At 72.8% G+C, this 112,240-nt stretch carries 105 protein-coding genes, 3 tRNA genes and 4 pseudogenes (1 of these 112 only partly in view); 61 read left to right on the top strand and 51 right to left on the bottom strand.

Features of this window, described 5'->3' with window-relative positions:
• Together AB0G13_RS00845 and AB0G13_RS00840 are read right to left on the bottom strand one after the other, a co-directional pair.
• A partial coding sequence (locus AB0G13_RS00845) for a hypothetical protein (RefSeq protein WP_357866874.1) occupies positions 1 to 190 on the bottom strand: 190 nt, incomplete at its 3' end.
• 197 nt (positions 191 to 387) lie between these two features.
• On the bottom strand, positions 388 to 855 hold the full coding sequence (locus AB0G13_RS00840; protein ID WP_357866871.1) for a DUF5318 domain-containing protein: 468 nt from the start codon (positions 853 to 855) through the stop codon (positions 388 to 390).
• 175 nt (positions 856 to 1,030) lie between these two features.
• Between AB0G13_RS00840 and AB0G13_RS00835 the strand changes: the two genes are divergently transcribed.
• From AB0G13_RS00835 to AB0G13_RS00825, 3 genes are all read left to right on the top strand, one after another.
• Positions 1,031 to 1,669, top strand: coding sequence for a PadR family transcriptional regulator (locus AB0G13_RS00835; protein ID WP_357866868.1), 639 nt, complete (start codon positions 1,031 to 1,033; stop codon positions 1,667 to 1,669).
• A gap of 23 nt (positions 1,670 to 1,692) precedes the next feature.
• Complete coding sequence (locus AB0G13_RS00830; RefSeq protein WP_357866909.1) at positions 1,693 to 2,772, top strand: inositol-3-phosphate synthase; 1,080 nt, start codon at positions 1,693 to 1,695, stop codon at positions 2,770 to 2,772.
• Positions 2,773 to 3,417: 645 nt separating this feature from the next.
• Entirely contained in the window at positions 3,418 to 3,606 is a 189-nt protein-coding gene (locus AB0G13_RS00825) for a hypothetical protein (RefSeq protein ID WP_357866866.1), read from the top strand.
• 73 nt (positions 3,607 to 3,679) lie between these two features.
• Here AB0G13_RS00825 and AB0G13_RS00820 read toward each other — a convergent pair whose 3' ends face one another.
• A complete protein-coding gene (locus AB0G13_RS00820) occupies positions 3,680 to 4,159 on the bottom strand; it encodes a methylated-DNA--[protein]-cysteine S-methyltransferase (protein WP_357866863.1) in 480 nt (159 codons plus the stop codon).
• 167 nt (positions 4,160 to 4,326) lie between these two features.
• Positions 4,327 to 4,731: a hypothetical protein gene (locus AB0G13_RS00815; protein ID WP_357866861.1), complete on the bottom strand. Its 405-nt coding sequence runs from the start codon at positions 4,729 to 4,731 to the stop codon at positions 4,327 to 4,329.
• A gap of 137 nt (positions 4,732 to 4,868) precedes the next feature.
• Between AB0G13_RS00815 and AB0G13_RS00810 the strand changes: the two genes are divergently transcribed.
• Positions 4,869 to 5,390, top strand: a complete 522-nt coding sequence (locus AB0G13_RS00810) for a hypothetical protein (RefSeq protein WP_357866906.1) — start codon at positions 4,869 to 4,871, stop codon at positions 5,388 to 5,390.
• Between the two features lie 29 nt (positions 5,391 to 5,419).
• Positions 5,420 to 6,937 carry an SPFH domain-containing protein gene (locus AB0G13_RS00805; RefSeq protein WP_357866858.1) on the top strand — a complete coding sequence of 506 codons (1,518 nt, stop codon included), beginning with the start codon at positions 5,420 to 5,422 and terminating at the stop codon, positions 6,935 to 6,937.
• A 196-nt stretch (positions 6,938 to 7,133) separates the two neighbouring features.
• Here the strand turns inward: AB0G13_RS00805 and AB0G13_RS00800 are convergent, their stop codons facing one another.
• Both AB0G13_RS00800 and AB0G13_RS00795 read right to left on the bottom strand, forming a co-directional pair.
• On the bottom strand, positions 7,134 to 9,152 hold the full coding sequence (locus AB0G13_RS00800; protein WP_357866855.1) for a S8 family serine peptidase: 2,019 nt from the start codon (positions 9,150 to 9,152) through the stop codon (positions 7,134 to 7,136).
• Positions 9,153 to 9,413: 261 nt separating this feature from the next.
• Positions 9,414 to 10,868: a CCA tRNA nucleotidyltransferase gene (locus AB0G13_RS00795; protein WP_357866852.1), complete on the bottom strand. Its 1,455-nt coding sequence runs from the start codon at positions 10,866 to 10,868 to the stop codon at positions 9,414 to 9,416.
• A 133-nt stretch (positions 10,869 to 11,001) separates the two neighbouring features.
• Here AB0G13_RS00795 and murJ point away from each other — a divergent pair, with 133 nt between their 5' ends.
• The 7 genes from murJ to AB0G13_RS00760 all read left to right on the top strand — a co-directional run bounded on the left by murJ (position 11,002) and on the right by AB0G13_RS00760 (position 19,530).
• Positions 11,002 to 12,753: a murein biosynthesis integral membrane protein MurJ gene (gene murJ, locus AB0G13_RS00790; protein WP_357866849.1), complete on the top strand. Its 1,752-nt coding sequence runs from the start codon at positions 11,002 to 11,004 to the stop codon at positions 12,751 to 12,753.
• 461 nt (positions 12,754 to 13,214) lie between these two features.
• Positions 13,215 to 14,819 carry a protein kinase family protein gene (locus AB0G13_RS00785; protein WP_357866846.1) on the top strand — a complete coding sequence of 535 codons (1,605 nt, stop codon included), beginning with the start codon at positions 13,215 to 13,217 and terminating at the stop codon, positions 14,817 to 14,819.
• Positions 14,820 to 14,862: 43 nt separating this feature from the next.
• Positions 14,863 to 15,654: an RNA polymerase sigma factor SigM gene (gene sigM, locus AB0G13_RS00780; RefSeq protein ID WP_357866844.1), complete on the top strand. Its 792-nt coding sequence runs from the start codon at positions 14,863 to 14,865 to the stop codon at positions 15,652 to 15,654.
• Complete coding sequence (locus AB0G13_RS00775; protein ID WP_357866841.1) at positions 15,651 to 16,730, top strand: hypothetical protein; 1,080 nt, start codon at positions 15,651 to 15,653, stop codon at positions 16,728 to 16,730. Before sigM ends, AB0G13_RS00775 begins: the two co-directional genes overlap by 4 nt.
• Positions 16,731 to 16,909: 179 nt before the next feature.
• Positions 16,910 to 17,863 carry a thioredoxin-disulfide reductase gene (gene trxB, locus AB0G13_RS00770; RefSeq protein ID WP_357866838.1) on the top strand — a complete coding sequence of 318 codons (954 nt, stop codon included), beginning with the start codon at positions 16,910 to 16,912 and terminating at the stop codon, positions 17,861 to 17,863.
• A gap of 29 nt (positions 17,864 to 17,892) precedes the next feature.
• Positions 17,893 to 18,216 (top strand): thioredoxin, encoded by a 324-nt coding sequence (gene trxA, locus AB0G13_RS00765; RefSeq protein WP_088996685.1) that lies wholly within the window; start codon positions 17,893 to 17,895, stop codon positions 18,214 to 18,216.
• Between the two features lie 150 nt (positions 18,217 to 18,366).
• Positions 18,367 to 19,530 (top strand): N-acetylmuramoyl-L-alanine amidase, encoded by a 1,164-nt coding sequence (locus tag AB0G13_RS00760; RefSeq protein ID WP_357866835.1) that lies wholly within the window; start codon positions 18,367 to 18,369, stop codon positions 19,528 to 19,530.
• Between the two features lie 56 nt (positions 19,531 to 19,586).
• On the opposite strand, the gene AB0G13_RS00755 is transcribed toward AB0G13_RS00760, so the two are convergent.
• Positions 19,587 to 20,252: a GNAT family N-acetyltransferase gene (locus AB0G13_RS00755; RefSeq protein WP_334604379.1), complete on the bottom strand. Its 666-nt coding sequence runs from the start codon at positions 20,250 to 20,252 to the stop codon at positions 19,587 to 19,589.
• 292 nt (positions 20,253 to 20,544) lie between these two features.
• Between AB0G13_RS00755 and AB0G13_RS00750 the strand changes: the two genes are divergently transcribed.
• The gene (locus AB0G13_RS00750) at positions 20,545 to 21,858 is read left to right on the top strand and encodes a PLP-dependent aminotransferase family protein (RefSeq protein ID WP_357866831.1); all 1,314 of its coding nucleotides are present in this window, start codon (positions 20,545 to 20,547) and stop codon (positions 21,856 to 21,858) included.
• Positions 21,859 to 21,865: 7 nt separating this feature from the next.
• Positions 21,866 to 22,864 (top strand): D-alanine--D-alanine ligase, encoded by a 999-nt coding sequence (locus AB0G13_RS00745; protein ID WP_357866828.1) that lies wholly within the window; start codon positions 21,866 to 21,868, stop codon positions 22,862 to 22,864.
• 142 nt (positions 22,865 to 23,006) lie between these two features.
• On the opposite strand, the gene AB0G13_RS00740 is transcribed toward AB0G13_RS00745, so the two are convergent.
• Positions 23,007 to 23,744, bottom strand: coding sequence for a VOC family protein (locus tag AB0G13_RS00740; protein WP_357866825.1), 738 nt, complete (start codon positions 23,742 to 23,744; stop codon positions 23,007 to 23,009).
• Between the two features lie 187 nt (positions 23,745 to 23,931).
• On the opposite strand from AB0G13_RS00740, the pseudogene AB0G13_RS00735 reads away from it, so the two are divergent.
• Positions 23,932 to 24,027, top strand: a pseudogene (locus AB0G13_RS00735) (IS5/IS1182 family transposase); the annotation flags it as partial.
• Positions 24,028 to 24,326: 299 nt separating this feature from the next.
• Here the strand turns inward: AB0G13_RS00735 and AB0G13_RS00730 are convergent.
• The 3 genes and pseudogenes from AB0G13_RS00730 to AB0G13_RS00720 all read right to left on the bottom strand — a co-directional run.
• Positions 24,327 to 24,920, bottom strand: a pseudogene (locus AB0G13_RS00730) (hypothetical protein); the annotation flags it as partial.
• 1,530 nt (positions 24,921 to 26,450) lie between these two features.
• The gene (locus AB0G13_RS00725) at positions 26,451 to 27,503 is read right to left on the bottom strand and encodes a ParB/RepB/Spo0J family partition protein (RefSeq protein ID WP_357866822.1); all 1,053 of its coding nucleotides are present in this window, start codon (positions 27,501 to 27,503) and stop codon (positions 26,451 to 26,453) included.
• A gap of 27 nt (positions 27,504 to 27,530) precedes the next feature.
• Positions 27,531 to 28,607, bottom strand: coding sequence for a ParA family protein (locus tag AB0G13_RS00720; RefSeq protein WP_357866903.1), 1,077 nt, complete (start codon positions 28,605 to 28,607; stop codon positions 27,531 to 27,533).
• Between AB0G13_RS00720 and AB0G13_RS00715 the strand changes: the two genes are divergently transcribed.
• Positions 28,495 to 28,773: a hypothetical protein gene (locus tag AB0G13_RS00715; protein WP_357866912.1), complete on the top strand. Its 279-nt coding sequence runs from the start codon at positions 28,495 to 28,497 to the stop codon at positions 28,771 to 28,773. The two genes, AB0G13_RS00720 and AB0G13_RS00715, sit on opposite strands and share 113 nt — an antisense overlap.
• A 351-nt stretch (positions 28,774 to 29,124) precedes the next feature.
• On the opposite strand, the gene rsmG is transcribed toward AB0G13_RS00715, so the two are convergent.
• From rsmG to rpmH, 6 genes are all read right to left on the bottom strand, one after another.
• Positions 29,125 to 29,838, bottom strand: a complete 714-nt coding sequence (gene rsmG, locus AB0G13_RS00710; protein ID WP_357866900.1) for a 16S rRNA (guanine(527)-N(7))-methyltransferase RsmG — start codon at positions 29,836 to 29,838, stop codon at positions 29,125 to 29,127.
• 217 nt (positions 29,839 to 30,055) lie between these two features.
• Entirely contained in the window at positions 30,056 to 30,646 is a 591-nt protein-coding gene (locus AB0G13_RS00705; protein WP_357866819.1) for a R3H domain-containing nucleic acid-binding protein, read from the bottom strand.
• A 215-nt stretch (positions 30,647 to 30,861) separates the two neighbouring features.
• Positions 30,862 to 31,842 carry a membrane protein insertase YidC gene (gene yidC / locus AB0G13_RS00700; RefSeq protein ID WP_357866816.1) on the bottom strand — a complete coding sequence of 327 codons (981 nt, stop codon included), beginning with the start codon at positions 31,840 to 31,842 and terminating at the stop codon, positions 30,862 to 30,864.
• 3 nt (positions 31,843 to 31,845) lie between these two features.
• Positions 31,846 to 32,085, bottom strand: coding sequence for a membrane protein insertion efficiency factor YidD (gene yidD, locus AB0G13_RS00695; protein ID WP_357866897.1), 240 nt, complete (start codon positions 32,083 to 32,085; stop codon positions 31,846 to 31,848).
• Positions 32,086 to 32,129: 44 nt separating this feature from the next.
• Complete coding sequence (gene rnpA / locus AB0G13_RS00690; RefSeq protein WP_357866813.1) at positions 32,130 to 32,546, bottom strand: ribonuclease P protein component; 417 nt, start codon at positions 32,544 to 32,546, stop codon at positions 32,130 to 32,132.
• A gap of 36 nt (positions 32,547 to 32,582) precedes the next feature.
• Positions 32,583 to 32,720, bottom strand: coding sequence for a 50S ribosomal protein L34 (rpmH, locus tag AB0G13_RS00685; RefSeq protein ID WP_089002791.1), 138 nt, complete (start codon positions 32,718 to 32,720; stop codon positions 32,583 to 32,585).
• 635 nt (positions 32,721 to 33,355) lie between these two features.
• Between rpmH and dnaA the strand changes: the two genes are divergently transcribed.
• The 5 genes from dnaA (at position 33,356) to AB0G13_RS00660 (ending at position 39,834) form a co-directional block, all read left to right on the top strand.
• Positions 33,356 to 35,191, top strand: a complete 1,836-nt coding sequence (dnaA, locus tag AB0G13_RS00680) for a chromosomal replication initiator protein DnaA (RefSeq protein ID WP_357866810.1) — start codon at positions 33,356 to 33,358, stop codon at positions 35,189 to 35,191.
• Positions 35,192 to 36,031: 840 nt separating this feature from the next.
• Positions 36,032 to 37,165, top strand: coding sequence for a DNA polymerase III subunit beta (dnaN, locus tag AB0G13_RS00675; RefSeq protein ID WP_357866807.1), 1,134 nt, complete (start codon positions 36,032 to 36,034; stop codon positions 37,163 to 37,165).
• Positions 37,166 to 37,206: 41 nt separating this feature from the next.
• Positions 37,207 to 38,079 (top strand): phosphogluconate dehydrogenase (NAD(+)-dependent, decarboxylating), encoded by an 873-nt coding sequence (gnd, locus tag AB0G13_RS00670; protein WP_357866804.1) that lies wholly within the window; start codon positions 37,207 to 37,209, stop codon positions 38,077 to 38,079.
• 17 nt (positions 38,080 to 38,096) lie between these two features.
• On the top strand, positions 38,097 to 39,230 hold the full coding sequence (recF, locus tag AB0G13_RS00665) for a DNA replication/repair protein RecF (protein WP_357866801.1): 1,134 nt from the start codon (positions 38,097 to 38,099) through the stop codon (positions 39,228 to 39,230).
• Positions 39,220 to 39,834: a DciA family protein gene (locus AB0G13_RS00660; RefSeq protein WP_357866798.1), complete on the top strand. Its 615-nt coding sequence runs from the start codon at positions 39,220 to 39,222 to the stop codon at positions 39,832 to 39,834. The genes recF and AB0G13_RS00660 overlap by 11 nt, the downstream gene beginning before the upstream one ends.
• A gap of 3 nt (positions 39,835 to 39,837) precedes the next feature.
• Here the strand turns inward: AB0G13_RS00660 and AB0G13_RS00655 are convergent, their stop codons facing one another.
• A complete protein-coding gene (locus AB0G13_RS00655) occupies positions 39,838 to 40,065 on the bottom strand; it encodes a hypothetical protein (RefSeq protein ID WP_357866795.1) in 228 nt (75 codons plus the stop codon).
• A gap of 94 nt (positions 40,066 to 40,159) precedes the next feature.
• Between AB0G13_RS00655 and AB0G13_RS00650 the strand changes: the two genes are divergently transcribed.
• Entirely contained in the window at positions 40,160 to 40,639 is a 480-nt protein-coding gene (locus AB0G13_RS00650) for a MarR family transcriptional regulator (RefSeq protein ID WP_357866792.1), read from the top strand.
• Here AB0G13_RS00650 and AB0G13_RS00645 read toward each other — a convergent pair.
• Positions 40,624 to 41,178, bottom strand: coding sequence for a hypothetical protein (locus AB0G13_RS00645; protein WP_357866789.1), 555 nt, complete (start codon positions 41,176 to 41,178; stop codon positions 40,624 to 40,626). The two genes, AB0G13_RS00650 and AB0G13_RS00645, sit on opposite strands and share 16 nt — an antisense overlap.
• Before the next feature lie 506 nt (positions 41,179 to 41,684).
• Between AB0G13_RS00645 and gyrB the strand changes: the two genes are divergently transcribed.
• From gyrB to AB0G13_RS00615, 6 genes are all read left to right on the top strand, one after another.
• Positions 41,685 to 43,631 carry a DNA topoisomerase (ATP-hydrolyzing) subunit B gene (gene gyrB / locus AB0G13_RS00640; protein ID WP_357866786.1) on the top strand — a complete coding sequence of 649 codons (1,947 nt, stop codon included), beginning with the start codon at positions 41,685 to 41,687 and terminating at the stop codon, positions 43,629 to 43,631.
• A 130-nt stretch (positions 43,632 to 43,761) separates the two neighbouring features.
• On the top strand, positions 43,762 to 46,281 hold the full coding sequence (gene gyrA / locus AB0G13_RS00635; RefSeq protein ID WP_357866783.1) for a DNA gyrase subunit A: 2,520 nt from the start codon (positions 43,762 to 43,764) through the stop codon (positions 46,279 to 46,281).
• Positions 46,282 to 46,285: 4 nt separating this feature from the next.
• Complete coding sequence (locus AB0G13_RS00630; RefSeq protein WP_357866780.1) at positions 46,286 to 47,197, top strand: DUF3566 domain-containing protein; 912 nt, start codon at positions 46,286 to 46,288, stop codon at positions 47,195 to 47,197.
• Positions 47,198 to 47,418: 221 nt separating this feature from the next.
• Positions 47,419 to 47,492, top strand: a tRNA-Ile gene (locus tag AB0G13_RS00625).
• A 43-nt stretch (positions 47,493 to 47,535) separates the two neighbouring features.
• A complete protein-coding gene (locus AB0G13_RS00620) occupies positions 47,536 to 47,664 on the top strand; it encodes a DLW-39 family protein (protein WP_231920970.1) in 129 nt (42 codons plus the stop codon).
• A gap of 41 nt (positions 47,665 to 47,705) precedes the next feature.
• Positions 47,706 to 47,778: transfer RNA gene (locus AB0G13_RS00615), tRNA-Ala, on the top strand.
• Between the two features lie 17 nt (positions 47,779 to 47,795).
• Here AB0G13_RS00615 and AB0G13_RS00610 read toward each other — a convergent pair.
• Positions 47,796 to 49,079, bottom strand: a complete 1,284-nt coding sequence (locus AB0G13_RS00610) for a site-specific integrase (protein WP_357866778.1) — start codon at positions 49,077 to 49,079, stop codon at positions 47,796 to 47,798.
• Between the two features lie 454 nt (positions 49,080 to 49,533).
• Positions 49,534 to 49,677: a hypothetical protein gene (locus AB0G13_RS00605; RefSeq protein ID WP_357866775.1), complete on the bottom strand. Its 144-nt coding sequence runs from the start codon at positions 49,675 to 49,677 to the stop codon at positions 49,534 to 49,536.
• Between the two features lie 675 nt (positions 49,678 to 50,352).
• Between AB0G13_RS00605 and AB0G13_RS00600 the strand changes: the two genes are divergently transcribed.
• On the top strand, positions 50,353 to 50,988 hold the full coding sequence (locus tag AB0G13_RS00600; protein WP_357866772.1) for a hypothetical protein: 636 nt from the start codon (positions 50,353 to 50,355) through the stop codon (positions 50,986 to 50,988).
• 135 nt (positions 50,989 to 51,123) lie between these two features.
• On the opposite strand, the gene AB0G13_RS00595 is transcribed toward AB0G13_RS00600, so the two are convergent.
• From AB0G13_RS00595 to AB0G13_RS00560, 8 genes are all read right to left on the bottom strand, one after another.
• Positions 51,124 to 51,893 (bottom strand): IS5 family transposase gene (locus AB0G13_RS00595; RefSeq protein WP_357866894.1). Its coding sequence is split into 2 segments (ribosomal slippage): positions 51,124 to 51,599 and positions 51,599 to 51,893, totalling 771 coding nucleotides; the frame shifts between segments, so codons are not numbered across the junction.
• 381 nt (positions 51,894 to 52,274) lie between these two features.
• On the bottom strand, positions 52,275 to 52,463 hold the full coding sequence (locus AB0G13_RS00590) for a VOC family protein (protein ID WP_357866769.1): 189 nt from the start codon (positions 52,461 to 52,463) through the stop codon (positions 52,275 to 52,277).
• Complete coding sequence (locus tag AB0G13_RS00585; RefSeq protein WP_357866893.1) at positions 52,463 to 52,996, bottom strand: VOC family protein; 534 nt, start codon at positions 52,994 to 52,996, stop codon at positions 52,463 to 52,465. Before AB0G13_RS00585 ends, AB0G13_RS00590 begins: the two co-directional genes overlap by 1 nt.
• Positions 52,997 to 53,154: 158 nt before the next feature.
• Positions 53,155 to 53,712, bottom strand: coding sequence for a GrpB family protein (locus AB0G13_RS00580; RefSeq protein ID WP_357866766.1), 558 nt, complete (start codon positions 53,710 to 53,712; stop codon positions 53,155 to 53,157).
• Positions 53,713 to 53,782: 70 nt separating this feature from the next.
• A complete protein-coding gene (locus AB0G13_RS00575; RefSeq protein WP_357866763.1) occupies positions 53,783 to 54,421 on the bottom strand; it encodes an SAM-dependent methyltransferase in 639 nt (212 codons plus the stop codon).
• Positions 54,418 to 55,173, bottom strand: a complete 756-nt coding sequence (locus tag AB0G13_RS00570) for an HAD family hydrolase (RefSeq protein ID WP_357866760.1) — start codon at positions 55,171 to 55,173, stop codon at positions 54,418 to 54,420. The genes AB0G13_RS00575 and AB0G13_RS00570 overlap by 4 nt, the downstream gene beginning before the upstream one ends.
• Positions 55,174 to 55,280: 107 nt before the next feature.
• Positions 55,281 to 56,477 carry an FAD-dependent oxidoreductase gene (locus AB0G13_RS00565; RefSeq protein ID WP_357866757.1) on the bottom strand — a complete coding sequence of 399 codons (1,197 nt, stop codon included), beginning with the start codon at positions 56,475 to 56,477 and terminating at the stop codon, positions 55,281 to 55,283.
• 92 nt (positions 56,478 to 56,569) lie between these two features.
• Positions 56,570 to 57,514 (bottom strand): RNA polymerase sigma-70 factor, encoded by a 945-nt coding sequence (locus AB0G13_RS00560; RefSeq protein ID WP_357866754.1) that lies wholly within the window; start codon positions 57,512 to 57,514, stop codon positions 56,570 to 56,572.
• Between the two features lie 83 nt (positions 57,515 to 57,597).
• Here AB0G13_RS00560 and AB0G13_RS00555 point away from each other — a divergent pair, with 83 nt between their 5' ends.
• Entirely contained in the window at positions 57,598 to 58,584 is a 987-nt protein-coding gene (locus AB0G13_RS00555; protein WP_357866752.1) for an L-threonylcarbamoyladenylate synthase, read from the top strand.
• A 122-nt stretch (positions 58,585 to 58,706) separates the two neighbouring features.
• Positions 58,707 to 59,126 (top strand): CBS domain-containing protein, encoded by a 420-nt coding sequence (locus tag AB0G13_RS00550; RefSeq protein ID WP_121397384.1) that lies wholly within the window; start codon positions 58,707 to 58,709, stop codon positions 59,124 to 59,126.
• 150 nt (positions 59,127 to 59,276) lie between these two features.
• On the opposite strand, the gene AB0G13_RS00545 is transcribed toward AB0G13_RS00550, so the two are convergent.
• Positions 59,277 to 60,080 carry an MBL fold metallo-hydrolase gene (locus AB0G13_RS00545; protein WP_357866748.1) on the bottom strand — a complete coding sequence of 268 codons (804 nt, stop codon included), beginning with the start codon at positions 60,078 to 60,080 and terminating at the stop codon, positions 59,277 to 59,279.
• A 65-nt stretch (positions 60,081 to 60,145) separates the two neighbouring features.
• Positions 60,146 to 64,564: an HAD-IC family P-type ATPase gene (locus AB0G13_RS00540; RefSeq protein ID WP_357866745.1), complete on the bottom strand. Its 4,419-nt coding sequence runs from the start codon at positions 64,562 to 64,564 to the stop codon at positions 60,146 to 60,148.
• Positions 64,565 to 64,932: 368 nt separating this feature from the next.
• Between AB0G13_RS00540 and AB0G13_RS00535 the strand changes: the two genes are divergently transcribed.
• The 3 genes from AB0G13_RS00535 (at position 64,933) to AB0G13_RS00525 (ending at position 67,557) form a co-directional block, all read left to right on the top strand.
• On the top strand, positions 64,933 to 66,327 hold the full coding sequence (locus AB0G13_RS00535) for an MFS transporter (RefSeq protein WP_357866742.1): 1,395 nt from the start codon (positions 64,933 to 64,935) through the stop codon (positions 66,325 to 66,327).
• A 212-nt stretch (positions 66,328 to 66,539) separates the two neighbouring features.
• The gene (locus AB0G13_RS00530) at positions 66,540 to 67,325 is read left to right on the top strand and encodes an NAD(P)H-binding protein (RefSeq protein WP_357866739.1); all 786 of its coding nucleotides are present in this window, start codon (positions 66,540 to 66,542) and stop codon (positions 67,323 to 67,325) included.
• 37 nt (positions 67,326 to 67,362) lie between these two features.
• On the top strand, positions 67,363 to 67,557 hold the full coding sequence (locus tag AB0G13_RS00525) for a hypothetical protein (protein ID WP_357866737.1): 195 nt from the start codon (positions 67,363 to 67,365) through the stop codon (positions 67,555 to 67,557).
• A gap of 78 nt (positions 67,558 to 67,635) precedes the next feature.
• Here the strand turns inward: AB0G13_RS00525 and AB0G13_RS00520 are convergent, their stop codons facing one another.
• Entirely contained in the window at positions 67,636 to 67,836 is a 201-nt protein-coding gene (locus AB0G13_RS00520) for a hypothetical protein (RefSeq protein WP_357866734.1), read from the bottom strand.
• A 153-nt stretch (positions 67,837 to 67,989) separates the two neighbouring features.
• On the opposite strand from AB0G13_RS00520, the gene AB0G13_RS00515 reads away from it, so the two are divergent.
• On the top strand, positions 67,990 to 68,538 hold the full coding sequence (locus AB0G13_RS00515; protein WP_357866890.1) for a YbaK/EbsC family protein: 549 nt from the start codon (positions 67,990 to 67,992) through the stop codon (positions 68,536 to 68,538).
• Positions 68,539 to 68,634: 96 nt separating this feature from the next.
• Here the strand turns inward: AB0G13_RS00515 and AB0G13_RS00510 are convergent, their stop codons facing one another.
• The 5 genes from AB0G13_RS00510 to soxR all read right to left on the bottom strand — a co-directional run bounded on the left by AB0G13_RS00510 (position 68,635) and on the right by soxR (position 72,590).
• Entirely contained in the window at positions 68,635 to 69,270 is a 636-nt protein-coding gene (locus tag AB0G13_RS00510) for a DsbA family oxidoreductase (RefSeq protein ID WP_357866732.1), read from the bottom strand.
• A 20-nt stretch (positions 69,271 to 69,290) separates the two neighbouring features.
• Positions 69,291 to 69,719, bottom strand: coding sequence for a SufE family protein (locus AB0G13_RS00505; RefSeq protein ID WP_357866730.1), 429 nt, complete (start codon positions 69,717 to 69,719; stop codon positions 69,291 to 69,293).
• A gap of 75 nt (positions 69,720 to 69,794) precedes the next feature.
• Positions 69,795 to 70,220, bottom strand: a complete 426-nt coding sequence (locus AB0G13_RS00500) for a CBS domain-containing protein (protein ID WP_357866727.1) — start codon at positions 70,218 to 70,220, stop codon at positions 69,795 to 69,797.
• A 56-nt stretch (positions 70,221 to 70,276) separates the two neighbouring features.
• On the bottom strand, positions 70,277 to 72,046 hold the full coding sequence (locus AB0G13_RS00495; protein WP_357866725.1) for a proline--tRNA ligase: 1,770 nt from the start codon (positions 72,044 to 72,046) through the stop codon (positions 70,277 to 70,279).
• Positions 72,047 to 72,101: 55 nt separating this feature from the next.
• A complete protein-coding gene (soxR, locus tag AB0G13_RS00490; RefSeq protein ID WP_357866723.1) occupies positions 72,102 to 72,590 on the bottom strand; it encodes a redox-sensitive transcriptional activator SoxR in 489 nt (162 codons plus the stop codon).
• Positions 72,591 to 72,644: 54 nt separating this feature from the next.
• Here soxR and AB0G13_RS00485 point away from each other — a divergent pair.
• Positions 72,645 to 73,205: pseudogene (locus AB0G13_RS00485) on the top strand (NAD(P)H-dependent oxidoreductase); the annotation flags it as partial.
• A 107-nt stretch (positions 73,206 to 73,312) separates the two neighbouring features.
• On the top strand, positions 73,313 to 74,527 hold the full coding sequence (locus AB0G13_RS00480; RefSeq protein ID WP_357866721.1) for an MFS transporter: 1,215 nt from the start codon (positions 73,313 to 73,315) through the stop codon (positions 74,525 to 74,527).
• 58 nt (positions 74,528 to 74,585) lie between these two features.
• On the opposite strand, the gene AB0G13_RS00475 is transcribed toward AB0G13_RS00480, so the two are convergent.
• On the bottom strand, positions 74,586 to 75,092 hold the full coding sequence (locus tag AB0G13_RS00475; protein ID WP_357866719.1) for a roadblock/LC7 domain-containing protein: 507 nt from the start codon (positions 75,090 to 75,092) through the stop codon (positions 74,586 to 74,588).
• On the bottom strand, positions 75,089 to 75,460 hold the full coding sequence (locus AB0G13_RS00470) for a hypothetical protein (RefSeq protein ID WP_357866887.1): 372 nt from the start codon (positions 75,458 to 75,460) through the stop codon (positions 75,089 to 75,091). The genes AB0G13_RS00475 and AB0G13_RS00470 overlap by 4 nt, the downstream gene beginning before the upstream one ends.
• A 426-nt stretch (positions 75,461 to 75,886) precedes the next feature.
• Here AB0G13_RS00470 and AB0G13_RS00465 point away from each other — a divergent pair, with 426 nt between their 5' ends.
• The 3 genes from AB0G13_RS00465 to AB0G13_RS00455 all read left to right on the top strand — a co-directional run bounded on the left by AB0G13_RS00465 (position 75,887) and on the right by AB0G13_RS00455 (position 78,069).
• A complete protein-coding gene (locus tag AB0G13_RS00465; RefSeq protein ID WP_357866716.1) occupies positions 75,887 to 76,654 on the top strand; it encodes an SGNH/GDSL hydrolase family protein in 768 nt (255 codons plus the stop codon).
• Position 76,655: 1 nt separating this feature from the next.
• Positions 76,656 to 77,102, top strand: a complete 447-nt coding sequence (locus AB0G13_RS00460; protein ID WP_357866714.1) for a hypothetical protein — start codon at positions 76,656 to 76,658, stop codon at positions 77,100 to 77,102.
• Positions 77,103 to 77,166: 64 nt separating this feature from the next.
• Positions 77,167 to 78,069, top strand: a complete 903-nt coding sequence (locus AB0G13_RS00455; protein ID WP_357866711.1) for a sulfurtransferase — start codon at positions 77,167 to 77,169, stop codon at positions 78,067 to 78,069.
• A gap of 128 nt (positions 78,070 to 78,197) precedes the next feature.
• Here the strand turns inward: AB0G13_RS00455 and AB0G13_RS00450 are convergent, their stop codons facing one another.
• On the bottom strand, positions 78,198 to 79,379 hold the full coding sequence (locus AB0G13_RS00450; protein WP_357866708.1) for a hypothetical protein: 1,182 nt from the start codon (positions 79,377 to 79,379) through the stop codon (positions 78,198 to 78,200).
• Positions 79,376 to 79,921 carry a SigE family RNA polymerase sigma factor gene (locus AB0G13_RS00445; RefSeq protein ID WP_357866706.1) on the bottom strand — a complete coding sequence of 182 codons (546 nt, stop codon included), beginning with the start codon at positions 79,919 to 79,921 and terminating at the stop codon, positions 79,376 to 79,378. The genes AB0G13_RS00450 and AB0G13_RS00445 overlap by 4 nt, the downstream gene beginning before the upstream one ends.
• Before the next feature lie 179 nt (positions 79,922 to 80,100).
• On the opposite strand from AB0G13_RS00445, the gene AB0G13_RS00440 reads away from it, so the two are divergent.
• Positions 80,101 to 80,667: a VanZ family protein gene (locus tag AB0G13_RS00440; protein WP_357866703.1), complete on the top strand. Its 567-nt coding sequence runs from the start codon at positions 80,101 to 80,103 to the stop codon at positions 80,665 to 80,667.
• On the opposite strand, the gene AB0G13_RS00435 is transcribed toward AB0G13_RS00440, so the two are convergent.
• Entirely contained in the window at positions 80,561 to 81,826 is a 1,266-nt protein-coding gene (locus AB0G13_RS00435) for an MFS transporter (RefSeq protein ID WP_357866701.1), read from the bottom strand. The genes AB0G13_RS00440 and AB0G13_RS00435 overlap by 107 nt on opposite strands.
• Positions 81,827 to 81,980: 154 nt before the next feature.
• Between AB0G13_RS00435 and AB0G13_RS00430 the strand changes: the two genes are divergently transcribed.
• From AB0G13_RS00430 to AB0G13_RS00420, 3 genes are all read left to right on the top strand, one after another.
• The gene (locus AB0G13_RS00430) at positions 81,981 to 82,604 is read left to right on the top strand and encodes a TetR/AcrR family transcriptional regulator (protein WP_357866699.1); all 624 of its coding nucleotides are present in this window, start codon (positions 81,981 to 81,983) and stop codon (positions 82,602 to 82,604) included.
• 197 nt (positions 82,605 to 82,801) lie between these two features.
• A complete protein-coding gene (locus AB0G13_RS00425; RefSeq protein WP_357866697.1) occupies positions 82,802 to 84,139 on the top strand; it encodes a biotin carboxylase N-terminal domain-containing protein in 1,338 nt (445 codons plus the stop codon).
• Positions 84,140 to 84,300: 161 nt separating this feature from the next.
• The gene (locus AB0G13_RS00420) at positions 84,301 to 85,221 is read left to right on the top strand and encodes a hydroxymethylglutaryl-CoA lyase (protein ID WP_357866694.1); all 921 of its coding nucleotides are present in this window, start codon (positions 84,301 to 84,303) and stop codon (positions 85,219 to 85,221) included.
• A gap of 54 nt (positions 85,222 to 85,275) precedes the next feature.
• Here the strand turns inward: AB0G13_RS00420 and AB0G13_RS00415 are convergent, their stop codons facing one another.
• Positions 85,276 to 85,836, bottom strand: coding sequence for a snapalysin family zinc-dependent metalloprotease (locus AB0G13_RS00415; protein WP_357866691.1), 561 nt, complete (start codon positions 85,834 to 85,836; stop codon positions 85,276 to 85,278).
• 206 nt (positions 85,837 to 86,042) lie between these two features.
• On the opposite strand from AB0G13_RS00415, the gene AB0G13_RS00410 reads away from it, so the two are divergent.
• The 3 genes and pseudogenes from AB0G13_RS00410 to AB0G13_RS00400 all read left to right on the top strand — a co-directional run.
• Positions 86,043 to 87,575, top strand: coding sequence for an acyl-CoA carboxylase subunit beta (locus AB0G13_RS00410; protein WP_357866689.1), 1,533 nt, complete (start codon positions 86,043 to 86,045; stop codon positions 87,573 to 87,575).
• A 102-nt stretch (positions 87,576 to 87,677) separates the two neighbouring features.
• The gene (locus AB0G13_RS00405; RefSeq protein ID WP_357866686.1) at positions 87,678 to 88,832 is read left to right on the top strand and encodes an acyl-CoA dehydrogenase family protein; all 1,155 of its coding nucleotides are present in this window, start codon (positions 87,678 to 87,680) and stop codon (positions 88,830 to 88,832) included.
• Positions 88,833 to 89,004: 172 nt separating this feature from the next.
• Positions 89,005 to 91,587 (top strand): annotated as a pseudogene (locus AB0G13_RS00400) (helix-turn-helix domain-containing protein); the annotation flags it as partial.
• Between the two features lie 275 nt (positions 91,588 to 91,862).
• On the opposite strand, the gene AB0G13_RS00395 reads toward AB0G13_RS00400, so the two are convergent.
• Positions 91,863 to 92,372 (bottom strand): MarR family transcriptional regulator, encoded by a 510-nt coding sequence (locus AB0G13_RS00395; RefSeq protein ID WP_357866684.1) that lies wholly within the window; start codon positions 92,370 to 92,372, stop codon positions 91,863 to 91,865.
• A gap of 104 nt (positions 92,373 to 92,476) precedes the next feature.
• Between AB0G13_RS00395 and AB0G13_RS00390 the strand changes: the two genes are divergently transcribed.
• The gene (locus AB0G13_RS00390; protein WP_357866681.1) at positions 92,477 to 93,058 is read left to right on the top strand and encodes a YceI family protein; all 582 of its coding nucleotides are present in this window, start codon (positions 92,477 to 92,479) and stop codon (positions 93,056 to 93,058) included.
• Between the two features lie 309 nt (positions 93,059 to 93,367).
• Positions 93,368 to 94,846, top strand: a complete 1,479-nt coding sequence (locus AB0G13_RS00385) for a glutamate--cysteine ligase (RefSeq protein WP_357866679.1) — start codon at positions 93,368 to 93,370, stop codon at positions 94,844 to 94,846.
• Between the two features lie 104 nt (positions 94,847 to 94,950).
• Here the strand turns inward: AB0G13_RS00385 and AB0G13_RS00380 are convergent, their stop codons facing one another.
• On the bottom strand, positions 94,951 to 96,321 hold the full coding sequence (locus tag AB0G13_RS00380; protein WP_357866676.1) for a hypothetical protein: 1,371 nt from the start codon (positions 96,319 to 96,321) through the stop codon (positions 94,951 to 94,953).
• A gap of 124 nt (positions 96,322 to 96,445) precedes the next feature.
• Between AB0G13_RS00380 and AB0G13_RS00375 the strand changes: the two genes are divergently transcribed.
• Both AB0G13_RS00375 and AB0G13_RS00370 read left to right on the top strand, forming a co-directional pair.
• Positions 96,446 to 97,117 (top strand): PASTA domain-containing protein, encoded by a 672-nt coding sequence (locus AB0G13_RS00375; protein WP_357866673.1) that lies wholly within the window; start codon positions 96,446 to 96,448, stop codon positions 97,115 to 97,117.
• A gap of 260 nt (positions 97,118 to 97,377) precedes the next feature.
• Entirely contained in the window at positions 97,378 to 98,106 is a 729-nt protein-coding gene (locus tag AB0G13_RS00370; protein ID WP_357866671.1) for a PASTA domain-containing protein, read from the top strand.
• 36 nt (positions 98,107 to 98,142) lie between these two features.
• On the opposite strand, the gene AB0G13_RS00365 is transcribed toward AB0G13_RS00370, so the two are convergent.
• Positions 98,143 to 98,595 carry a hypothetical protein gene (locus AB0G13_RS00365; protein ID WP_357866669.1) on the bottom strand — a complete coding sequence of 151 codons (453 nt, stop codon included), beginning with the start codon at positions 98,593 to 98,595 and terminating at the stop codon, positions 98,143 to 98,145.
• 100 nt (positions 98,596 to 98,695) lie between these two features.
• On the bottom strand, positions 98,696 to 98,983 hold the full coding sequence (locus AB0G13_RS00360; RefSeq protein WP_357866667.1) for a hypothetical protein: 288 nt from the start codon (positions 98,981 to 98,983) through the stop codon (positions 98,696 to 98,698).
• 628 nt (positions 98,984 to 99,611) lie between these two features.
• Here AB0G13_RS00360 and AB0G13_RS00355 point away from each other — a divergent pair.
• The 3 genes from AB0G13_RS00355 to AB0G13_RS00345 all read left to right on the top strand — a co-directional run bounded on the left by AB0G13_RS00355 (position 99,612) and on the right by AB0G13_RS00345 (position 101,349).
• Positions 99,612 to 100,493 (top strand): helix-turn-helix transcriptional regulator, encoded by an 882-nt coding sequence (locus AB0G13_RS00355; protein ID WP_357866664.1) that lies wholly within the window; start codon positions 99,612 to 99,614, stop codon positions 100,491 to 100,493.
• Complete coding sequence (locus AB0G13_RS00350) at positions 100,463 to 100,684, top strand: DUF397 domain-containing protein (protein ID WP_357866662.1); 222 nt, start codon at positions 100,463 to 100,465, stop codon at positions 100,682 to 100,684. Before AB0G13_RS00355 ends, AB0G13_RS00350 begins: the two co-directional genes overlap by 31 nt.
• A 257-nt stretch (positions 100,685 to 100,941) precedes the next feature.
• The gene (locus AB0G13_RS00345) at positions 100,942 to 101,349 is read left to right on the top strand and encodes a hypothetical protein (RefSeq protein ID WP_357866660.1); all 408 of its coding nucleotides are present in this window, start codon (positions 100,942 to 100,944) and stop codon (positions 101,347 to 101,349) included.
• Here AB0G13_RS00345 and AB0G13_RS00340 read toward each other — a convergent pair.
• Positions 101,317 to 101,916, bottom strand: coding sequence for a hypothetical protein (locus tag AB0G13_RS00340; RefSeq protein ID WP_357866657.1), 600 nt, complete (start codon positions 101,914 to 101,916; stop codon positions 101,317 to 101,319). The genes AB0G13_RS00345 and AB0G13_RS00340 overlap by 33 nt on opposite strands.
• Positions 101,917 to 102,133: 217 nt before the next feature.
• On the opposite strand from AB0G13_RS00340, the gene AB0G13_RS00335 reads away from it, so the two are divergent.
• Entirely contained in the window at positions 102,134 to 103,999 is a 1,866-nt protein-coding gene (locus tag AB0G13_RS00335) for a S8 family serine peptidase (protein ID WP_357866655.1), read from the top strand.
• Between the two features lie 66 nt (positions 104,000 to 104,065).
• On the opposite strand, the gene AB0G13_RS00330 is transcribed toward AB0G13_RS00335, so the two are convergent.
• From AB0G13_RS00330 to AB0G13_RS00320, 3 genes are all read right to left on the bottom strand, one after another.
• Positions 104,066 to 104,872: a WecB/TagA/CpsF family glycosyltransferase gene (locus tag AB0G13_RS00330; protein WP_357866653.1), complete on the bottom strand. Its 807-nt coding sequence runs from the start codon at positions 104,870 to 104,872 to the stop codon at positions 104,066 to 104,068.
• On the bottom strand, positions 104,869 to 105,984 hold the full coding sequence (locus AB0G13_RS00325; protein WP_357866651.1) for an NAD-dependent epimerase/dehydratase family protein: 1,116 nt from the start codon (positions 105,982 to 105,984) through the stop codon (positions 104,869 to 104,871). Before AB0G13_RS00325 ends, AB0G13_RS00330 begins: the two co-directional genes overlap by 4 nt.
• Positions 105,985 to 106,051: 67 nt before the next feature.
• Positions 106,052 to 106,137: transfer RNA gene (locus AB0G13_RS00320), tRNA-Leu, on the bottom strand.
• Positions 106,138 to 106,363: 226 nt separating this feature from the next.
• Between AB0G13_RS00320 and AB0G13_RS00315 the strand changes: the two genes are divergently transcribed.
• The 6 genes from AB0G13_RS00315 to AB0G13_RS00290 form a co-directional block, all read left to right on the top strand.
• Positions 106,364 to 107,152: a DUF3662 and FHA domain-containing protein gene (locus tag AB0G13_RS00315; RefSeq protein ID WP_088996759.1), complete on the top strand. Its 789-nt coding sequence runs from the start codon at positions 106,364 to 106,366 to the stop codon at positions 107,150 to 107,152.
• Positions 107,153 to 107,158: 6 nt separating this feature from the next.
• A complete protein-coding gene (locus tag AB0G13_RS00310) occupies positions 107,159 to 107,644 on the top strand; it encodes an FHA domain-containing protein (RefSeq protein ID WP_111134465.1) in 486 nt (161 codons plus the stop codon).
• Positions 107,641 to 109,083 (top strand): protein phosphatase 2C domain-containing protein, encoded by a 1,443-nt coding sequence (locus AB0G13_RS00305; RefSeq protein ID WP_357866648.1) that lies wholly within the window; start codon positions 107,641 to 107,643, stop codon positions 109,081 to 109,083. Before AB0G13_RS00310 ends, AB0G13_RS00305 begins: the two co-directional genes overlap by 4 nt.
• A gap of 136 nt (positions 109,084 to 109,219) precedes the next feature.
• A complete protein-coding gene (locus tag AB0G13_RS00300; RefSeq protein WP_357866884.1) occupies positions 109,220 to 110,599 on the top strand; it encodes an FtsW/RodA/SpoVE family cell cycle protein in 1,380 nt (459 codons plus the stop codon).
• A complete protein-coding gene (locus AB0G13_RS00295) occupies positions 110,596 to 112,101 on the top strand; it encodes a penicillin-binding transpeptidase domain-containing protein (RefSeq protein ID WP_357866645.1) in 1,506 nt (501 codons plus the stop codon). Before AB0G13_RS00300 ends, AB0G13_RS00295 begins: the two co-directional genes overlap by 4 nt.
• Before the next feature lies 1 nt (position 112,102).
• Positions 112,103 to 112,240, top strand: partial view of a protein kinase gene (locus AB0G13_RS00290; protein WP_357866643.1) — the 5' portion only. The gene runs 1,278 nt beyond the window's last position; the window shows 138 of its 1,416 coding nt (coding positions 1–138); its start codon is at positions 112,103 to 112,105; its stop codon lies beyond the right edge, outside the window.

Genomic DNA, 112,240 nt, shown 5'->3' with positions numbered 1-112,240 from the left:
CGGCCGCCGAACCGCCGACCGAGGCCCGCCCGCCGGCGGCGCGGGGCGCGACCGAGGCGCGACCTGCCGGTGCCGTACCCTCCTGTGCAGCCGACCAGCCGCCCCCGGCGGCGTCACCGCCGGGATCGCCGTGCTGGCCCGGGATCTGGGCCCGCCCGCGCGGGGAACTGGAATCGCCGTACGAGTTCATTCCTCACACCCTGCCGTCGCGGTGGGGCGCTGCTGCACCGCCACCGGTTTGCCGTGAGATGGGACACCCGTCGAGGGCGGCACGTGCGTGCCGGTCGACCGGTGCCACTTGCGAATCAATCGGGCCAATCAGACCAACGATCCGTTGGTGCCCCCGGGCGTGTGCGCGCTGGCCGGGGTCGGCCGATCGAGCGAAGATCACCGTTGCGCCTCTCGCCTCCGTCGGCCGTCCGCACCGCTGCCCGAGGCGGACGCGCCGCCCATCGCGCCCTGGTCCGGCCCGCCCTCCGGGCTCCCGGCCAGCCCGTCCCGGCCGAGCAGGTACTGCTCGACGAGATGGTTCCAGTCACAGCCGAGGCACACCTCCACCACGAAGACCTGGAACTCACGCACCGTCATCGCCAGCACCGGCAGCTCGGCCAGCGTCCGGGCCTGACCCGCGGACTGCCTGAGTTCGTCGCCGTAAATGTAGTGGACGTGGGTCAGGTTCTCGCTCCGGCAGATCGGACACCGCTCGTCGGTCGGCTCGCCGTGGAAGCGGGCCGCGTTCTTCAGGTAGGGCGAGGCGTCGCAGACGTCGTACGTGCCGACCCGGCCGGCGAGAAGCTCACGCAGCACCGCTCGCTTCCGGAGCGAGTAGTCGACCACCTGGCGCTGCGTACGCATGCGGAGAAGGGTACGCGGTCTCGTCGGACTGGGCGACCACCGTGACGATGCGTGACCGGGGGACCCCGGAGCGGGGGGTTTGCCCTGATCACGGCGATCCGCTAGCGTGCGATGTATCGGTCCGATACATCGCGGCGGTTACCGCTCCGCGTAGAGGGTACAGAGAGGATGGCCCGTGCTCGAGCTCGCCATCCTCGGCCTCCTGCAGGAGTCTCCGATGCACGGCTACGAGCTGCGCAAGGAGCTGACCGCCAAGCTTGGCGCGATCAGGGCGGCGATCAGCTACGGCTCGCTCTATCCCACCCTGCGCCGGTTGCAGGCGGCGGGGTGGATCACCGAGGCCGCCGACCCACCCGCCACCGCCGAGGAGGTTCCCGCGTTGACCAGCCGACGAGGTCGGGTGGTCTACGAAATCACCGCGGAGGGCAAGGAACGCTTCGCCCAACTGATCGCACAGACCGGGCCCGAGACGTACGACGACACGGGGTTCGGCGTGCACTTCGCGTTCTTCGCCCGGACCGACCAGGCGACCCGACTCCGCATCCTCGAGGGTCGCCGGCGAAAGATCGAGGAACGCCGCGAGGGGCTTCGCGACGTGCTCGGCCGGGCGGCCGAACGCCTCGACGCCTACACGCTGGAACTGCAGCGCCACGGCCTGGACGCCTGTGAGCGCGAGGTCCGCTGGCTGGAGGAGCTCATCGCCAACGAGCGCTCCGGCCGTGCCCCGACGGTCCCGTCAACCGGGACGGCCGGCGGTCGACGAGAAGACAACAGCCCGCCTGCCCCTGGAGAGTTCAGGAATGAGCGGCCGTGATGAAGAAGAAGGAGGCAGACGCTATGGGCTCCGTCCGCGTCGCCATCGTCGGTGTGGGTAACTGCGCCTCGTCCCTCGTGCAGGGCGTGGAGTACTACCGGAACGCCGACCCGAACGACCGCGTCCCGGGTCTCATGCACGTCACCTTCGGCGACTACCACGTTTCGGACGTGCAGTTCGTCGCGGCGTTCGACGTGGACGCCAAGAAGGTGGGCATGGACCTCGCCGAGGCGATCGTCGCCAGCGAGAACAACACCATCAAGCTCTGCGACGTGCCGCCGACCGGCGTCACGGTGCAGCGCGGTCCGACCTTCGACGGTCTGGGCCAGTACTACCGCGAGATCGTCGAGGAGTCCGACGCCCAGCCGGTCGACGTCGCCCAGGCGCTGCGCGACGCGCAGGTCGACGTCGTGGTCTCGTACCTGCCGGTCGGCTCCGAGCAGGCCGACAAGTTCTACGCCCAGGCCGCGATCGACGCGGGCTGCGCGTTCGTCAACGCGCTGCCGGTCTTCATCGCCTCCGACCCGGAGTGGGCCAAGAAGTTCGAGGACGCGGGCCTGCCGATCGTCGGCGACGACATCAAGAGCCAGGTCGGCGCCACCATCGTGCACCGCGCGCTGGCGAAGCTGTTCGAGGACCGGGGCGTCGAGCTGCTGCGCACGTACCAGCTCAACTTCGGCGGCAACATGGACTTCATGAACATGCTGGAGCGCAACCGCCTGGTCTCGAAGAAGATCTCGAAGACCCAGTCGGTCACCTCGCAGATCCCGCACGAGATGAGCAAGAGCGACGTGCACATCGGCCCGTCGGACCACGTGCCGTGGCTGGACGACCGCAAGTGGGCGTACATCCGCCTGGAGGGTCGCTCCTTCGGCGACACCCCGCTCAACGCCGAGCTCAAGCTCGAGGTGTGGGACTCGCCGAACTCGGCCGGTGTCATCATCGACGCCGTCCGCGCCGCGAAGATCGCGCTGGACCGGAAGATCGGTGGCCCGATCCTGTCGGCCTCGTCGTACTTCATGAAGTCCCCGCCGGTGCAGTACGCCGACCACGACGCGCACGCCGCCGTCGAGGCGTTCATCGCCGGCGACGTCGAGCGCTGACGCGCCGACATAAGCACCATCGAGGGCCGGGTCCGCACGGACCCGGCCCTCGCCACGTCCGGCCTCCCGCAGCCGTACGCGCGACGACCATCGACGTCACACGGGGTCGAGCGGTCGGCCACCTGCCGTTAGGCTGACCGACGTGACATCCCTCGCTCGCCGCGGCTCGCGCGGCGCGGCGCGACGGGTCATCGGGGCGGTCGCCAGCGCGGTGTTCCTTCCGGTCCTCGTCGGCTGCGCGGCGCCGGGCACCGATCCGGCCACCACACCGGCAGGCGGCGCGGCATCGGATGGCGGCGTGGCAGCGGCCCGCCCGGCCACCTCTGCGGCGCCGGCCGAGGCCGACTGCGTCAGGGCGGGGACTCCGGTCGCGCGCCCCGGGGACGACGCCCGGCCCGGTGGCAGTGCCCCAGCCGCCACGTCGCGTCCACCCGGCACCCGACATCCGCTGACCGACGAGCACGTCGCGCGGAGGAGTTCCGCCGCCAGCAGGCGGCCAACGACGCCTTCCGGCAGCGCGGCACGCTCGCCGAGGAGGCGGCCAGCGGTGCCCGGGCCTGCGCGGCGGACGTCAGGAGGAGACTCAACCTGCTGACCGCCAGCGACCGGGACGAGCCCGGGCAGGAGGCCGTCCGGCGGGCGATCGTGGCGACAGGGCTGACCGAGGTCACCGTGCGGCCACCGGGTCGACTCGACCTCGGCCCCGCCGACGGGCTGGTCTTCGCGGGTTGGACCGGCCGGGCATGCGTCTTCGGCAGCGTCCGGGCGGGCGACGTCACGGTGGAGATCGGCGCGCGCATCGCCGACGGCGGCTGTCTGCCCGCCCCCGGCTGACCGGCGAGGGTGGTGCGGAGGAGTCCGCCTCCGGTTGACGCGGCCGGGGCGTGGACGGAACCGCCTCGCGCCGTCAGGACCAGGCGCGGCGCAGGGCGACCCCGGCCTCCAGCTCCAGCAGCTTCACCTTTCGGTCCAGGCCGCCGCCGAAGCCGACCAGCTTGCCCCCCGCGCCGACGATCCGGTGGCACGGTACGAGCACCGGGATCGGGTTGCGGTTGCACGCCACCCCGACCGCGCGGGCGGCGCCCGGGTCGCCGAGCCGCCGGGCCACCTCGCCGTAGGTGAGCGTCTCCCCGTACGGGATGCGGGTCATCTCCCGCCAGACGCCCCGTTCGAAGTCGGACCCGCCCGGCGCCGCCAGCGGCACCGCGAAGCTGGTCAGCTCGCCGGCGAAGTACGCGCGCAGCTCCGCCAGCGCCTGGCGGGCCGCCTCGTCTCCCGGCTCCTCGACGGCTCCGGAGGCCCGGCCGAAGTGGGCCCGGCACACGTGGGTCCCGTCGGTGGCGACGGAGAACTCGCCGATCGGGGAGTCGAGCACGGTCCAGCGCATCCCCCCATTGTCCCCGGCGCCCCAACGCGGCCCCGCCCGCGCCGCCCGGGCAGCCCGCAAGGCCGGCCGGCGAGCCGCGCCACCGCCGGCGTCGGCGGGTGGCGGTGCTGCCGGCCGCGCCGGCCCGGCGTGCCCGGAGCGGACGAGTGGGCCGTCGGCGAGAGCTGTCAGAGCAGGGTGAAGCCGAGCAGCAGGGCACCGGCGCTGAGGCTGGCGCCGCCCGCCACGGCCAGCCAGATGAGCTTGTTCGGCTTCGTGTCCTGCGGTCGCACCACCGAGAGGAAGAAGCCGAGCGGCATCAGGACGGGCGCGGCCACGAGGAGGGCGCGGATGAGCGTGCGGGTGCCGTCGGACGCGTCGGCCTGGTCCACGTAGGGCAGCACGGCCAGCGCGAAGAGGACCAGCACCCCGGCGTGCGCGTGCCCGGCCGTCCAGAGCCCCCGGCGTACCGGGTTGTCCAGGTAGCCGGCCTTGCGCCGGGTGAGGTGCATGAGCAGGGTCAGCCCGCCGTACGCGATCGTGACGACGGTGATCAGCAGGATGCCGGCGGTGGTCAGGGTTGCCGAGGACACGGGCGCCTCCTTCTTGTCGATGTCAAGATTGACGTTCCGCCCGAATCTTGTCAACAGCTAGATTGCCGGCGGCGGAGAGGTTCCGGCGCCCCGCTGAGCGGTCGACACCCGGACCGACGTTGCGGGGCACCGATACCGTGCAGGCCGTGGCCACGGGGACGCTGATCTTCCTCATCATCGGCGGCGCGGGCGTCGCGGTACTGGCGCTCGCCCTGCTCGGCGGCGAGCTGTTCCACCTCGGCAACCCGGAATTCGACGGTCCGGTGTCGGTGGAGGCGGTCGCCGGGTTCACCGGGGCGCTCGGCTTCGGCGCCGCGATCGTCAACGAGCTGATCGGTGGGCGTACCCCCGGAATGATCGCGGTTGCCCTGGCCGGGGGCGTCGCCGCGGCCGTGCCCACCGCCTGGGCGGCGGCCCGGCTCAGCCGGGCCGCCCGCGACATGCGCACCGATCCCACCCCCACCCGCCACCATCTGGTCGGCGCGCTCGGCCTGGTGGTCACTCCGGTGCCCGCCGACGGCTACGGCGAGGTCCGGGTCCGGGTGGCCGGCCAGCCGGTCAAACTCAACGCCCGCGCCGACCGGCCGATCCCGGTCGGCGCACAGATCTTCGTGGTCGAGGCGCTCAGCGAGACCAGCGTGCACGTCGAGACCTACTGAACCCCCTCGTCAAGAAACAGGACGGTCACATGCCCCTTCTCATCGCCATCGGCGGCGCGGTCCTCCTCGTCCTCGTGCTCGTGCTCTTCGTGCTCTCCCGGATCAAGGTCGCCGGGCCGAACGAGGCCTTCATCGTCACCGGCCGCAAGGGCCGCACCACGCAGACCGCCGACGGCGGCCGGTCGACCGACAACTCCGGGCAGAAGGTCGTGCTCGGCGCGTCCGTCTTCGTCCTGCCCGTCGTGCAGAAGCTCCAGTCGCTCGACCTGTCCAGCCGGCGGATCGACGTCGGCATCAAGGGCGCGGTCAGCAAGCAGGGCATCCGCGCCGACCTGCACGGCGTCGCGATCGTCAAGGTCGGCGGCACCGAGGACGCCATCCGTGCCGCCGCGCAGCGCTTCCTGCACCAGCAGGACGAGATCGAGGACTTCACCCGGGAGGTGCTGGCCGGCGCGCTGCGCTCGATCGTCGGCCGGCTCACCGTCGAGGAGGTCATCCGGGACCGGGCGGCGTTCGCCAGCGCGGTCGCCGAGGAGGCCGAGCACTCGATGACCAACCAGGGCCTGGTGCTGGACACCTTCCAGCTCCAGGACATCCTGGCGGAGGGTTCCTACCTGCAGGACCTGGGCCGGCCGGAGGCGGCCCGGGTGCTCAAGGACGCGGCCATCGCCGAGGCGCGGGCCCGGCAGCAGGCCGAGCAGGAACGGCTGCTCGCCGAGGAGGCGATCGCCGAGGCCAACCGGAACCTGTCACTGAAGCAGGCCGCCATCCAGGCGGAGATCGACGCCGCCAAGGCGAAGTCCGCCGCCGCCGGGCCGCTGGCCCAGGCCGAGCGGGACCAGGCGATCCTCTCCGAGCAGCAGAAGGTCGCCGAGCGCAACGCCGAGCTCAAGCAGCGCCAGCTCGACACCGAGGTACGCAAGCCGGCCGACGCCGCCCGGTACAAGGTGGAGCAGGAGGCCGAGGCGTCCCGCAACGCGGCCGTGCTGAACGCCGACGCCCAGCGCCAGGCCGTCATCGCCGCCGCCCAGGCCGCCGCCGAGCAGGCCCGGCTCACCGGTGAGGGCGAGCGGGCCCGCCGGGCCGCGCTGGCCGAGGCCAACGCGATCGAGGGCGCCAAGGAGGGCGAGGCCGAGCAGCGCCGCCGTTCCGCCATCGCCGAGGCGGTCGAGCGGGAGGGCGCGGCGGAGGCCGCGGCCATCCTGGCCAAGGGTCAGGCCGAGGCCGACGCGATGGCCCGCAAGGCCGAGGCCTTCGCGGCGTACGGTGAGGCCGCGGTGCTGGACCTGCTGGTCAAGGTGCTGCCGCAGGTGGTCGAGGCGGCCAGCGCCCCGATCGGCGCGATCGACAAGATGACCGTCATCTCCACCGACGGCGCCTCGTCGCTGACCAAGTCGGTGGCGGGCAACGTGGCCCAGGGGCTCCAGCTCGGCAGCGACCTGACCGGCATCGACCTGGCCGGGCTGCTGTCGAAGCTCGGGGCGGCTCGCAACGGCGACGGGACGCCGCCGGTGGCCGGGACGGCCGTCGAGCGGCACGCCAGCTGACCCTGCCCGACGCGACTGCCCGGGGCCGGGCAGAACGACGCCCGCCGAGCCGTGCTCCTGCAACGGCTCGGCGGGCGCCGACGTTCGGTGGGGCGGTGGATCACCTACCGGGGGTGGCCCCCGGCGGACGCCGCAGTGGACCGGGCACCCGCCGCGCCGTCCGGGAGGCCGACGCGGCGGGTGTCAAAGGGGTCCGTCAGACGACGCCGACGGCGAACTTCTGTGCGGTGCCGAGACCCAGGGTCGGGCTGGACCAGTCGATGGTCCGGTCCGCGATGAGCGGGTTGGCACCGGCGGTGATCGCCTGCCCGTCGATGTACGCACGCAGATAGATGGTGCCGTCCGCGTTGTAGTCGACGAAGTCGAACACCTCCCAGGGGCCGACAGCGGTGCCCCTGGCGATCAGCGGCTTCGCGCCCGCGCTCTCCGCGGTCACCAACTTGCCGTTGACCAGGGCCCGCAGCGTGAAGAAGCTGCCCTCCTCGAGGAAGACCAGTTCGTACTTCTCCCACGCGCCGGCCGAGGTGCCGCGGGCGATCAACGGCAGCGTGCCGGAGCTCTCCGCGGTCACGAACTTGCCGTTCACCGACGCCTTGAGGCTGATGACCGGGTTCGGTGCCTCGAAGTCGAACTTCTCCGAGGCGCCGATGGCGGTGGCGCTCGCGATCAGCGGCAGCGTACCCCCGGCGTCCGCGACGACGAACTTGCCGTTGACCTTCGCCTTGAGGCTGACGCTGCCGTCGGTGTTGTGGACGATCTGGAACTTCTCCCACTCACCGATGGCAGCAGCGCCCGCGATCAGCGGCTTGCTGCCCGCGCCGTCCGCGGCGACGAACTTGCCGTTGACCCGCGCGCGCAGCCCGACGTACCCGCTTCCGGCGTCGACGACGTCGAACTTCTCCCACGCGCCCACGCTGGTACCGCGGGCGACCAGCGGCTTCGTGCCGGAGCTCTCCGCGGTGACGAGCTTCTGGTTGATCCGTGCCTTCAGCCCGTACGAGCTGCGGGCCACCGGCGCGGTACCGACCTGGAGGAACCGGTCCAGCGAGCCCTGCGCGTCGTGCACGGGGCCGGAGAGGCCGCCGGTCACGATGCTGTTGCGCACCTGCGACGGGCTCCACGTCGGGTTCGCCGCCAACTTCAGCGCCGCGGCGCCGGCGACGTGCGGCGACGCCATCGAGGTGCCGTTCAGCGTCTCGGTGCCCGTCGTGGAGCCGATGGTGGCGGAGGTGATGCTGACGCCCGGCGCGAACGTGTCGACGCAGCTGCCGTAGTTGGAGAACCAGGCCCGCGCGTCGATCTTGTCCGTGGCGCCGACCGTGATCGCCGCCGGCACCGACGCCGGGCTCACCTCGCAGGCGTCCTGCATGGAGTTGCCCGAGGCGACCGCGTAGGTGATGCCGCTGGCGATCGAGGCACTCACCGCGTCGTCGACCGCCTGGACGTTGCCGCCGAAGCCGAGGCTCATGTTCGCCACGGCCGGCTTGACGGCGTTCGCGGTCAACCAGTTGATGCCGCTGAGCAGCTCCTCGGTCGTGCCGAAGCCCTCGCAGTCCAGGACCCGCACCGCGACCAGCTTGACGTCCTTCGCGACGCCGTACCTGGTGCCACCCACCGTGCCCGCCACGTGCGTGCCGTGCCCGTTGCAGTCACTGGCGTCCTCGGTGGACGTGCGGTCCAGCATGGCGTTGAAGCCGTAGCTGGCCCGGCCGCCGAAGTCCTGGTGCGCGATGTTGATGCCGGTGTCGAGCACGTACGCGGTGACACCCGCCGCCGACGTACTGGGGTAGGTGTAGGAGCCGTCCAGCTTCGGCGACACCTGGTCGATCCGGTCCAGGCCCCAGGACGGGGGGCTGGTCTGGGTCCCGGTCGCGGAGGCCCGCATGACGGGCTCCACGTAGGCCACCCGCGAATCCAGCGAGAGCCGCTTCACCTGACCCGCGTTGGCCTCCATCGAGTACCCACGCAGGCCGCTGGTGAAGACCTTGCGTACCTTGCCCCCGTTCTTCTGCGCGAGCGCGGACGCGGCGGCCCGGGTCTCGCTCGGTGTCGCCTTGCCGTCCTTGAGGACGACGATGTAGCGGCCCGGTACGACCCCGCCCGGTTCGGCGCCGCGCACGGGCGCCCGGGTCGGTTCGGCGGGCTCGGCCATCGCCGCGCCGCCGGAACCGGCGACGGCGATGGACGTCGCGGAGGCGAGAAGCAGGCCCGCCACCGCTGAGCGGCGTGCAACGCCACGACGTCTCACAAATGACTCCCCGTTGATTCGGAAGACCGTCCGCTGTGGATGCGGAACCGGTCGTACGGCCAGCCGCTGCCGGACTCGGAGGGCTGGAGGATTCCGCCCCATCATCAGTGATGATCAGTAGATGCCGCGTCGGCCATTCGGTCGATACGCCGGCGTTGCGTCCTCGCCGCGCGAAGCGGTGCGCCCAGCCGTCGGAGGGCGCCGGCCGGAATCGGCACCGGGTCCGCGCTACAGTCCCCTGTCGCGGGCCCAGCGCAGCAGCTCCGCCTCGGCCTCGTCGCGGTCCAGCGGGCCCCGCTCCAGGCGCAGCTCCTTGAGGTGCTTCCACGCCTCCCCGACCACGGGCCCCGGCGGTACGCCCAGCAACTCCATGATGGCGTTTCCGTCCAGGTCGGGCCGGACCCGCGCCAGGTCCTCCTCGGCGGCGATCCGGGCGATCCGCTCCTCCAGCGCGTCGTAGTCGGCGGCGAGCTGGGCCGCCTTGCGCCGGTTGCGGGTGGTGCAGTCCGACCGGGTCAGCTTGTGCAGGCGCGAAAGCAGGTCACCGGCGTCCGCGACGTAGCGGCGCACCGCCGAGTCGGTCCACTCGCCCCGGCCGTAGCCGTAGAAACGCAGGTGCAGCGCCACCAGCGCGGTGACCTTGGAGGTGGTCTCCTTCGGGTAGCGCAGCGCCTTCATCCGGGCCTTGGTGAGCCGGGCGCCGACCACCTCGTGGTGGTGGAAGCTGACCCGGCCGTCCGTGCCCACCGCCTTCGTCGCCGGCTTCCCGACGTCGTGCATCAGCGCGGCCATCCGCAGGATGAAGTCCGGCCCCTCGGTCTCGTACGACACGGCGTTGCTCACCACGGTGAGGGTGTGCTCGTAGACGTCCTTGTGCTGGGCGTGCTCGTCGATCTCCAGCTTCAGCCCGGTCAGCTCCGGCAGGAAGCGCTCGGCGAGGCCGGTGTCGACCAGCAGCCGCAGCCCGGTGATCGGGTCCGCGCCGCAGAGCAGCTTGGTGAACTCGTCGCGGATCCGCTCGGCCGTGATCCGGTCCAGGTCGCCGGCCATCCGGGTCATCGCCGCGTACGCGTCGGGGTGCACCACGAAGCACAGCTGGGCGGCGAACCGGGCCGCGCGCAGCATCCGCAGCGGGTCGTCGCCGAACGACTCCGCCGGGGTGCCCGGGGTGCGGATCACCTTGGCGGCCAGGTCGTCCAGCCCGCCGTGCGGGTCGGTGAACCGGTGCTCGGGCAGGCTGACCGCCATCGCGTTGATGGTGAAGTCGCGCCGCCTCAGGTCCTCGGCGAGATCGGTGCCGTACTCGACGACGGGGTTGCGGCTGACCTGGTCGTAGGACTCGGCGCGGAAGGTGGTGATCTCCAGCCGCAGCCCGTCGCGCTGGCACCCGATGGTGCCGAACTCCCGGCCGGTCTCCCAGATCGACTCGGCCCAGCCGCGCACGATGCGCAGGGTCTCGTCGGGGTGCGCGTCGGTGCAGAAGTCGAGGTCGTCGCCGAGGCGGCCGAGCAGGGCGTCGCGTACGGAACCGCCCACCAGGTGCAGCTCGTGGCCGGCCCGCGCGAACCGGCGGCCCAACTCGTCGGCGACCGGGGAGACCCGGAGCAGTTCGGCGACGGCGTTGCGCTGCGCGGCGGTGAGTTCGCGGCGGTCGGCGGCGTGGGAAGCGGAGGCGTCGGACATGGGAGCGCCAGCCTATCGGTCCCGGTGGGGATGTGGTCCGCCGGGCGCGGGTATCGGGTGGCCGTTGACTATCGTCTGTGACGTGCGGGCCGTGCCCCGGCTCCGACTACCTCTCTGCCTTGGAGGCGACAAGATGAGCGGCGGTCTCTACCGCAGCGCGAACGCCGCCCAGGGAGGCGCCGCGCCCGGCCGGCCGTCGGACGGCGCGACGTTCATCTCCGCCGAGCCGCTCAACCAGCCGGCCATGGAGTCGACCGCGCCACCGCAGGAGCAGGTGGGCGAGGCCAGCGCCGCGACCAACAGCGCGGTGATGGCGATCGGCAGCCTCGTCAGCCGGGGTACGGGCTTCCTGCGCAACCTGGTGATCGCGGCGGCCCTCGGCGGCGCACTGGTCGGTGACGCGTACACCACCGCGCAGATCCTGCCCGGGATGGTCTACGAGTTCCTGCTCGGCGGCGTGCTCACCAGTGTGCTGATCCCGGTGCTGGTGCGCCGGCGCAAGTCGGACGCGGACGGCGGCCAGGCGTACGCCCAGCGGCTGCTCACCCTGGCGGTGCTCGCCCTCGGCGTGGCGGCCCTGCTCGCGGTCGGGTTCGCCTCCACGCTGACCTGGCTCTACGGCAGCGGCGAGTCGACCGACGGCTATTCGGACCTGGTCACGGCGCTGGCCCGCCTGATGCTGCCGATGATCTTCTTCTCCGGCCTCAGCGCGCTGATCAGCGCGGTGCTGAACACCCGGGGTCACTTCGCCGCCCCGATGTGGGCGCCGATCCTGAACAACCTGGTGGTGATCGCCACCGCCGGCCTCTACATCGCGATCTTCGGCGCGGACATCATCCGGCCGGAGGACATGACCACCGGGCGGATCCTGCTGATCGGCGGCGGGACCCTGCTCGGCGTGGCGATCCAGGCCGCCGGACTGCTGCCGGCGCTGCGCAAGGTCGGCTTCCGCTGGAAGCTGCGCTTCGACTTCCGGGAGCTGGGCCTGCGCGAGCTGGGCCGGCTCGGGGCGTGGATGTTCTGCTACGTCGCGGTCAGCCAGATCGGCCTGATCGTGCTGTTCAACCTGCTGAACCGGGCCGGCCGGGAGAACGCCGCCGGTCCGCTGATCTACAACAACGTCTTCCTGCTGCTGATGACGGCGCACGGCATCATCGCCGTGTCGATCATCACCGCGCTGATGCCCCGGATGAGCGCCGCCGCCGCCGACGGCCGGTACGCGGACCTGGCCGCCGACCTGTCCCGGGGCACCCGGACGGTCACCGCGGTGCTCGCCCCGATCGCGGTCTGCTACGCCGTCCTCGCCACCCCGATCGCGTTCACCCTGTTCAAGTTCGGTGCCTTCAGCGAGGACAACGCCACCGCGACGTCGGTGGTGCTGCTCGCCGCCGCGCTCGCCCTCGTGCCGTTCGCGGTCAGCCAGCTCTTCACCTTCGCCTTCTACGCCCTGCCGGACACCCGCACCCCGGCGCTGATCAACATCCCGGTGGTGGCGCTCCGCATCGGGGTGCAGATCGTGCTCTTCGTGGCCTTCTCGGCGACCTTCGCCGGTGCCGGCATGATGATCGGCAACGCCGTCTCCTACCTGGCCGCCGCCATCGCCTCGGCCTGGCTGCTGCGCCCCCGGGTGGGCCGGATCGGCCTCGGCGAGATCATGCGGACCGGCGGACGGGTCGCGGTCGCGGCGCTCGGCGCGGCGGTGGTCGGCCTGATCGTGGTCAAGCTGCTGCCGGGCGACGACACGCCGACCCGCCTGGAGGCCGTCGTCCAGCTCGTCGTCGGTGGCGGGGTGATCGGCGGGACGTACCTCGGGCTGGCGATGGTGCTGCGGATCGGCGAGATCACCGAGGTCGTGGGCATGGTCCGCCGCCGGCTGGGCCGCTGACCGAAACCCGTCTTTCTGGGCGGCGGCGCCCTGCGGGCGGACTGCACTCTCTGTGAACGAGGATCACCAGCCTGGGGATGCGCCTGTGGATAACTCCGCGATTCACCGCTCAGCCACCGGATCGGCCTGTGGATAACCAGCCGTACGGCTGAGCATGGTGGGCCGGTCGGGGGGAACCCCGGCGATGTCGGCGCGATCGCCACACCGGCCGGCCCCCTCCCTGTGGGTGCTTGTGGTCAACCTCTAGATTGGCCAGTACATGTGCCAGCAACGTGGCTGACAACGGGAGCAACCGGACAGGCCGGTCGCCTACCGGCAGCTCGGCCCGGGAGCGGCGCGAAGATGACATGTCGGGGAGACCGCCAACCCAGGTAAGGTCGCTCTCGACGGGTACGGCAGGCGCCGACGCTCCGCGTCGACACCGGTCGGCCGGTTCCTTCGAAGGCAGAGCGGGAAGCCACATGCCCAGCAGCGCGGGTCCATCGATCGACACGATCACCGAGGGAGGACGGGTGACCCAGGTCGGCGAGGGTCAGGAGGCGGAGGAGAGCGTTCCTCAGGTCAAGACCTTCGGTGCTCCCACGGCCGGTGAGATCCTCGCCGAGCGTTACGAGCTGGTCGAGCACATCAACAACGACAGCGCGGGTCGGCTGGTCTGGCGCGGGGTCGACGTCATCCTGCGCCGTCCCGTCGCGGTCGTGCTGCGCTACCCGGGTGGCGACTCGGCCACCGAGATGCTCCAGGGCGCCGTCGCGGCCAGCCGCGTCATCCACCCCAACCTGGTCGGCGTCTACGACGCGATCGACGAGGCCGAGCGGGCGTACGTGGTGCGGGAGTGGGTCGACGGGCGGTCGCTGCGCGAACTCGTCGCCGACGGCCCGCTGGACCCGGCCCGCGCCACCACCATCGGCAACGCGGTGGCCAGCGCCCTCGCCGCCGTGCACGCCACCGGCATGGTGCACGGCAACGTCCACCCCGGCACCGTGATGATCAGCGACGACGGCCGGGTGGTGCTGGCCGACGCGCGCACCGACGGCGCCGACAGCCAGCAAAGCGACGTCCGCGCGATCGGCGGGGTCCTCTACTTCGCTTTGACCGGGCACTGGCCGCACGCCGAGGCGCCGCTGCGTGGCGCCACCGCCGGCCACGGCCGGGCCGCCATCCCCGACGCGGTCCGCGACGCGGGCGGCGCGATCGCCGCCCCCCGGCAGGTCCGGGCGGGCGTGCCGGCCTACCTCGACGACCTCACCATGGACCTGCTCGACGCCGAGATCGAGCCGCCCGCGTCGGACGTGCTCGCGGCCGAGCTGGCCCGGCTTGACGTGCCGGCCGACGAGCAGTTCCTGGACAACGGCGGCCCGCTGCGCTTCACCCCCGACACCGGCGAGGAGCCGTCGCCGCTGGCCGCCGCGGGCGGGCGCAAGGTCGCGATCGGCATCGCCGGCCTGCTGGCGGTCGCCCTGGTCGGCCTGCTGATCGGCATCACCGCCCTGCGCGGCGGCGACAACGGCCCACAGACCAACCCCGTCGCCGCGCCCTCGTCGAACGCGCCCGGCGGTGACGCCACCCCGGCCGCCGTCACGGCCGGGCCGCTGAAGATCAGCGCCGCCCGGATCATCGACCCGGACGGTGACCGGACCGAGGTCAGGAACGCCGACAGGGTGTTCGACAACGACGAGGACGAGGGCTGGGAGACCCAGACCTACCGCGGGCACGCCAACTTCGGCAACCTCAAGCAGGGCATGGGGGTCTGGATCGACCTCGGCGGCGAGCACACGGTCAAGTCCGTGCAGGTCCTCCTCTCCGCCCGGGGCGCCTCCGCCCAGCTCTACGCCGGCACCACCGACCGGCCGTCGTCGTCCTCCGGTGACGCCCAGCTCTTCGCGGACTACAAGAAGACCGCGATCGGCCAGCCGTTCGAGGAGCACGAAGGCACCAAGATGACCTTCAACGGCTTCAACGCCGACCAGAAGTACCGCTACCTGCTGTTCTGGATCACCGAGCTGCCCGCGAGCGACGGCGGCTACAAGCTCGGGGTCCAGGAGATCACGGTCCAGGGATCGTGAGTCGGCCACCGCGCTCCGGGCACCGCATCCGCCGGACGTGGTGATGGGCGTACGCGGGGAACGCACGACCGGTGGACCGGTGGGTCCGCCGGTCGCGTCGTCGGCGCCGCCGGCCGGGCCGGCGGACCTCGACCTCCTGCACGCCCACGTGGCCGGCGACCGGCACGCCTTCGCCGAGCTCTTTCACCGGCACCGCGACCGGCTCTGGGCGGTGGCCCTGCGCACGCTCGGCGACCGCGAGGAGGCCGCCGACGCCCTCCAGGACGCCCTGCTGTCGGCCCACCGGGCCGCCGGCCGGTTCCGGGGCGACTCGGCCGTCACCACCTGGCTGCACCGGATCGTGGTGAACGCGTGCCTGGACCGGATCCGCCGCCGCCAGGCGCACCCCACGGTGCCGCTGCCGGACGGCGTCCGGGACACCGACTCCGGCACCGGGGGCGTCGAGCCGGCGGCCCCCGTCCAGGACCACGACACGGCGCTCGTGGTCCGGCAGGCGCTCGCCGAGCTGCCGCCCGAGCAGCGCGCGGCGCTGATCCTGGTCGACGTGCAGGGCTATCCCGTCGCCGAGGTGGCCCGGATCCTCGGCGTGGCCGAGGGGACGGTCAAGAGCCGGTGCGCCCGGGGCCGGGCCCGCCTGGCGACGCAGCTCGGGCACCTGCGTCCCCGCCCGACCCCGCAGCAGGCGGAGCCGCAGTCCACCCCGCAGCGGGCCGAGCCGGCCCCGACGGCGGGTCCGAACGTGCCGGCCGTCACCCGAGGGAACCCGCGGTCGCCCGAGGGCGTCCGATCGGGGTCGGGACAGTCCCGGCGGGATGTCCACCAGGAGGACACGTGACGGCCGGGGGGTTCAGGGAGGTCGACCACGACCTGCTCGCCGACTACCTCGGCGGGGCGCTGGACGGCACCCCGGACGAGGAACTGGTCGCCCGACTGGTCGACGAGGACGCGGCCTGGGCACAGGCGTACGCGCTGCTGGCTCCGGCCGTGGCGGACGTCCGCGCGGACCTGGCCGCCTGGGGCGCGCCCGCGCCCGAGATGCCGGCCGACGTCGCCGACCGGATCGTCGCCGCGCTGGCCCACGCCACCGCGGTCGGCCCCGGCACCACGGACTCCGAGCCGGGCCACTCCGAGCCGGACCGTTCGGGGGCGGGCGGCCGGGGCGCGGGAGACGACGCGGCGTCCGCCGAGGAACAGCCGGCCCAGGGCCAGCCGACGGTCAGGACGGGTGCCGGCGCGGTGCCGACGCAGCCGCTCGGCGGATCCGGCAGGCGTCCCGCCGGCGTACCCCGGTCGGAGCCGGGCCGCGGCAAAGCCACCGGGCCGGGACGACGGCGGCGCCGCTGGACCCGGCTGGCCGGGCCGGTCGCGCTGGCCGCCGTGTCGATCGCGGCGGTCGGGCTCGGCGTCAGCCAGCTCACCAGGGACCAGCAGCTGGGCGGCGCCGCGGACACGGCGTTGCCCGGCGCCGCGAACCGTGAGGACGTCGGCCCCGCCGCCGCCACGCCGTTCCGGATCGCCGGCGAGCCGTCGGTGCGCAGCGGAACCGACTACACACCCGAGTCCCTGGCCGCCCTGCCGTCGTCGCCGAAGTCACAGTTGTTCACCCGCGGTCCGTCCGGGGAGCAGCCCGGCGTCCAGTCGGAGGGCGGGCGGCTGCCCGGCTCCGCCACCGGGCTCGACCGGCTCACCGACCCCGCCGCGTTGGGGGCCTGCATCGGCGAGATCAAGGCCGAGCACGGCAACGGTCCGCTGGTGGTCGACGTGGTCGACTACGCCCGGTTCCAGGGCCGCCCGGCGCTGATCGTGCGCTTCACCGACGCCACGGGAGCGCGCTGGGCCTGGGCGAGCGGGCCGGAATGCGGTGTGCCCGGGTCCGGCTCGGACAGCCGCTACCGCACGCGGGTAGGGTGAATTCGCGGCCACCGGGCGTTTGACCGTCCACGTGACCTGACCCACCGGATGACCGGCTCGGGAATCCCCGGTTCGTACGATGACGTTCTGCACATCGAAGTGCCGGCACCGCGAGGGGCGTCGGCATCGGATCGGCATCGGTGCGCGCCGATGGCGAACAACACAATCGGGAGACGGCAGTGGACGAGGTCCGCAACCTGATCATCATCGGCTCCGGGCCGGCCGGTTACACGGCGGCGGTCTACGCGGCGCGCGCCAACCTCAAGCCGCTCATCATCGAGGGCGTGCAGTCCGGCGGTGCGCTGATGACGACCACCGAGGTGGAGAACTTCCCCGGTTTCGCCGACGGCATCCTCGGCCCCGAGCTGATGGACAACATGCGCAAGCAGGCCGAGCGGTTCGGCGCGGAGTTCCTCACCGACGACGTGACGCGCGTCGAGCTGAAGGACACCGGCAGCCTGGGCTCCGACGCCGTCAGCACCGTCTGGGTGGGCCAGACCGCGTACCGGGCCAGGGCGGTCATCCTCTCCACCGGCTCCGCGTGGCGTCCGCTCGGCGTGCCCGGCGAGCAGGAGTACCTGGGCCACGGCGTCTCGTCCTGCGCGACCTGTGACGGCTTCTTCTTCCGCAACCAGCACATCGTGGTCGTCGGCGGCGGTGACTCGGCGATGGAGGAGGCCAGCTTCCTCACCCGGTTCGCCGACTCGGTCACCATCATCCACCGCCGGGACTCCTTCCGGGCCAGCAAGATCATGGCCGAGCGGGCACTGAGCAACGACAAGATCAAGGTCGAGTGGAACACCGTGGTCGAGGAGATCCTCGGCGACGACGGCAAGGTCTGCGGGGTGCGGGTGCGCAACACGCACACCGGCGAGTCCAAGGTCCTCGACGTCACCGGCGTCTTCGTGGCCATCGGTCACGACCCGCGCAGCGAGCTCTTCCGGGGGCAGGTGGAGCTGGACGACGAGGGCTACGTCAAGGTCGAGGCGCCGAGCACCCGGACCAGCGTGCCCGGCGTCTTCGCCGCCGGCGACCTGGTGGACCACACCTACCGGCAGGCGATCACCGCCGCCGGCACGGGCTGTGCCGCCGCGCTGGACGCCGAGCGCTTCATCGCCACGCTGCAGGGCTGAAACCGAAACATTCCCGGAGGAGGGTCATAGTGGGAGCAACGAAGTCGGTCACCGACGCGAGCTTCGCCGCCGACGTGCTGAAGTCCGACAAGCCGGTTCTGGTGGACTTCTGGGCCGAGTGGTGCGGCCCGTGCCGCAAGGTGTCGCCGCTGCTGGAGGAGATCGCCGGCGAGATGGGCGACCAGGTCACCATCGTCAAGCTCAACATCGACGAGAACCCGGAGACCGCCCGCACCTACCGGGTGATGTCGGTCCCGACCCTCACCGTCTTCAAGAACGGCGAGCCGGTGCAGTCGATCGCCGGCGCCAAGCCGAAGGGCGAGCTCGTCAAGCTCATCGAATCGGCGCTCTGAGCAGCACCGACGCGCGTCGACCCCGTACCCGGTCCGCCGGGTACGGGGTCGACGCGTTTTTCCCGACGTGCCACACCCGGAGCCCTCGGAGCGCATAACCTCAACCCGGGGCCGCCCGGCCAGCAACCGTCCGTGCAGAGGGGGTCGTGCGTGCGTCCGATCCGACCCGGTGACCGTGGACCCGCGGTGACCGAGATCCGTACGGTGCTGACCGGCCTCGACCTGCTCGTCCCGACGGCACCGGACGCCGACGAGTTCGACACCCACACCGAACGGGCCGTGCGGGCCTTCCAGCAGTCCCGGGGGCTCAGCGTGGACGGCCGGGTCGGTGCGGAGACCTGGCGGGCCCTGGACGCCGCCCGCTGGCGGCTCGGCGCCCGCACGCTCTACCACGCCGTCCCGGAGCCGCTCACCGGCGAGGACGTCCGCTCGCTCCAGGAACGGCTGCTGGAGATGGGGTACGACGTCGGCCGCGCGGACGCCATCTACGGCGTACGGACGTCCCGGGCGGTCGCCCAGTTCCAGCGCGAGGTCGGGCTGACGCCCGACGGCTCGTGCGGTCCGCACACCATGAACGCGCTGCGCCGGCTCGGCCGCAAGGTCGTGGGCGGGCGGCCGCAGTGGCTGCGCGAGTCCGACGCCATCCGGCAGTCCGGCCCGACGCTGGTGGGCCGGACCGTCGTCATCGACCCCGGACACGGGGGCACCGACCCGGGCGTGGTGGTGCCGGACGGGTCGCTGCGGTGGACCGAGGCGGATCTCGTGCACGACCTGGCCAGCCGGTTGGAGGGCAGGCTCGCCGCCTCCGGCGTCCGGGTGCAGCTGACCCGCGGGCCGGCCCCGGAGGACTGCCTGCCGGACGTCGGCCGGGCGGAGCTGGCCAACTCGCTCGGCGCCGACGTGTTCATCTCGCTGCACCTCGACGGGCACGCCAACCCGGAGGCCGAGGGGGTGGCGACCTACCACTACGGCACCGACAACGGGGTGACCTCGGCGACCGGGGAGCGGCTGGCCGGGCTGGTGCAGCGGGAGATCGTGGCGCGTACCGGGCTGCGCGACTGCCGTACGCACGCGAAGGCGTGGGACCTGCTCCGGCTGACTCGGATGCCGGCCGTACGCGTCGAGGTCGGCTACCTCACCTCGCCCGCCGACCGCGCCCGGCTGGTCGACCCCCGGTTCCGGGACAGGGTGGTGGAGGCCATCGTCGCCGCCGTGCAGCGGATGTACTTCCCCGTGGAGCGGGACGTGCCCACCGGCTCGATCGACGTGAGCGAGCTGCGGGCGGTGGTGGCCGCCGGCACGGTGGTGGACTGAGCCGCCTGCCGTCTCCTGCCCGGAACGCGCCGCTGACCGGACGCGCCGGCGCGGGGTCAGCCCACGGTCGAGCGGGTGGCCGGGGCCGGACGGACCGGGCGGAGCAGCGTCTCGGGGCTCATCGAGCCGAGCAGCTTCTCCAGCGCGTACTCGACGTCGGACTTCCAGCTCAACGCGGTACGCAGCTCCAGCCGCAGGCGGGGGAAGCGCGGGTGCGGGCGGACCGTCTTGAAGCCCACGGAGAGGAAGAAGTCGGCCGGGGCGACGCAGGTGCCGGCGGGGTCGGCCGCGTCGCCGAACTTGGCGTCGCCGAACGCCTCGATCGCCTTGATGCCGCGCTTGGTGAGGTCCCGGGCGACGCCCTGGACCAGCATCCGGCCCAGTCCGCCCCCGGCGAAGGCGGGCACCACGTTGGCCGTCATCAGCAGCGCGGCGTCGGCGGAGACCGGGGAGGTGGGGAAGGCCATCGAGCGGGGCACGTAGGCCGGTGGGGCGTACAGGACGAAGCCGGCCGGCATGCCGTCGACGTAGACGAGCTTGCCGCAGGAACCCCACTCCAGCAGCGTCTGCGAGACCCAGGCCTCCTTCTCCAGCCCCGGGTCGCCCGCGGCACAGGCCCGGTCCGCCGAAACCGGATCAAGCTCCCAGTAGACGCACTGCCGGCACGGACGGGGCAGGTCCTCCAGGGTGTCGAGGGTCAAGCTGACCAGACGTCGCGACATTGGTGCATCCCCACATTAGGCTCGGAGGTGAGACCGGCACGGAACGACAACGCCGCCTTCCTGCCCCCGACGAGCGATCGTACGCCGCAAACGGACGCCGCGGGAGGGGACGCGCGAATGCCCCTCCTTCCGAGGCGCCAACGGGGTCCGCGATGTGGACGCCGGTCCCCGTCACGGTGGCGTCCTGCCAGGCGGCGACTAGGATCGACACCGGCGTCCCGCGTCGCCATGGTCGCCGGTGTCCCGGGTACGCCGGGGCGGGAGCCACCCGAGCAGCCATCGAGGTGATGTCATGACCGGCACGACGCTCGACGACTACACCGACCGGTACGCCCGCCGCGTGCGGGGCATGACCGCCTCGGAGATCCGCGCGCTCTTCGCGGTGGCCAGTCGGCCGGAGGTGGTCTCGCTCGCCGGCGGTGCCCCCTACATCGCGGCGCTGCCGCTCGACGCGGTCGGCGAGATGCTCGGCCGGCTCGGCGCCGAACACGGCGCCACCACCCTCCAGTACGGCATCGGCCAGGGCACCCTGGAGCTGCGCGAACGGATCTGCGAGGTGATGGCGCTCTCCGGCATCGACGCCGCCTGCGGTGCGTCCCCGGACGACGTGGTGGTCACCGTGGGCGGGCAGCAGGCCCTCGACCTGGTGGCCCGGCTCTTCCTCGACCCGGGGGACGTGGTGCTCGCCGAGGGCCCGACCTACGTCGGCGCGCTCGGGGTGTTCCAGGCCGCCCAGGCGCAGGTCGTGCACGTGCCGATGGACGACGACGGGCTCGTCCCCGAGGCGCTGGAGGCGGTCATCGCCGAGCAGGCGCGCGCCGGCCGGCGGGTCAAGTTCCTCTACACCATCCCGACCTACCAGAACCCGACCGGCGTGACGCTGACCGAGGAGCGGCGGGAGCGGGTGCTCGACATCTGCGAGCGCGCCGGCCTGCTCGTGGTCGAGGACGACCCGTACGGTCAGCTGGGTTTCGAGGGGGACGCGCCGGCGCCGCTGCGCGCGCGGCGCCGCGACGGGGTCTTCTACCTCAGCACCTTCTCCAAGACCTTCGCCCCCGGCCTGCGGGTCGGCTGGATCCTCGCGCCGCACGCCGTCCGCGACAAGCTGGTCATCGCCAGCGAGGCGCAGATCCTCTGCCCGAGCGGCTACGCGCAGGCCGCCGTCTCCACCTACCTCGGCACCATGCCGTGGCGGGAGCAGCTGAAGGTCTACCGCGAGGTCTACCGGGAACGGCGCGACGCGATGCTCGCCGCGCTGGACGACCTGATGCCCGCCGGCACGACCTGGACGACGCCGGGCGGCGGCCTCTTCGTCTGGGCGACCCTGCCCGACGGCCTCGACTCCAAGGCGATGATGCCCCGGGCCATCGCCGCCCGGGTGGCGTACGTGCCGGGCACCGGCTTCTACGCCGACGGCACCGGCAGCGGCAACATGCGGCTCAACTTCTCGTTCCCGTCCCCCGAGCGGATCCGCGAGGGCGTGCGCCGACTGGCCGGCGTGATGGAGCAGGACATCGCCATGCGGCGGGTCTTCGGCACGGTCGGCCGCCCCGGCGCGCGGCGCGGGCAGGCCGGCTCGGACACGCCGGGACCCGACTTGGCATGATTCCGGCATGGTTCCCACCGCTGCCGACCGTTCCGTCGTGACCGACTCCGCCGTCACCGCCGACCTGCGGGTGCTGGTGCTCGCCGGCGGGCTCTCCTACGAACGTGACGTCTCGCTGCGGTCCGGGCGCCGGGTGCTCGACGCGCTGCGTGCGGTCGGGGTGGACGCCGAGCTGCGGGACGCCGACGTGGCGCTGCTGCCGGCCCTGACCGCCGATCCGCCGGACGCCGTGGTGATCGCCCTGCACGGCGCCACCGGCGAGGACGGGTCGCTGCGCGGCGTGCTCGACCTCTGCGGCATCCCGTACGTGGGGTGCGACGCCCGGGCGTCGCGGCTCGCCTGGGACAAGCCCTCGGCCAAGGCGGTGCTCCGCGAGGCGGGCATCCCGACCCCGGACTGGGTCGCCCTTCCGCACGACCGGTTCTCCGAGCTGGGCGCCGTGGCGGTGCTGGACCGGATCGTCGAGCGGCTGGGGCTGCCGCTCATGGTGAAGCCCGCCCAGGGCGGTTCGGGGCTGGGCGCCGCCGTGGTCCGGGACGCCGCGTCACTGCCGGCCGCGATGGTCGGCTGCTTCGCGTACGACTCCACGGCGCTGGTCGAGCGGTACGTGCCCGGCATGGACGTCGCGGTCTCCGTGGTCGACCTGGGCGACGGGCCGCGCGCCCTGCCGGCGGTGGAGATCGTGCCCCGCAACGGGGTGTACGACTACGCCGCCCGCTACACCGCCGGCCGGACGACCTGGCACACGCCCGCGCGGCTGGAGCCGGCGGTGGCCAGCGCGGTGGCCGACGTCGCGCTGGCCGCGCACACCGCGCTGGGCCTGCGCGACCTGAGCCGCGTCGACCTGATCGTGGACTCCGCAGGGCGGCCGCACGTGCTGGAGGTCAACGTCTCGCCGGGGATGACCGAAACCTCGCTGCTACCGCTCGCGGTCCAGGCCGCCGGTCTGGACTTCGGCAGGATGGTCGGAACCCTGGTGGCCCGCGCCGCGACCCGGCACCCCTGATCGACCGATCCGCCGCCGTAGCCGGCATGGGCCGCGTGCGGCCGCCCCGGAATACCTCCTCGGGTGAGGGTCTGGCGCGCGTCTGGGGCCCGTCGCGAAGTACGGACTGGTGGCCGTGGTGAGCGGCTGACGAGGGTTCGGGTCAGGCTGGGGTGAGGAGGCAGAACTCGTTGCCTTCCGGGTCCGCGAGAACGGTCCACGGGACATCGGCTTCGCCCAGGTCGACGGCGGTGGCGCCGAGAGCCCGCAGTCTGGCCGCCTCGGCCTCCATGTCGTCACCTGGGTATGGGCGGACGTCGAGATGGACGCGGTTCCACCCGGTCTTCACGTCGGCTGTGCGGAGGAACCGCAGATATGGGCCGACGCCCTTGGCGGAACGCAGTACCGCGTTGTGGTCGGTCACCTCGTGCAGGGTCCAGTCCATGGCCTCGCCCCAGAAGCGGGCCATGGCTCGCGGATCGGCGCAGTCGACCACCACCGCCGCGATCGGTCCGGTGTCTCGGTAGAGCGGTCGGGGGTCCAACACGCAGAACTCGTTGCCCTCCGGGTCGGCCAGGACCGTCCATGGGACGTCGCCCTGGCCTACGTCGGCAGGTGTTGCGCCGAGGTCCTTCAGGCGCGTGACCATCTCCACCTGATGGGCCGCCGAGGTGGTCGCGAGGTCGACGTGCACGCGGTTCTTCACCGTCTTGGGTTCCGGAGAGGCAATAAGGTCGAGGCAGACGGCGACGGGGTCGGGGTAGACGAAGCCCTCGGGTTCGAGGTTGGTCACGCCCGGTCCCTCGCTGGAGACTCCCCAGCCGAGCACCTCCGCCCAGAAACCGCCCAGCGCGGAGTCGTCCCGAGCCTTCATGTTGATCTGCACGAGCCGCGTAGCCATGCCGGCAATGCTAGGGCCTGCCGATTCGGCGGTGGTGCCCGACTGGAGTGATCGTTCGACGTGGCCAAGGTCGGCATATGGCGAGGTCTCCGGTAGCTGGTTCAGCGACCAGGCAGAACCCTGGACCGGAGATCTCGTGAACTCCTGGCGGTGACCTGGGCGGCGTCAGCGTCCAGCCGGGCGACACGCGCTCGGCCGCTCCCGCGGCGGGTTGACCACGAAGCCGCACCCTGGGATGCGAGGAGGCCAGAAACCCCTCGCCATCATGCTGACCGCCGGCCACCGGTCTTCGACCCGCACCTCCAACAGCAACGTCACGTCGTGGAGTGCGGGATCAACCGGCTCACGCGCAATCGGGCCGTGGCCACCCGCCTCGACAAGCTGGCCGTGCGCCACGAGGCCACCATTCACCTCGCCGCCATCGACGAGTGGCTGTGACCGGCTTCGACACAGGCCCTAGGCGCCCGACCGTTCGGACGCCTCGCCGTCCGTCTCCTCGGCCGGCGGGGTCTCCTCGGCGGACTCGATCACGGACACCGCCTCGCCCTCCAGCGGGGCGGCTTCGACCGTGGGCTGTCCGGTGAAGCTGGACGGCGTCTGCCACTGGATGCGCGGCGGCTCGGCCAGCGGGCGACCGCCGAACTCCGCCAGCCAGGCGGCCACCATGGCGAGGTTCTCTCGCCATTGCGCCTCGGAGATGGGCGGCAGGATGGAGTCCCAGAGGGAGAGGAAGGTCCCCCGCAGCTGGAGCTGCCCGTAGGGCCGGGCGAGGAACCACATGTGCAGGTGCGCCGAGCCGTCGCCCCAGCGGTTGACGTGCACCCGGGCGACCCCGTCGAGGGACCGGATGGCCCGTTCCAGCCGCACGGTCATCACCCCAAGCTCGGCGGCCAGCAGATTCGGCAGGTCGCCGAGGTCCAGGTGCGAACGGGATTCCAGGATCAACACCATCGGCAACCCGGTGGGGCGGTCCATGGCGCGTACCCGCCATCGCTCGCCCACCCAGATGTAGGCGTCGTCGGGGGCGTTGCAGGCGGTGCATTCCCGGTGCCCCTCGCCCTTGCGGAGCGGCTCGACCGGGACCGGATCATCGAGTTGCTTGACGCGAAGGTCGCCCTCGAAGGGAAAAGACGGCCACTGGGTGAAGTCCGGAACTGAGGGAGGGGTGTCGCGCACGACGCTGACACTAACCGTTTCCGGCACCGCTGTCCCTCCCCGATCCATCCACGAAGCCGCGCTGATCCGGCCATCACGCGGCAACGCGGAGCGGCTCTGTCCACAGCTATCCACAGGCCCCCACGGGCCGATGAGACGCCGGACACACGGCGTCATCCACAGGCTGCCACCCCGTTCCACGCGGGGTTTCACGTGAAACGGGGCAGCCTGTGGATAACCGCTGTGGATAACTTCGGGCGTGGTGGCGCATCGCTTCGCCGGGTCGCACTCGCCGGTTCCACGTGAAACCGGAGGCATGTCAGACGTGTCTCCTCGTCGCTCGTCAGCCACCGCCGATGCCGTCCGCTGCTCGGCGTGCCGTAGGAGATCGGGGACGTCGAGGGGCTGGCCGGAACCTGGCCGGAAAGCGTGGGGACGGAGGACGACAGACGCGCTGCGCGTCTTTGTCGGGACCCACTCGCACCGCTCACGTCGCGCCGTCTGACTTCACGCTCTGGTGGGCCTCCGCGCTACTGCCGCCCGTCGCCGTGGTTGTCGTCGCCAGAGCCCGCCGGCGTGGGCGGTCGTTCCCTCCTCCCGTTTCGCGTGGCGTCCGCCCGGCGAGCGGCTGGCGTGATCGCCTTCAGGGCTCCTTGTTGTCTCCGCCCGCTCCACGCCGGCGCGGCGAGGTTCGTTGGGGACGTTGGGGGCTCTGGGGACTCTGGGACCGCCGGGAGCGGTCGGAACGTTGGAAAGGCGGGGACGCAGGAACCCCGGGACGGCTGGGGAACGGCAAGGAGAAACCGAAACGCCGTGGATGCTGGGACCGCAAGGAAGCAGGGACGGCCGAAGGACGCGGGGACGGGCAGGAACGGCCGGGAGCTTGCGACCGCCGGGGACTGGGAGCGCTCAGACCGCAGGGAAGGCTGCGACCGCCGGGCACGCCGGGGCATGGGCCTTTGGGAAGCGAGGATGGAGAGCTGCGGTCTGCGGAGCGGTAATCGGACAGGGGCGGCGAGCCGGCGGACAGGGCCGGCGAGTCGACTCGGGATTTCACGGTCGCTAACCGCTCCACCGAGCATGTGGTGCCCGTGTGGGGTACCGGCACCAACCGCTTGGGCCTCAACGGTCGCTGAGGACGCCGAGGGCGGGGCGGCTGAGTCACCGCGCCGGACCTTCGGCGTCGTCCCTTCGAGAGCGGCGTTTCCGCCCCGGACGTCGCGACCCCGGCACGGATGGCGCCCTTCGGATGATCGGGCGGGTTGAGAAGGCTCGCCCTCGGTTCGGGTCGAGCCGGCCATCGCAGGCCACCGGGAGCGGTCGGGTTTCACGTGAAACGGCCAGGGTGGCTCAAGCACCGTCCCGACCCGCGTCCCACGTTTCACGTGAAACGCCGGCCGTCCTTCCAGCTCCCGAACGCGCGAGTCGACGTGGCGACCGGCGGCTCGATCCGCTGGCATGGAACGGCCGCGTGCCCCGGGGGGTCACGCGGCCGGCGGTGCTGCGTTCGCTGCGGCGCTGAACCGAGCGTGGAGCAAGGCCCTGGCGGGATCAGGCCTCCGGCTCCTCCTCCTCCTGGCCGACGCCGATGATGCCGACGATCCGCTCCAGGTCGTCGACCGTCGCGAACTCGATGGTGATCTTGCCCTTGCTCCGGCCGATGTCCACCTTCACGCGGGTGTCGAACCGGTCGGAGAGTCGGTCGGCCAAATCGGTGAGGGCGGGGGCGTGGGGCTTCGGGCGACGCTTGGCCGCTTCCTTCTTGCTCGTACCGTCGCTCAGGGCCAGCGCGACGATCTCCTCGGTCGCGCGGACCGAGAGGCCCTCGGCGACGATCCGGAGCGCGAGCTGTTCCTGCGCCTCGGCCTCATCGAGGCTCAGCAGCGCCCGGGCGTGACCGGCGGAGAGGACGCCGGCCGCGACCCGCTTCTGCACCGGAGCGGGCAGGTTGAGCAGCCGGATGGTGTTCGAGATCTGCGGCCGGCTCCGCCCGATCCGCCGGGCGAGTTCCTCGTGGGTGGCGCCGAACTCGTCGAGCAGTTGCTGATACGCGGCGGCCTCTTCCAGCGGGTTCAGGTTCGCCCGATGGATGTTCTCCAGCAGCGCGTCGCGGAGCATGGCATCGTCGCGGGTGTCCCGGACGATCGCCGGGATGCTCTCCCGCCCGACGGCCTGCGCGGCCCGCCAGCGCCGCTCGCCCATGACCAGCTCGTACTTTTCCTCGTCGAGCTGCCGTACGACGATCGGCTGGAGGAAGCCGACCTCCTGGATCGAGGTCTTCAGCTCCTCCAGAGCGTCCTCGTCGAAGACCTGGCGGGGCTGCTTCGGGTTCGGCACGATCGCGTCGACCGGGATCTCGGCGAACCGGGCACCCGGCACCGGGCTGAGTTCGGGATACGGCTCGGGATGCGCCGTCGCGGACGGGCTCGCCGCGGCGGGCACCGCCTCCACCACCGACGCACCGGCGGCGACACCGGCCGACGGCTCGGCCGTCACCGGCGGCTCGGCGGCCTCGCTCGGCTCGATTACGGCGGTCGGCGCCGGCCCGGTCGGGATGAGCGCCCCCAGGCCCCGTCCCAGACCGCCCCGAGGACGGTTCTTCATGCCACGCCTCCCAGCGACTGTTCCGCACTACGCATTCCGGCCCACCGGCTCCTTGACGCCACGCTCGGCGATCTCCTGGGCGGCTTCGAAGTAGCTCGTCGCCCCCCGCGATCCCGGATCGTAGGTCACCACCGACTGGCCGTAGCTGGGTGCCTCCGAGACGCGGACGTTGCGGGGGATGACCGCCTGGAGCACCTTGTCGCCGAAGTGGTTCCGCACGTCCTGTTCCACGGCGTCGGCCAGCCGGGTCCGCCGGTCGTACATGGTGAGCAGGATGGTGGAGACGTCGAGCTTGGGGTTGAGGTGCTGGCGAACCAGGTTGATGTTGTTGATCAGCTGGTTCAGCCCCTCCAGCGCGTAGTACTCGCACTGGATCGGAATGAGCACCTCCTGCGCGGCCACGAGCGCGTTGACCGTGAGCAGGCCGAGCGAGGGCGGGCAGTCGATGAAGACGTAGTCGAAGTGACCGGGGTAGGCGGCGATCGCCCGGGCCAGCCGGGACTCGCGGGCGACCACCGACACCAGCTCGATCTCCGCGCCGGCGAGGTCGATCGTCGCCGGTACGCACCAGAGGTTGGGGATGCCCTCGACGCCCTGGGCGACCTCCTCCAGCGGCACGCTGTTGATGAGGCAGTCGTAGACGTCCGGCACGCCGGTGTGGTGCGGGACGTTCAGCCCGGTGGAGGCGTTGCCCTGCGGGTCCAGGTCGACCACCAGCACCCGGTTGCCGTGCAGGGCGAGCGCCACCGCAAGGTTCACCGTGGTCGTGGTCTTCCCCACGCCGCCCTTCTGGTTCGCGACGCACATGACCCTGGTCCGTTCCGGTCGAGGCATCGTCACCTCGCCACTCGGATTAAGGATCTGCACGGCGCGCATCGCCTCCATAGCCAACGGTGGGTCATCCTCTTCGCGCGTCGGGGTTTCACGTGAAACGTACGCGGCCTCGGCGGCAGTGGCTCCGGGGGAGCCGGCCGGGGGCGCGGACGTGTCGGTGACGGGAACGGGTTCGGGGGTCGCGTCCGGCACGGAGTCCGGGGTGGGCTGCTGCGGCACGGCGGACTCGAACCGGGCCGAGGCCGAGGCGTTGCGCCGGATGGGAATCACCCGGCCGCCGGCCGAGTTGCCGGCCCGCGACACGTCGGGTGTGGCGCGGGCCGCCGGAGGCTCCGGCACGATCGGCTCGACACCGCCCGGTCGGAGGGCCGCGTCGCCGCCCGGCGGTCGGATCGAGTGGCCGCGGGACGGCCCGTCGGGCGACCAGCTCGGGTAGTCGGTTTCACGTGAAACGGGGTCGCCCGCTGACCCGGTCACGCGTGGATCGTCGTACCTTCCGTCGTCATGCACCTGTCATCCCTGCCCGCTTCGGATGGTCGGTCCGCACCCCGTCAACTGGCCGTACGCGATCGCGCCGCGGAGCATACGGCCCGGCGGGAGCGGCGGGACCGGTGAACGTCCGTCGCCGTCCGCTCCACACTATCGACGCGAAGCCAGCCTACGGCTCACGGGCGCAGCCGGTCCACGTCGGGTTCTCATCCTTCCGTCCACCCGCACCGGTTCAACGACGCAACCGCCGGCCGGGAAGCCGGTACGTGGACATCCGGCGCGAATGTCCGAGAGGGACTCAACGCCGCCGGGACCGGCCGCCGCGCGACCTCTTCGCGGCCTTCGGCCGGGTCGGACCGACCACGCGCTCCCGCACGATCTCCACCACCGTCGTCGGCGGATCGATCACTCCCTCGCCGCAGCGGTGCACCTCGGGCTCGCCGCCGCCGAGCCGGGCCACGGTCTGCGCGTGCTCGGCAACCTCGTCGGCGGCGGACGCACCCTTCAGTGCGATCAGCCGACCACCGCGAACGACCAGCGGCAGGCACCACGTCGAGAGCCGGTCCAGCGGCGCGACGGCGCGGGCGGTGACCACGTCCCCGCTCAACGGGCCGACGCCCGTCGACCCCGTCGCCGCCTCGTCGGCCCGCCCCCGGAAGACCCGGACCATCTTCGCCAGCCCGAGGTGCTGCACCGCCTCGATGAGGAAGGAGGTGCGCCGGGAGAGCGGTTCGATCAGGGTCACCGTCAGGTCGGGTCGCGCGATGGCCAGCACCAGGCCGGGCAGTCCGGCCCCGGAACCGACGTCGAGCACCGTCGCACCCTCCGGAATCCGCTCGGCCACCGCCGCGCAGTTGAGCAGGTGGCGATCCCAGATCCGGGGGGCCTCGCGCGGCCCGATCAGGCCGCGGACCACGCCGTCGGTGGCGAGCAGTTCGGCGTACGCGGCGGCCAGGTCGATCCGGTCGCCGAAGAGGATGCGCGCCGCACCGGCCAGCTCCGGTGGCAGCACGGCGTCGGTCGGAGACGGGGCGCCGTTCGAAGCCTCGGCCGGGGACGGCGCGCCGTCCGAAGCCACGGCCGGGGACGGGGCGGCCTCAGGAGCCACGGCCGAAGGCGAAGCGGCGTCGGGGGTCAGGGTCGGCTCGGGCCGGACAGGCGACGGCCCGGGCGGCGTGCCACCCGGGCCGTCCACGGCGCCGGCCGTGGTGTCGTCGTGGGTCACCTGGTCAGTCCGCCGGCCGGACGATGATGCGACGGTTCGGCTCGACGCCCTCGGACTCGCTCTCCACGCCGCTCATGGCGTTGACCACGTCGTGCACGCACTTGCGCTCGAACGCGGACATCGGCTCCAGGTGCACGGGCTCGCCGTGCTCCTTGACCTTCTCGACGGCGTTCTTGGCGACGGCGGCGAGTTCCTTGCGGCGGGTCGCCCGGTAGCCGCCGACGTCGAGCAGCAGCCGGCTCGGGGTGCCGGTCTGCCGGAAGACGGCCAGCCGGGCGAGCTCCTGGAGCGCCTCCAGCGTGGCGCCGCGCTGGCCGACCAGGTTCTGCAACCGGCCGCCGACCACCTCGACGACGGGGCGGCCGCCGGAGACCAGCTCGTCGATGTCGCCGTCGTAGTCGAGGATGTCGAGCAGGCCCTCGACGTAGTCGGCCGCGATCTCGCTCTGCCGGAACAGCTCGCTCTCGCCGACGGCCTTCTTCTCCCGGGTGCCCGACTCCTCGTCGGTCTCCTCGGGCTCGCCGTTCACCGCGGTCGGCTCGGTCCCCTCCTCGTCCAGGGACTGGTCCGCGCGGGGGGTGCTGGTGTCGGTCACGGTCTCATCTCCGTACTCGCTCGGCCGGACCGTCGGGTCCGCTGGTTTCCCGGGGGCCGGCGGGAGGTCGCCGGTGCCCACGGGCACGTCTGTCGTACGGGCAGTCTCGCCCGTGGCCGCGCCGCGCGCGGCGGTTCCGCCCGGCGCCGGCCGTACGGCGGCTGCGCGGTGCGGAACGGGCCGCCGCCGGTCTCCCGACGGCGGCCCGGATGTCCTCAGCCCTGCCGCTTGGCGGGGCCCTTCTTGGGGTTGACCGGCTTGGCGCCCGGCTTGGGGCCGGCGACCTTCGGCGCGACCGGCTTGGCCGGGGCCGGGGGGGCCGACTTGCCGCGCCCCAGCAGGCCGCCCGTCTTCGCCGGCTGCACCGGGTTGCGGGCCGAGGTGCCCGGCTTGCTGGTGGCGGTCTGCGGCGGCGGGAACTTCCGCAGCACCCACTGCTGCTGGCCGAGGGTGAAGAGGTTGTTCGTGACCCAGTAGATGATCACACCGATCGGGAAGATCGCGCCGGAGACGAGCAGCGACAGCGGGATGCCGTAGAGCATCAGCTTCTGGATCATCCGCTGCTGCGGGTCCTCGGCCCAGCCGGTCTTGAGGATCATCTGGCGGCTGGTGAGGTAGGTGGTGCCCATCATCACCAGGACCAGGATGCCGGCGATGACCTTCACGGTGGTGCCGTTGGCACCGAGCCGGGCCAGTTCCTCGGCGGTGGAGCCGAACTTGCCGGCGATCGGGGCGGTGAAGAGCTTCGCGGCCGAGGCGCTCTCGAACTGGCCGAGCGTCCAGCCGTAGAGGGTCTTGCCCCCGTTGGCCGGGTCGAGGCGGCGGAGCACGTGGAAGAGGCCCAGGAAAACGGGAATCTGGAGGAACATCGGAAGGCAGCCCATGAGCGGGTTGGCCTTTTCCTTCCGGTAGAGCTCCATCATCTCCTTCTGGAGCGTCTCCCGGTCACCCTTGTGCTTCTCCTGCAGCGCCTTCACCTGCGGCTGGAGCGCCTGCATCGCGCGCTGCGACTTGATCTGCTTGACGAAGACCGGGAAGAGGATCACCCGGACGGTGACCACCAGGAAGACGATGGCGAGGATCCAGGCCCAGTTGGTGCCGATCACCGCCGCGTCCGGCACCCCGATGGCGTCCCAGGCCCCATGCCAGGCCAGCAGGATCCACGAAATCGCGTAGTAGATCCAGTCGAGACTCAATTCTCAGGCTCCAGTCACATCGGCACGGCGGCGGCCGCCCGGCTCCGGCACCGGGTCGTGTCCACCTGGGTGGAAGGGGTGGCAGCGCAACAACCGCCGGGCCGTCAGGCCAGCTCCCCGGATCGCGCCGTGCACCGCCACCGCCTCCAGGGCGTAGGCACTGCACGACGGGTAGAACCGGCAGCGGGCCGGCAGAGCCGGACTTATCCACCGACGGTACGCGATGACCGGCCCGCTCAGCACCCGGGCACCGACCGTCGTCGGCCGGGGCTCGGTCGGTCCGCTGGTCACCGGGACCGCCGGCCGCGGGGCACCTTCGCGGCGGCGATCGCCGCGTCCAGATCGGCGCCGAGTCGTGGGTACGACGCGTCGGCCGCGGCGGGCAGCGCGCGTACGACCAGGGTGCTTCCCGTGGGCAGACCGGCCAGCCGTTCGCGGACCAGGTGCCGCAGGCGACGCCGGACCCGGTTGCGAACCACGGCGTTCCCGACGGCCTTGGACACGACGAAGCCGGCGCGGGCTGGTGCGGAGGGTTGCTCCGTACCGCTGCTCCGCGCCGGCTCCGGCGAGGTTGCTGTCGCGGGATCGGGGGTTGTCGGCAGGCTCAGATGGACGACGAGCGCGCCACGGCCGGCGCGTCGACCACCCCGGACCGCTGCGGCGAAGTCAGTGCTGCGCCGCAGTCGCTGTGCGGCCGCCAGCACGACTGCCCACGTCCCCCGGACCTGACCCGGTCGGCCTCAGGCCGACAGGCGGGCGCGGCCCTTGGAGCGACGGGTCGAAAGGATGGCGCGGCCGGCACGGGTGCGCATGCGCAGCCGGAAGCCGTGGGTCTTCGCGCGCCGGCGGTTGTTCGGCTGGTAGGTGCGCTTGCTCACGTCAGGCTCTCCGTTTTCGTACGCCCCGGGCGAGGGGTCGCCGGGATCGTGTGGTGGTCCAGGCCACCTCGGCGGTGGCCCCCGATCGGTGCTGCCCGGCGGCGCGGAACCTCGGCGATGCGGGGAAGCACCCGCGGACAGCAAGCACCTATCACCCTAGCAGAGGGCGAGAGAGCAGCCGTTCCAGCCTACGCAGGGCGGCAACCACCGTCAAACACTCCCAGCAGGGCGGACACCGGGCCTCTCCGGCGACCGAAGCGGCGGTTTTCGCTGATGTCGGCAAGGGTCGCCGCGCGTCGGCGGTTGATGGCGCGCGGACAACGCTGTTACCGTGCCCGATTGCGGTCAGCGTCGAAAGGTCCGGTCGTCGCCGGCGGGCAAGACCGGACAAGGCAGTGAATCGTTCGGCACGGTGAACCCGCTTCAGCGCCCGTTCAGGCAGGGGGCAGGTCCGACCCGCATCCGGCGGGCGGCCACAATCGGTGCGTACACAGGCTGTGGATAACTTGTGGACGAGGACCGGTCGGTCGTCCGGTGGGTGTCGTTCCACCCGCGCGAACGCGGCGGGCCCGGGACGGCCGACCGGAGAAGACCGGCGGCGTCGGCGGAGCAGAGGCGAGGGGGGTGGCACGACGGTGACCGGTACGACCGACCTTGCCGCGGTGTGGACAGCGACGACCGACGAGCTCGCCGACGAGATCATCTCCGCGCAGCAGCGCGCGTACCTGCGGCTGACCCGACTGCGGGCCATCGTCGAGGACACCGCCCTGCTCTCCGTCCCGGACGCCTTCACCCGGGACGTGATCGAGTCCCGCCTGCGCCCGGCGATCACGGACGCGCTCACCCGTCGGCTGGGCCGGCCGATCCAGGTCGCGGTGACCGTGCGCGTGCCCGAGGACGGCTCCGGCCGTCCGGCGGGGACCGTCTACCGCAGCGTTCCCGAGCCCGGGCCGGCCGACCACGACGGCGGGCCGCTCGGCTACGACGCGGGCTACGACGGGATGACCGGGCAGCGCGACGGCGGGGCCCTCGACGCCGGGCCGCCGCCGCTCATCCCCGAGCAGGCGCACCCCCAGCGGCGGACCGACGCGTCGTCCCCGGCCCCGGGCGACGACGGGCACCGGCCGGGCGAGCGGGGCGGGCAGGAGGCCCTGTTCAGCACCGCCTTCGCCGAGCCGCCGCGCCCCGACCGGTCGGCACCGCTGCGGCACCCGGCCGAGCGCCGGGGCTACGACGAGCAGGCCGCCCGGCTGGACCCGCCGACCGCCGACAACCGGGGGTACGAGCCGCGCTACCGCGAGGACGCCGTCTCCCCCCGGGACCAGCACGTGATCCGGGCCCTGCCCCGCGACACCGGCACCGACAACGGGCCCGGACGCGGTGGCGCGGATCACCGGCCCGGTGGCCGGGACGACCGCCGCATGCCCGGCGCCGACAGCGGCGGCAACCGGCTCAACCCGAAGTACATGTTCGAGACGTTCGTCATCGGCTCGTCCAACCGCTTCGCCCACGCGGCGAGCGTCGCGGTCGCCGAGTCGCCGGCGAAGGCGTACAACCCGCTGTTCATCTACGGCAGCTCGGGGCTGGGCAAGACGCACCTGCTGCACGCCATCGGGCACTACGCCACGACGCTGGGCAACGCGCGCTCGGTCCGGTACGTCTCGACCGAGGAGTTCACGAACGACTTCATCAACTCGCTCCGGGACGACAAGACCAGTGCGTTCCAGCGGCGCTACCGCGACGTCGACATCCTGCTGATCGACGACATCCAGTTCCTGGAGAACCGCGAGCGCACGCAGGAGGAGTTCTTCCACACGTTCAACACGCTGCACAACGCCAACAAGCAGATCGTGATCACCTCCGACCGGTCGCCGAAGCAGCTCGCGACGCTGGAGGACCGGCTGCGTACCCGCTTCGAGTGGGGGCTGCTCGCCGACATCCAGCCGCCGGACCTGGAGACCCGGATCGCGATCCTGCAGAAGAAGGCGGCGCAGGAGCGCCTCTACGCCCCGCCGGACGTGCTGGAGTTCATCGCCTCGCGGGTGTCGAACTCGATCCGGGAGCTGGAGGGCGCGCTGATCCGGGTCACGGCGTTCGCCAGCCTGACCCGCTCCACGGTCGAGCTGTCGCTGGCGGAGGAGGTGCTGCGGGACTTCATCCCGGACGGCACCGGGCCGGAGATCACCGCCGACCAGATCATGGTCTCCACCGCCGACTACTTCGGGGTGAGCCTGGAGGACCTGCGCGGCCACTCCCGCTCCCGGGTGCTGGTGAACGCCCGCCAGGTGGCCATGTACCTGTGCCGGGAGCTGACCGACCTGTCGCTGCCCCGCATCGGGCAGGCCTTCGGCGGCCGGGACCACACCACCGTGATGCACGCCGACCGCAAGATCCGCCAGCAGATGGCCGAGCGCCGGTCGCTCTACAACCAGATCGCGGAGCTGACCAACCGGATCAAGCAGAACACCTGAGCGACGGCTTCAGGTCGGCGCGGCGACGGCCGCGCCGAACCGGAGTCGTCGTCGCGTACGCCCGCCCGCTCGCGGCGGAGAGGGGCGAGGGACGCGCCCGGCCGGACCAGTCGGCCGGGCGTTTTTCGTTCTCCACAGCCGGTCCGGCTTGACCCTCGACATGGTGGAGACCACAGGATCCGAGCCGTGTCCGTCCACCGCCCGGATCGTTGTCCACAGCCCGTTGTCCACCGGCTGTGGAAAACTACCGTCCGTCCACGGCCCGGTTACCCACAGGTTGTGGAAAAACCCTGGGGACAAGCCTGTGGACGCCTGGGGACAACCCGCTGGTTGTCCACCGACGACGGTCGGCCTGTGGGGAACCTGTTGAAGGTTCTGGGGATGACGCCCTCCGCACGGCTTCCGCCTGTCCACAGGACTGGGGAGAAAGTCGGTGGATTACCGGTGGATAACCGGTGGATAACGGTGGACAACCTGGGGGCGCCGGCCGCCTGTGGACCGGGACACGAGTTGTACCCCGGGTTCTCCACAGGTAAACCACCGGTGGATAACGTGTCTGAGCTGCGCAGACGCGGGTTCTCCACAGTTTGCACAGGTGCGATGAAGATGACGAGTTATCTCTTCTAAGACAACAAAAACCAATCATCACCGTTGGACTTCCTGTGGATCGGCCGGAACGCCGCCGTGGACGGCTGGCCGGCACCGGGGAAGTCCACGGGGTCGGGCGCACAGCCGATGCCCACGCGCCCTAAGGTGCGATGGGTACCCGCACGGACAGGCGGGTCGGTAGGCAGCGGTCGGCATGAGAGAGTTGTCGCTGACGTCGACGCGGAGGCATTGATGAAGTTCCGAGTGGAGCGCGACGCGCTCGCCGAGGCCGTGGCCTGGACCGCGAAGAGCCTGCCCAACCGGCCGTCCGTACCGGTGCTCGCCGGCGTGATGCTGCGCGTCACCGACGGCAACCTGCAGGTTTCGGGCTTCGACTACGAGGTCTCCAGCCAGGTCACCGTCGAGGTGCAGGGGGACGCCGACGGCGCCGCCCTGGTCTCCGGCCGGCTGCTGGCCGAGATCACCAAGGCGCTGCCCGCCAAGCCGGTGGACATCGCCGCCGTCGGCGCCCACCTCGAACTGGTCTGCGGCAGCGCCCGGTTCACCCTGCCCACCATGCCGGTCGAGGACTACCCGTCCCTGCCGGAGATGCCCGAGAGCACCGGCACCGTCGACGCGGCCGCCTTCGCCGCCGCGGTCGCCCAGGTCGCCGTCGCCGCCGGCCGCGACGAGACGCTGCCGATGATGACCGGCGTACGCCTCGAGCTCTCCGGCGGGACGCTGGCCATGCTCGCCACCGACCGCTACCGGCTGGCCCTGCGCGAGATGGAGTGGAACCCGGACGACCCCGAGGTGAGCATCAACGCCCTCGTGCCGGCCCGGACCCTGCACGACACCGCCAAGGCCCTCGGCCCGATCGGTGGCCAGGTCACCATGGCGCTCTCCCAGGGCGCGGCCGGCGAGGGGATGATCGGCTTCGCCGGCGGCACGCGGCGCACCACCAGCCGGCTGCTCGACGGAGCGAACTACCCGCCGGTGCGCTCGCTCTTCCCGGCCACCCACAACGCCGAGGCGCGGGTGCCCGTCAGCACCCTGATCGAGGTCGTCAAGCGGGTCGCCCTGGTCGCCGAGCGGACCACCCCGGTGCTGCTCAGCTTCAGCGCCGACGGCCTGGTGGTCGAGGCCGGCGGCACCGAGGAGGCGCGGGCCAGCGAGGCGATGGAGGCCACCTTCACCGGTGACCCGCTGACCATCGGCTTCAACCCCCAGTACCTGATCGACGGCCTGACCAACCTGGGGGCCCAGTTCGCCGTGCTCTCGTTCGTCGACGCCTTCAAGCCCGCGGTGATTTCGCCCGCCGGTGAGGATGGCGAGGTCATCCCCGGGTACCGATACCTCATCATGCCGATCCGCGTCTCCCGCTGATCGCACCCCGAGAAGACCCCGACGCACGGAGGTAGGAAGACATGCAGCTCGGCCTGGTAGGGCTCGGCCGGATGGGCGGCAACATGCGCGAGCGGTTGCGCGCCGCCGGGCACGAGGTGGTCGGCTTCGACCACAACGCGGAGCTGACCGATGTCGCGACCCTGGCGGAGCTGGCGGAGAAGCTGGAGTCGCCCCGCGCGATCTGGGTCATGGTCCCCGCCGGCGTCACCGACGCGACCATCGACGAGCTCGCCGACGTCCTCGGCGAGGGCGACATCATCATCGACGGTGGCAACTCCCGCTTCAGCGACGACGCGCCCCGCGCCGAGCGGCTGAACGAGCGCGGCATCGGCTACCTCGACGTCGGCGTCTCCGGCGGCGTCTGGGGGCGGCAGAACGGCTACGCGCTGATGGTCGGCGGCGCCCAGGAGCACGTCGACCGGCTCATGCCGATCTTCGAGTCGCTGAAGCCCGAGGGCGAGTTCGGCTTCGTGCACGCCGGGCCGGTCGGCGCCGGGCACTACGCCAAGATGGTGCACAACGGCATCGAGTACGGCCTGATGCACGCCTACGCCGAGGGCTACGAGCTGCTGGCCAAGTCCGAGCTGGTCACCAACGTGCCGGGGGTGTTCAAGTCCTGGCGCGAGGGCACCGTGGTCCGCTCCTGGCTGCTCGACCTGCTGGACCGGGCCCTCGACGAGGACCCGGAGCTGGCCGAGCTGAGCGGCTACACGGAGGACACGGGCGAGGGCCGGTGGACGGTCGACGAGGCGGTCCGGCTGGCCGTGCCGCTGAACGTGATCACCGCCTCGCTCTTCGCCCGCTTCGCCTCCCGCCAGGACGACTCGCCGGCCATGAAGGCCGTCGCCGCGCTGCGTCAGCAGTTCGGCGGGCATGCGGTCCGCAAGCGCTGACCGGCATCCACGCACCTGTGTACGTCCGCCGGCTCGAACTGGTCGACTTCCGCTCGTACGAGCGGGTCGGCGTGGACCTGGAGCCGGGGGCGAACGTCCTGACCGGCGCCAACGGCGTCGGCAAGACGAACCTGGTCGAGGCGCTGGGCTACGTGGCGACCCTGGATTCGCACCGGGTCGCCACGGACGCCCCCCTCGTCCGGATGGGCGCGTCCTCGGCGGTGATCCGCTGCGCGGTCGTGCACGAGGGTCGCGAGCTGCTGGTGGAGCTGGAGATCGTTCCGGGCAAGGCCAACCGGGCCCGGCTGGGGCGGTCGCCGGCCCGCCGGGCGCGGGACGTGCTCGGCGCGCTCCGGCTCGTGCTGTTCGCTCCGGAGGACCTGGAACTCGTCCGGGGCGACCCGGCCGAGCGCCGCCGCTACCTCGACGACCTGCTGGTCAGCCGCCAGCCCCGGTACGCCGGGGTGCGGGCCGACTACGAGCGGGTGGTCAAGCAGCGCAACGCGTTGCTGCGCACCGCGTACCTGGCCCGCAAGACGGGCGGGTCGCGGGGCGGGGACCTGTCGACCCTGGCGGTCTGGGACACGCACCTGGCCCGACACGGCGCCGAGCTGCTCGCCGGCCGGCTGGAACTGGTCGCCGCGCTGGGGCCGCACGTGACGAAGGCGTACGACGCGGTGGCGGCGGGACGGGGAGCCGCCGGGATCGCGTACCGGCCGTCGGTGGAGCTGGCGGAGCCCACCACCGACCGGGAGGCGCTGACGGAGGCGCTGACCGCCGCGCTCGTCGAGTCCCGCGGCGCCGAGATCGAGCGGGGCACCACCCTGGTCGGCCCGCACCGCGACGAGCTGGCGCTGACGCTGGGCCCGCTGCCCGCCAAGGGGTACGCCAGCCACGGCGAGTCCTGGTCGTACGCCCTGGCCCTGCGGCTGGCCGGCTACGACCTGCTCCGCTCCGACGGCATCGAGCCGGTGCTGGTGCTCGACGACGTCTTCGCCGAGCTGGACGCCGGGCGTCGGGAGCGGCTGGCGGAGCTGGTGGGCGGGGCGAGTCAGCTGCTGGTGACCTGTGCGGTCGACGAGGACGTGCCGGTGTCCCTGCGCGGCACCCGGTACGCCGTGGGCGAGGGGACGGTGCGACGTGTCGGATGAGCAGCTTCCCCCGGCCCGTCTCGGCCCGGGCCGTGGCGGCGGAACGACCGGCGGGGACGTCGGCGACGCGGCGGGTGGCGACGCGGCGGCCGGGGCGAGCGGCCCGGAACTGGCGCGGGCGGTGCTGGACGCGGCGAGGGCCCGCCGGGAGTCGGCGGCCCGCACGCGTCGGCGTACCCCGGGAGGGGGCGGCGACGGCGAGGGCGGCCAGCGGCGTCTGCGCGGATACTCCGGCCCGGGGCCGGACCCGCGAGATCCGCAGCCGCTCGGCGCGGTGCTCAACCGGCTCGTCAAGGCGCGTGGCTGGCAGCAGCCGGCGGCCGAGGCGACGGTGTTCGGCGCCTGGGAGCGGGTGGTCGGCCCGGAGGTGGCCCAGCACAGCCGTCCGGTGAAGCTGGAGGACGGCGAGCTGACCGTGGAGGCCCGCTCGACCGCGTGGGCCACCCAGCTGCGGCTGCTGGCCGGCTCGCTGCTCAAGCAGATCGCCAGCGAGGTCGGCCACAACGTGGTGCGCAAGCTGCACATCCACGGCCCCGCCGCGCCGTCCTGGTCGAAGGGCCCGCGCCGGGTCCGTGGTCGCGGCCCGCGCGACACCTACGGCTGACGGTCAGTGCCCCTCGCGGCGGGCCTCCCGCTCGGCGCGCCTGCGTTCCCGCTGCTCGCGGCTCCACTGCTTGCGTCGCTCCAGGTCCTGCTTCCACGCCTCCCGGGCGTGGCTCGAGCCGCCCTGCACCGCGCCCTGCACCTCCGGCGGGCCCGCGAGGCGCCGGAACGCCCAGGCCATCAGGCGTCCGCCCTCGCCGGGGGCCTTCGGGGTGGGCTTCTCCTCGGTCATCGCCTGACCTCCGGTGCGCGGTGGATGATTGGCGTACAAACCATTGGTACACCAATCATTGGTACGCTCGCAACGACGAGGAGGAGGTCCGCCCGTGACCGACCAGCTCGACGGGGATCCCCTGGCGCTGGAACAGCAGGTGTGCTTCGCGCTCTCCGTCGCCGCGCGCGGCGTGGTCGCCGTCTACCGGCCACTGCTGGAGCCGATGGGGCTGACCCACCCGCAGTACCTGGTGATGCTCGCGCTCTGGCAGCACGCGCCGCTGTCCGTACGCGACCTCAGCCGCCTGCTCCAGCTCGATCCGGGCACCCTGTCGCCCCTGCTCAAGCGGCTGGAGGCGACCGGCTACGTCCGGCGCGAGCGCGATCCCGCCGACGAGCGGAGCCTCGCGGTGACGCTGACCGCCGCCGGCGAGGCCCTGCGGGAGCGCGCCGAGCAGATCCCGCCCGCGATCGTCGAACGGCTCGGCATGCCGGTGGAGGACCTGCGCCACCTGCACGCCGTGCTGACCCGGGTCATCGACGCCGCCAACCGCGCGGGCGGTTCCGCCGCGGGGGGTCAGGCGTCGGCGTAGACGGCGAAGCCGCGGTCGGCGCAGCGCCGGTAGAAGGCGGCCAGCACGGCCAGCTCGGCGCAGGTGAAGTTCCACTGTGGCGGCTCGCCGCTCTCGTCGCGCAGCGCGTCCAGGCGGCTGTCGAGCCAGCGCAGCTGCTGTTCGGCCAGCCGCCCGTCGGCGAGCAGCGAGCGCAGCACCTGGCTCACCGAGTCGAAGGTGACGGCTTCGCCGTGCGGGCGGTGGCCCGTCACGAACCGCTCGATGCCGCCGGCGATCCAGGCGCAGCCGTCGGGATCGATCACCGGATCCTCGTCCTCGGCCGCCGCGTCCGTGGCGTAGAGCACACCCTCCAGGCCGAGCAGCAGGTCCACCAGTTCGGTGTACGCGGTCGCCCGCACGGTGCCGGTCTTGGCGATCAGCTCGGCGAGCGCCGCGGTGGGCGCGGAGATGCGGGGCATGTCGACGATGTCGCCGAAGTCGACGAACTCGGCCGGCGCGACCGGGTCGTAGAAGCGGCCGGTCCGCGGCCAATGCACCGCGACGTTGTCCAGCCCCATCTGGCGTCACCTCTTCGAGAGCACGGGTAGTTCGTATCGGCTCGATCGTCCGGTTCCGGCCGGAAAAGATCAAGGCCGGGCCGACGGCGTGGCGGCGGTGGCGTTCCCACCCGTCCGACCGGCACCGATCGTCAGGCGGCGGCGCCCCCGATCGCCCCCTGGCGTGTAGGGGGAGTCGCGGGCGGCGCGGTTCGGCCGGCTACGTCGGTCTCAGCCGCCTCGCAGGGGTGCCGAGTGGTGGTTCTGTCGCCCGCGCACAGTAAGATTGACCCCGAGACGAAGACCCGGTGCGGAGCGACGAGACACGGGCCCGGAGCGGGCCCGCGATCATCGTCCACGTCGGGTCGAGCCGATCGCGATCCGCGGGCAACCGCGGCGACCGGCGCGTTCGACCCGTACCCCGGAATTGTCTCCGGTGCCGGTCTGCGCGTCGACGTCGCGTCCTGTCCGCCGAACCCGCGCCCGACGCGCCACCAGGCGCGGACGGCGCGAGAAAGTGGCCGAGGGTGGCAGCGCAGGACAAGCAGGAGTACGGCGCCGGGTCGATCACCGTTCTCGAAGGGCTGGAGGCGGTCCGGAAGCGCCCCGGTATGTACATCGGGTCGACCGGTGAGCGCGGTCTGCACCACCTGGTGTGGGAGGTCGTCGACAACGCGGTGGACGAGGCGCTGGCCGGCCACTGCGACACCATCGACGTGGTGCTGCTCGCCGACGGCGGGGTCCGGGTCACCGACAACGGCCGGGGCTTCCCGGTCGACCTGCACCCGAAGCTGAAGAAGCCGGGTGTCGAGGTCGCGCTGACCGTGCTGCACGCGGGCGGCAAGTTCGACGGCAAGGCGTACGCCGTCTCCGGCGGTCTGCACGGCGTCGGCGTCTCCGTGGTGAACGCCCTCTCCACGAAGATGGCCGTGGAGATCCACAAGTCCGGCTTCGTCTGGCGGCAGCAGTACCACAACTCCAAGCCGACCCCGCTGGAGAAGGGCGAGTCGACCGACCGCACCGGCTCCGCGGTCGCCTTCTGGCCCGACGCCGACGTGTTCGAGACGGTCGACTTCGACTTCCAGACCATCTACCGGCGCCTCCAGGAGATGGCCTTCCTCAACCGGGGCCTCACCATCCACCTGCTCGACGAGCGGGTCCCGGAGGGCGAGGAGGGCAAGCCGCGCGAGGTCACCTTCTGCTACCAGGGCGGTATCGCCGACTTCGTCCGGCACCTCAACGCCTCGAAGAACCCGATCCACAAGACCGTGGTCGAGTTCGGCGCCGAGGAGGATGGCATGTCGGTCGAGATCGCCATGCAGTGGAACGAGTCGTACGGCGAGTCGGTCTACACCTTCGCCAACACGATCAACACCCACGAGGGCGGCACCCACGAGGAGGGTTTCCGGTCCGCGTTGACCAGCGTCGTCAACCGGTACGGCACCGACAAGAAGCTGCTCAAGGGCGACGAGAAGCTCTCCGGCGAGGACATCCGCGAGGGCCTGGCCGCCATCATCTCGGTCAAGCTGGCCAACCCGCAGTTCGAGGGCCAGACCAAGACCAAGCTGGGCAACACCCCGGTGAAGAGCTTCGTGCAGCGGGTCTGCAACGAGTGGCTGGTCGACTGGTTCGACCGCAACCCGGCCGAGGCGAAGATCATCATCCAGAAGGCGTCCCAGGCCGCCCGGGCCCGGATCGCCGCGCAGCAGGCGCGCAAGCTGGCCCGGCGCAAGTCCCTGCTGGAGTCCGGCTCGATGCCGGGCAAGCTGGCCGACTGCCAGTCCACCGACCCGCGCGAGTCCGAGGTCTTCATCGTCGAGGGCGACTCGGCCGGCGGCTCGGCCAAGCAGGGGCGCGACCCGCGTACCCAGGCGATCTTGCCGATCCGGGGCAAGATCCTCAACGTGGAGAAGGCCCGGATCGACCGGGTGCTCAAGAACAACGAGGTCCAGGCGCTGATCACCGCGTTGGGCACCGGCATCCACGACGACTTCGACATGGAGAAGCTGCGCTACCACAAGGTGGTGCTGATGGCCGACGCCGACGTCGACGGCCAGCACATCCAGACGTTGCTGCTCACGCTGCTGTTCCGCTTCATGCGCCCGCTGGTCGAGATGGGGCACGTCTACCTGGCCGCCCCGCCGCTCTACAAGATCAAGTGGAACAAGCGGGGCGACGACGCGCAGTACGCGTACTCGGACCGCGAGCGGGACGGCCTGATCGCGCTGCGCCAGCAGAAGAAGCCGAACGCGAAGCCGGACGATATCCAGCGCTTCAAGGGCCTCGGCGAGATGAACTACCCCGAACTGTGGGAGACCACGATGAACCCGGCGACGCGTACGCTGCGTCAGGTCACGCTCGACGACGCGGCCACCGCCGACGAGTTGTTCAGCGTGCTGATGGGTGAGGACGTCGAGGCGCGCCGCTCGTTCATCCAGCGCAACGCCAAGGACGTCCGTTTCCTGGACATCTGATGGATCTCGGCGGGCCGGCCGGTCGTCCACCGGCCAGCCCGCCGATCCACAGAGTTATCCACAGCGCGGCCGGTATCCACAGCCGTTATCCACAGCACGAAAACGACTCTGAGTCTGATAAGGGTTAACAGTGACCGATATCCCCGAGTCCACACCGAACGAGCCCGAGGTTCCCGAGACCATCGCCGCCGTCGTCGCGCACGACCGCATCGAACCGGTCGGGCTCGAGGTGGAGATGCAGCGCTCCTACCTCGACTACGCGATGAGCGTCATCGTCGGGCGGGCGCTGCCGGACGTCCGGGACGGGCTCAAGCCGGTCCACCGCAAGATCCTCTACGCCATGTTCGACTCCGGCTACCGGCCGGACCGGGGCTACGTGAAGTGCTCCCGCGTGGTCGGCGACGTGATGGGCCAGTTCCACCCGCACGGCGACTCGGCGATCTACGACGCCCTGGTCCGGATGGCGCAGCCCTGGTCGCTGCGCTACCCGCTGGTCGACGGCAACGGCAACTTCGGCTCGCCGGGCAACGACCCGGCCGCCGCCATGCGCTACACCGAGTGCAAGCTCGACCCGCTGGCCATGGAGATGCTGCGGGACATCGACGAGGACACCGTCGACCTCCAGGACAACTACGACGGCCGGGCCAAGGAGCCCACCATCCTGCCGTCGCGGATTCCGAACCTCCTCGTCAACGGCTCCGAAGGCATCGCGGTCGGCATGGCCACCAAGATTCCGCCGCACAACCTGCGCGAGATCGGCGCGGCCGTGCAGTGGTGCCTGGAGCACCCGGAGGAGGACGAGGCCACCACCCTCGACGCGCTGCTGGAGATCGTCAAGGGGCCCGACTTCCCCACCCACGGCCTGATCGTGGGCACGCAGGCGATCCAGGACGCGTACCGCACCGGGCGCGGGTCGATCCGGATGCGGGCCGTGGTGGAGGTCGAGGAGGACAAGCGGGGCCGCCCCTGCCTGGTCGTCAGCGAGCTGCCCTACCAGGTGAACCCGGACAACCTGGCCGAGCGGATCGCCGAGCTGATCAAGGAGGGCAAGCTCGCCGGCATCGCCGACATCCGCGACGAGTCCTCCGGGCGTACCGGCATGCGGATCGTGCTCGTGCTCAAGCGCGACGCGGTCGCCAAGGTGGTGCTGAACAACCTCTACAAGCACACCCAGCTCCAGGAGACCTTCGGCGCCAACATGCTGGCGCTGGTCGACGGGGTGCCGCGCACGCTCAACCTGGCCCAGTTCATTCGCTACTACGTCGAGCACCAGATCGACGTGATCCGCCGGCGGACGGCGTTCCGGCTGCGCAAGGCGGAGGAGCGGGCGCACATCCTGCGCGGTCTGTCCAAGGCGCTGGACGCCCTCGACGAGGTGATCGCCCTGATCCGGCGCTCGCCCACCGTCGAGGACGCCCGGCAGGGCCTGATCCGGCTGCTGGAGATCGACGAGATCCAGGCGACCGCGATCCTCGACATGCAGCTGCGCCGGCTCGCCGCGCTGGAGCGGCAGCGGATCCTCGACGACCTGGCCAAGTTGGAGCTGGAGATCGCCGACCTCAAGGACATCCTCGCCAAGCCCGAGCGGCAGCGCAGGATCGTCTCGGAGGAGCTGGGCGAGATCGTCGCCAAGTGGGGCGACGAACGGCGCACCAAGATCGTGCCGTTCGAGGGCGAGGTCTCCATGGAGGACCTCATCGCCCGCGAGGACGTGGTCGTCACGATCACCCGCACGGGCTACGCGAAGCGGACCAAGGTGGATCTCTACCGGTCCCAGCGGCGCGGCGGCAAGGGCGTCAGCGGGGCGACGCTCCGGCAGGACGACATCGTCAGCCACTTCTTCGTATGCTCGACCCACGACTGGATGCTCTTCTTCACCAACAAGGGGCGCGTCTACCGGGCGAAGGCATACGAGCTTCCCGAGGCCAGTAGGGTGGCCAAGGGCCAGCACGTGGCCAACCTGCTCGCGTTCCAGCCCGACGAGCAGATCGCGCAGATCATCGAGATTCCGAACTACCAGGTGGCCCCCTACCTGGTACTTGCCACGAAGAACGGCCTGGTGAAGAAGACTCGGCTCGAGGAGTTCGACTCCCCCCGGTCCGGCGGCATCATCGCGATCAACCTGCGCGACGAGGACGAGCTGGTCGGGGCGGCGCTCGTCGCGCCGGAGGAGGATCTGCTGCTGGTCTCGAAGAACGCGCAGGCGATCCGGTTCAACGCCAGCGACGAGGCGCTGCGCCCGATGGGGCGGGCCACCTCGGGCGTGATCGGCATGCGCTTCAGCGAGGACGACGTCCTGCTGGCCATGGAGGTCGTCCGCGAAGGGCTGGACGTCCTGGTGGCCACGAACGGGGGATACGCGAAACGCACCCCGATCGAGGAATACCCCGTGCAGGGCCGGGGAGGTAAGGGCGTGCTGACTGCGAAGATCACCGAGCGGCGCGGTGGTCTGGTCGGCGCGGTGGTGATCGACCCGGACGACGAGCTGTTCGCGATCACCAGCAACGGTGGTGTCATCCGGACTCCGGTGAAGCCTGTACGCCGCACGCGTGACCGGAACACAATGGGGGTCAAGCTGATGGACCTTCCGGATGGCGTGACTATCGTGGCGATTGCTCGCAATGCCGACGAGCCTGACGAACAGGACTAGTTGAATGACGGAGACACAGGCGAAGTCGGGGAACACGGGGACCTCGGCCACCCCGGTCGACGAGGAGGCCGCGAAGAGCGGCACACCAGCGACCGGCCGCGCGGCCGTGGGTCGGGCCACCGTCCCCGCCGACGCGCCTGCCCCGAAATTCACCCGGGCCCCCGGAATGACACCACCTCCGGACAAGCCCTCCGAGGACGGGGACGCCGCGGACAGGACCGAGACGGTGGGGGTCGACAAGCCGGCCCCCGCCGCCAAGCCGGCCGCCGCCACACCGACGACGACCCAGCCGCTGAAGGTCGGTGCCGGCCAGTCGACCGGCACCACCGGGACACAGCCGCGGGTCACGGGCGCCACCGGCACCCAGCCCCGCGTCACGGGCACCGCGAAGCCGCAGCCGGACGGCGCCCGGCCGACCGGAGCAGGCCGCCCGGCCAACGGGGGTGGCCTGCCGCCGGGGATCGGCGGCGCCGCCGCCGTCGGGGCGGCACGCGTGGGTGATGCGGTACGCGCCGCGCGTACGTCGGTCAGCTCGGCCGCGTCGCGCGGACCGCGCCGGGCCCGGCTGAACCTCAAGCGGATCGACCCCTGGTCCGTCATGAAGTTCGCGTTCGCGGTCTCGGTGGTGCTCTTCATCGTCGTGGTGGTGGCCACCTCGGTGCTTTACCTGGCCCTCGACGCGATGGGCGTGTTCACCAGCGTCAACGACAGCCTGACCGACCTGGTCAGCGCGGGCGGCGGCCAGAGCACCAGCGGCTTCCAGATCACCGCCAAGGGCGTGATCCTCAGCTCGGCGCTGATCGGCCTGGTCAACGTCGTGCTGTTCACGGCGCTCGCCACGCTCGGGGCGTTCGTCTACAACGTCTGCGCGGACCTGGTCGGCGGCATCGAGCTGACCCTCGCCGAGCGCGACTGAACCACCTCGGAAGCCGGGGCACCGCCGAACGCGGGGCCCCGGCTTTCGTGCATCCCAGGGACGTCACGGGGCGTCTCGGCGGGCCGTACGGGCGGCGTAATCGGCTGGGCCGGACGCGAAGCCTCCGGTAGGTTCAGAGGCGACGGCAACGCCCGGAACTCGCGCCGGCCCCCGATTTGGGGCCGGACGGACGGATGGGTTAACCTTGCTCGTCGCCACGCGGGGCTATAGCTCAGTCGGTTAGAGCGCAGAGCTGATAACTCTGAGGTCGCTGGTTCGATTCCAGCTAGCCCCACCGCACATCGTCCGACGGCAGTCGAGCACGAGGGGTAGGCCCCATGTTCAAGAAGCTTCTGATCCTGGCCGGCATCGTCGGTGTGGCAGCCGTGGTGGCCAGGAAGGTCAAGGCTTCCAACGACGAGCGCGCCCTCTGGCACGAGGCGACCACCGCGCCCGACCTGCGCTGATCCCGCTGGCACTGCCGGCACCGGTGGCATCGTCCGCCCCGGGGGCCCTAGCTCAACTGGCAGAGCACTGCCTTTGCAAGGCAGGGGTTAGGGGTTCGAGTCCCCTGGGCTCCACTCAGCTCTCGTGCAGGTCACGAGGCATCTCCCTCCGCCGGTTCCTCGTTGTCGGATCGACGACCATCATCGGTCGTCAGCGAGTCGTCAGCAGAGTCCGCGAAAACCCCTCGCCCAAGCCGGTGAAAGTCGGCCGGAGTATGCGTGTAGCGGTTGAGCGTGGTCGACGCCTGCTCGTGCCCCATGACCGCCTGGACGACGTTCACCGGTACGCCGTTGGAGATGAGCCACGTCGCGTACCCGTGCCGCAGGTCGTGGAACCTCAGCCCGCCAGCCGCCTTGACCGCCACATGTGCCACCGCGTCCCGCTCGGTCGTGAACTCGGCTGACCACTCCGCGCCTTCCTTGTCGCGCCAGGTGGCCCGGAACCGGTCCGGCCCCGTCTCCGTCACCGCACCGAGCAGTCCGGCGCGAACCAGCGCGGGCCGCCACACCTGGCGCCGGAAGTTGCTCCGCAACATTGGGTCACCTGATCGGTTGGTGAAGACCCGATCGGCCGCGTCAGCGTCTACCCGGTCGCGGTGGCGCACCAGCTCGGCGCGCAGAAACGACGGCACGGGGACCACGCGGCGGCTCTGGGCCGTCTTCGGGTACGGCTTGTCCGCCGGGTGCCCGTTGACCTCGATCACGACGCGCCGAACGGTCAGCGTCGCGTCCTGGTCCTCGTCGTCGGGCAGGTCGAGGTCCGCCCACCGCAGCCCGAGGCACTCACCCCACCGCAGCCCGGCACCAGCGGCAGCAGCGACGACCGGGCGGTGCCATTCGGGCGTGCTCGGGAGAAGTAGCTCCGTCACCTGGTCGAGCGTGAGCATGAGCTGCCCACTCGCGCGCTTGCGCTGGGCCGGTAGGCGAACGCCCTCGCAAGGGTTGAACGCGATCAGCCGGCTACGCACAGCCGATGCCATGACGGACGAAAGCAGCGAGTGACACGACGCGACGGTGGCCGGCGAAAGCTCCCGCCCGAGGCGCGTAACCCACTCCTGAACCGCCAGATGGTCAATCCGGCCGACCGGCCACGATGCCCACTGCGGCAACAGGCGAGCGCGCAGACGCGAGTTCCATGCGGCCAGCGTGGTTGCCTCCACCGAACGCGAGGCAAGCCAGCGTTCGGCGTACGCACCAAACCGCGTCTTGCCGGCCGTGGGGTCGACGTACGTCCCCTGAGCCACGGTCGTCTCGGTCGCGGCGAGTTGCGCAGCGGCTTCCTTGCGCGTTCGAAAGGTCTTGGCCTTCTGTCGGCCGGACGGGTCGCGCCAGTTGGCGCGAAAGGTGCCGGCGGGCGTCTTGACGATGTGTCCCACGGTTCTGAATCTCCTTATAGGCGTGACGGTGCGTTACTTGTTGTGGCCTTCGTTGGTGAGATAGCTAGCAGGGCTTGTGGGGGTTTCGGTTCGCGTTCTGGCGGGGTTCGGGGTGTTGTCACTGGTGGGCTGCTAGTTGCTAGGTCGCTGGTGGGGTTGGCGATTGGCTGCTAGCACGTCTGCTAGCGCTAGCAGGGCGGGCTGCTAGGGCTAGCACCCTCGGCGGGCCGCTGCGGCCGTTTGATTTGGTTACTGACGGTTGATGTTGGCGGTGTCGCTGGCGGATCGATGGGTGACGCCTAGCCCTGGCTGGAACACTGCGCGCAGGTGTTCCAGCAGGGTTGCTGGCTGCCGGGTGGTGGTGGGGATAGACGGATAGGTGCCAGGTGGGGCGGGGTGTGGGCCGCTAGGTCTAGCGGGTGGTGGGGCTAGACCTAGCGGACCCCGAGGGCGGCTACGCGCCGTTGCGGCGGCGCTGGCGCTGCTCCTGCTGTTCGAGGCGGTCCAGCTCCCGGCCCACGTCCTCGGTGGTGGCCTCGGGCAGCTCGTCAAGCCATCGGGTCAGCAGAAGAACGATGCGATGGTTCGCATGAAGCACGCAGAGTTGGCGGCCCGCAATATGCCGGAGGGCTTTTGGGCGGCTGCGGCGGACCCCACCGTCGTGCGAGAGGCGCTGACCGGGGCTTTGCCTCTGCGTGGCCTTCGCAGGTGTGCCATCCTGACTGATGGCGCCGCGCGTCTCGTTCGCATGTTCGACGTCTTGACCTGGTCGAGCCTTCTAGACCTACTCGCGGAGGCCGGTCCTGCGGAAGTGGTAAGCCGTGTTCGGGCGATCGAGGCAAAGGACCCAGAGGGCCGTAGGTGGCCGCGCAACAAGCGCAGTGACGACGCAACCGTGGTTTATATGACCCCGGCTTCGCCGGCCGACCTTGCCTCCTGTACTGACTACCAGCCAGCGCCGCCACGCCCAGCACAGTGAATTAATCCGATTCCCAAGTTGACTGCGTGACATGCCGACGACGGCCGCTCAGGGGGCCGCCGCCGGGCCGTCTGGGCCGTGACCGGGCCGTCAAGGGCCGAACAATAGTGATCGACGGCGACCAGCAACACCCGAAGAAACAGCAGGCCATTTCTGGCTGGAAAGATGTTGACGGATATCATCTTGCCGACTAACTTGACCACGCTATGACATTCTGATAATTCGGGGGTTTGAATGTTAATCGGATCAACCTCGGGTGCGCTCACCCGTCTTACTCGCCGTGGGCTCATTGCGATGACTGCGTCGCTGGTGCTGTTGGCCGCCGGTGCGACGCTGCTGGCGCCGCCCGCGTCCGCGGCCGTCACGCGGTCGGTCAAGACCAAGGCGCCCCTCCAGCCGGCGATCAGCTTCCCGAATGGGGACAGCGTGGTCGAAGGCGGCCAGCTTGCCATCAGGTTCGACGCGAACGGCGACACCTCGGTGACCAGCTACCGGTACAGCGTTGGCGGCACCGACCTGGGCAGCGTCGTCGCGGCGGGGCCTGATGGCGCGGCCAATGTGACGATCGACGTCGGCAACGTGAGCGGTCAGCGTCCGGTGTACGCGGTGGCAGTCGACCGCCAAGGCCGGCTCAGTCCCATGAACCAGGGATCCTTCACGGTGTCCGTCCTGTGGAGCCTCAGGGGCCAGGCGCTCGACATGAACACCTGGCTGCCGGTGGCGGGGGCGACGATCCGGCTGGACCCGGTCGGGATCGAAGTTGTTACTGGCCCGGACGGCAGCTTCCAGTTCGCCATTGACCCGGGCATTTACACGCTCACCGGCACTTACGCCGGCCCGCCCAGCCTCTCGGGCAGCAGCCAGCAGTTGGAGATTGACGGTCAAGGACTGTGGCACGACCTGTACCTGTGGCCAGATTCCGGGAGCTGATGACCAGTACCCATCGCGATGAGATGGGCTCGCTCGATGGCCCCGGCGCTCCACGCCGGGGCCATCGTCGTGCCGGCTCCGGCACGGGGAAAGGTTGACATGGAGGGCGGTGTCTGAGAGCACTTAGAGCGTGTCTCAGGTGGTGAGTTTGAGGTAGCGCTTGTGGCAGGTCAGGGCGGCAGCGAGGGTGACGAATGCGCAGTACAGGCCGGGGTCGCGTTCGTAGCGGATGGTCAGCCGGCGGTAGCCGGTGAGCCAGGCGAAGGTCCGCTCGATGACCCATCGGTGTCGGCCAAGGCGGTGGGGGGATTCGATGCCGCGGCGGGCGATGCGGGGTCGGATGCCGCGGGCGCGGAGCATGCGGCGTAGGTGCGGGTAGTCGTATCCCTTGTCGGCGTGCAGTTTGTTCGGGCGTCGTCGGCGGGGCCCGCGCTGGGACTTGACGGCGGGGATGGCCTGAACGAGAGACTCCAGGCAGCGGCTGTCGTGGGTGTTCGCGGCGGACACGCCGACAGACAGCGGGAGCCCGCCGCGCTCGGACAGGGCGTGGATCTTGCTGCCGGGCTTGCCTCGGTCGACCGGACTCGGACCGGTCAGAGCGCCCCCCTTTTCGCCCGCACGTACGCGGCGTCGGCGGTAGCACGAGACCAGTCGATCAACCCCTGCGCGCCCAACTGGTCCAAGGCGGCGACGTGCAGCCTGCGCCAGAGGCCCGCTCTGGTCCACGCGACGAACCGGCGGTGCGCGGTGGCCTTGGAGACTCCGAACCCGGGTGGCAGGTGCCGCCACGCGCAGCCGGTGGTCAACACGTACACGATCGCGGCGAACACCGCCCGCGCGTCGATCGGCGGCGTGCCTCCACCCTGCGGACGGCGAGACGGTGGTGGGATCAACGGACCGGCCAGGTCCTACAACTCGTCAGGCACCCATTGCAGGATCAACCGCTCGTCCACAGTAGAAACGATCTACCAGACCAGGCCACCCAACCGCCACCCGAGACACGCTCTTAACGGCACCCGCGATGGCTGGGTCGCCTCGGGCCGACTCCTCGGAGCGTCAGCAATAAGTCAGCAAGACGCGCGACAATGATCGACAGCCGTCGGTACAAGACAGTAAGGTCGTTGACTCCAACGGCAATCGCCGAGATTGATCGGCAACCGGCCACGGAGCCGAGCCGCCTTTGCAAGGCAGGGGTTATGGGTTCGAGCCCCCTGGGCTCCACCAGCACTTCCTTGGTTGATCTCGACCCCGAGTGTAAGACCACCGCCCGCCGGCCCCTGGTCGGGCTACCGGGGCGTCAACACACAGAACTCGTTGCCATCGGGGTCGGCCAGCACCACCCAGCTGACCTCGCCCTGGCCGATGTCGATTCGGGTCGCCCCGAGGGAGAGCAGACGCTCGACCTCCGCCTGCTGTTCACCGTGGACCGGTGGAGCGAGGTCGAAGCGCAGGCGTTGCTTGCCCGTCTTCGGCATCAGCGGTGGACCACCCTACGTGATCTTCGGACCGCCGTGCGGTGAACGGATCGCGGTCTCCTGGTCCTGATCCCAGACCAGCGGCCATCCCAGCGCCTCGCTCCAGAAGTATCCGACCTCCTGCGAACCGTCGCAGGCCAGCGCGCCGACGAATCCGCAGTCGGCGAGGAAGTTGTTGCCGGTTCGATGACGCAGAACTCGTTGCCCTCGGGGTCGGCGAGCACCACGTGGTCTTCCTCGGGACGTTGCCCGACGTCGATGTGCCGGGCGCCAAGTCCCAGCGCTCTGGCCACCGTCTGCTGCTGGTCCTCCAGGGACGTACTCGTCAGATCGAAGTGCATCCGGTTCTGGCCGACCTTCCGGCTTCGGGTCGGGAGGAAGCGGAGCCGGAACCCGGTGTCGTCGCTGGGTAGGAGCGTGACACCGTCGTGTGGTTCGTCGGCCAGGTCCCAACCCAGGACCCCGGACCAGAACCGGGCGAGGCTCAGCGGCTCGCTCGCATCGAAGCTGAGTGCGAACAGTTGGCAGGTCATCCCTCTGCTCATCTCCGATCCGACGGCTGTCGACACGGGACGCCGTGCCAGCCGGTCGATCGGCGCCTACGGGTGAGCCCGCGTCACCCGCAGCCAGGTTTTTCGCCGGCTGCCGCAAGGTGCCGGTCGTCCCATCGCGTTGTCGGGATTGCCGCCCTTCATGTCCTGGCTGTGGCCCAGGCCCGGGCCGCCTCGGTCAGCTTGCCGATGAGCTCCGTCTTGCCCTCGGTGTACGCCTCACGGTCGTCCGGGAAGCGGCTGGCCAACTCTCGCTTGAGGGCCTCGTAGTCGGCACGGGCGTCAGGATGGGCTCGTAGGTAGTCCCGGAACGCCAGGACGTTCAGGTAGCGCGGCGAGCCGGTCGGCACCAGGTGCAGGTGGTGGGTGCGATGGCCGGGGCGTGGCTTGCAGAACCAGTGCATGACCTCGGCGCGGTAGGGCCAGTAGCAGTAGCTCAGAGGCTTCAGCAGCTCGATGCAGGGACGCGACAGCTCAAGGTCTGCCACGCCGACCATGATGTCGATGACCGGTTTGGCGGCGAGGCCGGGTACTGCGGTGCTGCCCACGTGGTGGACGCCGCCGGTGATCCAGGGGCCGATGGTCCGACCGATCACGGCGGCCTCGGTGGCGAACCGCTCGGGCCATGCCGCGTCGTAGGGCTCGACGTGAACGGGGGCGTTGACCTCGTGCGCCTCGCTGCCATGGCTGTCCGACACACGAGCACCCTGCCAGAGAAGCTGTGGCGTCGCAGCCCCGGCGACCTGACCCTGCCAGCCGCGTCACCGGTCAGCGCAGGAACGTGAAGAGCGTTCCCGTGGCGTCCAGGGGGCGCGGCGTGCCTGCGAACCGGTGGACGCCGACGGAGAACCGCACGTCGTCCGGAGCGTGGAACGCCTCCTCCACGAAGCCGGCGTCGCGAAGCCACCTCCGTACGGCTGGCGTCAGGTCCGGTGAGCGCCGCGCCCGGGTCCAGATCACGGTGGCACCCGTTGCGCAGAACTGAGGAAAGGCGGCGACCGTCCGCTCCACGTCGGCGTCCGAGATGTTGCCGAAGACCCCGACCATGAGCACCAGGTCGGCCGGAACCGCCCCGGCATAGGAGGAGAGCCGGCCCGCGTCCGCCTGCCTGATCACGAGGTGGGAGAGCCCGGCCCGGTCGGCGGCGGCCCGTGCGGCGGCCACGTTGCCGGCGTCGTACTCGAGCAGGGTCGCATGAAGCCGTCGGGCGTCAGGCCGCGCGGCCAGGACGCCGATGAGGTCGTGGCCCTGCCCCGCGCAGGCGCTGACCACCGTCAGCCGCTCGTCGGAGCGCTCGTCGAGCCACGAGGCGATGTGCCGCTGCACCAGCCGCAGTCGACGCGACAGCGGCGAGTTCGCGTCGGCGTAGGGCTCGTGCCACGCCTGCCATTCGGTCCGGACGGTCACGGGCGGAAGTGCTCACGCAGCAGCGCGAGGAGCCCGTGGCCGTCCTCGATCCGCGCGTCCGGTTCGACTCCCGGTAGCGCCGCTTCCCGGTCGGTGCGGGGCGACCGCATCAGGATCGCGGCGCCCGTGCCGGCGCGACGGGCGCAGACGATGTCGCGGTGCACGCTGTCGCCCACGAACCAGCAGTCGCCGAGCGGCACCCCGATGGCGCAGGCCGCCAGCCGCGCCAGTTCCGGGTTCGGCTTCCGGGGCCCGGCCTCGTCGCTGTAGAACTCGGCCCCGAAGAGCGCGGAGAGCCCAGCGGTGGCGAGGAAGTCCCGGTGGGCGGCGCCGCAGAGCGTGTTGCTGACGACCGCCATCGGCAGGCCGGCCTCGGCGGCGTGGCGCAGGGCCTCGGGGATGCCGGGCCGCACCGCCCACTCCTCCCGCCAGGTCCAGGCGTACGCCAGCGCCGTCGCCTCCCGCTCGACGGCGGCCCGGGCCTCCCGCGGCCAGGACCGGGTCACGAAGTCGGCCCACACCTGGCCGTGCGGCAGCTCGACGGGGTCGCCCGTCCTGCCCACGTCGTCGCGCCACAGGGCGTACGCCCGCGCGCCCTCACCCAGGTCCCGGGCGATCCGCTCGTCCGGCACCGCGCCGTCGACGAGCGCGGCCAGCCGCCGCACCAGCCCGGGAGCGGCCGGCGGTGGGGGTGGCGCGTCGGCCAGGACGCCGCCGAAGTCCAGCAGGAGAGCCCGAGGGGTGCGAAGCATGCCGCCATCCTCGCGCACCGGGACGGGAGACGAGGGGGACCGCGGTCGGAGTGGACGTGACCGCAGGATCCCCCTCGCCGTGGTCGGGATGCCCCGGACAGGTCGCGCTACGCCAGCGCGTCGACGGTCGAGCCCGCCGTCGTCCGGGCCCGCGTGACGCGGCGGCGCCGGGTGGGCAGCCCGAGTGTCGGGTTGGCGACGCCCCAGGCGGCACCCTTGCAGACCAACTCCTTGTAGACGGCCGCGAGGCGTCCTGTCAGGGCCGCCCGCAGGGCGCGGTCGTCGGCGGTGACGTACTGGATCAGGCCTTCGCCACGGCCGAGCGAGATGCACTGGTTGAAGTAGCGGATCCGGCTGGTTGGCAGCCTTCCCCCGGCCAGGCGCGCCGCGATCGCGTCGGCGGCGTGCCAGGCGGTCGGGACTCCCGAGGCGCACGACATCCGCAGCGGCTTGTCCCCGGGGCCCATCACCATGGCGGCGTCGCCGACGGCGTACACGTCCGGGTGCGAAACCGACCGCATGGTCCCGTCGACCACGATCTGGCCGGAGTCGGTGACCTCCAGGGCGGTCGCCCTCGCGATCGGGTGGACCGCGAAGCCGGTGGTCCACACGGCCACCGCCGCCGGGATGGCCCTGCCGTCGGCGGTGGCGACGCGGTCGGCTTCGACGCCGGTGACGGTGGCGTGCTCGTACGCGGTGATGCCGAGCTTGTCGAAGACCTTCCGCAGGTGCTCGCGGCCCCTGGGGGAGAGCCAGTCGCCGAGACCGCCACGGGCGGCGAGGGCGACGTCGAGGTCCGGGCGGGCCTCGGCGATCTCCGTCACGGCCTCCAGGCCGGTGAGGCCGCCCCCGACGACGAGCACGGTCTGCCCGGCGTCGAGGCGGGCCAGGCGCTCGCGTAGCCGGAGTGCTCCGGGCCGGCTGGAGACCTCGTAGGCGTACTCGGCCGCCCCCGGGACGCCCCGTGAGTCCCAGCCGCTGCCGAGGGCGTAGACGAGAGTGTCGTAGGCGAGCTCTCCGGCGCCGTTCGCGTCGACGACGGCGACGGTCCTGCGGTCGACGTCGACGCCGGTGACCCTCGCGAGCCTCAGCCCGACCCCGGTGCCCGCGAACATCTCACGCAGTGGCCGGGGTTTGAGGTCCTGACCGGCCGCCAGCTGGTGCATGCGGACGCGTTCGACGAAGTCGGCCCCTTCGTTGACGAGGGTGATGGAGACGTCCTCACGGTGGAGCCGTCGGGCGACGCGGCCGGCGACGATGGCTCCGGTGTATCCGGCTCCGAGGACGATGATGCGGTGCTGCATGTCCATGCTCCTGTCTCGCGCGGGTTGCCACTTGAACCGGGTGGCCCACCGTTTCCTGACAGGGACAGCACGTGAAGCACGTCACATGATGGTCAGAAGGCGTGGAACAGGGGCTCGCCATGGTCGGTGGCACCCCACTGCGCGGTTGCCCGTGCGAGCTTGTCCGGGTTGGCCTGGTTACGGAACGCGGCGATGCCCTCGGCGGTGACCTCCAGGCACATGACGCCGACGACCCGGCCGTCCACGACGGCCAGGACGGCGGGGCCGCCGTTGACGGTCCAGACGTAGACCTCGGGCGTGCCACCGACCAGGGCGCGTTTGGCCTTGCCGGGCCTGAACAGACCCCACAGGAACTTCGCGACCGCGACCGCGCCCTCGAACGCCTTGGCGCGGGCCGGGACCTTCCCGCCGCCGTCGCCGATCGCGACGACGTCCTCGGTGAGCAGGCGCAGGAGCGGCTCCATCCGGCCGCCGGTGGCGGCCGTCAGGAACTCCGCCACGATCCGCCGGGCAGCGGCCTCGTCGATCTCGGCACGGGCCCTGCCGTCCGCGACGTGCTTCTTGGCGCGGTGGAGGATCTGCTGGCTGGCGGCCTCGGTGATGTCGAGGATCGCGGCGATCTCGCGGTGCGGGTAGTCGAAGGCCTCCCGCAGCACGTACACCGCCCGTTCGCCGGGGGAGAGCCGCTCCAGGAGGGTGAGGACCGCGTACGAGACCGATTCGCGCTGCTCGGCCGTCTCGGCCGGACCGAGCATCGGGTCCCCGGCGAGCAGCGGCTCGGGAAGCCACTGCCCCGGATAGGTCTCCCGGCGTGCCCGGGCGGAGGCGAGCTGGTTGAGGCACAGATTGGTGAGGACCTTCGTCAGCCAGGCCTCGGGGACCTCGATGCGTTCGACGTCGGCGGCCTGCCAGCGCAGGAACGTCTCCTGCACGGCGTCCTCGGCTTCGGCGGCGGAGCCGAGGAGACGGTAGGCGATGGCTTCCAGACGGGGCCTGGTGGCCTCGAACCGCTCGACGTCGTTCGCCGTCAAGGACATGACCCGATCCTAGGCCGCGCGGAACGGATCGGAACCGGGCCACCGCAGCGCCGGCGCCGCCCCCGGCACGTTAGCGTCGGTGCGTGACCACCGGATCCCCACGCGTTCTCCCGGCCGACAGCGGCATCGCGGAGGCCGCCTCCGTCCTGCGTACCGGCGGGTTGGTGGCCTTTCCCACCGAGACCGTCTACGGGCTCGGCGCGAACGCGCTGGACGCCCGGGCCGCCGCCCGGATCTTCGAGGCGAAGGCGCGGCCCAGCTTCGACCCGCTGATCACGCACCTCGCCGACGCGGCCGAACTGGAGAAGCTGGTCGGGGCGGTGCCGGCGGCGGTGGCGGCGTTGGCCGAGCGCTTCTGGCCCGGGCCGCTCACGCTGATCGTGGACCGGCCGGCCGCGATCCCGCCGATCGTCACCTCCGGGTTGGCGACGATGGCGGTCCGGGTGCCCGACAACGCGTACGCGCGGGCGCTGATCGCCGAGGCCGGGGTGCCGGTGGCGGCGCCGAGCGCGAACCGGTTCGGCCAGCTCAGCCCGACGCGGGCCGAGCACGTGGTGCGGGGCCTGGGCGCCGCCGTGGACGTGGTGCTCGACGGCGGGCCGACGCGGTGCGGCATCGAGTCGACCATCGTGGACGCCCGGGGCGGGCGGCCGGTGGTGCTGCGCCTCGGCGCGCTGCCGGTCGAGGCGCTGGAGGAGGCCGCCGGCCCGGTGACCGTACGCCCGGGCAGCTCCGGGCAGCCGGTCGCGCCCGGCACGCTGGCGGCGCACTACGCCCCGCGTACGCCGCTGCGGCTGGCGTCGGGCGGCGAGCCACCGGCGGCCGACGGGGTCCGGCGCGGCTTCCTGGCCTTCCGGGACCGGCCGGCGGGCGACTGGGCCGCCGTGGAGGTGCTCTCCGCCGCCGGTGACCTGACGGAGGCCGCCGCGCGGCTGTTCGACGCGCTGCACGAGCTGGACGCCACCGGGGTCGGCGAGATCCTGGTCGAGCCGGTCCCCGAGGTGGGCGTCGGCCGGGCGATCAACGACCGGCTGCGCCGTGCCGCCGCCACCTGGCATCCGGTGGAGTGAGGCGGGCGCGGAACGCGGCCCACCTCGTCACGGTTCGCCGGCGCCTCCACCGCCCGTGCATGGGCGGGGAGGACGGGGGTAGGAGAAACGGCAACAACCCCCTGGAAGTGAGGTGTCAGCCAATGCCGACCGCACGCGAGATCATGACGAACGACGTGACCTGCATCCGTGAGCAGGACGACCTCAAGACGGCCGCGAAGCAGATGGCCCAGCTGGGTGTCGGCTCGCTGCCGATCTGCGGGGACGACAACCGGCTCAAGGGAATGCTGACCGACCGCGACATCGTGGTGAAGGTCCTCGCCGAGGGCCGCGACCCGGGCCGCGTCACCGCCGGCGAGCTCGCCCAGGGCGAGGCGGTGACGATCGGCGCCGACGACGACGCGGCGGAGATCCTGCGGACCATGAGCCAGCACAAGGTACGCCGGCTCCCGGTGATCGACGGGCACGAGCTCGTCGGCATCGTGGCCGTCGCCGACGTGGCCCGTTCCCTGCCCGAACGCCCGGTGGGCGACCTCATCGAGGCCATCTCCGAGCGCGCCTGACCGCCCGTCACGACCGATCGCCGCCCTCCGGCCCCGGCCGGGAGGCGGCGATCGTCGTACGTGGGGTGCCGCAGCGGGCCCGGCGGGACCGGCCGGGCCGGACGCGCGGGAGGGCGGAGCCCGGCCCGGCGGGCCGGAGAGGCGGGAGGCTCAGTCCGGCGGGGTGAGCGGGACGGTCTCGCCGCGGGCGATGGTGCGGACGCTCCCGGCGAAGCCGCGCCGGCGGGCCTCCGCCACGAAGTGGCCCAGCGGTGAGCGGAACACCGGGTAGTCGTCGTAGTGGATCGGCACGGTGAGCCTCGGCCGGACCAGTTCGACCAGGTCGGCGCCCTGCCGCGCGTCCATGGTGAGCAGGAGGCCCGCGATCCGGGTGCCGCCGAGGTGGATCAGCATCGCGTCGATGTCCGGGTACCGCTCGGGGATGTCGGCCAGCATCGGCCGGTTCAGCGTGTCGCCGGTGACGTAGAGGCGGAACCGACGGCTGCCGTCGCGTTCGAGGTCGATCATCGTGCCCATCACATCGGGCAGCAGCAGGTCCAGCGCGCCCGGCCCGTGCTTCCCCGGCATCGAGGTCAGCCGCAGCGTCTCGCCGTCCCGGCGCAGCTCGCGGGAGCTCCACGTGGGCAGCCCTTCGGCGGCCCGGAAGCCCCGACGGCGCAGCTTCCGCTCGGCGGCGGGGGTGGTGACGATCGGCAGTTCCCGGTCGAGTTCCCGGCGGGCCACCCGGTCGAAGTGGTCGCCGTGCAGGTGGGAGAGGACCACGGCGTCCAGCGACGGGAGCTGGGCGATCCGCAACGCGGGGTCGGTGCGCCGACGCGACCAGAGCCCCTTGCCCAGGTACGCGCGCTGGCCCCGGTGCAGGAAGTTCGGGTCGGTCAGCAGGGTGAACCCGCCGATCCGCAGCACCGTCGTGGCGGTGCCGATGAACGTGACCTCCGGCTGCGTCGTCGACATGCGCACCTCCGTCCGCAGCCGTACCCGTGATCGGCGCGGGCATGCCGATCGGCGGCGGTCTCCGGTCACACCGGCCGGGAACCCGACTGGGGCAGGCGTTCCACCAGGCGGGTGAGCGCGCCGTTCGCGAAGGTGGCACCGAGCGCGGAGCCCGTCGCGATGGTCCAGCCGACCGGGCCGAGTGGGGTGCAGCCGAAGAAGTGGCTGACCCCCGGCGTCTGGACGACCACCACCAGCGCCCCGAGCGACGCGGCGGTGGAGGCCAGCACGGCCGGGCTGGTGCCGCCGGCCAGCACCGTCTGTCCGAGCTGGGTGCCGACCAGCGAGACCAGCGCGATGGTGCCCGCCCGCCTGCGCCGGCCGGTGTAGCGGGCCAGTGTCCAGCCGGCGGTCGCGCCCAGCGTCGTGGCGGCGGCGCGCAGCCCGATCTCCCGGGTCATCGTCTCGCCCAGTGAGGTGTCGGGGCCCTCCCGGAGCAGGCCGTCGGCGTGGCCCGCGGCGGGCGGCCGGACCGCGATCGCCAACGCCGGTGCCAGGTCGGTGAGCAGGTTGACCAGGAGCAACTGCCGGCCGGTGAGCGCCGAGCGGCCGGTCGCGGCGGCGGTCAGCACGCTGAACGCGATCTCGCCGAGGTTCCCGCCGACCAGGATGCTGAGCGCGTGGCGTACCGAGGACCACATCGCCCGGCCCTCGACCAGGGTCGCGATGATGGTCTCCAGCCGGTCGTCGGTGACCACCAGGTCGGCCGCCGCGCGGGCCGCCGGGGTGCCCCGCCTACCGAGGGCGATGCCCACGTCGGCCAGCCGGATCGCCGCGGCGTCGTTGGCGCCGTCGCCGGTCATCGCCACCGTACGGCCGCACCTCTGCAACGCCTGGATGATCCGGACCTTGTGGGCCGGGGTGCACCGGGCCACCACGTCCGTGGCGGCGAGCCGCGCGGCGAGGGCCTCGTCGTCGAGTTGTTCGAGTTCCGTCGCGGTGACCACCCGCTGCTCCTCGTGGTCGCTGATGGTGGCCGCGATCGCCTCGGCGGTCGCCGGATGGTCGCCGGTGATCATGATGGTGTGCACGCCGGCCTGGCGGATCCGGCGTACGGCGGGGGCGGCGCTCTCGCGGACCCCGTCCGCGAGGGCCAGGAAGCCGACGAAGGTCAGGTCGTGCACCTGCGCGTCGGTGACGCCGGGCGAGGAGACCCGGCACTCGGCCACGGCGAGGATCCGGTGTCCCGCCCCCGCCCGGTCGGCGAGCATGGCGTGCAGCCCCTGGCGTCCCTCGTCGTCGAGCGGCTCGTCGCGGCCCCCCGGCGTACGCCAGTCCGAGCACCGCGGCAGCACCGACTCCGGCGCCCCCTTCACGCTGAGCAGCAGCCGGTCCCCGGCGCGGCCGACGGTGGCGTGGTAGCCGCGGGACGGCTCGAACGGCAGCCCACCGACCGGCTCCCACCCCTGGGCGCCGGTCTGCTCGGTCACCCCCGCCGCCTCGGCGCCGGACCGGACCGCGCGGTCGGTCTGCTGGGCCAGGTCGCGAGGGTCGGCGGCGGCCGGGGTGGCCCGCAGCGCGGCCGCGAGCGCGAACCGCAGGCCGTCGTCGAGCCGGTCGACCGGTGCGTACCGGCCGTCGTCGCCGACCCCGGCGAGCATCAGCTGTCCCTCGGTGAGGGTGCCCGTCTTGTCGAAGCAGAGCACGTCCACCCGGCCGAGCGCCTCGATGGTGCGCGGGTTGCGGACCAGCGCGCCGTGTTCCGCCAGCCGCCGCGCGGCGGCCAGCTGCGCGGCGCTGACCAGGAAGGGCAGCCCTTCCGGCACGGACGCGACGGCCAGGTTCGCGGCGGTCGCGGCGGTCGCGGCCAGGGGTACGCCCCGCAGCAGCCCCATGCCGGCCACCGCCACCGCCGAGCCGGCGGCCAGCGGGATCGCCGCCCGCGTCAACCGGCCCAGTCGCGCCTCCACGCCACTCGACGGCGGGACCTGCCGGGCCATCGCCAGGCTCCGTCCCGCCTCGGTCTGTGCGCCGGTCGCGACCACCACCGCCGTTCCGTGGCCGGCGGCGACGGTGGTGCCCTCGTAGAGCATCGACCGCCGGTCGGCGACGGCGGCGGCGACGACCGGCTGGTCGGTCTTGCCGACCGGCAGCGACTCCCCGGTGAGCGAGGACTCGTCCATCTCCAGGCCGGCCGACTCCAGCACCCGGCAGTCGGCCGGGACGGCGTCGCCCGATTCGAGGAGGATCACGTCCCCGGGCACCAGGTCGTCGGCCGGCAGCATCCGCTCGGCGCCGTCCCGGCGTACCCGGGCGGTCACCGCCGAGCGGGACAACAGCTCGGCCAGCGACCGCTCGGTGTTGTGCTGGTGCACCGCCCCGAGCAGCGCCGACCCGCCGACCACGCCGCCGACCAGGGCCGCGTCGACGAGCGAGCCGAAGGTGGCGGAGAGCACCGCCCCGGCGGCGAGGACCGGGGTGAGCGGGTTGGCCAGCTCGTCGACGAAGGCGCGGAGCAGCCCCGTCGGCCCGGAGGGCCGTACGGTCCCGCCGCCCCGGCGGCGCTCGGCCTCGTCGGTGGCGAGCCCGTCCGGGCCGGTGCCGAGCTGGTCGAGCACGGCCGAGGACGGCATCAGGTGCCAGGCGGTGATGGTGGGCGTCGGGCTGTCCGCCCGGTCGGGCAACCGGTGCGCCCGCAGGACGCCGTGCGCGAAGGCCAGCGCCGCCGCGCCGTTCACGGCGGAGAGGGAGCGGCCGGGCAGCTGCGCGGGCGCGGCGGTGAACGCCCCCAGCGCGCCGAGGCCGGTGCCGGCCGCGGCCAGGCCGATGTTCTGCCGGGCCATCCGGCGGGCCACCCCGGTCGCCTCGATCACGAGCGCCACCACCCGCAGGTCGACGCCGACCAGCAGGTGCGCACCCCAGGGCGGCAGGTCCTCGGGAGCGGAGAGTCCCAGGCCGCAGTCCGCGACGCCGAGCGCGGCGCGGTCGCCGGAGACCACCATCACCACCGCCCCGTCGCGTTGCAGCGCCCGCACCGACTCGGCCAGCCGGTCGCCGCCGGACAGGTGGGCGTCGGCGAAGTCGTACCGCCGGTCGTCGTCGCCGGCCACGACCAGCCGCAGGCCCGCCTGGCGGGCGGCGGTCGGCAGGGCGTCGACGCCCGGCGCCGGCTCCGGCTCGACCCGCAGTACGGCGGTCAGGGTGTCGCCCTCGGCCAGGCCGAGCAGGGATCCGCCCGCGTCGCGCAGCCGCCGGCTCTCCTCGGTGTCGCCCGCGTGCTCGACGTCCAGCGCGTCCAGCGGCCCGAGCCGCCAGCCGTCGGCGTGCCGCAGCTCCCGGGGTGCGGCGGGGTCGAAGAGGGCGAACGCGCGCGCGGCCACCTGCCCGACGTCCGCCCCGGCCAGCGGCGCCAGGTCCGCGAGCACGCCCCGGTCGGAGCCCAGCACGGCGGCGTCCAGCACCAGGGTGTCGATCCGGTCGAGTTCGCGCAGCACGCTGCGGTCCATCGCGATCACGCCGCGCCGGGCGAGGATCCGGCCGAGCTGCGCGGCGTACCCCTCGCGTCCGCTGCCGGGGGCCTTGGGCAGCGCGGAGAGCCCCAGCGCGGCGGCCCGCTTCCGGCCGACGACCGGCGTCGCGGCGGCCGCGGCGGCGGCGCCCGCGGCGAGCATCCGGGTCACGTACTTCTCGACGGGGCCGTCCGGCTTCGGCTGGAGGCGCTCCACCTTCGGTGCCCGGGCGACAGCCCGTTCCGGGTCCCCGGTCAGCCGGGGTTCGGCCTGCGTCCAGGCGCGGAGCTGGGCCCGCGCCTCGCCCCACTGCACCACCCGCTGCGCCCCGTCGAGCACGATCCCGGTCCAGCCGCCCGTCAGGCCCTGCACCACCGCCTCGGCGAGCGGGAACAGCAGGTCGGCGCGGGGGTCGGCGCGCAGCCCCCGGTCCGCCAGTGCGTGCAGCTTCGGGTGCAGGTCGACCGCGCCGAGCAGCCCGGCCACCTCCCCGGGCACGGGGGTGAAGGGCAGGATCCGGGTGGCGGCGGAGATGGTGAGCCCCAGGGCGTCGGAGGCCAGCGCGCCGAGGGTGCGCGGCGTGCGCGGCCCCTCCTCGGGCGGGTGTGGCGGCGGGATCTCCGGGTCCGGCTCGTGCGGGCAGACGCGTTCGGCGTGGGCGACGGTGGCGACGAGGTCCCGCAGGTTCGGCTCCGGCGTGCCGACGGCGACGACCACCCGGCCGGACGGGGCGTTGACCCGGGCCCATTCCACCCCCGGCACCCGCTCCAGCGCCGCCTCGACCTGGCGGGCGAGGGTGTCTCCGCCGTCCTGGCAGACGCCGTGCACCTCGATGTGGTGTCGGCCGGGGCGGGACCAGACCCGGCGCCGGGTCAGCCCGGCCGCCCGGGCCAACCGGGTCGCGGCGGCACCGACGCTGCGGGACGCCTCGCCGACGACCTGCGGCACGGCCACCGGCGGACGGAGCCGGCCGGCGACGTGGCCCAGCGAGATCATCGAGGCGTACGACCGGACAGGCGCCGGTCAGGCCCCTCGCTGCCGCTGCTCCCGCCGTACGCCATCTCGCCTCCCACGCCTCCGCTCCGGCGGCCTGGCTTCCCGGCGGATCGTCCGTTATGCACTCCGAGCAGCGGAAGTTCCTCCCGCGCGGCGGCGGGAAGCTCGCCGACCACACGCGGGGACGGGGTGCCCGCCGGGCTCCCGACGGGGCGGAGAGAGCCGGGTCACCCTTGACCTCAATCCGGGTTGAGGTCCGAGGCTGGTCCCATGCTGATCGAACTGCCCCGCTCCGGGGCGGGTGCGTCGAATCCACGGGCCCGCCTCGGTCACCGACCGCTGTGGCTGCCGCGTGCAACGGGTCGGCGGTGACCGACACGGCGGCGCCCGCCGCCCCGGTCGCCGCCGAGGCCGGGATCTTCGCGCCCCGGCTGCGGGCGATGACGGTGGGCAGCGTTGCGCTGATCTCGCTGCTCGCCTTCGAGGCGCTGGCGGTGGGCACCGCCATGCCCACCGTCGCCCGCAGCCTCGACGGGCTGGCCCTCTACGGGATCGCCTTCGGGGGCCCGTTCGCCGCCAGCGTGCTCGCCATGGTCGCCTCCGGCATCTGGTGCGACTCGCGGGGCCCCCGGGCGCCGATGTGGCACGGGCTCGTCTGGTTCGTGCTGGGGCTGGTGCTCGCCGGCGGGGCCAGCACCATGGGCGTCCTGGTCGCCGGCCGGATCGTGCAGGGCTTCGGGTCCGGCCTGCTCTCGGTGGCGCTCTACGTGATCGTCGGGCAGGCGTACCCGGAGGCGCTGCACCGACGGATCTTCGCGGCGTTCGCCGCCGCGTGGGTCGTACCGTCGCTGGTCGGGCCGGCGCTGGCCGGCCTGATCGTGGAACACCTCGGCTGGCGCTGGGTCTTCCTGGCGGTGCCGGTGGTGGCGGTGCCGGCGGTGCTGCTGATCCATCCCGGCCTGCGCGCGATCGGCGCGACCGCGGTGACGGGGCTGCCGTCCGGCGCGGCGGCCCGGATCGGCTGGGCCTGCGGGGCGGGGGTGAGTGCCGCACTGTTGCACGTCGGGGGGCAGCAGCGCGGCGCCGCCGCCGTCGGGTTGGTGGCCCTGGCGCTGGTCGGGCTGCTGGTCTGCGCGCCCCGGCTGCTGCCGGCCGGGTTCCTGCGCGCCGGCCGGGGCCTGCCCACGGTGATCGGGCTGCGTGGTCTCGCCTCGGCCGCGTTCGTCGGGGCGGAGGTGGTGATCCCGCTGATGCTCTCCCGGGAGCGCGGGCTGTCGCCGACCGCCGCCGGTCTGGTCCTGACCACCGGCGCGCTCGCCTGGTCGGCGGGCTCCTGGGTGCAGGGGCGGATGCCCGCGCCGCGCTCCCGGGCCACCATGCCGAGGGCGGGGCTGACCTGCATCGCCGCCGGCACCGCCGTGGTCACGCTCGCCGTCGCGCCGGCGGTGCCGGTCTGGGTCGGCGTGCTCGGCTGGGCCTGGGCCGGCATGGGCATGGGGCTGCTCTATCCCTCGCTGTCGGTGCTCACGCTGGAGCTGTCCGCCCCCGGCGAGCAGGGCCGCAACAGTTCCTCGCTGCAACTGGGCGACTCGCTCTTCGCGGCGACCGTGCTGGCGCTCACCGGCGCGGTGCTCGCCGCCGGTGCGGCTCCCGGGCCGGTCAGCTACGCCGGCACGCTCGCGGTGGCCTCCGGGCTGGCCCTGCTGGGCGTCGTGCTCGCCGGCCGGGTGGTGCCCGGCGCGTCCGGGATCCGCGCCGGCTGACCGCCCCGCCGCCGGCCGTCGGGACCGGCGCCCGGACCGCCGGGGTTTTCCCGATCCGGCCAGTCGGCGGCGATGTGCCGATTCGGTCCGGTGGGGACCGTCGGCCCGGGAGGATGGGCGGGCTCCGGTGAGCCGTCGCACACCCGGTCACACGCGTGCGCCGGACGCCGTCGGCACCACTGTCGCGCGACGGGGCGGAGAGGGAGGGAACCATGCGGGTGCTGGTCACCGGGGCGGGCGGTCGGCTCGGGCGGGTCGTGCTGCCCCGGCTGCGCGCCGAGGGCTGGGACGTCCGGGCGACGAGCCGGCGGGCGCGTACCGGCTCGTCGGCGCGGTGGGCGGTGGTCGACCTGGCCACCGGAGAGGGACTGGCCGAGGCGGTGGCCGGCGTGGACGCCGTCCTGCACCTGGCCTCGTCACCGAACCGGGGGCGGCAGACCCACCGGGTCGACGTGCTCGGCACCCGCCGGCTGGTTGTCGCCGCCGGGCGGACGGGCGTACGGCACCTGGTCTACGTCTCGATCGTCGGGGTGGACCGCGTGCCGATCCCCTACTACCGGCACAAGCTCGCCGCCGAACAGGTCGTGGCGGCCGGTTCGGTGCCGTGGACCGTGCTGCGGGCGACCCAGTTCCCGGAGTTCCTCGACGGGATGCTGCGCGGGGCGAGCCGGCTCGGCCCGGTGCTGGGCGACCCGGCGGTGCTCGCCCAGCCGGTCGACCCCGGCGAGGTCGCGGACCGCCTCGTCCGGCGGCTCACCGCCGGTCCGTTGGGCGGCGTCGAGGAGTACGGCGGCCCGGAGGTGCTCCGCTTCGACGAGGCGGCCCGGGCGTGGACGGCCGCCCGGCGGTCCCGCCGTCCGCTGCTCCGGGTCCGGATACCCGGCAAACTCGGCCGCGCCCTGCGCTCGGGCGGCCTGGTCACCGGGGCGACCCCGAAGGGCGTCCGGACCTGGGCCGACCACCTCGCCGACACGTACGGGGGAACTGGCGCAAGATGAACGGCCCGCGCGTTCACGTCCGGCCTACCGTGACGCCATGTTCGCCATGGTCGCCACCGTCATCCTGTACGTCGCCGGTTTCGTCTTCCTCTACGGCGTGATCCGGCTCGCCGTCCGCCACGCCCTGGAGGAGATGGAGGTGCGTCGGGTCCAGGCCGAGCGGGCGGAGGAACTGGCCGCCGTCCGGGACCGCGCGCTGCTCCGCGAGAACGGGTTCCTCACCGGCAACTGACCGACCGGTGCCGGCCCCGGCCGGCGCGTTCGGGCCGGCCCGTCCCGGCGGTCCGGGACGGGCCGGTGCTCCGGGTGCCTAGAAGTCGGCGGCCACAGCCATGTTGAACTTGTCGATGGCCGCCTTCTTCTCCTCCGGGAGCGACTCGACGTCGATCCGGTCGGTCTCGCCCCTCCCGTCGTGGGTGTCGACCCCCTTCAGGAGGTGATCGACGATGGAGTTCGCCTCGTCGGTGGTGAAGCCTGCGTCGGTCAGGATGTGCAGCGGAAGTTCACTCATGCCGGACGCCGGTACCCGGCACCACCCGCTCCCACACGCCGTCGGACCCCGTCTCGGGGATCGATAGGGGTAGCCCCTGCCGCCGGCGGCACCCCGGTCGTCGGCGGTGTGGTGCAACCCCGGGTGCTGGCAGGTGCAAGGATCGCAGGCGTGATGGGGACGCTGAAGACCGAACCCGCCCGCAGTCGGCTCGACCTGCTCGCTCCGCCGGTCGCCGCCGCCGTCGGGCAGTGGCCCGCCGAGGCGCCGGTGGACGTCGAGGACGTGTTGGTGGCGCCGATCGACGCCGAGCTCGCCGACACCGCCGCCTTCTGCGCCGCGTACGAGGTGGGGCTGGACGAGTCGGCCAACTGCGTGGTGGTGGCCGGCAAGCGTGAGGGGGTCGTGCGCTACGCGGCCTGCGTCGTGCTCGCCACCACCCGCGTCGACGTCAACGGGGTGGCCCGCCGCGCGCTCGACGTGCGGAAGGCGAGTTTCGCGCCGATGGCCGACGCGGTGGAGCTGACCGGCATGGAGTACGGCGGCATCACCCCGATCGGTCTGCCGGAGCAGTGGCCGATCCTGGTCGACGCGCGGGTGATCGCCGCCCCGCACGTGATCATCGGGTCGGGCGTACGGCACAGCAAGATCGCGCTGCCCGGCCCGGCGCTCGGCGCGTTGCCCGGCGCGCGCGTGGTGGAAGGGCTGGCCAGGCCGGCCTGACCGATCACGTGCGTCGATACCGTTGCACGTGAAACATCACGTCCGTCGATGCCTGCTGTCGGGCGTCGGCCGCAGTGCCGTCGCGGCCGGCGGCCCTCAGCCGGCCTCGGCCTCGCGGCGGTCGACCTCGGCCAGGGCGGCGAGCAGCGTCTCCGGCTCCTGGGCGCCGGTCACCGCGTACCTGCCGGCCAGCACGAAGGTGGGCACGCTGGTGACCCCGATCTGCCGGGCGGTGGCCAGCTCGTCGGAGAGCTCCGACACCCGTTCGTCCGAGTCGAGGAAGCGGCGGGCCTCGGCCGCGTCCAGGCCCACCTCGGCGGCGAGCGCGGCGAGCGCGTCGCGGGAGCCCACGTCGACGCCGTCGGTGAAGTGGGCGCGGTAGAGCGCCTCGACGATCTCGGCGGCGCGTCCACGGTCGGTGGCCCAGGCGACCAGGCGGTGCGCGTCGAAGGTGTTGGCCGCGACCGCGCGGTCGAAGTCGAGCTTCAGGCCGACCTGGGCCGCCACCTCCGTCACCTGCCCGAACATCTGCCGGACCCGGTCCGGCCCGCCGAACTTCGCGGCCATCGCGTCGACCAGTGGACGCGGCTCCGGCACCGGCGACGGGTCGAGCTGGAACGGCCGGTAGCGGACGGTCACCTCGCCGTCGTACGACTCCAGGGCCTGCTCCAGCCGACGCTTGCCGATGTAGCACCAGGGGCACACGACGTCGGCGTAGATCTCGATCTCCATGTCGGGTGACAACCCTCCGCTCAGCTGGTCTGTTCCCGGACCTGCCGCTTGAGCCGGGCCAGGATGGCCGTGCCGCCGCGCACCCGCAGCGGGCTGATCGCCTGGGCCAGCCCCATCCGCTGGTAGAGGTCGTCGGGCACGGCGAGCACCTCGTCCGCGCTCGCCCCGGCCAGCCCCTCGGCGAGGATGCCGGCGAACGCGCGCGTGGTGGGGGCCTCCGGTGGGCAGTCGAAGAGGGTCTCCACCGTCTTCTCCGGAGTCACCCGGGCGCGCAGGAAGAACGCCGTCTGGCACTCCGGCACCTGCTCCATGCCCTCCCGGTCGGCGGAGCCGGCGGGCAGCGGCGGGACGACGTCGGCGTACTCCAGCAGCATCTCCAGCACCACGTCGCGGGGCGCGGCGGCGAACTCGTCGACGATCTCGGAAAGCCTGGCCGGCATGGATGACATGCCCCCGAGGCTACCGCCGTCGGGGACGGACCCCTCCGCTGCCACGGACGTCAGGAAGGGGCCCTTCCGTGCGCCTCACACGGTCGGCGCCTGCTCGCTGATCTCGCTCAGCGCCGACTGGGGGTCGAGCTGCATCGCGAGGTCGCCCAGGGAGACGATGCCGACCAGCTTGCGCTCGCTGTCGCAGACCAGCACCCGCCGGATGCCCCGCTCCCGCATGAGGGCGGCCGCCTCGGCCGTGGTCGAGTGCTGCTCGATCATCACCACCTCACGGGTGATGATCGAGCCGATCGTGGTGGTGGCCGGGTCGCTGCGCTCGGCCACCGCCCGGACGACGATGTCCCGGTCGGTGAGCATGCCGGCGAGGGCGGCGCCGTCGGTGACCACCACGTCGCCGATGTCCGCCTCCTTCATCACCCTGGCCGCCTCGTCCAGGTTGGTCTCGGCCGGCAGGTAGATGACCTGCTTCGTCATCACGTCGCTGACCCGGTAACCGGTCATGAGAGCCTCCAGAACGCATTCAGTCGATCGGACTGCGGTACCCCGTGACACGTTCGCTACACCACGTTCCCGCGCTCCCGGTGTACCCGTTCGACGAGCCGGTCAGCCACCCCGTCGACCGGCAGTTCGACGCGCTCGCCGGACGCCCGGTCGCGCAGCTCCACGTACCCCTCGGCGAGACGGCGGCCGACCACGACGGCGCGCGGGATGCCGATCAGCTCCGCGTCGGTGAACTTCACCCCGGCGGAGACGTGCGTCCGGTCGTCGACGAGCACCCGCAGGCCGGCGGCGGCGAGCCGCCCGCCGAGCTCCAGCGCCGCTTCCAGCTGCGGCCCCTTCCCGGCGGCCACCAGGTGTACGTCGCACGGCGCGACCGCCGCCGGCCAGACCAGCCCCCGCTCGTCGTGGTGCTGTTCGGCGATCGCCGCGACCGCGCGGGACACCCCGATCCCGTAGCAGCCCATGGTCGGCCGGACGGGCTTGCCGGCGGGGCCGAGCACGTCGACGGCGAAGGCGTCGGTGTAGCGGCGACCGAGCTGGAAGATGTGCCCGATCTCGATGCCCCGCCGCATGGTCAGTTCGCCCGTGCCGCAGGCCGGGCAGGGGTCGCCGGGACGCACCTCGGCCGCCTCGATCGTGCCGTCCGGCACGAAGTCCCGGCCGCAGACCACCCCAGTCGCGTGCCGGCCCGGCTCGTTCGCGCCGGTCAGCCACGCGCTGCCCGGCACCACCCGGGGATCGACCAGGTAGCGGATGCCGAGCTTCGCCAGGACCTGCGGGCCGATGTAGCCCCGGACCAGCTCGGGGTGGGCGTCCCAGCCGTCGAAGACGTCCACCGTGGCCGGGGCGACCGCCGCGCCGAGTCGCTTCAGGTCGATCTCGCGGTCGCCGGGCAGCCCGACCACCAGCAGGTCGGTCTCCTCCGCGCCGGGACGGCGCAGGGCGAGCACCACGTTCTTCAGGGTGTCGGCGGCGGTCCAGTCGTCCCGCCCGCCCAGGCGCCGGGCGTTGGCCAGCTCGACCAGGCTGGCGATGGTGGGGGTCTCGGGGGTGTCGTGCACCTGCGCCCCCGGCTGGGCGTCCGGGTCGCCGGCCGGCGGGGCGGGCGTGGACACCGCCTCGGTGTTGGCCGCGTAGTCGCAGGCGGTGCAGCCGACGAAGGTGTCCTCGCCGACGGGCGTCGCCGCCAGGAACTCCTCCGACGCCGAGCCGCCCATCGCCCCGGACGTCGCGTGCACGATCGTGTGCTCCAACCCGAGCCGGTCGAAGATCCGCCGGTACGCGCCCCGGTGCCGCTCGTACGCCGCCGCGAGGCCCGCGTCGTCGAGGTCGAACGAGTAGGCGTCCTTCATCAGGAACTCACGCCCGCGCAGCAGGCCGGCGCGGGGCCGCGCCTCGTCGCGGAACTTCGTCTGCACCTGGAAGAGGGTCACCGGGAAGTCCCGGTACGAGCTGAACAGGTCCTTGACCAGCAGCGCGGCCAGTTCCTCGTGGGTGGGCGCGAGCAGGTGCTCCGCGCCGCGCCGGTCGGCGAAGGTGAAGATGTCGTCGCCGTACTCCGTCCACCGGCCGCTGGTCCGGTAGGGCTCGGCCGGCAGGAGCGCCGGGAAGTGCACCTCCTGGTCGCCGATCGCGGTCATCTCCTGCCGGACCACCTCGGTGACCCGGTCCAGCACCAGCTTGCCCAGCGGCAGCCAGGTGTAGCCGCCCGGCGCGGCGCGGCGGATGTAGCCGGCCCGCAGCAGGAGCCGGTGGCTCGGCACCTCCGCGTCCGCCGGGTCCTCGCGCAGGGTCCGGAGCAGCAGGGTCGACATGCGTAGCAGCATTGGCGCAGCGTACGGCGGCCGGCGGCGGGGCGACGATCCATTTCGGGGTACGGCGTCAGGCGGGTTCCGGAGCCGCGGGCGTCGCCGGAACGGGGCCGAGCAGGCGGCGCGGGCCCTGGCCGGTCTCGCCCAGATGGTCGTCGGTGTTGCGCAGCAGGCAGCGGTCGATGGACAGGCAGCCGCATCCGATGCAGTCGGTCAGATCGTCGCGCAGGTGCTGGAGCTGGGCGATGCGCTGGTCGAGCTCGGCCTGCCAGGTGATGGAGAGCCGGGCCCAGTCCTCCCGGGTGGGGGTGCGCCCGTCCGGCAGGCCGGCCAGCGCCTCGGCGACGAGCCGGAGCGGGATGCCGACCCGTTGGGCGACCCGGATGAAGGACACCCGCCGGATCACGTCCCGGGGGTAGCGGCGCTGCCCGCCGCTGGTGCGTCGACTGTGGATCAGCCCCTTGGCCTCGTAGAAGTGCAGCGCGGTGACGGCGACGCCGGTGCGGGCCGCGACCTGGCCGACGGTCAGCTCGGTGTGGTGGGGCGGGAGGCTCGCCATGTCGGCATGTTAGCGGCTTGACCTCGACCATGGTCGAGGTTGAAGACTCGTGCCATGGAGCCGATACGGATCGGAATCGTCGTGGGGTCGACGCGTCCAGGGCGGCGCGGCAGGTCGGTGGCCGACTGGGTGCACGACGGCGCCCGCGAGCGACACCCCGACGTCGCGTTCGAGATGCTCGACCTCGCCGACTTCAACCTGCCGCTGCTCGACGAGCCGAGCCCGGCGGCGTTCGGCGACTACCGCCACCCGCACACCCGGGCCTGGGCCGCCGCCGTCGACCCGTGCGACGGGTTCGTCTTCGTCACCCCGGAGTACAACCACTCCACCTCGGCCGCCTGCAAGAACGCGATCGACTACCTGTGTGCCGAGTGGCACCACAAGGCGGCGGGCTTCGTCGGGTACGGCGTGACCGGAGGCTGGCGGGCCGTCGAGGCGCTGCGTCTGGTGCTGGCGGAGGTCCGGGTCGCCGGAGTGCGTACCGCCGTCGGGCTCTCCCTGCCCGCCGACTTCACCGGGGAACGCCCGACCCCCGCCGCGCACCAGGAACGCAGCCTGGCCACGATGCTCGACGAACTGCTCACCTGGGCGGTGGCCCTGGCCCCGATCCGCCGGCCGGCGGCACAGGCCCCGCCGGTGGCGGCGGACCCGGCCCGGCCGCCAGCGGCGGACACCGGGCGGTGGGCGGCGGGGCAGGGCCAGCCGCGCCCGGCGGCCCGCTCGTGAACGGCGTCGCCGCGGCGCCCGCCGCCACCGACCCGGTCGCCGGCCGCCGGGCGGCGCTGGCCGTCCTGCTCGCCGGCTCCCTGCTGACCGTGCTCGCGGGTGCGGTGCTGACCCCGGTGGTCGAGCTGATCCGCAACGAACTCCGGCTCACCGGCACCGCCGCCGGGCTGGTCCTCACCGCGCACGGACTCTCCCTCGCCCTCGCCGGCCCGCTGGTCGGCCGGGCCATCGACCGGTGGGGGGTGCGCACCCCCTTGGCCCTCGGGCTGATCCTGTACGGCCTCGCCGGCGGCGCGGGTCTGGTCACCGACAGCTATCCCCTGCTGATCGCCACCCGCCTGCTGTTCGGCGTCGGCGCGGCGCTGGTCTTCGCGGGGACCACGCTCGGGCTGCTCAACCTCTACGCGGGGGCGGCCCGCGACCGGGCGATGGGCTGGCGGTCCACCGCGATCAGCCTCGGCGGGGTGCTGTTTCCGCTGCTGGGCGGGGTGCTGGGTGGGCTCTCCTGGCACGCCCCGTTCGGGGTCTACCTGATCGGGGTGCCGCTCGGCCTGGTCACGCTCCGGGTGCTCCCGGGGCGCCGCGCCGCCGTCGGCACCGACGTGCCGCCGGGCCGGCCGGGGTCGCTGTGGAGCCTGCTCCGCGACCATCCCGCGCTCGTCGGGATCTACGGCCTCCAGGCGGTGACCAGCCTGCTGCTGTACGGGGTGCTGGTGTTCCTGCCGCTGCGGCTGGCCGAGGTCGGCATCACCGAGACGGCCGTCGTGGCGGTGTTCACGGGCGCCCCGTCGTTGACCATGAGCATCGTCGGCCTGGGCTACGCGCGGACCCGGGCCCGCCTGGGTCAGGTGCGGCTGCTCGCGGTCACCCTCGCGGTCTTCACGGTCGCGCTGGTCACCCTCGGGCTGACCGGTTCGCCGGTGCTGATGCTGGTCGCGCCGGCCGTCTTCGGGATCGGCATGGGACTGGTCGTGCCGGCGCTGACCGTCCTGGTGGCCGAACACTCCCCGCCCGCCCGACGTGGCCAGGCCACCGCGCTGCTGGCCAGCGCCACCTTCGCCGGCCTGTTCGTCTCGCCGCTCCTGCTCGGGTCGGTCCAGGCGGCCACCTCGACGCGCGGCACGTTCCTGGCCGGTGCGGCGCTGGCCGGTGTCACCCTGGCGCTGCTCGCGGTGCGCCTGCGCGGCGGGCAGGGGCCGTCGACTCGCTGACCGGTCGACCCGGCCGGCGGAACGGCGACCCTGCCCACGCCCGAAGCAGCCGCCCCCGTCAGGACCTGTCGCCGGCGGCGTCCGTGCACTGATCCAGCAGACCGGCGAGCCGTCCGGCCACCGCCGGGGCGTGCAGGTGCAGCCGGGCCACGTTGATGCTGTCCTCGCCGACCACGGCGAGCAGCGCCTGCGGGCTGACCGCGTAGACGCTCAGGTAGCCGCCGGCGTTGCGGACCGTGGACTGCTGGAAGTCGCCCTGCCCCAGCCGGAGCCCGACCTGCCGGCCCAGCCCGTACGTGGTGGCGGCGAGCGCCGCCAGGTCGTTCGGGTCGACGTCGGTCTGCAGGTTGTGGGTGATGAGCAGGCCGTCCACGCCGCCGAGGACGCAGCCGTGCACGCCGGGGATCTGCAGGCGCAGCTCCGCCAGCTCCTGCCCGATCGCCGGGTACGGCAGCGCCATGTTCCCGGCCAGCGACGGCGGCAACGGGCGCGGCGGCGGCAGGGTGCCCGTGGCGCGTGTGGTACGACGGGGCAGGGGCGTCTCGATCTCGTCGATCCCGCTCACAACTCCAGGTTCTCCTCGATGGCGCGCAGCTGGTGGCGTGCCATCGCCAGGTTGGCGCGGCTCTTGCTGACCATCAGGTAGAGGAAGAGCCCCTTGCCGGTGCGGCTGGTCACCGGTCGGATCAGGTGGTACTGGGTGCCGAGCGTGATGAGGATGTCCTCGATCTCGTCGTTCAGGTTGAGCATCTCGATGGTGCGCAGCTTGGCGCGGACGACATCGGTGTTGCCGGCGGCGGCGACGGTCAGGTCGATCTCCCCGGTGCCCCCGGCTACGCCGAGCGTCATGCCGCTGTGGTAGTCGACGAGTGCGGCGCCGATCGCGCCGTCGATGCTCATCGCGTTCTTCAGTGCCACATCAAGGTTCGGCACGGTGTTGTTTCTCCCAGGGCTCACGGGCGGCGTCCCCGGCTGCGGTGCAGACGGTAACCCGGTGGTAACAAGTGGTATGACCTCGTAAAACAGGCTTGGACGAGGCTTGCACACCGGAGGCCGCAGCGCATCCGGTAGCGCCGCCATCCAGCTGACCGGACGGGTGCCGCCGGCCGGCAGTCCCGCAAATGGAGCGCTCCGACGGATGGCAGACGGCGCCCTTGAGCCTCTCGAGCCGAGCGGGGCGGGAGGACGCGTCCTGCCGCGATTCCGCCGTCCACGATGACCTCCACCACGTTTGCCCGTCGGCCGCCCCCGCCGCCGTCCCCGCGGGTGGAAGACTGTCCCGCGTCGGGAAGGGCCCCTTCCTCCACCGGAAGCGACAACGAGGTGCCCTTTCCTGCCGCACGGCGGAGGGATGATCAGGTGCGCTGGCGCAGTTTCGTGGCGGTGGGGGACAGCTTCACCGAGGGCATGGACGACGCGTACCCGGACGGCAGCTACCGGGGCTGGGCGGACCTGGTGGCCACCCGGCTGGCCGTCGAGGCCGGCCCCGACTTCCGGTACGCGAACCTGGCCATCCGCGGCCGACTGTTCCCCGGCGTGGTGGCCGAGCAGGTGCCCGCAGCGCTCGCCATGAAGCCCGACCTGATCAGCTTCGCGGCCGGCGGCAACGACGTGCTCCGCCGCACCTTCGACCCGGACGCCCTGGTCACCCGCTTCGACGACGTGGTGCGGAGGCTGCGCTCCGGCGGCGCCGACGTCATTCTCTTCCGGTTCGCCGACGTGATGGCCCGGCTGCCCGGCCAGCGCCTCGTCGCGCCCCGGGTGCAGCTGCTCAACCGGGCCGTCGGCGAGACGGCCGAGCGGCACGGCGCGATCCTGGTCGACCTGTACGCCGACGACGCCTACCTCAACCCGATGCTCTGGAGCACCGACCGGCTGCACCTCTCGGCCGCCGGGCACCGGCGGGTCGCCGCGCAGGTGCTCAACGCGCTGGGCGTCGGCTGCGACGAGGAGTGGCTGATGGTGCCGCCGCACCCGGCGCCGACGCCCTGGCTGGCCGCCCGCGCCGCCGACCTGCGCTGGGCCGGGCGGCACCTGGCGCCGTGGATCAAGCGCCGGCTCACCGGCCGCTCCTCCGGCGACACGGTCACCGCCAAGCGCCCGTCGCTCGGCCCGATCGCCGACTGACGTGCTCACCCTGCACACCGCGCCGCTGCTGCGGACCGCGCCCGACGCCCCGCCCACCGCCGGGGCCGCCGTCGCGGTCCGGGCCGACCGGATCGTCGCGGTGGGTCCACTGGCCGAGCTGACCGAGGCGTACGCCGGGGCCCGGGTCCGCCGCTGGCCGGGCACGCTCGGGCCGGGGCTGCTGCACGACGGGCCGCTGCCGACGGCCGACACGCCCCGCGAGCGGGTGCACGCGCTGCTGCGCCACGGGGTGACCGCCGTGCTGGCCGGCCACCTGACCGACCCGGCGCTGCGGGCCGCCGTGGAGCGCAGCGACCTGCTGGTGCGGCCCGCCGCCGCGCCGCCGACGCTGGCTCCCGGCGGTCGCGCCGACTTGGCCGTCCTCGACGCCGACGGCGCCTGCCTGGTGACCGTGGTGGCCGGCCGGATCGCCCACCGCCGCGCCTGACCGTCGGCCGACGCCGTTCCCGTTGGCCAGCCGCGGGCCCACGATCCGGCGTACCTTGGGGATCATGTCTGTGCCGAGCGATCCCGATCCCCGACTCCAGTCGTACGCGGACCCGCAGCGGTTGGTCACCACCGAGTGGCTGGCCGAGCACCTGGGCGACGAGGGCCTCGTCGTGGTCGAGTGCGACGAGGACGTGCTGCTCTACGACACCGGCCACATCCCGGGCGCGGTGAAGGTGGACTGGCACACCGAGCTGAACGACCAGGTGACCCGGGACTACCTGGATGCCAAGCGCTTCGCGGAGCTGTGCGCCGCCAAGGGCATCGGCCGGGGCGACACGGTCGTCTTCTACGGCGACAACTTCAACTGGTGGGCCGCGTACGCCCTCTGGGTGTTCAGCCTCTTCGGCCACCCGGACGTGCGGCTGCTCGACGGCGGCCGGCAGAAGTGGGTCGCCGAGGGCCGCGAACTGACCCGGGACAAGCCGGCCCGGCCCCACGCCGACTACCCGGTGCCGCAGCGCAACGACGCGCCGGTCCGGGCGTACCGCGAGCAGGTCATGGCGCACGTGGCGGCGGGCCGCCCGCTGGTCGACGTCCGGTCGCCGGGCGAGTACACCGGCGAGATGCTGCACATGCCGGACTACCCGCAGGAGGGCGCGCTGCGCGGCGGGCACATCCCCGGCGCGGTCAGCAAGCCGTGGAAGTCCGCCGCCAACGACGACGGCACGTTCAAGTCGGCGGACGAGCTGCGCGCGATCTACGCCGACCAGCTCGGGCTCGGCCCGGACGACGACATCGTGGCCTACTGCCGGATCGGCGAGCGGTCGAGTCACACCTGGTTCGTGCTGCGGCACCTGCTGGGCTACCCGCAGGTGCGCAACTACGACGGCTCGTGGACCGAGTGGGGCAACCTGGTCCGGGCCCCCGTCGTGAAGGGCGACCAGCCCGGCGGCCTGGCAAGCTGACGCGTCGGCCGGCCCCCGCGCGCCCGTTGCGGCCGCGTGGGGACCGGCCCTTGCGGCGGTACGACGGCAGGGCGGGCGTCGACTTCCTGGCCCGGCGCTTTCCTACCGCCCACTCAACCGGCGGCGACTTAACCGGCGGAGAGCGACACCGCCCCGAACAGGTTCCGCGTCACCCCCGTCACCTCGCCGGTCTCCGGTTTCCAGCGCAGCAGCCCGCCCGGGTTGTGGCGCAGCAGCACCACTCCGCCGGGCTCCCAGCCGAGCACCTCGCAGCAGCCCTTCCACCGGTCGCGGCCCAGGTTGAGCAGATGGGTTACTACACCGGTGCGCGCGTCCAGCACCGCGACGCCCTCCAGACTGCCCATGCTGCCGGTGGTGATCCAGGCAGCCCGCGCGAGCCGGTGGCCGTTGAGCCAGCCGCGTCCGTAGAACTCGTCGACCCGGTTGCCCGGGGGCAGCGCGCGGAAGTCGACTGGTACCTGGTCCAGTCCTCGTCCCCTCCCGTCGGTGGCGACGCGGTGCAGCCTCAGATCTCCCGGCGCGCCGCCCAACTCCAGCAGGAGATCCGGCTGACCCGTCGGATCGGGCGCCGCCATGTTCCAGGGCGACACCGGGACCTTCCGGCTGGCGCCCGTGCTGGGGTCCAGCTCGTACGTGGCGTCGTCGCCGCCGACGAGCAGCCGGTCGCCGGACCAGAGGACCTGCTCCAGGTAGCCCTTGAGCGGATGGCGGCGCACGGCGGCGGTGGTCAGGTCGACCACGATCACCTCGTCGGTCTGGGCGAAGGCGGCCGTCCGTCCGTCCGGGGAGAGGCTCCCGCTCTTCAGCGGCACCGCCTCGTTGCCCCCGGCGTCGCGGGTCGGGGCGGGGGTGACCACGTCGAGGTCCCGTACGACGCCGTCGTCGCCGAGCACCCGGATCCGGCCCGCGACGCCGGTCGTCGGGTCGACCGGCTGGTGCAGCGCCAGCGCCTTGCGGACCGGGCGGGCCGAGAGCGTCGCGCCGACCGGGTCGCCGAGGCGGCCCAGCGGGTGCCCGGGATAGGCCAGGTCGGCCGGGGGTGTCTGCACGGGTGCGGGGAGCGGGGTCGGGCTCTCCTCCGGTGTCGCCGTAGCGGCCGGCGGCGCGGCGGGGCGCAGCGTCAGTGCCGTGCCGCCGGTGAGCAGGGCGACCGCGAGCGCGGCGGCGCTGGCGGCGCGGCGGGCGCGACGCACCCGGCGGGCCCGTTCCCAGCCGGTCGTCGCCGGGTGCGCCGGCCGGACGTCCTCGGCGGCGACGGTGAGCAGCCGGTGCAGTTCCTCTTCCCTCACGGGTTCACCTCCATCCCGGTGACCAGGCCGCCCCCGGTCCGCCCCTCGTCGCGGCCGAGTTCCGGTGCGACCTCGCGGAGCCGGCGCAGCGCCGCGTGGCACTGGCTCTTGACGGTGCCGACGGTGACGCCGAGCGCCTCGGCGGTGGCGGCCTCGGTGAGGTCCTCGAAGTAGCGCAGCACCAGTACGGCCCGCTGCCGGGGCGGCAGGTGACCGAGTGCGTCGCGCAGCGCGAGCCGCAGTGCCCCGTCGCCCTCGGTCGTGGCCCGTTCCGGCGGGTACGCGCTCAGCCACTCCCGGCGGCGTCGGCGCCACCAGGAGACGGCGTCGCGGTAGAGAATGGCCCGCACGTACGCGGCCGGGTCGCCGTGGCGCACGGCGGGCCAGCGCAGGGCGAGCTTGAGCAGGGCCTCCTGGAGCAGGTCCTCGGCCTGGTGCCGGTTGCCGCAGACCAGGTAGGCCGCGCGCAGCAGCCGATGCTGGTGGCACTCGACGAAGGCGACGTAACCGTCCCGCCCGTCGTCGGTCGTCGGCGGTCCCATCCGCCCTCCCTCCGGCCGGCCCGTCGCGCGTTCCCGCGTCACCAGGCAGACGCACCGGGGCCCGGAAAAGGTTGGGCGGCGCCGGCTGCTCGCCGCCGCGCCACCGGCCCGGCACCGGATCGCGATGCGCCTCTCCGGGGCTCGACCGGCGCGCCGGGACGCGCGGCTAGGCTGCCCCGGTGGGCCAGGTGTGGCGGGACTGGGGTGGCGTGCTGCTCGCCGTGGCGGCCGGGCTGCCCCTGCTGGCCCTGCTCACCGCCGCGCTGGCGCGCCACCGGCGCGACGCCGCGACGGCCGGGGAGTCGTGGCGGCGCAGCGTCGCCGAGGTGGGCGCGGTGGCCGGCACCCTGCCGTGGGTGTGGATGATCCTCACCCCCCGGCCCGCGCCCCGGCAGGTCGACCCGGTGCCGCTGCGCGACCTGGCGGACCTGCTGACCGGGCCGCCGACGACCGCCGTGGTCCAGGTCGTCGGCAACCTGCTGGTCTTCGCCGCGCTGGGCTTCTTCGCCCCGGTACGCCTGGCCGCACTGGCCGGCGTCGGCCGGCTGTTCCTGCTCGGGGCGGCCGGTTCCGTGCTGGTCGAGTCGCTCCAGTACGCGCTCGACCTCGGCCGGGTCTCCTCGGCCGACGACGTGCTGCTCAACGCGACGGGCGCCGCCCTGGCCGGCCTGCTGTCGCGGCGCTGGTGGGCCCGGCGGGCGGTGCCGGCGCGGCCGGTCGCAGCGCCCGCCACGCCGCGAGGGTGACCAGCACGAAGACCCCGGCCACGGCTGCCGCCACCGGCCCCACCCCGTACGCCGCGCCGGCCACGCCCGCGAGGGCCGCCCCGACCGGCGCGGTGAGCAGGCCGACCATCCGCTGGGCGGCACCCACCCGGCCGAGGAGGGCGGCCGGCACGTGCCGCTGCCCGTACGAGGCCCAGAGTCCGTTCCACACCGTCGTGCCGGCCGCGAAGACGGCCAGCGCCAGCCCGCCGGGCACCGGGTGCCGGGCGAGCGCGAGCCCGGTCAGCGCGACGGCCTGGCCGGCCAGTACGGCGCGGAGCGCGGGCACCGTGCCGAGCCGGGCGGCCAACCGACCCGCGCCGAGTCCACCGGCGAGCCCGCCGAGGACCGCCCCCGCGGCGAACAGGCCGTACCCGGCCGGCGGCACCCGCAGGACGTCGAGCGCGTAGAGCACCAGCACCGCCAGCAGCCCGCTGATCGCCAGGTTGCTCCCGGCGGTCGCCACGGTCAGCCGCCACAGCGTCGCGTCCCCGCGTAGCCACCGCACCCCCTCGACACCCTCCCGCCACACCGACCGCCCCCGCCCGGCGTGCGAGCGGGGGCGCGGCGGGGGTGGGCGGAGGGCGAGGGTCAGGAGGGCGGCGGCGGCGAAGGTGAGGGCGTCCACGGCGAACGGGAGGGGGGCGGCGAGGGCGAAGAGCACGCCGGCGGCGGGGGCGCCGAGGAAGCCACCCGCCACCGCCGAGCCGGCCTGGAGGCGGCCGTTGGCCCGGGCCAGCGCGGCCGGCGGCACCACGGCCGGCAGCATCGCGAACGAGGCGGCGTCGAAGAGGGTGCCGAGCGCGGCGAGCAGGAACGCCACCGTCACGAGGGCGGCGACGCCGGCCCGGTCGAGGGCGACCGCGAGGGCGAGCCCACCGACCACGGCGGCGCGCAGCCCGTCCACCACCGCCATCGTCCGGCGGCGGTCCCAGCGGTCCGCGTACACGCCGCCGAGCAGACCGAACAGCAGTGGCGGGAGCTGCCCGGCCACGGTCACCGCCGCGATCACCCGGGGATCGCGGGTCAGCGTCGCGGCCAGCAGCGCCAGTGCCGGCGTACGCAGGGCGTCGCCGAGACGCGAGGACACGGCGGCGGACCAGAGCAGGCGGTAGTCGCGGCCGAGCGGGGGTGCGGTCATGCCGGCGACCCTCGGGGCTCGACCGGGTCGAGGGTCAAGGGGGTCGGACGCGGCGCTCGCCTTGCTTGGACGTGGCGGTTCCCGGCCCGGACGTGAGCCAACCGACGGGTAACGAAGGCTCCACGGCGGGCCGGTCGCGGTCTACGCTTGCCCGGTGACGGTGGAGCAGCAGGCACGGGGCAGGGCGAACGGTGCCGCGGGGTCGGGCCGGCGCCGGTCCCGCAAGGACGAGATCCTGGAGATCGCGGTCGGCCTCTTCGCCTCCCGGGGCTATCACGGCGTCTCGATGGACGACATCGGCGCGGCCGCCGGGGTCACCGGCCCGGCGCTCTACCACCACTTCGCCGGCAAGGAGGCCATGCTGGTCGCCGCGCTGATCCCGGTCAGCGAGGAGCTGCTGGCCGGCGGCCAGCAGCGGTCCGCCGGCCACCCCGACGACCCGCGCGGCGCGCTGGAGTCGCTGATCGACTTCCACGTCGACTTCGCGCTGGCCAACCCGGCGGTGATCGCCCTGCACCTGCACGAGCTGGACCGTCTCCCCGACGAGCCCCGGCGTCGGATCCGCCGGCTCCAGCGGCTCTACGTCGAACAGTGGGTGACCGTGCTGACCACGCTGCACCCGGGCATGCCCGACGGCGAGGCGCGGGTGCTGGCCCACGCCGCGTTCGGTCTGATGAACTCGACGCCGTTCCTGGGTGGCGAGGTGGACCGGCGCCGGCGGGCCGAGCTGCTCCGCGCCGCCACCCTGGCCGCCCTCCTGGCCCACCCCGCTTCCTGAACCGGCACCCCCGTCCCGGCCCCGGGCGTCGTACCCGCCCGACGCGCCGGGTGGGGTCTGCCGCGGGTGCGGCACCGGCCGGCCACGCCGGGTCCCGCGCCGCCACGCCGGCGAGAGGCGTACCCGTCGATTCGTCAGTAACCTTCCCGCCGTGGTTCTCTAGCACCCGTCCCGACCCCCGGACGCTGGGAGGAAACATGATCGAGTCGCTGCTGGTCGCCAACCGGGGCGAGATCGCCCGCCGGATCATCCGGACCGCCAGGCGGCTCGGCATCCGCGCGATCGCGGTGCACTCGGAGGCCGACGCCGGCCTGCCGTTCGTGACGGAGGCCGACGAGGCGGTGTGCGTGGGTCCGGCCAACCCGGCCCAGAGCTACCGCAACGTCGAGGCCATCCTCGCCGCCGCCAAGTCGACCGGAGCGCAGGCCATCCACCCCGGCTACGGCTTCCTGTCGGAGAACGCCGACTTCGCCCGTACCGTCGAGGCGAGCGGGCTGATCTGGATCGGGCCCGGCGCGGACGCGATCACCGCGATGGGCGACAAGATCAACGCCCGGAACCTGATGGCGGCGGCCGGAGTGCCGGTCGCGCCCGGGACCACCGACCCGGCGGCCGACCTCGACGCGGCGGTCGCGGCGGCGGCGGAGATCGGCTACCCGGTGATGGTCAAGGCCGCGGCCGGCGGCGGCGGCATGGGCATGGGCGTGGCGACCGACGAGGCCGCCCTGCGCACCGAGTACGACAAGGTGCGCGCCTTCGCGGAGCGGATGTTCGGCGACGGCTCGGTGCTGATCGAGCGGTACTTCCCCCGGGTGCGCCACGTCGAGGTGCAGATTCTCGGCCTGGCCGACGGCCGCGTGGTCGCCCTCGGCGAGCGGGAGTGCTCGGTGCAGCGGCGCAACCAGAAGCTGGTCGAGGAGTCGCCGTCGCCGGCGGTCTCCCCGGAGCTGCGCGAGCGCTTCCTGGCCGCCGCCGTGCGCGCCGGCGAGGCGGTGAACTACCGCAACGCGGGCACCGTCGAGTGCCTCCTCGACCCTGCCACGCAGGAGTTCTTCTTCCTGGAGATGAACACGCGGCTCCAGGTGGAGCACCCGGTCACCGAGCTGGTCTACGGCGTCGACCTGGTGGAGGAGCAGCTGCGGGTGGCCGCCGGTCTGGCGCCGACCTTCGACCCGGACGCGCTCGCCCCGCGCGGGCACGCCATCGAGTTGCGGGTCAACGCCGAGGACCCGAAGCGCTTCCTGCCGGGCCCCGGCGTGATCAGGACCTGGGTGGAGCCGACCGGCGAGGGCGTCCGGGTGGACTCCGGCTACGTCGAGGGCAACACCGTCACCCCGTTCTACGACAGCCTGATGGCCAAGCTGATCGTGAGCGGCGCGACCCGGGCCGAGGCGGTCGAGCGGGCGCGGGCGGCGGTGGCCGCCTTCGAGCTCGCCGGCCCGAAGAACAACCTGCCCTTCTTCGCCGAACTCCTGGAGAACCAGGAGTTCCTCTCCGGCGACTACGACACCGGCATCGTCTCCCGCATGCGCTGACCCCTCCGGTTCGCTGCGTCGATCATGAGGTTGGCGGTGCGGTTCGTCGCTTCTGCCGCGGTCAACCTCATGATCGGCGCCGCTGGGTGCGGAACGGGTGGGGTGGGTGGGAGGCTGGGAGGACCCAGCACAAGCACTGCGTCACAGTGAGGTGACCCCTTATGGCGGAACTGCCAGGCTCCGTGTCGATCCGCGAGGTCGGGCCGCGCGACGGGCTCCAGAACGAGGACCCGATCCCGACCGAGGCCAAGGTGCGGCTGCTCGACGCCCTCTCCGGCACGGGCGTGAAGCGGATCGAGGCCGTCTCGTTCGTGCACCCGAAGGCGATCCCGCAGATGGCCGACGCCGACGAGGTGTGGCAGCGGGCCGCGAAGGCCGACGGCGTGCGCTACTCGGCGCTGGTGCCGAACACCCGGGGTGCGCAGCGGGCCCTGGCCGCCGGGTTCACCGAGATCGAGGTGGTGGTCTCGGCCAGCGACACGCACAACCGGCGCAACGTCAACCGCTCCACCGAGGAGTCGCTGGACGACATCGCCGGGCTGATCGACCTGCTGCACGGCGCCGGCGCGCAGGTCGAGGTGATCGTGGCGACCAGCTTCGGCTGCCCGTACGAGGGGGACACCGACCCCGCCCGGGTGGCCGCCATCGTGGACCGGGTGGTCCGGGACGGCGCCGACCGGGTGGCCTTCGGCGACACCACCGGCATGGGTACGCCCCGGCGGGTCCGCGAGCTGCTGACCGCGGTACGCGACCGCAACGCGCACGTCCCCGTGCTGCTGCACTTCCACAACACCCGGGGGACCGCGCTGGCCAACATGCTGACCGCGCTGGAGCTGGGGGTGACCGAGTTCGACGCCAGCGTCGGCGGCCTCGGCGGCTGCCCGTACGCGCCGGGGGCCAGCGGCAACCTGGCGACCGAGGAGGCGGTGCACATGCTGCACGACATGGGCGTCGACACCGGCATCGACCTGGACGCCCTGATCGAGGTGGCCGAGCTGGCCGAGCGGCTGGTCGGTCGGCAGCTCCCCTCCGGCGTGCTGCGCGCCGGCCCGCGTACCCGGCTGACGCCGCTGCCGGGCTGACCGCATGCGGGGAGGGGCCGGCACGACGCCGGCCCCTCCGACGTACCTGCTCGGTCAGCCCACCGTGGTGAGCGTGGCCGGCCAGCTGTCGCGGAAGATCTGGGACCCGGCGCGGTCCGTGCTGCGGGTGCCGGCGAAGAGGTTGGTCACCCGGTTCGCCTCGGTGGTGCTCGGGTACGGGTTGGTGCAGCTGGTGCCGGCGCTCCCGCCGGACATCAGGAGCGCGCAGTCGCCGTTGTAGTTGTCGGGCAGGCCGAGAATGTGCCCGATCTCGTGGGTCATGATCCGCAGCGGGCTGTACTGCTGGGCCTGCTGGGTGTCGATGTAGACCCGCCCGTTGCCGAGGCTGGTCCGGACGGCGTACGAGCCGCCGCCGGTGATCTGGTAGATCCGCAGGTTGGAGCCGCAGTTCGCCGTGAGCGTCAGGTTCGACGTGGCGTTGTTCCAGATCGAGGCGGCCTGGTTGGCCGTGCCGGCGAAGCTCCCCGCCTGGCTGGTGTTGTAGCAGATGGTCATGGCGGCGGAGGCGGGCGACGGGTTGGCGACCGTGACGCCGAGGGTGGCAAGTGCCGTCGCGACGAACGCGACCGCGAGCCGGTTGAGTCGTGAGGTCATCGCTGACTCCAATCCGGGAGGAGGGGTGTCAGGAGCCTAGCCCCATAAATTCATGATTTTCAATGCCTTGTCGACGGGCGCGACCGGGTGGTGCCTCCTTCGTGCCCGCGAGTCGCCGAGCGCCCCACGGATGCGCTAGCCTAACGATCGTTCAGGTCAGTCGGGCCGCCCGCGAGGCGACCGGCTCAGGTGGCGAGGGAGTCGGCGTGACGCTCGACGGTGAGGCACTGGAGCAGCTGCGCAAGCGGGCCCGGGCCGGCGGTGCGGACAAGTACCACGCGGCGAACGCCGCCAAGGGCAAGCTCTTCGCCCGGGAGCGGGTCGCGCTCCTGGTGGACGAGGGCTCCTTCGTCGAGGACGGCCTCTACGCCAACGCGATGGCCGAGGGTCTCCCGGCCGACGGTGTGGTCACCGGCACGGCCACCATCGACGGCCGTCCGGTCTGCCTGATGGCGAACGACTCCACGGTCAAGGCCGGCAGCTGGGGCGCCCGCACCGTCGAGAAGATCATCCGGATCATCGAGCGGGCCTACTCGACCAGCGTGCCGATGGTCTACCTGGTCGACTCGGCCGGCGCCCGGATCACCGACCAGGTCGACCTCTTCCCCGGCCGCCGGGGCGCCGGCAAGATCTTCTGGAACCAGGTCCGCGCCTCCGGCTCCATCCCGCAGGTCTGCGCGCTGTTCGGCCCGAGCGCGGCCGGCGGGGCGTACATCCCGGCGTTCTGCGACGTGGTCGCCATGGTGGACGGCAACGCCAGCATGTACCTCGGCTCCGACCGGATGGTCGAGATGGTCACCGGCGAGAAGACCACGCTGGAGGCGATGGGCGGCGCCAAGGTGCACTGCGCCGAGTCGGGCGTCGGGCACTTCCTCTGCAAGACCGAGGCCGACGCGCTCGACGTGGTGCGGCGCTACCTGTCCTACCTGCCGGCGAACTGGACGCAGCAGCCGCCGGCCGCGCCCGCCGTCGAGGCGCCGGAGAAGGCCGACCTGGCCGCGCTGGTGCCGGCGAGTGAGCGGCAGGCGTTCGACATGCGGCGGTACGTCAAGGGCCTGCTCGACGACGGCTCCTTCTTCGAGATCCAGGCGCTCTGGGCCAAGGAGCTGACCATCGGCTTCGGCCGGCTCAACGGCGAGGTCGTCGGCGTGGTCGGCAACAACTCGATGTTCAAGGGCGGCGTGCTCTTCGTCGACTCGGCCGACAAGGCGACCCGCTTCGTGCAGCTCTGCGACGCGTTCAACGTGCCGCTGCTGTTCCTCTCCGACGTGCCCGGGTTCATGGTCGGCAGCGCGGTGGAGAAGCAGGGCATCATCCGGCACGGCGCCAAGATGATCACCGCGATCTCCGAGGCGACCGTACCCAAGATCTGCGTGGTGGTCCGCAAGGCGTACGGCGCCGGCCTCTACGCGATGGCCGGCCCGGGCTTCGAGCCGGACGCCACGATCGCGCTGCCCACCGCCAAGATCGCGGTGATGGGCGCCGAGGCGGCGGTCAACGCGGTCTACGCGAACAAGATCGCGGCCATCGAGGACGAGGCCGAGCGGGCCGCGTTCGTCGCCGCGAAGCGCGAGGAGTACGAGCGCGACATCGACGTGGTCCGGCTCGCCAGCGAGCTGGTGGTCGACGCGATCGTCGAGCCGCACGAACTGCGCGCCGAGCTGGTCCGCCGGTTCGCCGCCGCCCGCACCAAGGAGCGGCACTTCTCCCGGCGCCGGCACGGCGTCACCCCGGTCTGATCCCGCCGCCGGCCCCACCCGGCCGGCGCGGGCCCGCACCGCGCACCAGCGACCCGTGCCGGCGTCACGAGCGCCCGGCGGCCATCCACACAGGAGGATTCCATGGACTTCCGGCTCACCGAGGAGCAAGAGGCGCTGCGGGAGAGCGTGCGGGAATTCGCGCGCGAGGTGGTCGCCCCGGTCATCGCCGAGCACTACGAGAAGCACACCTTCCCGTACGAGGTGATCCGGCAGATGGGCAAGATGGGCCTGTTCGGCCTGCCCTTCGCCGAGGAGCACGGCGGCATGGGCGGCGACTACTTCGCGCTCTGCCTCGCGCTGGAGGAACTGGCCCGGGTCGATTCGAGCGTCGCCATCACCCTGGAGGCGGCGGTCTCGCTGGGCGCGATGCCGATCTACCGCTTCGGCACGGAGGAGCAGAAGGCGCAGTGGCTGCCGAAGCTGCTCAGCGGCGAGGCGCTGGCCGGCTTCGGGCTGACGGAGCCGGGCACCGGTTCGGACGCCGGCGGCACCCAGACCCGCGCGGTGCTCGACGAGTCCACGGACGAGTGGGTGATCAACGGGTCCAAGGCGTTCATCACCAACTCGGGCACCGACATCACCGCGCTGGTCACCGTCACCGCGGTCACCGGCACCCGCCCGGACGGCGCCAAGGAGCTGTCCACCATCATCGTCCCCTCGGGCACGCCGGGCTTCACCGTCGCGCCGGGCTACTCCAAGGTCGGCTGGAACGCCTCGGACACCCACGAGCTGACCTTCGACGACTGCCGGGTGCCGGCGGCGAACCTGCTCGGCGAGCGCGGCCGGGGCTTCGCCCAGTTCCTGCGCATCCTCGACGAGGGGCGGATCGCCATCGCAGCCCTGGCCGTCGGCCTCGCCCAGGGCTGCGTCGACGAGTCGATCAGGTACGCGAAGGAGCGCCAGGCGTTCGGCCAGCCGATCGGCAACTACCAGGCGATCCAGTTCAAGATCGCCGACATGGAGATGAAGGCGCACACCGCCCGGCTGGCCTACTACGACGCGGCGGCGCGGATGCTCGCCGGTGAGCCGTTCAAGCGGCAGGCCGCCATCGCCAAGCTGCACGCCAGCACCATCGCGGTGGACAACGCCCGCGAGGCCACCCAGATCCACGGTGGCTACGGCTTCATGAACGAGTACCCGGTGGCCCGGTTCTGGCGGGACTCCAAGATCCTGGAGATCGGCGAGGGCACGTCCGAGGTGCAGCGCATGATCATCGCCCGCGACCTGGGCATGTGACGGCGACGGGCCGGCGGCGTGGGGGCAGCCGCCTCCCGCGCCGCCGGGCCCGCTCGGCGTTGCCGGTCCGTGCCGCCGTCCGTCCGGTCCGCTGTCGGATATCCGCACCGGTGCGTCGGCAGGGCGACGCTCGTCTGCCGTCGGTCGTACCCCGGCCGTACCCTTCCTGCCCATGACTCCGAGTCATGATCGTTCGCCGCAACCGGGCGGTCGTACCGGGCTGCCGCAGGTGTTGCGCGGGCACCGGCTCTCCGCCGGCCTGACCCAGGCCGAGCTGGCGGGCCGGGCCGGTGTCGGCGTCCGGACCGTCCGCGACCTGGAACGGGGCCGCTCGTCCCGGCCGCAGCGCACCACCGTCGAGCTGCTCGCCGGCGCGCTGGAGCTGGCCGGGGCCGCCCGGTCCGCGTTCCTGGCCGCCGCCCGGGGGCCGGTCCCGGCCGCCCCGCCGGTCACCGCCGGAAGCGCCCCGCCGGCCCGCGTCGACCCCGACCACCACGCCGGTACGCCGGCCGCGCTCCCGCCCCCGGTCGCGCTGATCGGCCGGGACCGCGACCTGGCGGAGCTGGTCGGGCTGCTCACCGACGGGCGTGGGCCCCGGCTGGTCAGCCTGGTCGGGCTGGCCGGCGTGGGGAAGACCGCGCTGGCCCTGTCGGTGGCCCACGCGGTCGCCGGCGACCATCCCGGCGGGGCGGCCGGCGTGCTCATCGGCGAGGGCTCGGACGCCGCCGACGTGCTCTCCGCCTCGGTCGCCGTCTTCGGCGTCGCCCGGCTCACCGAGCTGACCGTCCGCCTCGACGGCCGGCCTGCGCTGCTGCTCGTGGACGCGGCCGAGCGGGCCCCCGACGCGGTCGCCGAGACGGTGCACCGGCTCGCCGGGGCGGTGCCGTCGCTGCGGGTGCTGGTCACGGGCCGGCACCCGGTCGGCCTGCCCGGGGAGCGGGTGTGGCCGGTCGCCCCGCTCGACGTACCGCCGCCGGGCAGCGAGCGGGAGGGCCCGACGGCGCTGGCCGGATACCCCGCCGTGGCCCTCTTCACCGCCCGGCTCGCGCAGGTCCGCCGGGAGCCGCCCGGTCCCGCCGAGCTGCCCGCCCTCGCCGCCCTGGTACGCCGCCTGGGCGGGCTCCCGCTCGCCATCGAGCTGATGGCGGCCCGGGGTCGGATCCTCGATCTCAACGAGCTGCTTGACCGGTACGGCGACCGCGTCCTCGACCTCGCCACCTCGGCGGGGGCGGAGCGGCCGGGCTGGGACACGACCGAGCCGGGCCGCCCGGAGAGCCCGCGGGCGGCGGTGGCGGAGACCCTGCGGGACGCGGTGGCCATCAGCTACCGCCTCCTCGCCCCGGACGAGCGGGCCGCGTTGCGTCGGCTCGCCGCGTTCAGCAACCGCTGGTCGGTGGAGCTGGCCGAGGAGATGCTCGCCGACCCCGCCGACCGGGACGGGACGGTGGTCGTGGACCCGGTGCCGCTGCTCGACCGGCTCGTCGAACTCGGTCTGCTGAGCGTCCGGGGCGCGGGGCCGTTCCGGTTCCGCCTGCTCGACGCCGTGCGGGACTTCGCCACGGAGCAGGCGACCGGGGCCGGGGAGCTGACCGCGATCCGGCGCCGGCACGCGCAGGTCGTCGCCCGGCTGGTGACGCGGACCGCACCGGAGCTGGTCGGCGCCAACCTGCCGGCGGCGGTGCACCGGCTGGACGAGGTGACCGGCGACATCAGCTCCGCCCTGGCGCACGCCGCCGTCGACGACCCGCTGACCGCGTTGCGGTTGGCGGCGGCGCTGTCGCGGTGGTGGCGGTTCCGGGGGCGGGACGTCCCGGGCCGGCAGTGGCTCCGGCGTCTGCTGGCGGATCCGCGTACCGCCGATGTCGATCCGGTGCTGCGGGCGTGGGCGTCCCTCGGGGTGGCCCGGCTCGCCGCCGAGCACGGCGCCGGGGCCGAGGAGCTGCCGGCGGCGCGGGGGGCGCTGGCCGCGTTCCGGGCCGCCGGCGACGTCACCGGGGAGTTGGAGGCGCGGACGGTGCTCTTCGCGCTGCTGATCGCCCTCGGCGAGCACGACGAGGCGCGGACGCAGGCCGAGGCGGTGCTCGCGCTGGCCGTCCGGCACGGGCGGGCCCGGGACATGGCGGTGGCGCAGAACAACCTCGCCTGGCACGACATCCGGGTCGGCGACCTGGCGGCCGCCCGGCGCCGGCTGGCCGCAGTCGACCGGCTCGCCGCGCAGGGCGGGGAGCAGCGGCTGCGGGTGCTCGCGCGGGCCAACCTCGCCGAGGTGTCCCGCCTCGAGGGCCGGTACGCCGACGCCGTCGAGGCGGGCCAGCGGGTGGTGGCGGCGCTGGCGGACCTGGGCGACCCCGGCCACCGTCGCCGGGTGCTCGGCACGGTGGGGCTGGCGCTGGCCCGTGACGGCCGGTCCGCCGAGGCGGCCGGAGTGCTGGCCGAGCTGCGCCCGCCCCCGGGGTCGCCCGGGCGCCTCGCGGGTGCAACGACGCCCGGGGTGCGCCCGGAGGACGGGATCTGCGCGCTGATCGAGGGGAACCTGGCTCTGCACCGGGGCGATCGTGAGCTGGCGGCGGAGTGGTTCGCCGCAGCGGCGGAGGCGGGCGTCGACGGCCAGGACCGGCGTGACGTGGTCGAGGCGCTGGTGGGACTGGCCGCCAGCTCGGGCGACCCCGACGTGGTGGACCGCCTCGACCGGGCCTGCCGGCAGAGTGGTGTCCGGTTGTTGCCGCACGAGGAGGAGCTGTTGCGCGCGTCGACCGCGAGCCGGAGCGTGTGGTCCGGGAAGGCCGGCCACGGCGGTGTCGGCCGTGGGGTGGCGGGCGCCCCAGAGCGAACCGGGGGTGACGCGGGCGACGAAGCCCCTCTTGCTACCCCTCGCTCGTCGCCCGCGCCGTTACCCCCCGGTGCGTCCCCACTGCTCGAAGACTAGCCACCGCCCGCACGCGGCTCCGTCCGGTTTGGTCGCCTATCGTCCCGTGGGTGTGGCAGTTCTGCCGCTCTTTCTGCCGGTGCCGAGCGGCCCGGTCGAGGGGGTCAGGACGGCGTTGCCGTCTCGTCCCAGTCGGAGGCCGATCCGGTGCTTCCTGCGGTGGCGCCGGGGTGGACCGCGTCCCGGACCCGACGCAGCCCGTCGAGCAGGGCCGCCAGCGCCTCCGGGTCGAGCTGGCCGGTGAACCACTGCTCGATGATCCGCAGATGGCCGGGCAGGGTCTCGTCGAGCCGTTGCAGGCCGGAGGCCGTGACCACGGCGAACGAGCTGCGCCGGTCGGAGGGGCACGCGCGGCGGGCGAGCAGCCCGTCGCGCTCCATGCGGTCCACCACGCGGGTGACGCCGCTCGTCGAGAGCGAGGTCTGCGCGGCCAGGTCGGTCATCCGCAACTGGTTGCCGGGTGAGCGGGCGAGTCTGGTCAGCACCTCGAACTCGACCGGTGAGAGGCCGTGCTCCTCGAACTGGGCGGCGAACCGGGCCGAGAGCCCGGCGTGCGCCTCGACGAGCAGGCCGACGGCGGTGATCCGGGGGTCGTCGAACACGTTCTGGTCCACGCGCCCATCGTAGCAGTCCTTGACACGAGGAATATTGTTGTGCCTATAGTTGCTGCAGCAGACGTTGGGCAACTAAACAACTTTCCCCACGGAGGGCAGTTTCCATGACCAGCAGCACCGCACCGGTCACCCGCGACTGGGACGGCCTCACGATCCCGACCGCCGGCACCTACCTGCTGGACGCGGCACACAAGCGCGTGGGCTTCGTCGCCCGGCACATGATGGTCAGCAAGGTACGCGGTGAGTTCGCCGACGCGAGCGCCACCATCACCGTCGCCGAGGACCCGATGCAGTCCTCGGTCAGCGCCACCATCCAGGCGGCCACCATCAACACCAACCAGGCCGACCGGGACGCGCACCTGCGCAGCCCCGAGTTCCTCGACGTCGAGAGCTTCCCGACCCTGGAGTTCCGCAGCACCGCCGTGAAGTCCCGCGACGGCAACGAGTTCGTCCTCTCCGGCGAGCTGACCATCAAGGGCGTCACCCGCCCGGTCGACCTGGAGGTCGAGTTCGAGGGCGTCGGCCGCAGCCCGTTCGGGCAGGACATCTTCGGCTTCTCCGCCTCCACCGAGATCGACCGCGAGGACTTCGGCCTGACCTGGAACGTCGCCCTGGAGACCGGGGGCGTGCTGGTCGGCAAGAAGATCAAGATCGAGATCGAGGGCGAGGCCGTCCGCCAGGCCTGATCCGCCGCACCGCTTCCGGGCCCGCGCCGCGTCACGGCGCGGGCCCGACGCGTGTACGCAGGGCGAAGGCCGCGCCGCCCAGGTGCGATTTGTCACGACTTATTCGCGGTCCGGCCCGGTGCCGGGCGACCCGCGCTGGGTAGAGATGCCGCCGGGAGCGCGTCCGTCGGCCGGAGCACGGTCGTCCCGGCCGTGGGATCGCCGGGACCTCCTCTGGTACCGACGATGCCGACGCTCCTAACGTGGAGGGGTTCACCACGCGCTTACCGGGCCGGCACGGCCCGACTGCGCCTCGCGCCGGGAGGAAACATGGGCAGGGACGTCGAGCAGGGCGCCTTCTCCCGGGAGGACCGGGTCCGCTACCGCCAGAAGGTCCGGCGGTGCCTGGACGTCTTCGCCCTGATGCTGGACGACTTCGGCTTCGACGCCGACCGGCCCATGACCGGGCTGGAGATCGAGCTGAACCTCGTCGACTCGGCGGCCGAGCCGGCGATGCGCAACGACCAGATCCTCGCCGACATCGCCGATCCGCTCTTCCAGACCGAGCTGGGCCAGTTCAACCTGGAGCTGAACGCGCCGCCCCGGCTGATCGAGGGCAACGGGTTCGCCGACTACGAGCAGGACCTGCGCGGCAGCCTCTCCCGCGCCGACGAGCGGGCCGCCAAGTCGGACGCGAAGATCGTCCTGGTCGGCATCCTGCCCACGCTCACGGAGCGCCACCTGGTCGAGGACAACCTCTCCACCAACGAGCGGTACCGGGTGCTCAACGACCAGATCGTCGGTGCCCGGGGCGAGGACATCGAGCTCGACATCCGGGGCGTCGAGCGCCTCCAGACCCACACCGACTCGATCGCCCCCGAGGCCGCCTGCACCAGCCTCCAGTTCCACCTCCAGGTCGCCCCGGACAGCTTCGCCGACTACTGGAACGCCTCCCAGGCCATCGCGGGGGTGCAGGTGGCCGTCGGGGCCAACTCGCCCTTCCTCTACGGGCGGCAGCTCTGGGCGGAGACCCGGATCGCCCTGTTCGAGCAGGCCACCGACACCCGGCCGGACGAGCTGAAGGCGCAGGGCGTACGCCCCCGGGTCTGGTTCGGTGAACGCTGGATCACCTCGATCTTCGACCTCTTCGAGGAGAACGTCCGCTACTTCCCGCCGTTGCTGCCGATCTGCGAGGACGAGGACCCGGTCGAGGTCCTGCACGGCGGCGGCGTGCCGGAGCTGGGCGAGCTGCGCCTGCACAACGGCACCGTCTACCGGTGGAACCGGCCTATCTACGACATCATGAACGGCCGCCCGCACCTGCGCGTGGAGAACCGGGTGCTGCCGGCCGGCCCGACCGTGGTCGACATGCTGGCCAACGCCGCCTTCTACTTCGGGTTGGCGCGGGGGCTGGCGGAGGCGGAACGGCCCATCTGGAGCCAGCTCACCTTCAGCTCCGCCGAGGAGAACTTCCACGCCGCCGCCCGGCGCGGCATGGACGCCGTCCTGCACTGGCCCCGTCTCGGCGAGGTGCCGGTGACCAAGCTGGTCCTGGACGTCCTGCTGCCCACGGCCGCCGCCGGGCTCGACCGGTTCGGGGTGGCCCCGACCGAGCGCGACCGGCTGCTCGGCATCATCGAGCAACGCTGCCGTACGGGCCGCAACGGCGCGGTCTGGCAGACCGAGGCGGTCTGGTCGGCCGAGCGGCACCGCGGCATGGACCGGGACGCCGCCCTGCACCACATGGTGCAGCGCTACGCCGAGCTGCAACGCGGCAACGAGCCCGTGCACACCTGGCCCGTCGACTGACCCGGCCCGGGGCGCTCCGCCCCGGAGCCGTTGCGGCCCGGTCGGTGGCGGAGCCGTCCCGCCCGGGCGCTCCGTCGTGGAGCCGTCCCGCACGCGGCCGGCGCTCAGCGTGTGCGGCGGCCGGTGGCCGGCGGCTCCGCCGGACCGTCGACGGCCGGGACGGAGGGCACCCCGGTCGTGGCCGGCGCCGGCACGTCCTCGGCCGACGAAGCGGCCGCCTCCCCGGTCGGCGTGCCGGGCGTGGCCGCGGCCCTTGCGGCGGCGACCGGCACCGGTTCGCGGTCGGCGGAAAGCGCCCCTCCGCCCGTCGCCACGGTGTCCCGGCCCGGCGCGACGCCGATCGGCGTCGCGGGGGTGGTGCTGCCGCCGGGCGGCGTGGCGGCGGCGGTGCCGACCGGCGTGGTGGTGTGGCTGTCGTCGTGCGTCGTCCGGGCGTGGCCGGTGCCGTCGGCCGGGTGGCCCTGCCCGCCCGGATCCGGTGCGCCCGGGTGGTCGGCGGGCTCGCCGGTGCGCTGGCGGGGCACCCGCACCGGTCCCCGGGCCGCGGCCCGTCGGGCGGCCCGCTGGGCGAGGGTGGTGACCAGGACGGCGCCGCCAACCCCGATGATCACCGCGTACGGCGCGATCAGGTGCGCCGACACCTGCTCCGGGCTGATCGCGGTCAGCCTCGGCACCGCCAGGAAGTACGCGGTCGCGACGAGCAGCGGCCCGGCCGCACCGGAGGCGGCGGCCCCGACCCGGTGGTCGGGAAACCGGGCGTCCCGGCGGGCGGCGAGGGCACCGATCACCAGCGCGGAACCGAGGGACAGCAGCGCCCCCGGCCAGTAGAAGTAGTCGCGGATCCAGTACCGCCCGTCGTCGGGGCCGAGCTGCCAGATGCCGAGCTGCGCACTGGTGAGGCCGCGCCCGGCCAGCACGCCGTCCACGACGGCGACCACGGCGAGCAGCCAGAGCCAGCCGACGGTGGCGATCACGTTGTTCGCGGCGGCCCGCGAGCGCAGCGCCCAGACCGCCGTCAGCGCCCCGACCAGCACGCCGACCGCCGCGTAGGCCGCCGCGACGTTCCGGGGCGAACCGGTGTCCGCCACCGCCACCGCCTCCCGGGCCGGCACGGCCACCAGCAGCACGGTGATCAGCGCGCCGATTCCGGCGGCCACGGCGAGCGCGACGGAGCCGAGGGCGCCGTTGGCCGGTCCGGCCGGAGCCGCGCCTTCGGCCGGAGCCGCGTCGGTGTGCGGCGCCGGGGCGTGGTCGCGCAGCCGCTGGGCGCAGACCGCGCCGAAGACCGTCGAGGTGGCCGCGATCCAGGTGGCCCAGATCAGGCCCGCCACCCAGGCGGTCGCGCCGGCGGTCGCGTCGGCCGGCGCCCAGTTGATGATGCCCAGCCCGTAGCCGAAGCCCAGTTGGGCCGCGCCCGCGCCGGCAGCGACGCCGACCGCGGTAGCGATCGATCCTCCCCAGCCCCGTCTGGCCATGCCGGGGAGCGTAACGTCCCGTGGTCGGCGCGGCGAGTCGTGCGGTCCGCCCGGGACGACAGGCGATGACGCCGGCGCCGCCGCAAGCGGGTACGGTCGCCGGTGACCGAGGCGGGGTGGGCGTATGACGGACGGGGACACGGGCGCGCGGGACGACGCCGGGCCGGACCGGTCGACGGTGCTGCTCAGGGGCGGGCTGGCCGTCGTGCTGCTCGCCGCCGTCGGCGCGACCGGCGGCTGGATCCTGGCCGGCGAGGACGATCCACCGGCCACACCGCCGGCAGCGGCGGAGGCCCTGCCCTCCACCGGCACCCCGGGCGCGGCCCGGTCGACCCCGGGCCGGCCTGTGCCGCCGGCTCCCCGGACGACCGCGCCGAGCCGCTCCGCCGGGCTGACGGTCCCGGCGCTCGTCGGCGAGGAATTCACGGACGCCCGCGACGAGCTGCGCGAGAAGCGGCTGGGCTGGCGGCTCGTCTTCGGCAGCGGCACGGGGACGACGGTGGAGCGCACCTCCCCGGAGGTGGGTGCCGAGGTGCAGCCCGGGCGCACCGTGACGCTCTACGTGAGCGGGCCGGCGCCGGCCGCCACCGTGCCGGACGTGGTGGGCGACGACTGCGACGACGCGGCGGACGAACTCGTCGACGAGGGCTTCTACCCGCAGTACCGGACGGGCAGGACCGGGACGGTCAGCCGTCAGGACCCGGCCGGCGACGCTGCGGGCCGGTGGAACGACCAGGTGTCGATCTGGTGCGGCGCCGCGCCGGAGGACGACGCATCGGCCTCCCCGACACCGTGACGGAGCGTCCGGCACGCTGATCCCGGCCGATGGCCCTCGGGACCGCTAGGTTGGCGGTCAGGGGCCCGCGACGCCCGCCCGGGCCGGGAGAGGACGTGCGATGAGCGAGCGTCAGCGAGCGAGTCATCGGCACAGTGCGGTGGTGTCTCGGGTCGGCACGCAGCGGAGCGGAGTGCCGGCATGAGCGAGCGTCAGCGAGCGAGTCATCGGCACAGTGCGGTGGTGTCTCGGGTCGGCACGCAGCGGAGCGGAGTGCCGGCATGAGCGACGACCGCCAGGAACCGCCCGCCGGGGAGCCCGACGACCGGACCCGCCCACTGCCCCGCCCCGACCGGCCCGCCCCGGGCGCCGACGCCACCCGACCCGTCGAGGGCGCCGCCCCCCTGGACCGTACGGCCGCCATGCCGCCGGAGCGGTCCGGGCCGGCGGCGTGGTCCGGCCGGGCGGAGGTGCGCCCCGCCCGACCCGACGACCACCCGGAAACCGAGTGGTACGCCGACGACCAGGGCGCGCGGCGCTGGTGGCTGCCGATCCTGTGGGGCGTGATCGTGCTGCTGCTGCTCGGCCTGCTCGGTGCCGGGCTGTGGCTGGCCCTCCAGTCGGCGGACGACGATCCGAGCGGGCCGGAGCCGTCGCCCTCGCCGTCGGTGACCCGCGCGTCGCCGACCACCGCCGCGCCGACCTCGGCCGCCCCCACCAGCTCGTCGCCCTCGGCGTCCCCGTCGCCCTCGGCGCCGGCCGAGCTGCCGATGCCGCCGGTGGTGAACCTGCCGCTGGCGACGGCGCAGGCGATCCTGGACGACGTCGGGCTGGGCCACCGGGTGGAGTACGAGACGTCCGACCGTCCCGCCGGTACCGTGATCCGCACCGAACCGGAGGCGGGTGAGCTGGTCCCGGAGGACGAGGAGGTCACGCTGGTGGTGGCCCGCGACGCCGGCTCGCCGACCGGCGAGGTCACGCCGTCGGTCGAACCGACCGCCACCGGGTGAGCCGCTGACCTCGCCGCCGCGGGGGGCGCCGCCGCGTCACCACATGCGCCGTCTCGTCCCGACCATGCCGAGCCCGGCCAGCGAGATGGCCAGTCCGAAGATGCCGGACCAGAAGAGGGAACGGCGGACGTCGTCCGGTGCGGGGCGGGCGGCCTGCGCCGTACCGCCCGAAGAGTCCGTGGGAACGCTGGTCCCGGCGGCGGCGGCCGGTCCGGGCTCGTCGGCGTCGCCGCGCGCGTCCGGTCCGGCCAGTGTGTACGGGGCGTCGAGGTCGTCCAGCCCGTCGTCGCCGTCGGGCGGGTCCTCGTCCACCACGGTGATCTCCGGTGCCGGGACCGGGGTGGTCAGCCGCGTGGTGGACGAGAGGGCGGGATCGCGGACCACGACCACCAACGTGGTGGCGGCGCCGAGCAGCGCCAGGAGTCCGAAGGCGTAGGCGATACGGGAGCGGTGGTGCCGCCGCGCGGCGGGCTGATTGACCATGGCCATCCCAGGTTCGGGGTCCTGGACGCGCGGGGTGGAAACGTGCCGGGGTGGGCGTACCTCATCTTATGGCGACGGCACGCCCCTCGGCTGCCGATCGCGCAGGTCAGCCCACCCGGACGGGGGTGCGGGAGACGGGCCGGCGCGGCGCGCGCACGGTGTGCGGACGCGGCTCGGGAGCCGACCGCAGGTGGCGCAGCCCCTCCCGCTGGACGAAGATCGACCGCCGGTCGACCGCGTCCCCCGATGCGTTCAACTCGTAGCCTTCGAGCCAGACCCAGCCGTCGTAGGTCGGCCAGTCGAGCACCCGGATGACCCGGAACATGATGGGTCTGAGGAACTGGACACTCGCCGCGCGAGTCACGTGCACTACGTCACCGGAGCGGGGAAGCACATGGGCTCCTGGGGGAGGGTGGGCCGGCGGACGGGCCGGCGGTGCGGGTCGGGGGACGTCGATGGCCCGGGGGCGGGGTCGTGCCTCGTGGACCGGTGTCGCGGGTGGTGGTGGTCGGGCCGTACCCGCTGGTGGCGAACCGCCACCCGACCAACACCCGGCTACTCCGGGTACCGCTCCCGCCGCCGCAGCCAACTGGCGTGCAGCGGCGAGGTCATCAACCCGGGGCAGGTCTGGTTGTCGACTGTCGGGCGGTCCCGCCGCCGCGCGTCCCGCAGCCCGTGGGATCACCACGGCGGGGAAGCGGACGGAGACGGTGAGTAACCCGTGCCATACGGACAGACTGCATCAGCGACGTGCTTCATGCAAGTTGCACGTCGACTTTTGCCGATACGTGAGCGGCTCGCGCAAAGCAGCGCTTGAAGGCGTTCACGTATGCCCGGCACACTGGGAGCCGGTTTCGCCCGTCGCGGCCGGCCGATGACCGGCACCACCCCACGCCGCGAACGACGCCCGCCGCACGACGGTCGCGCCCCTGGCGGGTGACGACAGTGGCGCACGGCGAGGCGGAGGTGGACCGGGTGAGGCCTGACAGGCGGTGGTTCCGACCAGCGGGCGGGGTCGTGTCGTGAGCGAGCGGCGCAGCCCCACCATCCGACGTCGTCGCCTCGGCGCCGAACTGCGTCGGCAGCGGGAGGCGGCCCGGATCACCATCGAGGCGGTCGCCGAGCAGCTGGAGTGCTCGGCGTCGAAGGTCTCGCGGATCGAGACCGGCCACACCACGGCCACTCCGCGCGACGTGCGGGACATGCTGCGGATCTACGGCGTGGTGGGCGCCGAGAGCGACGAGCTGGTGCAGATCGCCCGGGAGGCGCGGCAGAAGGGCTGGTGGCACCCCTACAGCACGGTGCTGGTCGGCGCGTACGTCGGGCTGGAGGCGGCGGCCAGCTCGATCCGGGCGTACGAGCAGCAGGTGGTGCCCGGGCTGCTGGAGACCGAGGAGTACGCGGGCGCGATGATCCGGGCCGCCCGGCCCGACTTCACGCCCGAACAGGTGCGGCAACGGGTGCGTGTCCGTCTGGGCCGTCAGTCGTTGTTGACGCAGGATGATCCGGTCGATCTGTGGGTGGTGCTCGATGAGGCGGTGGTGAGCCGTCCGGTGGGCGGGGACGAGGTGATGCGTGACCAGCTCAAACGCCTGGTCGAGGTGGCGGAACTGCCGAACGTGACGCTCCAGATCCTGCCTTTCGAGGTGGGGGCGCACGCCGGCATGGACGGCACCTTCACGATCCTCAGCTTCCCTGAGCCCGGTGATCCGGATGTCGTGTACGCGGAGAATGCCACGGGTGGGCTCTTCCTGGAGAAGAGTGACGAACTGCAGAAGTACAGCTTCATCTTTGATCACATCCGAGCGGCGGCCATTCGTCCGGAGGAGTCCATCGCACACATCGCGAAACTGGCAGAGGAGCCGTTGTGGAAATGGCGACCAAGGGGTTCCCCGTGGACCTGACGCAGGCAACGTGGTTCAAGAGCTCGAAGAGCGGGCCGAACTGTGACAACTGCGTGGAGGTGGCGTACGTGACGGGGGCGGTCGGCGTGCGGGACTCGAAGGACAAGACGGGCCCGGCCCTGGTCTTCGCCCCGGGTGACTGGCACGCCTTCGTCGCCGGCACCAGGGGCGGTGTGTTCGACAAGGGCTGACGGGCCCGTGGTGTGACGAGGTGCCCCCGTCCGGCGGTAGGGCCGGGCGGGGGCATCGCCGTGCCCGAGGGCCGGGTCGAGGCGTCCTCCCGCCCGGGCGCCGGGCGGGGCACCGTCGTGCCCGCGTCCGGACCGGCCGCGAAGACGTCCCGCCGTCGGCGTCGCCACATCGGGTCCCGGGTCGTTGTACCCCTCGGTACGGCGCTGGTCGACAGCCCGCCGCAGGGATCGGCAACCGAGCGAGACAGGCGAGACGGATGACGACGATCGGGTCAGACAACCTCACCAACGGGCCGGGCAAGCCGGAACGCTTCGGGGGCAAGTACCGGGGGGCACGCCGGGACACCGTCCTCACCGAGGTGGTGTCGACCGACACCGAGATCGGTGGCCGGGAGGGCCCGGCCGCCCCGCCGGAGCAGGCCGGTCCGCCGCTCTCCCTGCCCTCGCTGGATCCCAACCCGCTGACCGAGCCGTCGTTCCCGCCCGGGGGCTGGTCGGTGGAGCCGGCCGAGTCGCTGGTCGACCACCCGCTGCTGCGCGGGCTGCTGATGGAGCTGCCGCCGAAGGGCAGCGTCCCGCCGCCCGGCTGGCTCGACCGCTGGTTCGAGGCGACCCGGGCGATCCTGGAACTGCTATACGTGCAGGGCCCCGGCCGCTCGCGGTGACGCGGGCCGTGCCGGCACGGCCCGCTCGACGAGCCGGCTGTGCCGCAGGGCGTGGCGTACGCCGATGGCGACGACGCCCAGCACGCCCAGGGTGATCGCCGGACCGGTCACGCCGGGCCCGAACAGCAGGTCCGGGGCGCTCGCCGCGACCACCGCGGGCAGGATCGCCAGGCCGGTGACCTGCACCGGGAGCCCGATCAACGGGTGCGCGGCGGAGGCCCGCAGGCCGTGCGGAGCCGGGGTGTCCGGCGCCGAGGAGAGGGCGCCCGCGCCCGCCCGCAGCCGGCGTACCCGGCGCACCGTGCAGGCCGCGACCACGAGCGCGGGGGCGACGGCGAGGGTGAGCCCGGCGGCCGCCCGGTCCGCCGGGGTCGCGCCGGCGCTGGTGAGCCCCGCGACCAGCACGGCGGCCGTCAGCCCCAGGCCGGCCAGCGTCAGGGCGAGCACCCATCCGGTACGCCGACGCAGGGCCCGGGCGTGGTCCAGCCGGGGCAGCCCGTCCGCGAGCCAGCCGGCGACGAGCCAGACGGCGGTCAGCGACAGCAGCACGGTGAGGTGGCTCTCCATGACGGAGAGTCTTGCCCGTTTTCGACGATCGTGAATCCGGGCAGGCCCCCGGTTCGTCCCGCAGCCGCCTCCCCTAGGGGCCATCTTCCCGATGTTATGGGGAAGTCGACATGTTTGAATTCCCGTTTACCCCGCCCTACCCTCAGCCTGATCGGCATTCATCGATTCACTCGTCACGAACAGTTGGACGGTCGGTGCCGGTCGGAGGGAGTAGAAGATGGGTCTTCCACGCAGGTCCGTACTCGTCGGGGTGGCCACGCTGGCCATGGTGGCGACCGCCACGCCCGCCATGGCCGCCGAACCGGTGGGCACGATCCGCACCGCGGGCGGTGCCACCGCCGTGGCCGACAGCTACATCGTCGTCTTCAAGGACAGCTCGGTCGCCCGCAGCGGTGTCGGTGACACCGCGCAGCGGCTGGTCAACCGGCACGGCGGCGCGGTCGCCCGCACCTACAGCGCCGCGCTGCGCGGCTTCGAGGTCCGGGTCGGCGCCAGGGCCGCCGCCCGCATCGCCGCGGACCCCGCCGTGGCGTACGTCGAGCAGAACCACACGGTCTCCGCCAGCGGCACCCAGACCAACCCGCCCTCCTGGGGCCTGGACCGGATCGACCAGCGCGCTCTGCCGCTGGACAGCTCCTACACGTACCCGAACACGGCGAGCAACGTGCACGCCTACATCATCGACACCGGCATCCGGTTCAGCCACAGCGACTTCGGCGGCCGGGCCGTCTCCGGCTACGACGCCGTCGACGGTGGCTCCGCCGACGACTGCAACGGGCACGGCACGCACGTCGCCGGCACCGTCGGCGGTTCGGCGTACGGCGTCGCCAAGGGCGTCCAGCTGGTAGGCGTACGGGTGCTGAACTGCCAGGGCAGCGGCACGAACGCTGGCGTCATCGCCGGTGTCGACTGGGTCACCCAGAACGCGGTCAAGCCGGCCGTGGCCAACATGAGCCTCGGCGGCGGCGCGAACACCTCGCTCGACACCGCCGTGCGGAACTCCATCAACTCCGGCGTGAGCTACGGCCTGGCTGCCGGCAACGACTCCGGCGGCAACGCCTGCAACACCTCGCCCGCCCGGACCGCCGAGGGCATCACCGTCGGCTCGACGACCAACACGGACGCCCGGTCGTCGTTCTCCAACATCGGCACCTGCCTGGACATCTTCGCGCCCGGCTCGTCGATCACCTCGGCGTGGCACACCAGCGACACCGCGACCAACACGATCAGCGGCACCTCGATGGCGACGCCGCACGTGGTGGGCGCGGCGGCCCTCGTGGCCAGCGCCAACCCGGCCTGGTCGCCGCAGCAGGTCCGCGACTACCTGGTGAACAACGCCACCCCCAACGTGGTGGGGAACCCCGGCACCGGCTCGCCGAACAGGCTGCTCTACGTCGTCAACGGCGACACCCCGCCGCCGACCGACGACTTCTCCGTCTCGGTCTCGCCGACCTCCGGCTCGACCGCGCCGGGCGGCTCGGTGACCGCCACGGTCGGCACCGCGACGACCAACGGCTCCGCCCAGTCGGTGAGCCTCTCCGCCAGCGGGCTGCCGGCCGGGGCGACCGCCTCGTTCAGCCCGGCCACCGTCACCTCGGGTGGTTCCTCGACGCTCACCATCAGCACCTCGGCGAGCACCCCGCCCGGCACCTACACCGTGACCGTGACGGGCACCGCGGCCTCGGGCAGCCGCACCGCGACCTACTCGCTGACGGTCACCGGCACCGGTGGTGGCAGCTGCTCCGGCACCAACGGCACCGACGTCGCGATCCCGGACACGGGCGCCACGGCCAGCAGCTCGATCGTGATCTCCGGCTGTGCCCGCAACGCCTCGTCGGCCTCCACCGTCGCGGTGAACATCGTGCACACCTACCGCGGTGACCTCGTCGTCGACCTGGTCGCGCCGGACGGCTCGTCCTACCGGCTGAAGAACAGCAGCTTCTGGGACGGCGCGGCCAACATCAACACCACGTACACCGCGAACCTGTCGAGCGAGGCGGCCAACGGCACCTGGCGGTTGCAGGTGCGGGACGTCTACGCCGGCGACACCGGCTACATCAACACCTGGACCCTGACCCTCTAGGTCCCCGACACAGGTGAGGCCCCTCCCGGCGACCGGGAGGGGCCTCACCGCGTGCTGTCGGTCGGATCAGACGGCGAAGGTCGGCGGGCGCTCCGTGGCCGGGGCCGGCGGTCGCGCCTTCCACAGCCCCGTCTTCTGCCCGGCGAGCCGGGTCAGGTAGGCCGGGTTGAGGATCACGTAGCGTCGCCAGAGCCGCTTCGGTTCCAGGCCGAGACGCCAGAACCACTCCAGGCCGGCCCGCTGCATCCACGGCGGGGGCTGGCGCAGCAGCCCGGCGTGGTAGTCGAAGGCCGCCCCGACCGCCATCAGCGGCATGTCCAACAGCGGTCGCATGGCGTACGTGAAGACCTCCTGGCGCGGGCAGCCCAGCCCGACCAGCACGAGGCGGGCCCCGCTGGACCTGATCCGGTCGGCGATCTCGACGTCCTCGCCCGGCTGCACCGCCCGGAACTTGGACGGCTCCACGCCGGCGATCTTCAGTGCCGGGAACATCCGCTCCAGCGCCGGAATCAGCCTGGCCAGGGTCTCCTCGGTCGAACCGTAGAGGTAGACCGGCAGCCCCTCGTCGGCGAACCGGGAGAGCACGTGCAGGGTCAGCGTGGGGCCGTAGACCCGGTCGGTGAGCCCGGCGCCGTGCAGCAGGTTGAGCGCCCAGCGCACCGGCTGGCCGTCGGGGGTGACCACGTCGAAGGAGTTCAGCCGGGCGTTGTGCGCCGGGTCGAGCACCCCGGTCATCACGCCGTGCACGGCCAGCGCCGTCAGCGCCAGCGGGCGGCGCTCCTGCGCGGCCGCCACCACCTGCTCGGTCGCCGCGGCGTAGTCGGTGGCGTCGACCAGGACCCCGAGGACGTTCCGTTTGCCCCTGCCGGTCATGCTCCCGGCACCCACTTGTCCACGTTGGCCTCGTAGATCTCCCGCATGATCATGGGCACGTCGTAGACCTGCTTCCACTCGGGGTAGTCGGCCTGGAAGGCCTCGTTCGAGCCGATCCACCACTTGTGGTCGCCGATCCGGTTGGCCTCGACGTACTCGGTGATCATCTCTTGGCCGGTGATCTGCTCGGCGAGCGCGAACGCCTCGCGGTTGGAGGTGTTCGAGTGCCGCCCGCCGCCGAGGTTGTAGACCGCCGCCGAGCGGGGGTTACGGAAGAACGCCTCGAACGCGGAGACCACGTCCGAGCTGTGGATGGCGTCGCGGACCTGCTTGCCCTGGTAGCCGAAGATCTTGTAGGTCCGGCGCTCCATGTTGGCGCGCATCACGTAGCCGAGGAAGCCGTGCAGCTCCGTCGCGGAGTGCGCCGGGCCGGTCAGCGTCCCGCCCCGGAAGCAGGCCGTCCGCATGCCGAAGTAGCGGCCGTACTCCTGCACCATGACGTCGGCCGCCACCTTCGAGGCGCCGAAGATCGAGTGCAGGCAGGCGTCGATGGACATGTCCTCGCGGATGCCCTGCTCGTACGGGTGCCCCGGCTCGATCTCCCACCGGGTCTCCAGCTCCACCAGGGGCAGGCTGTTCGGCCGGTCGCCGTAGACCTTGTTGGTGGAGCAGTGGATGACCGGCGCCTCGACGCAGTGCTCGCGCACGTTCTGCAGGACGTTGAGCGTGCCGGCGGCGTTCACGTCGAAGTCGGTGAACGGGTCGCGCACCGCCCAGTCGTGCGACGGCTGGGCGGCGGTGTGGATCACCACGGCGACGGCGGTGCCGTACCGCTTGAAGAGCTTGGCCAGCGCGGCCCGGTCCCGGATGTCGATGCTGTGGTGCGAGTACGCGGGCCCCAGCTCGTCGGTCAGCCGCCGGACGTTCCAGGCGGTGGACGCCTCCTCGCCGAAGAACTCCTGCCGCATGTCGTTGTCGATGCCGACGACCTCGAGACCGAGGCCGGCGAAGTGCCGGACCGCCTCGGAGCCGATCAGACCGCCCGACCCGGTCACGAACGCGACACTCACACGCCACTCCTGGTCCATCGGAGGCAGAAACCATCGGAGCATAGCGTGACGTACGGCACGCCCCGATACGGCGCGAGGGCCCCGCATGACTGCGGAGCCCTCGCGCTATTGGTGGGGAAGGGGGGAGTTGAACCCCCACGCCCTTTCGGGCACACGGACCTGAACCGTGCGCGTCTGCCATTCCGCCACTTCCCCGTGGCCTGACCTCGAACACTGTAGTCTGTGCCGGTCCTGCTGTCTCCAGCGGGCCCCGGACATCCTACCCGGTCCGTGATCGTTGCACCGATCGGTTACCGTCCGAGGAGCGGTTACCGTTCGTGGCGGACGAAAGAGTAGCACGGCAGTATCGGCCCGTCCGAACGGGCCGCCGTCAGACGGCCGAGCGGCGTGTGAGCTGCGCGCGCGCCGGCCGGATACCATCATGTCCTCGGGACCCGAGGAGGAGCCGGTGAGCGTGCTGCAACGCTTCGAGAAGCGTCTGGAAGGCCTGGTCGAGGGGGCCTTCGCCAAGGTCTTCAAAGGGGTGGTCCACCCCGTGGAGATCCTCAACGCCATGCAGCGGGAGGCCGAGGCGCACAAGGCGATCCTGGCCGGTGGGCGCACGTTGGTGCCCAACCGCTACGTGATCGATCTCTCGCCCTACGACCACAGTCGTCTGGCGCCGTACGCCGCGGCGCTGGCCCAGGAGCTGGCCCAGTCGCAGGCGGAGTTCATCGGCGAGCAGGCCTGGACGGTCTACGGCGACGTGATCGTCGAGATCGAACGCGGCGAGGGGCTGGACACCGGGATGTTCCGGGTCACCGCTGAGGTCTACACCGGCGGCGAGGTCGCCCCGGTCTCGGCGCCCGGCTACGACGCGGGCCCGCCCGCCTACCCGGCCTACGACCAGGGGGGTGGCTACGGTCCCCCGCCCGGCCACGGCGGCGGCCGCAACGTGCGGCTGGTCTCCGGCGACGGGCGCACCTACCCCCTCCAGATGGGCTCGACCGTGATCGGCCGCGGCGACCAGGCCAACCTCCGCCTGCCCGACGTCGGGATCTCGCGGCGACACGCCCGGCTGGACTTCGACGGCGGTCAGGTCGTGCTGACCGATCTCGGGTCGACCAACGGCACCATGGTCAACGGCCAGCGGGTCTCCGCCGTCGCGCTCAACCCCGGCGACATGATCCAGCTCGGCACCACGACGCTGACCTTCCGCGTGGACGGCTGACCCGCCTTGCCGGAACTCGTCATCACCGTCGCCCGGTTCGGGTTCCTCATCCTGCTGTGGATCTTCGTGTTCACGGTGGTCGGCGTGATCCGCCGGGACCTCTTCGCGGGCGCCCGGTCGGGCCGCCTGGTGGCCGCCCCCCGGGCGGTCGGCGCCTCGCTCGGGCAGGCGGCGAAGCCGGCGAAGGCGAAGCGGGGCAGGGCGGCGCACCAGCTCGTGGTGACCGCCGGTCAACTCGCGGGGACCCGGATCACCCTCGGCGAAGCGCAGATCACCATCGGCCGGGCCGAGGATTCCACCCTCGTCATCACCGACGACTACGCCTCGGCACGGCACGCCCGTCTGGTGCCGCGCGACGGCCAGTGGTTCGTCGAGGACCTCGGCTCGACTAACGGCACCTACCTGGATCGCGCTAAGGTCACCGGACCAACCCCCGTCCCCCTCGGCGTGCCGATCCGGATCGGCCGCACTTCTCTCGAATTACGGCCATGACTCTGACCCTGCGCTATGCGGCCCACAGCGACCGCGGTCTGATCCGAGACGGTAACCAGGATTCCGTCTACGCCGGACCGCGGCTTCTCGCCGTCGCCGACGGCATGGGCGGCATGGCCGCCGGTGACGTCGCCAGCAACATCGTCATCGGTGCCATGGCGCCGCTCGACGAGGACGTCCCGGGTGACGCCCTCGTCGACGCGTTGCGTTCGGCCGTGGGCACCGCCAACCAGCAGCTCCGCGACACCGTGGACGCCAACCCCCAGCTGGAGGGGATGGGCACGACGCTCACCGCGACCCTCTTCTCCGGCAGCAAGCTGGGCATGGTCCACATCGGTGACTCACGGGCCTACCTCCTGCGCAACGGCGAGTTCGCACAGATCACCAAGGACGACACGTACGTCCAGATGCTCGTCGACGAGGGCCGGATCAGCGCCGAGGAGGCGAGCAGCCACCCGCAGCGGTCGCTGCTCACCCGGGCGCTCGACGGGCGCGACATCGACCCGGAATACAGCGTCCGCCAGGTGCTCCCCGGCGACCGCTACCTGATCTGCAGCGACGGCCTCTCGGGCGTGGTCAGTGCCGACACCATCGGCGAGACGATGCGCGAGTACGCCGACCCGCAGCAGTGTGTCGAGCGGCTGGTGCAGCTCGCCCTGCGCGGCGGCGGCCCGGACAACATCACGGTCATCATCGCGGACGCCACCGACCAGGACATCGTCGAGGCGAGCCCGATCGTCGGCGGCGCCGCCGCCCGGGACCGGGGCATGGCGACCTCCGCCGACGTCTCGACGCCGGCCGCCCGCGCGTCCGCCCTCTCCGCGCCCCGGCCCCCCGTCCCGGAGGAGCCCTCGGCCGGTGCCGACGACGAGTCGGACGGCCCGCGGCGTCGGCCGGTGCGGGCCGCCGCGATCTCGCTGGCGGTGCTCGTCCTCGTCGGCGGCGCGGTCTTCGGCGGCTGGAGCTACACCCAGCGGCAGTACTACGTCGGCGCGACCGAGAACGGTCAGGTCGCCGTCTTCCGGGGCATCCAGGGCGAGATCGCCGGCATGGACCTGTCCACGGTGCACTCCACCAGCCCGGCGGACCTGGAGGACCTGACGCTGGCCGCCCAGGAGCAGGTCAAGCAGGGCATCCCGGCCAAGAGCAAGCCCGACGCCGAGCGCCGACTGGCCGAGCTGACCAGCGACGACCCGATGAACCCGAACCTGAAGCCCGTCTGCCCGCCGAGCCCGAGCCCGAGCGCCGTGGCCGTCACCACCGCCCCGACGCCGACCACTCGCCCGGTGTCGCCCGCCCCGGCCGCCAGCGCGAGCGCGAGCGCGCCGGTCAGCGGCCGGCCGAGCACGCCGGCCGCGCCGACCACCACGCCCGACGCCCCGCCCTCCGACACCGACTCGCCGGCGCTCGACCCCGCCGCGTGCCGGTCGCCGGAGTAGGCGCGGCTCGATCCGAGGACGTTCCGTGACCGCAGCGGCCATTCCGGCATCCTCGCCCGCCACCACGGGCGAGCAGCCCGGCGTACGCCTGGCCCGGTCCCGGCGCAACGCCGAGCTGTCGTTGCTGCTGGTCGCCATGGTGCTGGTGGCGGCGTACGGGGCGATGGTCGAGGCGAAGGCGCTCGACACGATCACGGCCGACTTCTGGATGCCGGCCGCCGCGCTCACCGCCGTGTTCCTCGGCCTGCACCTGGTGATCCGGTTCCTGGCACCCTTCGCCGACCCGGCCCTGATGCCGGCGGTCGCCCTGCTCAACGGGATCGGAGTGGGCTTCCTGCGCCGGCTCGACCTGGGCAACGCGGCGCCCGCCGAGCGGGAGGACCTGGCCATCTTCGCGGGCACGGGTGGCCGGCAGCTGGCCTGGACGCTCGCCTCGGTCGTCCTCGCCGCCGGCCTGCTCGCCCTCATGCGCGACCACCGCTCGGTGTCCCGCTACGCGTACACGCTGGGGCTGGCCGGCATCGTGCTGGTGATGATCCCGGCGGTGCTGCCCGACCGGTTCTCCGAGATCAACGGCGCGAAGCTGTGGATCCGGGTCGGTGGCTTCTCCATCCAGCCCGGCGAGTTCGCCAAGCTGGCCCTGCTGGTCTTCTTCGCCTACTACCTGGTGCGCAAGCGCGAGGTGCTGTCGCTGGCGAGCCGCCGGTTCCTGGGCATCGACTTCCCGCGCGGGCGCGACCTCGGCCCGGTGGTCGTGGTCTGGCTGATCAGTGTCCTGGTCCTCGTCTTCGAGAAGGACCTCGGCACCTCGCTGCTCTACTTCGGCATGTTCGTGGTGACGCTTTACATCGCCACCGAGCGGGTCAGTTGGCTGCTCATCGGTCTGGTGCTCTTCTTCGGCGGCGTCTACCTGGCCTACGTGCTCGGCGACGTGGTCGGCGGCCCGTTCGCCAACTTCTACCTGCGCGCCCAGATCTGGCTGGACCCCTTCGCCGACCCGTACAACGACGGCTACCAGCTCGTGCAGGGCCTGCTCGCGCTCGGCACGGGTGGCCTGTTCGGCGCGGGCCCGGGCGGCGGCCAGCCGGGCCTGCTGCCCGAGGTGCAGAACGACTTCATCTTCGCGGGCATCGGCGAGGAGATCGGGCTCTTCGGCCTCTCCGCGCTGCTCGTGGTCTACCTGCTGATCGTCGAGCGGGGGCTGCGCGCGGCGCTGGCGGTGCGGGACTCGTTCGGCAAGCTGCTGGCCGGCGGTCTGGCGTTCACCCTCGGGCTCCAGGTCTTCGTGATCGTCGGCGGGATCAGCAAGCTCATCCCGCTGACCGGCCAGACCACCCCCTTCCTCTCCGCCGGCGGGTCGTCGCTGATGGCCAACTGGCTGCTCATCGCGGTCCTGCTCCGGATCTCCGACGGCGCCCGCCGGCCCGTAACCGGCGCCGGCGGCAAGGCGGGCCGACCGTCCGGCGGTCCGCCGGAGCAGCTGCACGGTGCACCCACGGAGGTGATCAGGCCGTGAACGCACCCCTGCGCCGCGTCGGCATCGTCGTCATGGTTCTCTTCGGTCTGCTCTTCGCGAACCTGAACTGGATCCAGGCCTACAAGGCCGACGAATACCGCACGAGCGACTACAACGGCCGGGTCCAGGTCGCCACGTACGACCGCAAGCGCGGCAACATCGAGGCTGGCGGCACCGCGTTCGCGGTCAGCAAGGAGACCGACGGCAAGCTGAAGTTCCAGCGCAGCTACCCCGGCGGGGCGAAGTACGCGCACGTGCTCGGCTACAAGCCGGTCAACCTCGCCGAGATCGGCATCGAGAAGGCCGAGGACGACTTCCTAGCCGGCACCAGCGACCAGCTCTTCGCCAGCCGGTTCAAGGACATGTTCACCGGCGACAAGACCGGTGGTGGCAACGTGCTGCTCACGGTCTCGAAGCGGGCCCAGGACGTCGCGTACGAGCAGCTGCGGAACAACCGCAGGGACGTGTCGAAGGGCGCGGCGATCGCCATCGACCCGCGTACCGGGGCGGTGCAGGCGTTGGTCTCGATGCCCAGCTTCGACCCCAACCCGCTGGCCAGCCACGACACCAACGAGGCCACGGCCGCGCACAACAAGCTGGAGCAGGACCCGGAGGGCCCGCTGAAGAACCGGGCGCTCGGCGAGGTGCTGCCCCCGGGCTCCACCTTCAAGATCGTGGTCGCCGCGGCGGCGCTGGAGAACGGCGTCGGTCAGGAAACCCGGATCCCGGCCGGTGCCAGCTGGACCCCCCCGACCTCGGGCACGCCGATCCGCAACGCGGCGCCGTCGATCTGCCCCGAGGACGAGGTCACCCTGATGAACGCGGTGACCGAGTCGTGCAACACGGGCTTCGCGCAGCTCGGCGTGCGGCTCGGCGCGGACAAGATCAAGGAGAAGGCCCGGCAGTTCGGCTTCGAGCAGGAGGACCTCACCGTCGGCCGGCTCGGCAAGGGCGGCCACCCGGTGGCGGCCAGCCGGACCGGCACCATGCAGAATCCCGACGGCGGCGTCAACCCGGCCGGGGTCGCGCAGTCCTCGATCGGTCAGTTCGACGTGCGGATGACCCCGCTCCAGGGCGCCCTGATCGCCGCGTCGGTCGCCAACGGCGGCAGCCAGATGCGGCCGTACCTGGTCCGTCAGTTGCTCGCGCCGGACCGCACCACGAGCTACTACACCGCCAAGCCCAAGGAGCTGCGGCAGCCGGTCAGCGGCCAGGTCGCCAGCGACCTGCGGGACATGATGGTCAGCGTCGTCGAGAACGGCACCGGCCGCAATGCCCAGATCAACGGCTACACCGTCGGCGGCAAGACCGGCACGGCCGACATCCGTCCCGGCATCCCTGCCCACTCGTGGTTCATCGGCTTCGCGCTGGACAAGAACGGCAACCCGGTCTCCGCGGTCTGCGTCCTGCTGGAGAACGGCGGCGACGGCGGCAGCGCCGAGGCGGCCCGGATCGGCGGGCAGATCATGCGCGCCGCCATCGCCGACCCGGGGGGCCGCTGACATGCTCAGCCCCGGGGTGCAGCTCGGCAACCGCTACCGCCTGGACGAGCGGATCGCCAGCGGCGGCATGGGTGACGTCTGGCGCGGCACCGACCAGGTGCTCGGCCGGACGGTCGCCGTCAAGAGCCTGCTCCCCGCG

Origin of the sequence: Micromonospora sp. NPDC023633 (assembly GCF_040640035.1) — a bacterium.
Taxonomy (GTDB): Bacteria; Actinomycetota; Actinomycetes; order Mycobacteriales; family Micromonosporaceae; genus Micromonospora.
This window is presented reverse-complemented; position numbering and strand designations above follow the sequence as displayed.

Coding starts and splice junctions, on each gene's coding strand:
- AB0G13_RS00600 (WP_357866772.1), top strand. CDS start 50,353: ATGACTGCGTCGCTGGTGCTGTTGGCCGCCGGTGCGACGCTGCTGGCG.
- AB0G13_RS00630 (WP_357866780.1), top strand. CDS start 46,286: ATGACGGAGACACAGGCGAAGTCGGGGAACACGGGGACCTCGGCCACC.
- AB0G13_RS00755 (WP_334604379.1), bottom strand. CDS start 20,252: ATGTCGCGACGTCTGGTCAGCTTGACCCTCGACACCCTGGAGGACCTG.
- soxR (WP_357866723.1), bottom strand. CDS start 72,590: ATGGCGAGCCTCCCGCCCCACCACACCGAGCTGACCGTCGGCCAGGTC.
- AB0G13_RS00570 (WP_357866760.1), bottom strand. CDS start 55,173: ATGCTTCGCACCCCTCGGGCTCTCCTGCTGGACTTCGGCGGCGTCCTG.
- sigM (WP_357866844.1), top strand. CDS start 14,863: ATGGGCGTACGCGGGGAACGCACGACCGGTGGACCGGTGGGTCCGCCG.
- AB0G13_RS00425 (WP_357866697.1), top strand. CDS start 82,802: ATGATCGAGTCGCTGCTGGTCGCCAACCGGGGCGAGATCGCCCGCCGG.
- AB0G13_RS00420 (WP_357866694.1), top strand. CDS start 84,301: ATGGCGGAACTGCCAGGCTCCGTGTCGATCCGCGAGGTCGGGCCGCGC.
- AB0G13_RS00620 (WP_231920970.1), top strand. CDS start 47,536: ATGTTCAAGAAGCTTCTGATCCTGGCCGGCATCGTCGGTGTGGCAGCC.
- AB0G13_RS00375 (WP_357866673.1), top strand. CDS start 96,446: ATGACGGACGGGGACACGGGCGCGCGGGACGACGCCGGGCCGGACCGG.
- AB0G13_RS00560 (WP_357866754.1), bottom strand. CDS start 57,514: ATGTCCTTGACGGCGAACGACGTCGAGCGGTTCGAGGCCACCAGGCCC.
- murJ (WP_357866849.1), top strand. CDS start 11,002: ATGAGCGGCGGTCTCTACCGCAGCGCGAACGCCGCCCAGGGAGGCGCC.
- AB0G13_RS00370 (WP_357866671.1), top strand. CDS start 97,378: ATGAGCGACGACCGCCAGGAACCGCCCGCCGGGGAGCCCGACGACCGG.
- AB0G13_RS00350 (WP_357866662.1), top strand. CDS start 100,463: ATGGCGACCAAGGGGTTCCCCGTGGACCTGACGCAGGCAACGTGGTTC.
- AB0G13_RS00585 (WP_357866893.1), bottom strand. CDS start 52,996: ATGACCTGCCAACTGTTCGCACTCAGCTTCGATGCGAGCGAGCCGCTG.
- AB0G13_RS00315 (WP_088996759.1), top strand. CDS start 106,364: ATGTCCTCGGGACCCGAGGAGGAGCCGGTGAGCGTGCTGCAACGCTTC.
- dnaN (WP_357866807.1), top strand. CDS start 36,032: ATGAAGTTCCGAGTGGAGCGCGACGCGCTCGCCGAGGCCGTGGCCTGG.
- AB0G13_RS00540 (WP_357866745.1), bottom strand. CDS start 64,564: ATGATCTCGCTGGGCCACGTCGCCGGCCGGCTCCGTCCGCCGGTGGCC.
- AB0G13_RS00345 (WP_357866660.1), top strand. CDS start 100,942: ATGACGACGATCGGGTCAGACAACCTCACCAACGGGCCGGGCAAGCCG.
- AB0G13_RS00590 (WP_357866769.1), bottom strand. CDS start 52,463: ATGCCGAAGACGGGCAAGCAACGCCTGCGCTTCGACCTCGCTCCACCG.
- AB0G13_RS00455 (WP_357866711.1), top strand. CDS start 77,167: ATGTCTGTGCCGAGCGATCCCGATCCCCGACTCCAGTCGTACGCGGAC.
- AB0G13_RS00415 (WP_357866691.1), bottom strand. CDS start 85,836: ATGACCTCACGACTCAACCGGCTCGCGGTCGCGTTCGTCGCGACGGCA.
- AB0G13_RS00405 (WP_357866686.1), top strand. CDS start 87,678: ATGGACTTCCGGCTCACCGAGGAGCAAGAGGCGCTGCGGGAGAGCGTG.
- AB0G13_RS00385 (WP_357866679.1), top strand. CDS start 93,368: ATGGGCAGGGACGTCGAGCAGGGCGCCTTCTCCCGGGAGGACCGGGTC.
- AB0G13_RS00645 (WP_357866789.1), bottom strand. CDS start 41,178: ATGGGGCTGGACAACGTCGCGGTGCATTGGCCGCGGACCGGCCGCTTC.
- AB0G13_RS00740 (WP_357866825.1), bottom strand. CDS start 23,744: ATGGCTACGCGGCTCGTGCAGATCAACATGAAGGCTCGGGACGACTCC.
- AB0G13_RS00445 (WP_357866706.1), bottom strand. CDS start 79,921: ATGGGACCGCCGACGACCGACGACGGGCGGGACGGTTACGTCGCCTTC.
- AB0G13_RS00565 (WP_357866757.1), bottom strand. CDS start 56,477: ATGCAGCACCGCATCATCGTCCTCGGAGCCGGATACACCGGAGCCATC.
- AB0G13_RS00390 (WP_357866681.1), top strand. CDS start 92,477: ATGACCAGCAGCACCGCACCGGTCACCCGCGACTGGGACGGCCTCACG.
- AB0G13_RS00820 (WP_357866863.1), bottom strand. CDS start 4,159: ATGCGCTGGACCGTGCTCGACTCCCCGATCGGCGAGTTCTCCGTCGCC.
- AB0G13_RS00330 (WP_357866653.1), bottom strand. CDS start 104,872: ATGACCGGCAGGGGCAAACGGAACGTCCTCGGGGTCCTGGTCGACGCC.
- AB0G13_RS00525 (WP_357866737.1), top strand. CDS start 67,363: ATGTTCGCCATGGTCGCCACCGTCATCCTGTACGTCGCCGGTTTCGTC.
- AB0G13_RS00520 (WP_357866734.1), bottom strand. CDS start 67,836: ATGAGTGAACTTCCGCTGCACATCCTGACCGACGCAGGCTTCACCACC.
- AB0G13_RS00500 (WP_357866727.1), bottom strand. CDS start 70,220: ATGACCGGTTACCGGGTCAGCGACGTGATGACGAAGCAGGTCATCTAC.
- AB0G13_RS00750 (WP_357866831.1), top strand. CDS start 20,545: ATGACCGGCACGACGCTCGACGACTACACCGACCGGTACGCCCGCCGC.
- AB0G13_RS00380 (WP_357866676.1), bottom strand. CDS start 96,321: ATGGCCAGACGGGGCTGGGGAGGATCGATCGCTACCGCGGTCGGCGTC.
- gnd (WP_357866804.1), top strand. CDS start 37,207: ATGCAGCTCGGCCTGGTAGGGCTCGGCCGGATGGGCGGCAACATGCGC.
- AB0G13_RS00325 (WP_357866651.1), bottom strand. CDS start 105,984: ATGCTCCGATGGTTTCTGCCTCCGATGGACCAGGAGTGGCGTGTGAGT.
- AB0G13_RS00365 (WP_357866669.1), bottom strand. CDS start 98,595: ATGGCCATGGTCAATCAGCCCGCCGCGCGGCGGCACCACCGCTCCCGT.
- AB0G13_RS00510 (WP_357866732.1), bottom strand. CDS start 69,270: ATGGAGATCGAGATCTACGCCGACGTCGTGTGCCCCTGGTGCTACATC.
- AB0G13_RS00545 (WP_357866748.1), bottom strand. CDS start 60,080: ATGTCGACGACGCAGCCGGAGGTCACGTTCATCGGCACCGCCACGACG.
- AB0G13_RS00435 (WP_357866701.1), bottom strand. CDS start 81,826: ATGACCGCACCCCCGCTCGGCCGCGACTACCGCCTGCTCTGGTCCGCC.
- AB0G13_RS00785 (WP_357866846.1), top strand. CDS start 13,215: ATGCCCAGCAGCGCGGGTCCATCGATCGACACGATCACCGAGGGAGGA.
- AB0G13_RS00515 (WP_357866890.1), top strand. CDS start 67,990: ATGGGGACGCTGAAGACCGAACCCGCCCGCAGTCGGCTCGACCTGCTC.
- AB0G13_RS00495 (WP_357866725.1), bottom strand. CDS start 72,046: ATGCTGCTACGCATGTCGACCCTGCTGCTCCGGACCCTGCGCGAGGAC.
- AB0G13_RS00655 (WP_357866795.1), bottom strand. CDS start 40,065: ATGACCGAGGAGAAGCCCACCCCGAAGGCCCCCGGCGAGGGCGGACGC.
- AB0G13_RS00335 (WP_357866655.1), top strand. CDS start 102,134: ATGGGTCTTCCACGCAGGTCCGTACTCGTCGGGGTGGCCACGCTGGCC.
- AB0G13_RS00795 (WP_357866852.1), bottom strand. CDS start 10,868: ATGTCCGACGCCTCCGCTTCCCACGCCGCCGACCGCCGCGAACTCACC.
- AB0G13_RS00305 (WP_357866648.1), top strand. CDS start 107,641: ATGACTCTGACCCTGCGCTATGCGGCCCACAGCGACCGCGGTCTGATC.
- AB0G13_RS00725 (WP_357866822.1), bottom strand. CDS start 27,503: ATGAAGAACCGTCCTCGGGGCGGTCTGGGACGGGGCCTGGGGGCGCTC.
- AB0G13_RS00530 (WP_357866739.1), top strand. CDS start 66,540: ATGCGGGTGCTGGTCACCGGGGCGGGCGGTCGGCTCGGGCGGGTCGTG.
- AB0G13_RS00830 (WP_357866909.1), top strand. CDS start 1,693: ATGGGCTCCGTCCGCGTCGCCATCGTCGGTGTGGGTAACTGCGCCTCG.
- AB0G13_RS00550 (WP_121397384.1), top strand. CDS start 58,707: ATGCCGACCGCACGCGAGATCATGACGAACGACGTGACCTGCATCCGT.
- AB0G13_RS00300 (WP_357866884.1), top strand. CDS start 109,220: ATGGTGCTGGTGGCGGCGTACGGGGCGATGGTCGAGGCGAAGGCGCTC.
- AB0G13_RS00840 (WP_357866871.1), bottom strand. CDS start 855: ATGCGTACGCAGCGCCAGGTGGTCGACTACTCGCTCCGGAAGCGAGCG.
- AB0G13_RS00805 (WP_357866858.1), top strand. CDS start 5,420: ATGCCCCTTCTCATCGCCATCGGCGGCGCGGTCCTCCTCGTCCTCGTG.
- AB0G13_RS00745 (WP_357866828.1), top strand. CDS start 21,866: ATGGTTCCCACCGCTGCCGACCGTTCCGTCGTGACCGACTCCGCCGTC.
- AB0G13_RS00340 (WP_357866657.1), bottom strand. CDS start 101,916: ATGGAGAGCCACCTCACCGTGCTGCTGTCGCTGACCGCCGTCTGGCTC.
- AB0G13_RS00505 (WP_357866730.1), bottom strand. CDS start 69,719: ATGTCATCCATGCCGGCCAGGCTTTCCGAGATCGTCGACGAGTTCGCC.